The sequence below is a fragment of the Listeria rocourtiae FSL F6-920 genome (assembly GCF_000525975.1).
In the GTDB taxonomy this organism is placed as follows: domain Bacteria; phylum Bacillota; class Bacilli; order Lactobacillales; family Listeriaceae; genus Listeria_A; species Listeria_A rocourtiae.
The window spans coordinates 1-115343 of record NZ_AODK01000013.1; the positions used below are offsets into that span (position 1 = coordinate 1).

At 40.1% G+C, this 115343-nt stretch carries 110 protein-coding genes, 14 pseudogenes and 3 riboswitches (1 of these 127 running past the window's edge); of the genes and pseudogenes, 38 read left to right on the forward strand and 86 right to left on the reverse strand.

The features are described from left to right. Nucleotides 1–113: 113 nt before the first annotated feature. On the forward strand, nucleotides 114–1301 hold the full coding sequence (locus PROCOU_RS05255) for a multidrug effflux MFS transporter (protein WP_036070170.1): 1188 nt from the start codon (nucleotides 114–116) through the stop codon (nucleotides 1299–1301). A 716-nt stretch (nucleotides 1302–2017) separates the two neighbouring features. Here PROCOU_RS05255 and PROCOU_RS05260 read toward each other — a convergent pair. Beyond that, nucleotides 2018–2677 (reverse strand): class A sortase, encoded by a 660-nt coding sequence (locus PROCOU_RS05260; RefSeq protein WP_051994208.1) that lies wholly within the window; start codon nucleotides 2675–2677, stop codon nucleotides 2018–2020. 344 nt (nucleotides 2678–3021) lie between these two features. On the opposite strand from PROCOU_RS05260, the gene ltaS reads away from it, so the two are divergent. Together ltaS and PROCOU_RS05270 are read left to right on the forward strand one after the other, a co-directional pair. Then, nucleotides 3022–4995: a lipoteichoic acid synthase gene (gene ltaS / locus PROCOU_RS05265; protein WP_036070171.1), complete on the forward strand. Its 1974-nt coding sequence runs from the start codon at nucleotides 3022–3024 to the stop codon at nucleotides 4993–4995. 102 nt (nucleotides 4996–5097) lie between these two features. Further along, a complete protein-coding gene (locus tag PROCOU_RS05270) occupies nucleotides 5098–6336 on the forward strand; it encodes a dicarboxylate/amino acid:cation symporter (RefSeq protein WP_036070174.1) in 1239 nt (412 codons plus the stop codon). Nucleotides 6337–6382: 46 nt separating this feature from the next. Here PROCOU_RS05270 and PROCOU_RS05275 read toward each other — a convergent pair whose 3' ends face one another. The 15 genes and pseudogenes from PROCOU_RS05275 to PROCOU_RS05345 form a co-directional block, all read right to left on the reverse strand. Continuing rightward, nucleotides 6383–7036, reverse strand: coding sequence for a TetR/AcrR family transcriptional regulator (locus PROCOU_RS05275; RefSeq protein WP_036070176.1), 654 nt, complete (start codon nucleotides 7034–7036; stop codon nucleotides 6383–6385). 15 nt (nucleotides 7037–7051) lie between these two features. Continuing rightward, nucleotides 7052–8218, reverse strand: coding sequence for an ABC transporter permease (locus PROCOU_RS05280; RefSeq protein ID WP_036070384.1), 1167 nt, complete (start codon nucleotides 8216–8218; stop codon nucleotides 7052–7054). Then, entirely contained in the window at nucleotides 8218–8943 is a 726-nt protein-coding gene (locus PROCOU_RS05285) for an ABC transporter ATP-binding protein (protein ID WP_036070178.1), read from the reverse strand. The genes PROCOU_RS05280 and PROCOU_RS05285 overlap by 1 nt, the downstream gene beginning before the upstream one ends. Nucleotides 8944–9488: 545 nt before the next feature. Next, nucleotides 9489–10409: a type I pantothenate kinase gene (coaA, locus tag PROCOU_RS05290; protein WP_036070179.1), complete on the reverse strand. Its 921-nt coding sequence runs from the start codon at nucleotides 10407–10409 to the stop codon at nucleotides 9489–9491. 75 nt (nucleotides 10410–10484) lie between these two features. Next, nucleotides 10485–11327, reverse strand: a complete 843-nt coding sequence (locus PROCOU_RS05295) for a TIGR03943 family putative permease subunit (protein ID WP_036070181.1) — start codon at nucleotides 11325–11327, stop codon at nucleotides 10485–10487. 15 nt (nucleotides 11328–11342) lie between these two features. Next, nucleotides 11343–12357, reverse strand: a pseudogene (locus PROCOU_RS05300) (permease). Between the two features lie 161 nt (nucleotides 12358–12518). Continuing rightward, nucleotides 12519–13856, reverse strand: coding sequence for a WxL domain-containing protein (locus PROCOU_RS05305; RefSeq protein WP_036070183.1), 1338 nt, complete (start codon nucleotides 13854–13856; stop codon nucleotides 12519–12521). 162 nt (nucleotides 13857–14018) lie between these two features. Then, nucleotides 14019–14465: a VOC family protein gene (locus PROCOU_RS05310; protein WP_036070188.1), complete on the reverse strand. Its 447-nt coding sequence runs from the start codon at nucleotides 14463–14465 to the stop codon at nucleotides 14019–14021. A 113-nt stretch (nucleotides 14466–14578) separates the two neighbouring features. Next, a pseudogene (locus tag PROCOU_RS17425) lies at nucleotides 14579–15653 on the reverse strand (ABC transporter substrate-binding protein). Continuing rightward, nucleotides 15650–16447 carry an ABC transporter permease gene (locus PROCOU_RS05320; RefSeq protein WP_036070189.1) on the reverse strand — a complete coding sequence of 266 codons (798 nt, stop codon included), beginning with the start codon at nucleotides 16445–16447 and terminating at the stop codon, nucleotides 15650–15652. Before PROCOU_RS05320 ends, PROCOU_RS17425 begins: the two are co-directional and overlap by 4 nt. After that, complete coding sequence (locus tag PROCOU_RS05325) at nucleotides 16444–17253, reverse strand: ABC transporter permease (RefSeq protein ID WP_036070190.1); 810 nt, start codon at nucleotides 17251–17253, stop codon at nucleotides 16444–16446. Before PROCOU_RS05325 ends, PROCOU_RS05320 begins: the two co-directional genes overlap by 4 nt. A gap of 4 nt (nucleotides 17254–17257) precedes the next feature. Beyond that, nucleotides 17258–18349: an ABC transporter ATP-binding protein gene (locus PROCOU_RS05330; protein ID WP_036070195.1), complete on the reverse strand. Its 1092-nt coding sequence runs from the start codon at nucleotides 18347–18349 to the stop codon at nucleotides 17258–17260. Between the two features lie 12 nt (nucleotides 18350–18361). Next, nucleotides 18362–18905, reverse strand: a pseudogene (locus tag PROCOU_RS05335) (helix-turn-helix domain-containing protein). Nucleotides 18906–19089: 184 nt separating this feature from the next. Further along, nucleotides 19090–21151, reverse strand: a pseudogene (locus PROCOU_RS05340) (Na+/H+ antiporter). A gap of 14 nt (nucleotides 21152–21165) precedes the next feature. Continuing rightward, the gene (locus PROCOU_RS05345; protein WP_036070196.1) at nucleotides 21166–21807 is read right to left on the reverse strand and encodes a GTP pyrophosphokinase; all 642 of its coding nucleotides are present in this window, start codon (nucleotides 21805–21807) and stop codon (nucleotides 21166–21168) included. Nucleotides 21808–22043: 236 nt separating this feature from the next. On the opposite strand from PROCOU_RS05345, the gene ytvA reads away from it, so the two are divergent. After that, nucleotides 22044–22817 (forward strand): YtvA family blue-light photoreceptor, encoded by a 774-nt coding sequence (ytvA, locus tag PROCOU_RS05350; protein WP_036070197.1) that lies wholly within the window; start codon nucleotides 22044–22046, stop codon nucleotides 22815–22817. Between the two features lie 78 nt (nucleotides 22818–22895). Beyond that, nucleotides 22896–23093, forward strand: a riboswitch (Lysine riboswitch). A 165-nt stretch (nucleotides 23094–23258) separates the two neighbouring features. After that, nucleotides 23259–24687, forward strand: a pseudogene (locus tag PROCOU_RS05355) (amino acid permease). 101 nt (nucleotides 24688–24788) lie between these two features. Here the strand turns inward: PROCOU_RS05355 and PROCOU_RS05360 are convergent. Together PROCOU_RS05360 and PROCOU_RS05365 are read right to left on the reverse strand one after the other, a co-directional pair. Then, nucleotides 24789–24983: a hypothetical protein gene (locus PROCOU_RS05360; protein WP_036070198.1), complete on the reverse strand. Its 195-nt coding sequence runs from the start codon at nucleotides 24981–24983 to the stop codon at nucleotides 24789–24791. A 578-nt stretch (nucleotides 24984–25561) separates the two neighbouring features. Further along, nucleotides 25562–26020 carry a MarR family transcriptional regulator gene (locus PROCOU_RS05365; protein WP_036070199.1) on the reverse strand — a complete coding sequence of 153 codons (459 nt, stop codon included), beginning with the start codon at nucleotides 26018–26020 and terminating at the stop codon, nucleotides 25562–25564. Between the two features lie 193 nt (nucleotides 26021–26213). Here PROCOU_RS05365 and PROCOU_RS05370 point away from each other — a divergent pair, with 193 nt between their 5' ends. Beyond that, nucleotides 26214–26654 carry a MarR family winged helix-turn-helix transcriptional regulator gene (locus PROCOU_RS05370; protein WP_036070202.1) on the forward strand — a complete coding sequence of 147 codons (441 nt, stop codon included), beginning with the start codon at nucleotides 26214–26216 and terminating at the stop codon, nucleotides 26652–26654. Between the two features lie 41 nt (nucleotides 26655–26695). Next, complete coding sequence (locus PROCOU_RS05375; protein WP_036070203.1) at nucleotides 26696–27226, forward strand: YceI family protein; 531 nt, start codon at nucleotides 26696–26698, stop codon at nucleotides 27224–27226. 53 nt (nucleotides 27227–27279) lie between these two features. Here the strand turns inward: PROCOU_RS05375 and PROCOU_RS05380 are convergent, their stop codons facing one another. Continuing rightward, nucleotides 27280–27741 (reverse strand): hypothetical protein, encoded by a 462-nt coding sequence (locus PROCOU_RS05380; protein ID WP_133619741.1) that lies wholly within the window; start codon nucleotides 27739–27741, stop codon nucleotides 27280–27282. A 131-nt stretch (nucleotides 27742–27872) separates the two neighbouring features. Here PROCOU_RS05380 and rarD point away from each other — a divergent pair, with 131 nt between their 5' ends. Then, nucleotides 27873–28781 (forward strand): EamA family transporter RarD, encoded by a 909-nt coding sequence (gene rarD / locus PROCOU_RS05385; protein ID WP_036070206.1) that lies wholly within the window; start codon nucleotides 27873–27875, stop codon nucleotides 28779–28781. A gap of 151 nt (nucleotides 28782–28932) precedes the next feature. Next, complete coding sequence (locus PROCOU_RS05390; RefSeq protein WP_036070209.1) at nucleotides 28933–29565, forward strand: NAD(P)-dependent oxidoreductase; 633 nt, start codon at nucleotides 28933–28935, stop codon at nucleotides 29563–29565. Nucleotides 29566–29627: 62 nt separating this feature from the next. Here the strand turns inward: PROCOU_RS05390 and PROCOU_RS05395 are convergent, their stop codons facing one another. The 7 genes from PROCOU_RS05395 to PROCOU_RS05420 form a co-directional block, all read right to left on the reverse strand. Then, nucleotides 29628–30269, reverse strand: a complete 642-nt coding sequence (locus tag PROCOU_RS05395; protein ID WP_036070210.1) for a DUF5105 domain-containing protein — start codon at nucleotides 30267–30269, stop codon at nucleotides 29628–29630. 110 nt (nucleotides 30270–30379) lie between these two features. Continuing rightward, a complete protein-coding gene (locus PROCOU_RS17975) occupies nucleotides 30380–30541 on the reverse strand; it encodes a hypothetical protein (protein WP_167549796.1) in 162 nt (53 codons plus the stop codon). Further along, nucleotides 30507–31019 carry a DUF5105 domain-containing protein gene (locus PROCOU_RS05400; RefSeq protein WP_036070211.1) on the reverse strand — a complete coding sequence of 171 codons (513 nt, stop codon included), beginning with the start codon at nucleotides 31017–31019 and terminating at the stop codon, nucleotides 30507–30509. The genes PROCOU_RS17975 and PROCOU_RS05400 overlap by 35 nt, the downstream gene beginning before the upstream one ends. A 129-nt stretch (nucleotides 31020–31148) precedes the next feature. After that, entirely contained in the window at nucleotides 31149–31916 is a 768-nt protein-coding gene (locus PROCOU_RS05405) for a DUF1295 domain-containing protein (protein ID WP_036070212.1), read from the reverse strand. A 1-nt stretch (nucleotide 31917) separates the two neighbouring features. After that, nucleotides 31918–33699, reverse strand: a complete 1782-nt coding sequence (locus tag PROCOU_RS05410; RefSeq protein ID WP_036070216.1) for a DegV family EDD domain-containing protein — start codon at nucleotides 33697–33699, stop codon at nucleotides 31918–31920. A gap of 16 nt (nucleotides 33700–33715) precedes the next feature. Beyond that, nucleotides 33716–34123 (reverse strand): DUF2177 family protein, encoded by a 408-nt coding sequence (locus tag PROCOU_RS05415; protein ID WP_036070219.1) that lies wholly within the window; start codon nucleotides 34121–34123, stop codon nucleotides 33716–33718. Nucleotides 34124–34383: 260 nt separating this feature from the next. Further along, a complete protein-coding gene (locus tag PROCOU_RS05420) occupies nucleotides 34384–35019 on the reverse strand; it encodes an FMN-dependent NADH-azoreductase (protein ID WP_036070220.1) in 636 nt (211 codons plus the stop codon). A 210-nt stretch (nucleotides 35020–35229) separates the two neighbouring features. On the opposite strand from PROCOU_RS05420, the pseudogene PROCOU_RS05425 reads away from it, so the two are divergent. The 5 genes and pseudogenes from PROCOU_RS05425 to PROCOU_RS18030 all read left to right on the forward strand — a co-directional run bounded on the left by PROCOU_RS05425 (nucleotide 35230) and on the right by PROCOU_RS18030 (nucleotide 39715). After that, a pseudogene (locus PROCOU_RS05425) lies at nucleotides 35230–38038 on the forward strand (sigma-54-dependent transcriptional regulator). 261 nt (nucleotides 38039–38299) lie between these two features. Further along, nucleotides 38300–38720 (forward strand): annotated as a pseudogene (locus PROCOU_RS19035) (mannose/fructose/sorbose PTS transporter subunit IIA). Continuing rightward, nucleotides 38720–39208: a mannose/fructose/sorbose PTS transporter subunit IIB gene (locus PROCOU_RS05435; RefSeq protein WP_036070222.1), complete on the forward strand. Its 489-nt coding sequence runs from the start codon at nucleotides 38720–38722 to the stop codon at nucleotides 39206–39208. The pseudogene PROCOU_RS19035 and the gene PROCOU_RS05435 overlap by 1 nt, the downstream one beginning before the upstream one ends. A 44-nt stretch (nucleotides 39209–39252) precedes the next feature. Further along, nucleotides 39253–39372: pseudogene (locus PROCOU_RS17060) on the forward strand (PTS sugar transporter subunit IIC); the annotation flags it as partial. A gap of 64 nt (nucleotides 39373–39436) precedes the next feature. After that, entirely contained in the window at nucleotides 39437–39715 is a 279-nt protein-coding gene (locus PROCOU_RS18030; protein WP_244266240.1) for a PTS system mannose/fructose/sorbose family transporter subunit IID, read from the forward strand. Between the two features lie 401 nt (nucleotides 39716–40116). Here PROCOU_RS18030 and PROCOU_RS05445 read toward each other — a convergent pair whose 3' ends face one another. Further along, nucleotides 40117–40740, reverse strand: a complete 624-nt coding sequence (locus PROCOU_RS05445; protein WP_036070227.1) for a hypothetical protein — start codon at nucleotides 40738–40740, stop codon at nucleotides 40117–40119. Between the two features lie 358 nt (nucleotides 40741–41098). Between PROCOU_RS05445 and PROCOU_RS05450 the strand changes: the two genes are divergently transcribed. Beyond that, on the forward strand, nucleotides 41099–41566 hold the full coding sequence (locus PROCOU_RS05450; RefSeq protein ID WP_036070233.1) for a DUF986 family protein: 468 nt from the start codon (nucleotides 41099–41101) through the stop codon (nucleotides 41564–41566). A 39-nt stretch (nucleotides 41567–41605) separates the two neighbouring features. Here PROCOU_RS05450 and PROCOU_RS05455 read toward each other — a convergent pair whose 3' ends face one another. Together PROCOU_RS05455 and PROCOU_RS05460 are read right to left on the reverse strand one after the other, a co-directional pair. Further along, nucleotides 41606–41989: a hypothetical protein gene (locus tag PROCOU_RS05455; RefSeq protein WP_036070237.1), complete on the reverse strand. Its 384-nt coding sequence runs from the start codon at nucleotides 41987–41989 to the stop codon at nucleotides 41606–41608. A gap of 69 nt (nucleotides 41990–42058) precedes the next feature. Then, nucleotides 42059–43195: a serine hydrolase domain-containing protein gene (locus PROCOU_RS05460; RefSeq protein ID WP_159101186.1), complete on the reverse strand. Its 1137-nt coding sequence runs from the start codon at nucleotides 43193–43195 to the stop codon at nucleotides 42059–42061. Nucleotides 43196–43361: 166 nt separating this feature from the next. Between PROCOU_RS05460 and PROCOU_RS05465 the strand changes: the two genes are divergently transcribed. Both PROCOU_RS05465 and PROCOU_RS18805 read left to right on the forward strand, forming a co-directional pair. After that, nucleotides 43362–44234: an ROK family protein gene (locus PROCOU_RS05465; protein WP_036070238.1), complete on the forward strand. Its 873-nt coding sequence runs from the start codon at nucleotides 43362–43364 to the stop codon at nucleotides 44232–44234. 131 nt (nucleotides 44235–44365) lie between these two features. Then, nucleotides 44366–44725, forward strand: a complete 360-nt coding sequence (locus PROCOU_RS18805; RefSeq protein WP_279586560.1) for a transposase — start codon at nucleotides 44366–44368, stop codon at nucleotides 44723–44725. On the opposite strand, the gene PROCOU_RS05470 is transcribed toward PROCOU_RS18805, so the two are convergent. Next, the gene (locus PROCOU_RS05470) at nucleotides 44640–44981 is read right to left on the reverse strand and encodes a hypothetical protein (RefSeq protein WP_036070240.1); all 342 of its coding nucleotides are present in this window, start codon (nucleotides 44979–44981) and stop codon (nucleotides 44640–44642) included. The genes PROCOU_RS18805 and PROCOU_RS05470 overlap by 86 nt on opposite strands. A gap of 186 nt (nucleotides 44982–45167) precedes the next feature. Here PROCOU_RS05470 and PROCOU_RS05475 point away from each other — a divergent pair, with 186 nt between their 5' ends. Both PROCOU_RS05475 and PROCOU_RS19230 read left to right on the forward strand, forming a co-directional pair. Continuing rightward, nucleotides 45168–45578 (forward strand): sirohydrochlorin chelatase, encoded by a 411-nt coding sequence (locus PROCOU_RS05475; RefSeq protein ID WP_051994211.1) that lies wholly within the window; start codon nucleotides 45168–45170, stop codon nucleotides 45576–45578. A 25-nt stretch (nucleotides 45579–45603) separates the two neighbouring features. Further along, nucleotides 45604–45900: a CbiX/SirB N-terminal domain-containing protein gene (locus PROCOU_RS19230; RefSeq protein WP_036070244.1), complete on the forward strand. Its 297-nt coding sequence runs from the start codon at nucleotides 45604–45606 to the stop codon at nucleotides 45898–45900. Between the two features lie 46 nt (nucleotides 45901–45946). Here the strand turns inward: PROCOU_RS19230 and PROCOU_RS05485 are convergent, their stop codons facing one another. After that, entirely contained in the window at nucleotides 45947–46837 is an 891-nt protein-coding gene (locus PROCOU_RS05485) for a diacylglycerol/lipid kinase family protein (RefSeq protein ID WP_036070248.1), read from the reverse strand. A gap of 165 nt (nucleotides 46838–47002) precedes the next feature. Here PROCOU_RS05485 and PROCOU_RS05490 point away from each other — a divergent pair, with 165 nt between their 5' ends. Then, the gene (locus tag PROCOU_RS05490; RefSeq protein WP_036070252.1) at nucleotides 47003–47764 is read left to right on the forward strand and encodes an alpha/beta hydrolase; all 762 of its coding nucleotides are present in this window, start codon (nucleotides 47003–47005) and stop codon (nucleotides 47762–47764) included. A gap of 36 nt (nucleotides 47765–47800) precedes the next feature. On the opposite strand, the gene PROCOU_RS05495 is transcribed toward PROCOU_RS05490, so the two are convergent. From PROCOU_RS05495 to PROCOU_RS05560, 14 genes are all read right to left on the reverse strand, one after another. Continuing rightward, complete coding sequence (locus tag PROCOU_RS05495; RefSeq protein ID WP_149023619.1) at nucleotides 47801–48496, reverse strand: polysaccharide deacetylase family protein; 696 nt, start codon at nucleotides 48494–48496, stop codon at nucleotides 47801–47803. A gap of 146 nt (nucleotides 48497–48642) precedes the next feature. Further along, nucleotides 48643–49290 (reverse strand): GntR family transcriptional regulator, encoded by a 648-nt coding sequence (locus PROCOU_RS05500; RefSeq protein WP_051994214.1) that lies wholly within the window; start codon nucleotides 49288–49290, stop codon nucleotides 48643–48645. 23 nt (nucleotides 49291–49313) lie between these two features. Then, entirely contained in the window at nucleotides 49314–49454 is a 141-nt protein-coding gene (locus PROCOU_RS17700) for a hypothetical protein (protein ID WP_159101187.1), read from the reverse strand. Between the two features lie 101 nt (nucleotides 49455–49555). Beyond that, nucleotides 49556–49828 (reverse strand): hypothetical protein, encoded by a 273-nt coding sequence (locus PROCOU_RS05510; protein ID WP_036070254.1) that lies wholly within the window; start codon nucleotides 49826–49828, stop codon nucleotides 49556–49558. A 20-nt stretch (nucleotides 49829–49848) separates the two neighbouring features. After that, on the reverse strand, nucleotides 49849–50067 hold the full coding sequence (locus PROCOU_RS05515) for a hypothetical protein (protein ID WP_036070255.1): 219 nt from the start codon (nucleotides 50065–50067) through the stop codon (nucleotides 49849–49851). Between the two features lie 239 nt (nucleotides 50068–50306). After that, a complete protein-coding gene (locus PROCOU_RS05520) occupies nucleotides 50307–50927 on the reverse strand; it encodes a PepSY domain-containing protein (RefSeq protein WP_036070256.1) in 621 nt (206 codons plus the stop codon). 90 nt (nucleotides 50928–51017) lie between these two features. Beyond that, nucleotides 51018–52007, reverse strand: coding sequence for a lipoate--protein ligase (lplA, locus tag PROCOU_RS05525; RefSeq protein ID WP_036070257.1), 990 nt, complete (start codon nucleotides 52005–52007; stop codon nucleotides 51018–51020). A 70-nt stretch (nucleotides 52008–52077) separates the two neighbouring features. Beyond that, nucleotides 52078–52947 carry a metallophosphoesterase gene (locus PROCOU_RS05530; protein ID WP_036070261.1) on the reverse strand — a complete coding sequence of 290 codons (870 nt, stop codon included), beginning with the start codon at nucleotides 52945–52947 and terminating at the stop codon, nucleotides 52078–52080. Nucleotides 52948–52999: 52 nt separating this feature from the next. Beyond that, complete coding sequence (gene hflX, locus PROCOU_RS05535; protein ID WP_036070262.1) at nucleotides 53000–54271, reverse strand: GTPase HflX; 1272 nt, start codon at nucleotides 54269–54271, stop codon at nucleotides 53000–53002. A gap of 373 nt (nucleotides 54272–54644) precedes the next feature. Then, on the reverse strand, nucleotides 54645–55154 hold the full coding sequence (locus PROCOU_RS05540; protein WP_036070263.1) for a GNAT family N-acetyltransferase: 510 nt from the start codon (nucleotides 55152–55154) through the stop codon (nucleotides 54645–54647). Nucleotides 55155–55238: 84 nt separating this feature from the next. Beyond that, complete coding sequence (locus PROCOU_RS05545; RefSeq protein ID WP_036070264.1) at nucleotides 55239–55856, reverse strand: flavin reductase family protein; 618 nt, start codon at nucleotides 55854–55856, stop codon at nucleotides 55239–55241. After that, nucleotides 55849–56457, reverse strand: a complete 609-nt coding sequence (locus tag PROCOU_RS05550; RefSeq protein WP_036070266.1) for an alpha/beta hydrolase — start codon at nucleotides 56455–56457, stop codon at nucleotides 55849–55851. Before PROCOU_RS05550 ends, PROCOU_RS05545 begins: the two co-directional genes overlap by 8 nt. Nucleotides 56458–56464: 7 nt before the next feature. Next, nucleotides 56465–57421 (reverse strand): ring-cleaving dioxygenase, encoded by a 957-nt coding sequence (locus PROCOU_RS05555; protein WP_036070269.1) that lies wholly within the window; start codon nucleotides 57419–57421, stop codon nucleotides 56465–56467. Next, nucleotides 57418–58284, reverse strand: a complete 867-nt coding sequence (locus PROCOU_RS05560; protein WP_036070271.1) for a VOC family protein — start codon at nucleotides 58282–58284, stop codon at nucleotides 57418–57420. The genes PROCOU_RS05555 and PROCOU_RS05560 overlap by 4 nt, the downstream gene beginning before the upstream one ends. 204 nt (nucleotides 58285–58488) lie before the next feature. On the opposite strand from PROCOU_RS05560, the gene ygjK reads away from it, so the two are divergent. After that, the gene (gene ygjK, locus PROCOU_RS05565; protein ID WP_051994215.1) at nucleotides 58489–60852 is read left to right on the forward strand and encodes an alpha-glucosidase; all 2364 of its coding nucleotides are present in this window, start codon (nucleotides 58489–58491) and stop codon (nucleotides 60850–60852) included. 128 nt (nucleotides 60853–60980) lie between these two features. Here ygjK and PROCOU_RS05570 read toward each other — a convergent pair whose 3' ends face one another. From PROCOU_RS05570 to PROCOU_RS05600, 8 genes are all read right to left on the reverse strand, one after another. Then, complete coding sequence (locus PROCOU_RS05570) at nucleotides 60981–61961, reverse strand: ABC transporter permease (RefSeq protein ID WP_036070273.1); 981 nt, start codon at nucleotides 61959–61961, stop codon at nucleotides 60981–60983. Then, the gene (locus PROCOU_RS05575; RefSeq protein WP_036070275.1) at nucleotides 61954–62859 is read right to left on the reverse strand and encodes an ABC transporter ATP-binding protein; all 906 of its coding nucleotides are present in this window, start codon (nucleotides 62857–62859) and stop codon (nucleotides 61954–61956) included. Before PROCOU_RS05575 ends, PROCOU_RS05570 begins: the two co-directional genes overlap by 8 nt. After that, on the reverse strand, nucleotides 62856–63380 hold the full coding sequence (locus PROCOU_RS17075) for a GDSL-type esterase/lipase family protein (protein WP_244266239.1): 525 nt from the start codon (nucleotides 63378–63380) through the stop codon (nucleotides 62856–62858). Before PROCOU_RS17075 ends, PROCOU_RS05575 begins: the two co-directional genes overlap by 4 nt. Then, the gene (locus PROCOU_RS18290; RefSeq protein WP_051994217.1) at nucleotides 63343–63651 is read right to left on the reverse strand and encodes a hypothetical protein; all 309 of its coding nucleotides are present in this window, start codon (nucleotides 63649–63651) and stop codon (nucleotides 63343–63345) included. The genes PROCOU_RS17075 and PROCOU_RS18290 overlap by 38 nt, the downstream gene beginning before the upstream one ends. Then, nucleotides 63648–64472: a hypothetical protein gene (locus tag PROCOU_RS05585; protein ID WP_133619754.1), complete on the reverse strand. Its 825-nt coding sequence runs from the start codon at nucleotides 64470–64472 to the stop codon at nucleotides 63648–63650. The genes PROCOU_RS18290 and PROCOU_RS05585 overlap by 4 nt, the downstream gene beginning before the upstream one ends. Before the next feature lie 122 nt (nucleotides 64473–64594). Beyond that, nucleotides 64595–64948 carry a GIY-YIG nuclease family protein gene (locus tag PROCOU_RS05590; RefSeq protein WP_036070281.1) on the reverse strand — a complete coding sequence of 118 codons (354 nt, stop codon included), beginning with the start codon at nucleotides 64946–64948 and terminating at the stop codon, nucleotides 64595–64597. A gap of 14 nt (nucleotides 64949–64962) precedes the next feature. Beyond that, nucleotides 64963–65442 (reverse strand): DUF6530 family protein, encoded by a 480-nt coding sequence (locus PROCOU_RS05595; RefSeq protein ID WP_036070283.1) that lies wholly within the window; start codon nucleotides 65440–65442, stop codon nucleotides 64963–64965. Nucleotides 65443–65528: 86 nt separating this feature from the next. Then, nucleotides 65529–66290, reverse strand: coding sequence for an FAD synthetase family protein (locus PROCOU_RS05600; RefSeq protein ID WP_036070286.1), 762 nt, complete (start codon nucleotides 66288–66290; stop codon nucleotides 65529–65531). Between the two features lie 164 nt (nucleotides 66291–66454). On the opposite strand from PROCOU_RS05600, the gene PROCOU_RS05605 reads away from it, so the two are divergent. Further along, entirely contained in the window at nucleotides 66455–67153 is a 699-nt protein-coding gene (locus tag PROCOU_RS05605; protein WP_036070288.1) for a DsbA family oxidoreductase, read from the forward strand. Between the two features lie 47 nt (nucleotides 67154–67200). Here PROCOU_RS05605 and PROCOU_RS05610 read toward each other — a convergent pair whose 3' ends face one another. Together PROCOU_RS05610 and PROCOU_RS05615 are read right to left on the reverse strand one after the other, a co-directional pair. Further along, nucleotides 67201–67530: a hypothetical protein gene (locus PROCOU_RS05610; protein ID WP_051994218.1), complete on the reverse strand. Its 330-nt coding sequence runs from the start codon at nucleotides 67528–67530 to the stop codon at nucleotides 67201–67203. An 87-nt stretch (nucleotides 67531–67617) separates the two neighbouring features. Next, complete coding sequence (locus PROCOU_RS05615; protein ID WP_036070290.1) at nucleotides 67618–68097, reverse strand: methylated-DNA--[protein]-cysteine S-methyltransferase; 480 nt, start codon at nucleotides 68095–68097, stop codon at nucleotides 67618–67620. A 232-nt stretch (nucleotides 68098–68329) separates the two neighbouring features. Between PROCOU_RS05615 and PROCOU_RS05620 the strand changes: the two genes are divergently transcribed. Both PROCOU_RS05620 and PROCOU_RS05625 read left to right on the forward strand, forming a co-directional pair. Continuing rightward, nucleotides 68330–68695 (forward strand): DUF4064 domain-containing protein, encoded by a 366-nt coding sequence (locus PROCOU_RS05620; protein WP_036070293.1) that lies wholly within the window; start codon nucleotides 68330–68332, stop codon nucleotides 68693–68695. Nucleotides 68696–68836: 141 nt separating this feature from the next. Then, entirely contained in the window at nucleotides 68837–69982 is a 1146-nt protein-coding gene (locus PROCOU_RS05625) for a VanZ family protein (protein WP_036070295.1), read from the forward strand. A gap of 4 nt (nucleotides 69983–69986) precedes the next feature. On the opposite strand, the gene PROCOU_RS05630 is transcribed toward PROCOU_RS05625, so the two are convergent. From PROCOU_RS05630 to PROCOU_RS05645, 4 genes are all read right to left on the reverse strand, one after another. Then, nucleotides 69987–70499, reverse strand: coding sequence for a VanZ family protein (locus PROCOU_RS05630; protein WP_036070297.1), 513 nt, complete (start codon nucleotides 70497–70499; stop codon nucleotides 69987–69989). Nucleotides 70500–70632: 133 nt separating this feature from the next. Then, complete coding sequence (locus tag PROCOU_RS05635; protein WP_036070396.1) at nucleotides 70633–71970, reverse strand: TrkH family potassium uptake protein; 1338 nt, start codon at nucleotides 71968–71970, stop codon at nucleotides 70633–70635. A 46-nt stretch (nucleotides 71971–72016) separates the two neighbouring features. Further along, nucleotides 72017–72778 carry a TerC family protein gene (locus PROCOU_RS05640; protein WP_036070300.1) on the reverse strand — a complete coding sequence of 254 codons (762 nt, stop codon included), beginning with the start codon at nucleotides 72776–72778 and terminating at the stop codon, nucleotides 72017–72019. Nucleotides 72779–72825: 47 nt separating this feature from the next. After that, nucleotides 72826–73662 carry a TerC family protein gene (locus tag PROCOU_RS05645; protein ID WP_051994219.1) on the reverse strand — a complete coding sequence of 279 codons (837 nt, stop codon included), beginning with the start codon at nucleotides 73660–73662 and terminating at the stop codon, nucleotides 72826–72828. Nucleotides 73663–73692: 30 nt separating this feature from the next. Beyond that, nucleotides 73693–73865, reverse strand: a riboswitch (yybP-ykoY riboswitch). A 177-nt stretch (nucleotides 73866–74042) separates the two neighbouring features. Between PROCOU_RS05645 and PROCOU_RS05650 the strand changes: the two genes are divergently transcribed. Continuing rightward, nucleotides 74043–74999 carry a hypothetical protein gene (locus tag PROCOU_RS05650; RefSeq protein WP_133619760.1) on the forward strand — a complete coding sequence of 319 codons (957 nt, stop codon included), beginning with the start codon at nucleotides 74043–74045 and terminating at the stop codon, nucleotides 74997–74999. Nucleotides 75000–75106: 107 nt separating this feature from the next. On the opposite strand, the gene PROCOU_RS05655 is transcribed toward PROCOU_RS05650, so the two are convergent. The 7 genes and pseudogenes from PROCOU_RS05655 to PROCOU_RS05675 form a co-directional block, all read right to left on the reverse strand. After that, nucleotides 75107–76675 (reverse strand): peptide chain release factor 3, encoded by a 1569-nt coding sequence (locus tag PROCOU_RS05655; RefSeq protein ID WP_036070305.1) that lies wholly within the window; start codon nucleotides 76673–76675, stop codon nucleotides 75107–75109. A gap of 187 nt (nucleotides 76676–76862) precedes the next feature. Next, nucleotides 76863–78080 carry an InlB B-repeat-containing protein gene (locus PROCOU_RS16430; protein WP_149023620.1) on the reverse strand — a complete coding sequence of 406 codons (1218 nt, stop codon included), beginning with the start codon at nucleotides 78078–78080 and terminating at the stop codon, nucleotides 76863–76865. Continuing rightward, nucleotides 78013–78375, reverse strand: coding sequence for an alpha-amylase family protein (locus PROCOU_RS16435; protein ID WP_051994221.1), 363 nt, complete (start codon nucleotides 78373–78375; stop codon nucleotides 78013–78015). Before PROCOU_RS16435 ends, PROCOU_RS16430 begins: the two co-directional genes overlap by 68 nt. A 1-nt stretch (nucleotide 78376) precedes the next feature. After that, on the reverse strand, nucleotides 78377–80641 hold the full coding sequence (gene pulA / locus PROCOU_RS16440; protein WP_244266241.1) for a type I pullulanase: 2265 nt from the start codon (nucleotides 80639–80641) through the stop codon (nucleotides 78377–78379). A 204-nt stretch (nucleotides 80642–80845) separates the two neighbouring features. After that, nucleotides 80846–81332: pseudogene (locus tag PROCOU_RS05665) on the reverse strand (flotillin domain-containing protein); the annotation flags it as partial. A gap of 15 nt (nucleotides 81333–81347) precedes the next feature. Continuing rightward, a complete protein-coding gene (locus PROCOU_RS05670) occupies nucleotides 81348–81821 on the reverse strand; it encodes a glutathione peroxidase (protein ID WP_036070311.1) in 474 nt (157 codons plus the stop codon). 12 nt (nucleotides 81822–81833) lie between these two features. Further along, a complete protein-coding gene (locus PROCOU_RS05675; RefSeq protein WP_036070313.1) occupies nucleotides 81834–82886 on the reverse strand; it encodes a M42 family metallopeptidase in 1053 nt (350 codons plus the stop codon). 132 nt (nucleotides 82887–83018) lie between these two features. On the opposite strand from PROCOU_RS05675, the gene PROCOU_RS05680 reads away from it, so the two are divergent. Further along, nucleotides 83019–84494 carry an LM6179_1298 family efflux MFS transporter gene (locus PROCOU_RS05680; protein ID WP_036070315.1) on the forward strand — a complete coding sequence of 492 codons (1476 nt, stop codon included), beginning with the start codon at nucleotides 83019–83021 and terminating at the stop codon, nucleotides 84492–84494. Between the two features lie 94 nt (nucleotides 84495–84588). On the opposite strand, the pseudogene PROCOU_RS05685 reads toward PROCOU_RS05680, so the two are convergent. Continuing rightward, nucleotides 84589–85612, reverse strand: a pseudogene (locus PROCOU_RS05685) (branched-chain amino acid aminotransferase). 237 nt (nucleotides 85613–85849) lie between these two features. Between PROCOU_RS05685 and PROCOU_RS05690 the strand changes: the two are divergent. The 3 genes from PROCOU_RS05690 (at nucleotide 85850) to PROCOU_RS05700 (ending at nucleotide 89345) form a co-directional block, all read left to right on the forward strand. Continuing rightward, on the forward strand, nucleotides 85850–86599 hold the full coding sequence (locus PROCOU_RS05690; protein ID WP_036070317.1) for an alpha/beta hydrolase: 750 nt from the start codon (nucleotides 85850–85852) through the stop codon (nucleotides 86597–86599). Between the two features lie 15 nt (nucleotides 86600–86614). Continuing rightward, on the forward strand, nucleotides 86615–87049 hold the full coding sequence (locus PROCOU_RS05695; protein ID WP_036070321.1) for a GNAT family N-acetyltransferase: 435 nt from the start codon (nucleotides 86615–86617) through the stop codon (nucleotides 87047–87049). A 145-nt stretch (nucleotides 87050–87194) separates the two neighbouring features. Then, nucleotides 87195–89345 carry an ATP-dependent Clp protease ATP-binding subunit gene (locus tag PROCOU_RS05700; RefSeq protein WP_036070322.1) on the forward strand — a complete coding sequence of 717 codons (2151 nt, stop codon included), beginning with the start codon at nucleotides 87195–87197 and terminating at the stop codon, nucleotides 89343–89345. Between the two features lie 24 nt (nucleotides 89346–89369). On the opposite strand, the gene PROCOU_RS05705 is transcribed toward PROCOU_RS05700, so the two are convergent. The 5 genes and pseudogenes from PROCOU_RS05705 to yjbM all read right to left on the reverse strand — a co-directional run bounded on the left by PROCOU_RS05705 (nucleotide 89370) and on the right by yjbM (nucleotide 93273). After that, entirely contained in the window at nucleotides 89370–89612 is a 243-nt protein-coding gene (locus tag PROCOU_RS05705) for a hypothetical protein (protein WP_036070323.1), read from the reverse strand. Between the two features lie 67 nt (nucleotides 89613–89679). Beyond that, nucleotides 89680–90468 (reverse strand): enoyl-ACP reductase FabI, encoded by a 789-nt coding sequence (fabI, locus tag PROCOU_RS05710; protein WP_036070325.1) that lies wholly within the window; start codon nucleotides 90466–90468, stop codon nucleotides 89680–89682. 72 nt (nucleotides 90469–90540) lie between these two features. Further along, a pseudogene (locus PROCOU_RS05715) lies at nucleotides 90541–91432 on the reverse strand (RluA family pseudouridine synthase). Nucleotides 91433–91769: 337 nt separating this feature from the next. Then, nucleotides 91770–92561 carry an NAD kinase gene (locus PROCOU_RS05720; protein WP_036070400.1) on the reverse strand — a complete coding sequence of 264 codons (792 nt, stop codon included), beginning with the start codon at nucleotides 92559–92561 and terminating at the stop codon, nucleotides 91770–91772. 47 nt (nucleotides 92562–92608) lie between these two features. Beyond that, nucleotides 92609–93273 (reverse strand): annotated as a pseudogene (gene yjbM, locus PROCOU_RS05725) (GTP diphosphokinase). A gap of 169 nt (nucleotides 93274–93442) precedes the next feature. On the opposite strand from yjbM, the gene PROCOU_RS05730 reads away from it, so the two are divergent. The 3 genes and pseudogenes from PROCOU_RS05730 to yjbH all read left to right on the forward strand — a co-directional run bounded on the left by PROCOU_RS05730 (nucleotide 93443) and on the right by yjbH (nucleotide 95597). Then, nucleotides 93443–93922 carry a tetratricopeptide repeat protein gene (locus tag PROCOU_RS05730; RefSeq protein ID WP_036070326.1) on the forward strand — a complete coding sequence of 160 codons (480 nt, stop codon included), beginning with the start codon at nucleotides 93443–93445 and terminating at the stop codon, nucleotides 93920–93922. Between the two features lie 16 nt (nucleotides 93923–93938). Further along, nucleotides 93939–94521 (forward strand): annotated as a pseudogene (locus PROCOU_RS05735) (CYTH domain-containing protein). 272 nt (nucleotides 94522–94793) lie between these two features. Further along, nucleotides 94794–95597 (forward strand): protease adaptor protein YjbH, encoded by an 804-nt coding sequence (gene yjbH, locus PROCOU_RS05740; protein ID WP_036070328.1) that lies wholly within the window; start codon nucleotides 94794–94796, stop codon nucleotides 95595–95597. A 359-nt stretch (nucleotides 95598–95956) separates the two neighbouring features. Here yjbH and PROCOU_RS05745 read toward each other — a convergent pair whose 3' ends face one another. Both PROCOU_RS05745 and PROCOU_RS05750 read right to left on the reverse strand, forming a co-directional pair. Beyond that, the gene (locus PROCOU_RS05745; protein ID WP_036070330.1) at nucleotides 95957–96994 is read right to left on the reverse strand and encodes an oxidoreductase; all 1038 of its coding nucleotides are present in this window, start codon (nucleotides 96992–96994) and stop codon (nucleotides 95957–95959) included. A 60-nt stretch (nucleotides 96995–97054) separates the two neighbouring features. Beyond that, nucleotides 97055–98104 carry a lactonase family protein gene (locus PROCOU_RS05750; RefSeq protein WP_036070333.1) on the reverse strand — a complete coding sequence of 350 codons (1050 nt, stop codon included), beginning with the start codon at nucleotides 98102–98104 and terminating at the stop codon, nucleotides 97055–97057. Nucleotides 98105–98465: 361 nt separating this feature from the next. Between PROCOU_RS05750 and PROCOU_RS05755 the strand changes: the two genes are divergently transcribed. Next, the gene (locus tag PROCOU_RS05755; protein WP_036070336.1) at nucleotides 98466–98888 is read left to right on the forward strand and encodes an SH3 domain-containing protein; all 423 of its coding nucleotides are present in this window, start codon (nucleotides 98466–98468) and stop codon (nucleotides 98886–98888) included. 424 nt (nucleotides 98889–99312) lie between these two features. Here PROCOU_RS05755 and gdhA read toward each other — a convergent pair whose 3' ends face one another. Then, nucleotides 99313–100686, reverse strand: a complete 1374-nt coding sequence (gene gdhA, locus PROCOU_RS05760) for an NADP-specific glutamate dehydrogenase (protein WP_051994223.1) — start codon at nucleotides 100684–100686, stop codon at nucleotides 99313–99315. 258 nt (nucleotides 100687–100944) lie between these two features. Between gdhA and PROCOU_RS05765 the strand changes: the two genes are divergently transcribed. Then, a complete protein-coding gene (locus PROCOU_RS05765; protein WP_036070339.1) occupies nucleotides 100945–101745 on the forward strand; it encodes a 2OG-Fe dioxygenase family protein in 801 nt (266 codons plus the stop codon). Nucleotides 101746–101771: 26 nt separating this feature from the next. After that, nucleotides 101772–102107 (forward strand): hypothetical protein, encoded by a 336-nt coding sequence (locus PROCOU_RS05770; protein WP_036070341.1) that lies wholly within the window; start codon nucleotides 101772–101774, stop codon nucleotides 102105–102107. Nucleotides 102108–102890: 783 nt separating this feature from the next. Here PROCOU_RS05770 and hisC read toward each other — a convergent pair. The 10 genes and pseudogenes from hisC to hisZ form a co-directional block, all read right to left on the reverse strand. Then, the gene (gene hisC, locus PROCOU_RS05775) at nucleotides 102891–103973 is read right to left on the reverse strand and encodes a histidinol-phosphate transaminase (protein ID WP_036070343.1); all 1083 of its coding nucleotides are present in this window, start codon (nucleotides 103971–103973) and stop codon (nucleotides 102891–102893) included. Between the two features lie 13 nt (nucleotides 103974–103986). Then, nucleotides 103987–104301, reverse strand: coding sequence for a phosphoribosyl-ATP diphosphatase (gene hisE, locus PROCOU_RS05780; RefSeq protein WP_077913341.1), 315 nt, complete (start codon nucleotides 104299–104301; stop codon nucleotides 103987–103989). 2 nt (nucleotides 104302–104303) lie between these two features. Next, nucleotides 104304–104625 (reverse strand): annotated as a pseudogene (gene hisI / locus PROCOU_RS05785) (phosphoribosyl-AMP cyclohydrolase). Then, complete coding sequence (gene hisF, locus PROCOU_RS05790; RefSeq protein ID WP_036070347.1) at nucleotides 104622–105383, reverse strand: imidazole glycerol phosphate synthase subunit HisF; 762 nt, start codon at nucleotides 105381–105383, stop codon at nucleotides 104622–104624. Before hisF ends, hisI begins: the two are co-directional and overlap by 4 nt. Beyond that, on the reverse strand, nucleotides 105373–106098 hold the full coding sequence (gene hisA, locus PROCOU_RS05795) for a 1-(5-phosphoribosyl)-5-[(5-phosphoribosylamino)methylideneamino]imidazole-4-carboxamide isomerase (protein WP_036070350.1): 726 nt from the start codon (nucleotides 106096–106098) through the stop codon (nucleotides 105373–105375). Before hisA ends, hisF begins: the two co-directional genes overlap by 11 nt. Next, entirely contained in the window at nucleotides 106077–106697 is a 621-nt protein-coding gene (hisH, locus tag PROCOU_RS05800; RefSeq protein WP_036070352.1) for an imidazole glycerol phosphate synthase subunit HisH, read from the reverse strand. Before hisH ends, hisA begins: the two co-directional genes overlap by 22 nt. Then, nucleotides 106698–107282: an imidazoleglycerol-phosphate dehydratase HisB gene (gene hisB, locus PROCOU_RS05805; protein ID WP_036070353.1), complete on the reverse strand. Its 585-nt coding sequence runs from the start codon at nucleotides 107280–107282 to the stop codon at nucleotides 106698–106700. Then, nucleotides 107269–108516, reverse strand: coding sequence for a histidinol dehydrogenase (hisD, locus tag PROCOU_RS05810; protein WP_425268383.1), 1248 nt, complete (start codon nucleotides 108514–108516; stop codon nucleotides 107269–107271). The genes hisB and hisD overlap by 14 nt, the downstream gene beginning before the upstream one ends. A gap of 48 nt (nucleotides 108517–108564) precedes the next feature. Continuing rightward, on the reverse strand, nucleotides 108565–109203 hold the full coding sequence (gene hisG / locus PROCOU_RS05815; RefSeq protein WP_036070357.1) for an ATP phosphoribosyltransferase: 639 nt from the start codon (nucleotides 109201–109203) through the stop codon (nucleotides 108565–108567). After that, the gene (gene hisZ, locus PROCOU_RS05820; RefSeq protein ID WP_036070360.1) at nucleotides 109200–110372 is read right to left on the reverse strand and encodes an ATP phosphoribosyltransferase regulatory subunit; all 1173 of its coding nucleotides are present in this window, start codon (nucleotides 110370–110372) and stop codon (nucleotides 109200–109202) included. The genes hisG and hisZ overlap by 4 nt, the downstream gene beginning before the upstream one ends. A gap of 220 nt (nucleotides 110373–110592) precedes the next feature. Between hisZ and hisJ the strand changes: the two genes are divergently transcribed. After that, entirely contained in the window at nucleotides 110593–111423 is an 831-nt protein-coding gene (hisJ, locus tag PROCOU_RS05825) for a histidinol-phosphatase HisJ (protein WP_036070362.1), read from the forward strand. A 147-nt stretch (nucleotides 111424–111570) separates the two neighbouring features. On the opposite strand, the gene PROCOU_RS05830 is transcribed toward hisJ, so the two are convergent. Beyond that, a complete protein-coding gene (locus PROCOU_RS05830; RefSeq protein WP_036070365.1) occupies nucleotides 111571–112866 on the reverse strand; it encodes an NCS2 family permease in 1296 nt (431 codons plus the stop codon). A gap of 89 nt (nucleotides 112867–112955) precedes the next feature. Beyond that, nucleotides 112956–113057: riboswitch (purine riboswitch) on the reverse strand. Between the two features lie 160 nt (nucleotides 113058–113217). Here PROCOU_RS05830 and PROCOU_RS05835 point away from each other — a divergent pair. Together PROCOU_RS05835 and PROCOU_RS05840 are read left to right on the forward strand one after the other, a co-directional pair. Further along, entirely contained in the window at nucleotides 113218–114615 is a 1398-nt protein-coding gene (locus PROCOU_RS05835; RefSeq protein ID WP_036070367.1) for a glycoside hydrolase family 1 protein, read from the forward strand. A 42-nt stretch (nucleotides 114616–114657) separates the two neighbouring features. Further along, a protein-coding gene (locus tag PROCOU_RS05840; RefSeq protein ID WP_036070369.1) for a GntR family transcriptional regulator crosses the window boundary here: on the forward strand, nucleotides 114658–115343 show its 5' portion. Its footprint extends 43 nt past the window's final position; only the first 686 of its 729 coding nucleotides appear in the window; it begins with the start codon at nucleotides 114658–114660; its stop codon lies off the right edge, out of view.

The following is a 115343-nucleotide window of genomic DNA, read 5'->3' on the forward strand; positions in this document are numbered from 1 at the left end:
AAGAAGGTGATAATCATGAATTTTTATATCATAAGAATAAAAATCATGGTCCCAGCATTTCCCTGTTCAAGATGTTTTTTCCCAGATAAATAATTGAATTAGGAGTTTTAAAAATGGAAAAAAACATCAGAACAAGTAAAAAAATAAATTTAGCCTTACTGATTTGTCTAGTAGGCTTTCCACAAATAAGTGAAACAATCTATACACCATCACTAACAGAAATCGCTCAAAGTTATGGTATCCCACTAAATATTGCACAAATGACACTAAGTATTTACTTCATAGCTTTTGCATTAGGTGTTTTCTTCTGGGGAATTGGTTCAGATTATTTTGGTAGAAGAAAAGCAATGAATTTAGGTATTGTAGTCTACATTTTAGGATGTATACTATGTTTTGTATCAAAGAATATTGAATTGTTATTTGTAGGTCGCTTTATACAAGCATTCGGTGCAAGTACAGGGTCTGTAACGACACAAACAATCTTGCGAGATAACTACGAAGGCAATGAACGTCATCAGCTATTCGCTAAAATTTCAGCAGCTTTAGCTTTCTCACCGGCAATAGGCCCTCTAATCGGTGGTTTCCTTGGCGAATTTTATGGATTCCGAGTAGTCTTTGCATTTCTCATTGTCATTGGGATGATTCTACTATTCTGGTGCCTTAGGTCTTTACCGGAAACTGGTAACATTTCTTCAAAACGCTTAAATTCAAAGCAAGTTCTTTCAATAGGAAAAAACATGTTGTGTGATCGCTATACTGTAGCATTTGGGGTACTAATTGGAATCTTTAACGGCCTCCTTTTTAGTTATCATTCAGAAGCACCAACAATTTTTATTGAAAAATTTAGCTTTACTCAAAGTCACTATGGATTTATGGGGTGTGCCGTTGCTTTAGCAGCAATTTTAGGTGCGTGGCTATCAAGCAAATTATTAAAAAGAAAGACTCCAAACTTAATTATCCAAAGCGGCATTCAATTATCATTAATTGGTAGTCTATTACTTTGTGTTAGTTCATTTCTAGTTTTGCCTATTTATATGCAAGTACTTGTGTATATACTAGGAATTTTTATCATCCTTACTGGAATTGGAATGGCATTACCTAATTGTTTGAGCCTAGCATTATCTAAGTTTTCCGAAGCAGCTGGTACAGCCGGAGCATTTTTGAGTTTAGGCTATTACATTATTGTCAGTATCTGTACGTTTTTGATTAGTCTCCTCCACACCGGATCTATTCTCATATTTCCTTTATTTTGTACAGGGCTACTACTCATTTCAATGATTTTTCTCAAATTAGCAAAATAAAGAGATGAATATTGACCACTCTTTTTCTCAACACAAGGTTATATTATTTTAGAAAAATAGCTTCATGAAAAATCAACAGTAACATTAGCGTGTCGACAAATGCTTAGATCCTAGGCAAAGTTGAGCACTAGAGCGGAGCATACTTGGGTATGTGAGCACCGGCGTGCAGACTTTAACGATGGAGATAAGTGTTTGTCGACACGCTGACATTACTATATGTAATGGCTGTTGGTTTTTTGTTGTAGGTTATACTTGCCATTTCTTCTTTTATATATATCAATTGGGAAAAAGCCAAAATGATTCAGAAACGATAACTAAGCGGCCTATTGATATCTAATTATGTCACATCAAAGCATCCGTTATTTGAATCGTATCACCAGTGAAAATCGATACATCAAATATAATTAATGCTTTTGATGACTCATTCCACATACCTCTATTGTTTTCCCTAAGCTATTTTTTACTACCTTTAAATTTAACCCAAATCCTACAGCTTCACAAATAGCCTTCCTTTCTGATGTGAGGTTAGGACAAACTCTTAGGCGATATTCTCATGTATTCAGATATTAATAAATAAAGAGTATCTTTTTTAACTATATAAAATCCTCTAAGCAACGCTAACAATAAGCTTTTGCAAAACCAGTGAATGGCCAATTATAAACACTAAAAAAGCACGCCACATAGAATCAAAAACTCCATGTGGCGCGCCTAAAACCTTATTCAAAATATTTTTCCTTCTTCTCTTTCGTTAGCTTTTCAGTTGAAACCAGCTTTCCAACAGCAATAAAACGTTTGTTGGTCTCTGTTGCAACATCACATGTGACAAGAGTAATCTGTGGCTCATCGGTCTCATCAATGACACCAACTTCTGTGTCTTTAACGATTTTTGTGCTTGTTACTTCATAAGTATATAGATTCGTTAAATCTGTCAGATAAATTTTTTCGCCTTCTTTGACATCCATTACCGGACCGAATAACATCGAACCGTTACGCATATGATGCCCTGCAAGTGGGTAGTTTCCTTTACCCATCACTTGATCCGATCGCATTGTTGTCGCACCTGCAAGTAAATTGGCCGTATTTGTGCCTTTTAAAACCATCAAGCTAAGATCAACACTAGGAATCGCAATCGAACCAACGACTGCATTTTTGTCGTAATCCGCTGCCCCTTTTACAACCGATGTCATAGAAGGTAATTCGACGCTCGCAAAATCAAAATTGGCGTCTCTGTTATTATTTTTTTCAATCGTTTCTGCACTGTAGTTTGTTACCGAGTCCCGCTCACTTAAATACTTCACAATTCCGCTTTTAATGAACGGTGATAGTACCAGAAGTAACCCAATAATTAAAATGATAATTGCAATCGTTTTCTTCAAATATATACTCCTCCTTGCTGTTCTTTTATTATATAGTAGACATAGCTCCAAATGCAACAATGAAACGGTCATTGTTCTTTATATCTTCCCCGCCAAGTACTTTAACAAACGCTCCCATTTATTCTACCTCAAAAGCTTTTAACTCGCTTATTTACGCTATTTTCATTCGTCATCAGCCTCTAGACGCATGTTTTTTGGTTTTATTTTTGTTAAAGTTATGTTACAATCGTATTAACGTGGGTTTGGAATTAGCGTAACGCTTCTTACATATAGAGCCCAGTTTTTTTTTATTCTATTAAATATGAAAGTACTTACTCACAGTAGAGTATTAGGAGAGGTGAACTATGAACGAATGGAAAGAAAAAGTCCTCGGCTTCTTAAGTAAGAACTACGGATTTTTTATTCTAGCCGTCATTCTATTCTGGCTAAAAACGTATATTGCTTATCAAACTGAATTTAATCTTGGTATTGAGAATGCCATGCAACAATTTTTACTACTAATTAATCCACTAAGTTCGGCTGTGTTCTTTATGGGACTCGCTTTATTTGCGAAAGGTCGACGCTCGTTTATCTGGATTATTATTATCGATTTACTGTTAACAATCGTCCTGTTTGCGAACATGGTTTACTACCGATTTTTCAGTGATTTTATTACATTGCCAAACATTAAAGAGGCATCAAGCCTTGGCGAACAAAGTGGCAGTATCGGTGCTCTAATGAACTGGACCGATGCGCTTTACTTCTTGGATATCGTTTTCTTGATTGGCTTATTGGTATTTCGAGTTGTCAAACCAAACAAAGAAGCGCGGATTCGTGCTCGTAAAACTGTCGGTGTGTTAACGCTAGGTGTAGCGATGTTTTTCGCTAACTTAGGTCTTGCTGAAATCGACCGTCCTGAGCTGTTAACTCGTACTTTTGATCGGACGTATATTGTAAAATATCTTGGTATGACAAACTTTCAACTGTATGATGCAGTAAAAAGCACACAAAATTCAACGCAACGTGCCCTCGCTGATAGTAGCGATGTCAATGAAGTGTTGAACTATACGAAATCGAATTATGCCGCGCCAAACCCAGCGTATTTTGGAAAAGCAAAAGGTAAAAACGTCATTTACATTCACTTGGAGAGTTACCAGCAGTTCTTGATTAACTACAAACTTCATGGTGAAGAAGTTACACCCTTTATTAACTCGTTCTTCAAGGACAAAAATACATTAAGCTTCACGAATTTCTTCCACCAAACAGGTCAAGGGAAAACTTCTGATGCCGAAATGATGCTTGAAAATTCATTATTTGGGCTCCCACAAGGTTCTGCCTTCTCAACAAAAGGCAAAAATACGTATCAATCTGCACCAGCAATTTTAGGCCAGCAAGGATATGATTCAGCCGTTTTCCACGGCAACTATAAGAGTTTCTGGAATCGCGATGAAATATACAAACAGTTTGGTTATAATCATTTCTTCGATGCTAGTTACTATGATATGAACGAAAAGGATGTTTCGAACTACGGTTTGAAAGATAAGCCGTTCTTCAAGGAATCTGAGAAATATATTGAGTCTTTACAACAACCGTTTTACGCGAAGTTCATTACGTTGACGAATCATTTCCCTTATCCAATTTCAGAAGAAGAAGCAACAATTAAACCAGCTGAAACTGGTGATGCTTCTGTAGATAGTTACTTCCAAACTGCACGTTATTTAGATGAATCAGTGCGCAGTTTCGTACAGTATTTGAAGGATAGTGGTTTGTATGAGAATTCGGTTATCGTAATGTACGGCGATCACTATGGTATTTCAGACAATCATGCTCAAGCCATGAGTAAAGTGCTTGGTAAAGATTATGATGCTTATCAAAACGCTCAAGCGCAACGTGTTCCATTTATGGTTCGTGTTCCTGGAGTAGAAGGTGGCATTAAAGATACGTATGGCGGTGAAATCGATATTTTACCAACCATTCTTCACTTGCTTGGCACAGATACAAAAAGCTACGTACAGTTAGGTAACGATTTGCTCTCTAAAGATGCGAAACAAGTAGTTCCATTCCGAAATGGCGATTTCATTACCCCTGCTTACTCGATGATTGGTGGCAAGTTCTATAATCAAAAAACAGGCGAAGAAATCACGACCGAAACAGACGCTATGAAAGCAACGAAAGACAATGTTGCAAAAGAGCTCGAACTTTCCGATGAAGTGTTACAAGGCGACTTGCTTCGTTTCTACACACCTGAGGGCTTCAAGGAAACAGACCCTTCGAAGTACAATTACAACAATAAGGACAAAACGACAAGTACAGACGAATCATCGACGGATACGAAATAATGACGAAACCACTCATTCATAGGATGGGTGGTTTTTTTAATATAGCTTCCCTTTCCCGCGTTAAAATGCTATTCTATAAAAAGATAAGGGAGGTTACTACATATGAAAATACTCAAAAACTATGCATTCAGTCTTTTCTTAATCGCCGGAATTATCATCGGTGGTGCGGCTGGGCTCATTTTTGGTGATAAAACTTCGGTGGTGCGGCCGATTGGGGAATTATTTCTTAATTTGATGTTTGTCGTTATTGTACCACTTGTATTTCTGAGTGTTTCGAGTGCTATCGCGAATATGAAAGGCATGAAGCGTCTCGGTAAAATTATGGGCACAATTTTTGCGATATTCTTTACAACTGCTTTGATTGCTGCGGTCATTGCGTTTATTGGAACAAAAATCTATAATCCACTGCAGGGCGTTGATATGTCACAAATTATTAAAAACTTGCCAACTGCTCCAGAAGCTACAAGCTCAACAATCGGAGAAACAATCGTCAAAACGTTCACAGTGCCTGATTTTTTGGATTTATTCTCGAAATCTAACTTATTACCCCTGATTGTCTTTTCGATTCTTCTAGGGCTCGCTACGTCGATGACAGGTGAAAAAGGAAAACCAGTCGCTGATTTCTTAAATGCTGGTACGGAAGTTATTTTAAAAATGGTGAAGGTGATTATGTATGCGGCACCGATTGGCCTTGGTTGTTACTTTGCCGATACTGTTGGAAAGCTTGGTCCGCAAATTATTAACGGTTATTTGAACTCTTTCTTACTTTATTTAGTGCTGGCAGTTATTTATTATTTTGGCGCTTTCACTCTATATGCTTTTATTTCTGGTGGTCTTCTAGGCGTGAAAGTTTATTGGAAAAATGTCATTACGCCTTCTATTACAGCAATTGCTACGTCTTCCAGTGCAGCTTGTATCCCCGTTAACTTGCAAGCAACGAAAAAAATGGGAGTACCTGATGATATCGCAGAAACCGTTATTCCTCTCGGTGCGAATACACATAAGGATGGCTCTGTGATGGGAGGAATCATTAAAATTATCTTCCTATTCACCTTGTTCGGCAAAGATATGACCTCACCGATGAATATCCTCGCAATTATTGGTGTTGCATTCCTCGTTGGTGCTGTAATGGGGGCAATTCCAAGCGGTGGTATGACTGGGGAATTAATGATTTGCGCAGTATTTGGTTTCAATCCTGAACTCGTTGGAACAATTATGATTATTAGTACAATCATTGATATACCTGCAACATTACTAAATTCAACGGGGAACACGGTATGTGCAATGTTAGTTAGCCGATTTGTTGAAGGTAAGAATTGGTTGTCAAAACAATTTGCTTAGAGCTAAAAAGGATGGAGCTGCCAGTTTTGGTAGCTCCATCCTTTTTTTAACTTATACCTTTTGTGATACAGCAAACAGTCCTTTCAATCTCTGCCTCATCGTCCCACTCTGCTTTTGGTATAATCATAAAGCGCGTTATCATCAAGCCAACAATATTCGTAATTAGCGTTCGCATAATTGTGCTATTTGGCATATCATTGATCTCTCCACGTTCTTTATAGAAATTAATAATTCTATCAAACTGCCCTTTCACATGCACCATGAAAACTTTCGAAAACTGATCCCGAATCTCTTCATGATACAACATTTCCTGCATGTAAATCTTGATTACCTGACTATTCTCACGTGCAAATTCAAATCTGTTCTTTATTAGCGTTGTTAAAAAAGCTCGAAAATCAGGATATTCCTGCTCAAAAACTTCCGCCACAAATGTCTGTGCTAAAAATGGCGCTACACTTTCAATCATAATTGGCACGGTAATTGAGCTCAATAAGTCCTTTTTTGTCTTATAATGCCTGAAAATTGTTCCCTCAGCAACACCTGCACGCTTCGCAATCTCACTCGTCGATGTTGCCGCGAAACCACGCTCTGCAAATAACTCAATCGCAGCTGCAACAATTTTCTTCTGCTTCTCACTCATTTTTTTATCCTGCTCTGCTACCGCCAACATTTGGGTTAGAATATCTTTGCTTTCCGTCATTACCGCCATTCCTTTCTATATTTTACGATATTTTTTCAAGGCAAAGATATTTAGAATCATGAATACGAGCGTAAATCCAACTAAAACATAGAAATCCGTTGCAAAACCGCTAAACCCTTCACCTTTTACCATAATCGATGTTAAAGCATCTGCACCGTAATACAGTGGCATAATATGAGCAATCCACTGCAACCAATCCGCCATTCCTTCTAGCGGGAAAATTCCACAAAACAAAACTTGCGGTACAATCACAATCGGAATAAACTGCACAATTTGGAACTCATTATTTGCAAATGTTGATAATAAAATGCCTAGTGTCAAAGCGACCATCGCTAACATTAACGTAATCAGCAATACGTACCAAATCGACCCCATCTGCACCATATCGAGCACATGAATCGAGTATAATGCTACAATAATCGACTGTGCCAATGCAAAAATACCAAATCCAAGCAAATATCCAGTTTCCAGCTCCCATCGTTTAATCGGTGTCGCCATCAGACGCTCCAAAGTCCCTGTCGTCCGCTCACGTAAGAATGAAATACCAGCAATTAAGAAAACAAAGAAGAAAACAAAGAATCCAATGAAAATTGGTCCAATCGTATCGAAAAATGTCGTATCTGCATCTCCGTATATATACGCAGTATCAATCGCTAGTTGTTGCTGTTCCGGTATTTGCAAATTCACTGCTGGAATATCCAACTGCTGACCCGTCTGAGCCGTATACTGTTTTGCTATTTTCGCCAAAGACTGCTGTATCTTTGCACTTGCCTCTTGCATCGAAGCACCTAGCTGTTTCATTGTCTCTTTTTGTTCCGCCATCAAAGCCGCTTGCAACTTCATCTGAATCTGCTTGCTAACGCCCGGATCGCTATTTTCAAAAGTCAGCTTCACATTCGAACCATCTTGTAATATAAACGCATCTAGTCCATCTGATTTTATCGTATCCTTTGCGCTATCCACGGAACGATATTGCTTCACCGAAATATCCGTATCTTTCAGTTGCGCCACCATCGAAGAAGATACACCCTCCACGCCAATTTTTGGCTTCACAGTATCCCCATCAAACAAATAATTAATCAACGTAATCAAAAGAAGTGGCGCAATAAACATTAATGCAAGCGTTCTTTTATCCCGTCGAAACTGATTCGCAATTCGCTTCACAATCGCCATTACTCGCATCATGACTGCACACCTCCAAATTGTAAGAAGGCATCTTCCAATCGCCCAGTCGACGTCTTCGCTTCCAATTCAGCCGGCGTTCCAACTGCGATAATTTTACCATCACGAACCATGGCCAATCGATCACACTTTTCTGCTTCATCCATTACATGTGTCGTCACGAGGATGCACTTCCCCTCTCCCTTCAACATGTCCAACTCCTCCCAAATCGACTTTCGTAATTCCGGGTCAATTCCAACAGTTGGTTCATCCAAAATCAACACATCAGGGTCCTGTAACATCGAAATTGCAAGTGACAGACGCCGCTTCATGCCTCCTGAAAAATCGCTTACTTGTTTATTCAATTCCCCTTCTAAATTCACAAGTTTCGCCGCATAAGTAATCCGTTCCTTGCGCTTAGCACCCTTTAAAGAATAAAGTGCTGCAAAAAACTCCATGTTCTCTTTTGCCGTCAAATCAATATATAGCGCATCTGACTGCGCCATATAACCAATATTGGCAATCACACCAAGATTAGGCATCCGCTTATCCAAAACCGTAACCTCACCAGAATCGCCTTTTTCCATACCTACAATGACTTTTACAAGCGTCGTTTTACCTGCACCAGAAGGGCCAATCAAGCCGAAAATTTCACCTTTCTCCACTTCTAATCCAATATCCGTCAAAATTTTCTTTTTTCCAAATGACACGTTAAGTCCCGCCACCTGAATAGCTACTTCTCCCATTTCTAAAACCTCCTCTAGGTTAAAAAAGTAATAAAATGAGTGATTACTCACTTTTATTTTATACTAAAAAAAAATAAAAGTAAAGTAAAAAGCTAGATCTGTTAAAATATAAACCAGCAAAAATTAGATTACCTTCAATGAGAGCGACAAAAATGAACCTTCTATTTTCATTAAAGATTAGTGATTGATTACTTTCAATAGAAATGAGCCCAGGACACACTCATTTTCATGCAAAATAAGCAAGATATCACACATCCTTTTCTTCGAGTAAGGTGTGAATCTTGCTTAACACAAATCGAGCGAAAGCGTTTGTATTCAGGGGATTTCAGAAAGGATTGCATGCTCGCGATGCTCATAGGCATATTGGGGCTTTAGCTCATTTCGAACAGCTCTGAAGGATTACATGCTCGCTTTGCTCTCATGCATATTGGGACTGTAACTCATTTCATTTCGAACAGTCCCAACAAAGAGCCCCGCTATATTTGAATTCGGAGCTCTTTGTATATTCACTGATTCTTTTTTCAAACTTTCATTCATTTCTTGTTCTATTTTCGCAAATAAACATCCGATATCAAATGATCTGCCCCTTTTTTCAAAATAAGCTGGGCTCGATATTTCGTCCGTTCAATGTTCTCCTTCAAGTTCACACCATTAATTTTATCCCACGTTTCTAAAGCAAAAACACGTGCTTCTTCTTCGCTAATCTTTGTATAGCGGTGGAAATAAGAGCTTGAATCTTGGAAAGCTGTCTCACGCAAGAGAAAAAACCGCTCTAAGTACCAGCGCTTAATCTCGCTTTCATCCGCGTCCATATAAATTGTAAAATCAAAGAAATCACTCGGGAAAACAGCTTGTTCAGGATCTACCTGCAGCACATTAATCCCCTCTACAATAATAATATCAGGTTGACTAATCACTCGTGTCTCCTCCAATATATCATACGTAAAATGAGAATAAAGCGGTACTTCAACGTTTGCTTTATTACTTTTCAAATCACTCAAAAAAGCAACAAATCGTCTCCTATCATAACTTTCAGGAAATCCTTTACGCTCCATCAGCCCCTTTTCTTCCAAAACAGCATTTGGATACAAAAAACCATCTGTCGTAATTAGCTCCACTTGGCGTGTTTTAGAAAACCAACGATCTAGCATAATTTTAAGAACCCTTGCCGTTGTGCTTTTACCAACAGCCACACTGCCAGCAATACCAATAACAAACGGTGTGTGTGTCGCATGGCGTTTCAAGTATTCCATTTTTTCACCATGAATAAAAATTTGTTCATGATAATGCATGACGAGCAATTTCACGAGTGGTAAATATATTTCAGCGATATCTTCGAGCGAGATACGATCGTTTAAACCGCGTATAGCTTCCAGTTCTTCCGCCGATAATATCTGGTCTTTACTTACTTCCAGCTTACGCCAATCCTCGCGCGGAAAATGAAAGTAGGGGGAATAATGATCCATAGTCATTCCATCCTTCTCTAGTTTGTTTTCGTTTTCACAGGTTTAAGCATACCGTATCTGACCCAATTCCGCAACCTAATATTTCCGGTACACGTACACATCTTTCGGCTTAGGAATTTCACCATATTTCGTCACCCTCACAGCTGGAATATCCATTTTAAAAGGAGCATAGTATTCCTGCTCAATCACACCGCTCACTTTCACCCACGTATCATTGCTAAGATTGGTTTCCTCGTCAGGCATATGCACCAGCATACCGTACACACCAGAATCCGCAACACAATGAATAATACCAAAACGAAATACAAAAAGGTTCGCATCCTTCGTCACAGGATCATTATACACAAAACCCGTAAATTCAATGCGCTTTCCTTCAAACTCACCAGGATAACTATAAATAATCTCCATTGTCATCAAATAATTATCATCTGTTACCTTGATAGGATCATCATTGATAATCGCGTCCTTTTCTTTAGCAATCATTTTGTCATAATCAGACTTGCCAAAATACCCGCTCGTATCTGGTTTCAAAAACTGATTCATCGCATACGGATCATCACCCGCCGCATTATTTTTCGGGAAGTGAAACCCTTTTGCATCTACAATCGTCGAATTAAGCGTCGCAATTGGAAACATAAATCCAGCAATAAGTGGATAAACGAGAAGGCCGTAAACCAAAATCTTTTTCCAAAACGTATTTTCACCATCATGCGTATGCCCCATATGCGCGTGATTATGCTCCAAATCCTCATCGCGAAAAATCATAATAAGTTGAACTAAACCTAAAAAAAAGGCAGCAATCATCGCAGCTAGTGATAAATAGGAATACTTCATATTAATGTACTTGCTAATATCGCCCGTCACATGCAATTGCATCAAATAGAAGGCGAACCCAAATAAAATAAAAACACGAAACATTAAAATGCCCCCCTTCTAAATGAATAATGCATAAATAAACACCGTAACCGTAACACCAATCACAATAAATGCCACAAACTTCGCTTTAAAAGTCGCTAGCATCATCATTAAATTTTTAATATCAAGCATCGGTCCAAAAACGAGAAAAGCTACAATCGATTGCGTTGAAAAGACACTTCGAAATGAGGCGCCAATAAAGGCATCCGCTTCTGAACAAAGCGAAAGCACAAATGCCAGAACCATCATCAATAAAATAGATAGTACAGGTCCGTGTCCAATCGAAACGAGCGTAGATGTCTTGATGTATGTTTGCATAACTGCAGCCAATAAAGCGCCGAATACAAGAAATTTCCCAACCGAGAAAAATTCATCAACTGCATGCTGCAACGTATGCCAAACCTTTTCCTTCATTGATAGTTTAGCAGTAGCATGAGTATGATGGTCATGCCCTGTTTCAACACTTGATATCGTTTGCGCTGATCCTGAAGTAAAAACCGCATCCATTCCCACAATGGCAGTCATTTCAGATCTCTCTATGTTCTCATTACGCTCAGCCGTCGTCTCATACAGCATAAATTTTTTCTTTCAAACCCTCGCCTTTATAAAAATAAGCAATCGCACTCCCCACGACCAGCGCGACCACTAAGCTCCCTAAAACGCGTAGCAATGGTATTTCCCACGTACTTCCAAACGCCACATATGTCGAAAATAGCACTACTGGATTAATAATTGGCGCCGTCAACATAAACGCAATTCCAGCGTGAAGCGGCACCCCTTTTGCAATCAAATTCCGGACAATTGGCACAATCCCGCATTCACATGACGGAAAAAGGATACCAATCATCGAACCAACAATTACTGCTAAAAATCGATTTTTCGGCATAACCTTAGCAATAAAAGCATCAGAAATAAACATTTGAATAAAGCCTGCGATAAAAACACCAATCAACACAAACGGCAGAGCTTCAATCATAATCGAGATAAAAATGGTATTCATCTGTAAAAAAGAATCTGGTAAATTTTGAAACATATGTTCACTTCCTTGCCTTTTCAATTTCGCTAAGCTAACCTCTTGATTTTATGCTTCTTGGGGGAAGAAATCAAGCTGTATCAGAAAAATTTATTTCAACACAATAAAATAGCGAACTAAACCAATTTAATGGCTCGGCCCGCTATTCGATTTATTTTATTTTAAGGTTCAATTTGTAGATCCAACCCATTCACTTCCACATAAGCACTGAAACCGACCTTTGGACTTTCCCATAAAGCTTGATATTTCAAGCTTCTAGTCCCACTAGGCACATCGTTCACTTGGAATATTGGTGCTTCAATAAATTGGAAATCTAATTCAACATTACTACCAACAACCATTACAGCATCGAGGCTAGAATAGTTCCCTGATGAATCACCAATCAAATTTTTCATTTGCAAGGCATTTCCGTCTATCCTCCTTAAGCCAAGTAATGCTACATCCGTTGAGTTCACTGCACTTAGTCTTCTACCTAAGTTTTGATTGTGAGCATTGATACGTGTTAGTGAGCTTGCGTAAGAACTAGAAGCCCAATTAGATAATATTTGGCTATTCATTATTTGATTCCCGCCCAAATCCACAGTCTCTAACTTTGCTAGTCGAATTACCGGAGTAATGCTCTCATTCGTAATTTTATTGTTATCCAGTTTTAATATCCTTAAGTTGCTTGCGTATTCCATTCCTGTTAGCTCTTCAATACCTTTACCAACCGCTGTAAATTCGGTCAAAGTTTTCATCTTCGCTTTTGTAATTTGATCATCACCTGTTACACCGAGTTCCTCTTTCAGTGCTGCGCGCAAATTATTATCGGGAATTTCTACTATCTCCTCTGGAATTTCCGTTGTTGGATCTGCGACAATATTCCAATTTAATGAGGCTTTTTGTTGACCAACTGTGGCATCTTTTGGAATCGTTAAAGATACACCGTCAATACCACCAAGTAGCGCAGAATGACTTCCCATACCCGCATTTTTCTCAGCAATCAATACATCAATCTCATCTCCGTCTGCTGCTAGCTCACCGCCAACCGATTCAATCCCTTGATCTGCACCATTGTATTCAGGATCAAAAGTAAGTACTCCGCCACGAACCAATTCTCCACTCTGCGATACTTTTAAAGTCCAGCCGTCGCCAGTTCCGCGTAAGTCGGCAATATTAATAAATGCTGGTAAATCTTGACCCGTTGTGGTTGTCACTTTTTTAGCATGAAGCATTTCTTTCCGACCAGTTAACGTGAAATCGCCAAAATTTAAATCAGATACGTGGTTGATACGCAATGATCCTGGATTTGGATTAATCGGATCAATCGGGATACTCGGTTCTTCTGGGTCAATCGGATTTGGAACTTCTGGATCTATAACCCCCGTACCTGGTAAAATCTGAACCGCCGCTTCGCTTGTTGCCCTATCTGACCCGTCATACGTTGTCGCTAAAACCGTGTTCCCTGTTGTCGATGTAACTAATAATCCGGTCATAGCCATGATACTTAACTTCTTCATAAATGGTTGACACTCCTTTAAAATTTACTTTAAAGGTTAATATTAGATCAGAACTATCGTGCTTACCATCACTTCTTTTGCTACTTTTTAGAAAATCATGATAGAAAAGAGCGACGACCCCAACTCCAAAAACGGATGCAAGGTCGTCGCTTATGAGACATACTATTGAGCTAGGTTTGAATATGGTTGTGCGTGGAACATCCACACTAATCCGTACTTATCTTTAATGATACCCATTTTTCCACCCCAGAATTGCTCTTTTAGTTCGTCGATAATTTCTACACCACTCTCTGTAACATTCTTGTATAGGGCCTCCAACGCTGCAACTTCTTCTGCGTCTTCTGAATTGAAATCAAGCATCATGGTAACACTGGAAGAAAACGGCTCGCCTTTGCTATCACGGTCGCTACAGAAAATCGTATTCCCCAATATAACAAAGCCGCCATGAATCGTTGTATCTTCCAAATTATCTGTTGTGATACCCCATTCTTTCGCCATGTTCTCATCCATACTCATTCGCTTCAATAAAGTTGCTCCGAATACTTCTTTATAGTATTCCATCGATTCTTTCGCATTATCAAAACTTAAATAAGAATATAATTTAGCCATCCTTGTTTTCCACCTTTCAAATGAAGTTACACTTGGATTATAATTGATACATCGTATAATTACAATTCATACGTTAGCCATTTATAGAAGTTGGGCGATTTCTATCAAACGCATTACTTCCGATACATTTTAAACTCCAAAAACAATTCATTGTAATGCGCCAACATCTTCTTGCCTAGATTATCATAAACTTCTAAGTTCTTTAATTGATCTAGATTTGGATAAAAGCGTTCATCACTCGAAATTTCTTTTGGCAAAAGTTTCACAGCAGCCTCATTCGGCGTTGCATATCCGACATACTCCGCATTTTGTGCTGCATTCTCCGGTTTTAGCATGAAATTGATGAATTTATGAGCCCCATCCACATTTTTTGCCGTTTTCGGAATGACCATGTTATCGAACCATAAATTCGATCCTTCTTTCGGAATAACATACTCCAAATCCTTATTTTGATCCAACATCTCAGCCGCCTCACCAGAGAACGTTACCGCCACTCCCGCCTCATTTCCGGCCATCAAAATCTTAATTTCATCCCCAACAATCGCTTTTACATTCGGCGTCATTTTTTTTTAACTTTGCAAGAGCCTTTTGCAACTGCGCCTCATCCGTGCTGTTGAGCGAGTATCCGAGACTATTCAATCCAAGCCCCATCACCTCACGTGCACCATCAATAAGTAAAATCTGATTTCTAAGCTCTGGCCGCCACAAATCATTCCAACTCGTAAACGGGATATCTTTCACGATTTTTTTATTATAAATAATACCAAGCGTTCCCCAGAAATATGGCATCGAATACGTATTTTCCGGATCAAATGACAAATCCATAAAACGCAGATTTAAATACTTCATATTCGGCAATTTGGCCTTATCAAGCGGAATCAAAAGGTTCTCCTCACGCATCTTGCTAATCGCATAATCACTAGGAACCGCGATATCGAATGTTGTCCCACCTTGCTCAATCTTTGTCATCATCGCTTCATTTGAATCAAATGTTTGATAAATCACTTTCATTCCAGATTCTTTTTCAAATTTCTTCAATAAATCTGGATCAACATAATCGCCCCAGTTGTAAATCGTTAGTGTGTTGCCACCTGAGTAACCTTCTGACTTATTCAATGAAAAAGTGAGCACCATCATTAAAATCGCCACAATTACAACCAGACCAAAAATACGAACTAATTGCTTCATTTTTTAGGCACCCCCATCGCCTTGGCATTACGCTGATTAATAAAGTAGTAACCAATTACAAGCACAATTGTAAACAAGAACAATAATGTCGACAACGCGTTAATCGAAAGCGAAATTCCTTGACGTGCCCGCGAATAAATCTCTACAGAAAGCGTTGAAAAACCATTCCCTGTCACGAAAAATGTCACTGCAAAATCGTCTAGTGAATACGTCAAAGCCATGAAAAATCCCGCAAAAACACCAGGTGCAATATATGGCAATATAACCTTACTAAGCACATTCCACTGGCTTGCCCCCAAATCACGCGCTGCATCAATTAGTGTTGGGCTCATCTCTTGCAATTTTGGTAAAACCATCAAGACTACAATTGGAATACTAAACGCAATATGCGATACGAGTACTGAAATAAAGCCCAGTTTTACGCCCAAAATCGTGAAAAAAATCAAGAACGAGGCACCAATTACAACATCCGGACTTACGATCAATACATTATTTAAGCTGAGCAGCGAATTTTTTGCAAACGGTCGTGGCATGTAGCGTATCGCAAGTGCCCCGAGAACGCCTAGAATCGTTGCTACAACAGAAGAAAGCAGAGCGATCACAAATGTATTCAACACAATAATTAGTAAACGTGTATCTTGAAATACCTCTTTATAGTAATCCCATGTAAATCCACTAAAATTGTTCATCGTTCCGCCCGCATTAAACGAGTAGAACATCAAATAAAAAATCGGTGCGTACAAAACAAAGAATACGACAGCTAAATAAATTTTTCCCCACTTGTTTTTCTTCATTTCACCGCTCCTTTCTTCCGCTTCGTGCCACTTACAAACATAATAATGAACATCGCAATAATAAGGAACACGCCAATTGTCGAACCCATTCCCCAATCTTGTGTCACCAAGAAATGCTCCTCAATCGCTGTCCCAAGCGTAATCACTCGGTTCCCCGCAATCAAACGAGTAATCATAAATAGCGATAATGCTGGAATGAAAACCGCTTGACATCCTGCTTTTACCCCATCGAGCGTAATTGGGAAAACAACTCGCCAAAAAGTAGTCCAACGCGTAGCACCTAAATCTTGGGCCGCATGTGTTAACGATGGGTTCATCTCTTCCAGCGCATTATAAATCGGCAAAATCATAAATGGGATAAAAATATATGTCGATACAAATAGGAAACTAAAATCAGTAAATAAAATTTGCTTCGTACCAATCCCGATAAACTCTAAAAACTTATTCGCCGTCCCATACGTCCCAAAAATCCCCATAAACGCGTAGGCTTTAAGCAATAAATTAATCCATGTTGGTAATATGATTAATAACAACCAAAGCTGCTTATGTTTCAATTTTGTCAAAACAAGTGCTGTCGGATACGAAATCAATAATGCAAAAAGCATAATCAAAAACGCATACCAAAATGAGCTTACCATCATTTTCAAATAAACTGGCGTAAAGAAATTCACATAATTCGAAAACGTAAAATTCCCATCAATATCAAAAAATGAGTAGTATGCAATTAACACAATTGGTGCGATAACAAAAAGCAAAATCCAAAAGGCATAAGGTATCAAATAAAAAGTCCGCGCGCGTCTTGTCATCGTACTACGCCTCTTCGTAACTTTCTAGACGGGCATCGAATTCTTCTTCTGTTTCACCAAGACGCATAATATGAATTGCTTCCGGATCAAATGCCAGCCCTAATTTTTCACCAATTCTTGCTTTTCTTGTCGAATGAACAAGCCACTCATTCCCGTCCTCATCAATACAGCCAATTTCATAATGAACGCCGCGGAATAATACCCAGTCAACAGTTACACGCAGATTTCCTTTTTCCTCTGTCGTAATCTCCAAATCCTCAGGGCGAATAATCACTTCCACAACCTCATTAGGATTGAAACCTTGATCGACACACTCAAATCGACGTTCTACAAATTCCACTTCAAAGTCTTGTACCATTTTACCTGCAACAATATTCGATTCACCGATAAAATCTGCCACAAACCGATTAATTGGCTCATCATAAATATCCATCGGTGTCCCACTTTGCTGGATCTCTCCCTTATTCAACACAAAAATCTCATCACTCATCGCCAGTGCCTCTTCTTGATCATGTGTCACGAAAATAAATGTAATTCCAAGTCGGCGTTGCAAGTCACGCAATTCATATTGCATCTCTGTCCGCAACTTTAAATCAAGTGCCGATAAAGGCTCATCCAGCAAAATAACTTCCGGTTCATTCACAATTGCACGCGCAATCGCGACACGTTGACGTTGGCCACCAGACATTTCTGTAATCTCACGTTGCTCATAACCCGCCAAGTTTACAAATCGCAATGCTTCCGTTACTTTTTGTATGATTGCATCTTTTTTCAACTTCTTAATACGCAAACCGAAGGCCACGTTTTCAAATACATTCAAATGTGGGAACAACGCATAATCTTGAAAAACCGTATTAACAGGCCTCTTATTCGCCGGAATATCGTTAATCACTTTATCATTTAGAAAAATTTTTCCCTCACTAGCCTCCAAGAAACCAGCAATAAGTCGCAAAATCGTCGTTTTTCCACATCCAGAGGGACCGAGTAACGTATAGAACTTCCCCTTTTCAATCTCAAAACTTACATTATCAAGTACTGGTGGATCATTATCAAACTGCTTTGTCACATTTTCAAAGCGAATAATTGTTTCTGCCATATAAATTCCTCCTTATAAATATGAATCCGTGGCTACTAAAATTAGCGTTGCAGGCACATCTTCCTCGTTACATATTTGATGCTCATCCGAAGCGTGGAAATAGATTGCCTCGCCTTTTTTTGCTATATATTTTTTCTTACCTAATTTAATCGTTACTTGGCCTTCCAACACATAAGCAAATGTCTCCGATAGCGAGGGCTCAAATTGTTTAAAAGCACCATGCTCTGATAGCGTTAAATACACCGGCTCGATTTCCTTCTCATTAGATTCAGGCACCAGCCACTTTACTTGATACCCTTTTTCCTCATCTTCAAAAAAAAGTATGCTCGCTCGCATCGTACACCACTTTCTGCTCCTGTTCTTCTTCATCAAAAAATTCTTTCGGCGTACAACCAAGCACCTCTAAAATATCAAATAATGTTTCGATAGAAGGTGAGCTTAGATCACGCTCCAACTGCGAAATATAGCCTTTCGTCAGATCCGTTCGTTCCCCAAGCTCTTCCTGCGTCAAATTCTTACTTAGTCGTAAATTCTTAATCCGCTTGCCAATATCCATAGTCGCAACCTTCCTATCAGTTTAGTAGAAGTAAACACAAAGTCATTATTGTTTAGTAATATTAAACTTCATGTTTACTGCAATACCGCTAATTATACAACATGATGCGCTTGAACTGCAATACTTTTTTACAAAAAAAAAAGAAGCTTGATGAAAGTTCATAAACTCTCACCAAGCTTTAGCATTATGCTAATTCTTCACTTCCAAAATAATACGTCTCATATAGATTTAAATTCTGTCGTAATTCACGTGTTAAATCCCGAGAGATTTTTCCTTGTTCAAAGAGATTTTGAATTACATCACGCTCAATTTGAATTGCTTGTAGTTGCACATCTTTTTTCGCTTGTTCGAATGATTCTCGTGATTTGATGCTACCGCGATCTTGCTTCAATTGCTCCAAAATCCGTTTGTTCTCATTAATCAGCGGCCAAATCACTGCCTGATTCGTCTCGTCAAGCATGTCCACCAGCTTAGCCTTCACAACACTCGCATTTTTTTTCACGCAAGTCCCTAATTTCTTGGAACATCGCTTCATACTGTTCCTTATTTTGCTTGATTTCATCCATTCGTACCTTCGCCTTTTGCCATTGTTTCGGATGCAACACTTGACGAGTCAGCCGCTTAAACATCATTCTCATCAAACCAGAACGCGATTTTCCTCTACCTGACAACGCCTTTTCCATCGAATCTAAGTAGTTATGATAACGACTGGCAGCTTGTTTGCCTGCTTCACCTTGGCTTACCAGTAAATCGGTATTTTCTTTTTCCCATTGTACTATCTGTAAACGTAAAGCCTGCTGTTCTTTATCGATTTCTCGTTGCCTACTCATGTCAATATCTTCTTTTTGAATAGCGCGCATGCGGCCTCGGTAATCATCCATAACGACCTGTGTTGCTACCTTATTTTCCGATGTTATTTCTTTACTCAGTTGCTCCACAACATGGCGACAAACACTCAATTTCATCGATTTTTCAGCACGCGGACTATCCGATTTACTTTCGTCTTTCCGAGCCAAAATCGGTAAAATCGCTGTTGCAATAATAAGCGAGCATAAAATAACGCCTGAGGCAATGCATATAATCAAGGATCGCTGCGGAAATGGGCTACCATCCGCTAAGACGAATGGAATCGAAAGCGCCGAAGCAAGTGTTACCGCACCACGAACACCCGACAGCGAAGTTAGTACGGTCGCGCGCATATTTGGCTTACTCGAATCTTTTCCTTTCATCAACTGAGGAATCAGCCAACTTAAATGAATCCACAAGAACCGGATACCAATCAAACTGAACGTAATCAAAAGAACATAACCTACTACTTGCCAATTACTTACACCTGAATTTTGCCATACAACTTGAATAATATCTGGCAGTTGCGTTCCTAAAATAATAAATACTAAACCGTTCAACACGAAAATAATAACTGACCATGTACCTTGTGACACCACATTTAATTTTACCGTCATCGGGTCCATTTTGCGCTTCTCAAAAGCGTGCATAATTCCAGCTGCCACAACAGCCAAAATACCGGATACATGCAGCTCCTCGGCGACCAAATAAATAACAAACGGTGTCAAAATTTGAATTAACATATGTAGCGTAACATCTTCCATACCAAGCTTTCGAATCCATTTCAAGAATCTAAATTTAATAAAAGTCAGAGCTAGTCCGCAAATAATCCCACCAACAGCAATAACGATAAAGCTTACCGATGCGTTCCAAATCGAAAATACACCTGTCACCATTGCTGCAATCGCAAATTGAAAGGCAACCAACCCTGATGCATCATTCATCAAGGCCTCCCCCTCAAGCAGATGCGTGATTTTCTTTGGTAAATCAATCCGTCCCGAAAGCGAGCCCACAGCCACTGCATCAGTTGGTGCAAGTGCTGCCGCCAAAGCAAAAGCGGCTGCAAGTGGAATCGTAGGTATCATCCAATTAACGAAGTAGCCAATCACGAGCACTGTCACAAAAACGAGCCCCAATGCTAACATCAAAATCGGCGCACGTAGATTCCACAACGCCTGACGATCCGTTCGTTTGCCATCATTAAAAAGCAACGGCGCGATGAAAAGCACCAAAAATAGTTCTGGATTTAATTTCAGCTCAAAGGCAAGCGGCAAAACAGCGACTATAACACCTAATCCGATTTGTATCAACGGAATCGATACAAATGGAATAAACCGGTTCACCACATTCGAAATTAAAATCGCTGCTAGCATAATTAATACGTAATAAAATATTTCCACCCTTTTTCAACCCCTTATTCGCCCTCAACCTCATTTTTATATTGATCAATCTCGTCGTTTAAATATTTCATTTTCTCATCCAAATGCTGGATAATTGCCGCTGCTTCGTATAATTCCTGCGTCAAATGGGCTGGTGCTGTCGATTTATACTTATAATAAATCTTATGCTCCAAACTCGCCCAAAAATCCATAGCAACCGTTCTAATCTGGATTTCCACGCACATTTTACGCGACGTATTTGTTAAGAAAATCGGTACTTCACAAATCAAATGCAGACTCCGATATCCATTTGGCTTCGGATTTTCCACATAATCTTTTACCTTCAAGATGGTCATATCATCCTGATTCGCCAACATCTCATAAATCTTATAAATATCCGAAACAAAAGAACAAGTAACTCGAATCCCGGCAATGTCATACACGTGCTCATACGCGTTTTCTGGTGTAATATCCAGCCCTTTTTTCTCTAATTTCGCGGTTAAACTCTCGAAACTTTTCACCCGCGATTTCAAATGTTCCATTGGATTATAATCATGAAGAAACTGAAACTCATCATTCAGTATCTTTAATTTCGTATTGACCTCTTCTAAGGCAAAACGATGCATTAACATCACATTGCGCCATTCTTTCAACTCATTTACGGAAGGTTGTTGCACAAAAATAACTCCTCTCTCCACTTCACTATTATACCTTCCTATATTACTACATTTTACAAGTTTGCGCACAGTAAATCGTAAAATAAAAGAGATTTCTTACTATTTTATCATCACTTTATAATTTACAAGTATAAGCTACTTTTATGAACTACATATGAATTCCACAAAATCCGTTCCTATTCACGGTATTCTTTGGTATGATGAACGTATCAAAAGGAATCGGGGGCTTGTTCGGGATGTTAAATAAAAAAGCAGAATTACAATTCAATATTATTTTAAAAGCGTTAAATATGACTAGTGTTGGCGTTATCATTACAGATGCTGACCTGCCGGGAAATCCAATTATTTATGTCAATAGTGGCTTCGAACGAATCACTGGCTACACCTCTGAAGAAGTTAATGGGAAAAATTGTCGCATGCTCCAAGGTCCAAAAACGGACAAAACGGCAACCGCTAAAATAAGTCAAGCCGTCAAAAATCGCACTACTGTCAGCGTATTCCTACAAAACTATCGCAAAAACGGTGATATCTTTTTCAATGAACTCACAATTGATCCAATCTATGATGAAGCTTCTGGTAAAAACTACTTTATCGGGATTCAACGAGATGTCACGCGCGAAGAAAAATACAAAATGTTACTAGAAGATTCGATAGAAGAAATCGTCAAAATGTCGACACCTATCGTTCCTGTACAACAAGGGGTTGCGGTACTCCCCTTAGTCGGTGCATTATCAACAGATCGCTTTGAAGAAATGACGCAAAATGTGGCCTCTTATTTGGATGTTAGTCATATCGATTACCTAATTATGGACATTTCTGGACTTGCTGATTTCAATGAAGATGTTGCTGCAAACCTAATCAAGTTTTTAGCCCTGACGAAACTAACTGGGGTAAGCCTCATGTTGACTGGTGTTTCGCCACGATTCGCCATGCTAATGGTCAACTATGACAATCGCCTGCCGAGCATTCCTACTTTTAGTACTGTTCGTGAAGCACTTAAAAACGTATAACCCTCAAAAAAAAGCCTTGCAATTCCTTGTTAAATTCGTTAGTATAGTACATGAAAACTTAATAAAATCCTCATCAATCGGTGAGGTAGAGGTTGCGAAATTCACAAGTAACGCGGAAAAAGCGAGGTGCATAAAACACTGATGACCCCGCGCGAAAAGGATGCTCGCCGAAGTGAAGACAGGTTTATGACTGTTCTTTAGCTGGGACTGTTATCGAAAGAAACAGGACTGCCGTTTTTGCCATTAGCTTGACGAAACGGATGTGCTATCTAACGCTTTTTGATGTTGGTATCTATAGACTAATCTCGAAAGAAGCACACGGGATTAGTTTTTTTATTCCCGAAACCTCATTTTAAACAGAGTAGAAAGGGAGTTTTATTTTTGAAAAAAGAACAGCAACAAGGTCACATTCGGAGAGATTTAAAAACGCGTCATTTATCGATGATTGCGATTGGAGGCTCCATTGGAACAGGGTTATTCCTAGCGAGCGGAAATGCGATAGCCGTTGCAGGACCTGGTGGCGCACTCGTCGCCTATGCCGCAATTGGCCTCATGGTTTATTTTTTAATGACAAGCCTTGGTGAAATGGCAACATATATGCCGGTTTCAGGTTCCTTTAGTACATATGCTTCTCGTTTCGTTGATCCAGCCTTTGGATTTGCGCTTGGCTGGAACTACTGGTTTAACTGGGCCATCACGCTAGCCGTTGATATTTCAACCGCCGCACTCATTATTCAATTTTGGTATCCAGATGCTCCGGCTTGGCTATGGAGTGCCGTATTCTTATTGCTCATCTTTGGTCTAAAACGCCTTATCTGTCAAAGCTTATGGCGAATCAGAATATTGGTTTTCCATCATCAAAGTAATCACTGTTATCGTCTTCTTAATTATCGGTGTTCTAACGATTCTAGGTATACTCGGCGGTCATTTCATCGGTTTTGAAAACTTTACAAAAGGAGATGCTCCATTTAACGGAGGATTCTTCGCTATACTTGGGACATTCCTGCTCGCTGGATTCTCCTTCCAAGGAACTGAACTCGTTGGGATTGCAGCTGGAGAAAGTGCGACACCTGAAAAAAGTGTACCTAAGGCCATTAAACAAGTTTTCTGGCGCATCTTGCTTTTCTACATTTTCGCGATTTTCATTATCGGTATGATTATTCCCTATACTAGTCCAAACTTACTCGGTGGTGAGGCTACAGACGTTGCTATTAGTCCGTTCACGCTCGTTTTTGAAAAAGCTGGTTTGGCAATTGCGGCTTCTGTTATGAATGCAGTTATCCTGACTTCTGTATTATCCGCTGGTAACTCTGGACTTTACGCCTCAACTCGAATGTTATGGTCGATGGCAAAAGACGGTAAGGCACCGAAATTCCTATCAAAGGTAAATCGCCGTGGTATTCCAATGGCCGCACTAATTATGACAACCATCGTTGGTGCAATGACATTTATCACAACTTTGAGTGACAATGGTACAGTTATTTATACATGGCTCCTAAGCGCATCTGGACTAACTGGTTTCATTGCATGGGTTGGTATCGCGATTAGTCATTATCGTTTCCGACGTGCCTACGTAAAACAAGGTTTAAACCTAGATGACTTAAAATACAAAGCAAAGTTTTTCCCGTTTGGCCCGATTTTGGCGCTGGTACTATGTCTTTTCGTTATCGTTGGACAAGATTACAACGCCTTCTTACATCCAGAAATTACAAATCCACAGTGGTGGCAAAAAATCGGGATTTCCTACATCGGGCTTCCTATTTTCCTAGCATTTTGGCTCATTTATAAATATACACAAAAATCAAAAGTTATACCGCTTGATGAATGCTCCTTTGATGAACACTCTTATGCAGAAGGAAAACGAGATTAAGAATATATACTAGTATTAGAAGAAGAGTGTAAAGAGGATAGGCATCCGTTGATTTTTATATCAACGGATACCTATCCTCTTAAAAATATCTAGATTTTGAGCTATTTCTTTTTTCTCCCTTCTCCAACTAACAACATCAAAATAGAATAAAATGATACGGTATAAATGGCTGATCCAATAAAGTTATCATTAACTGTATATTCTATTAAGATACCTATCACACTACCTACAGCAGCTGCTATCAAGACACCCCAATAAGGATGCTCGTCATAAAAATGATTCAATTTCTTAAACAATGTCCTCACCACCATATCTCTCTTACCCATTACTTATCAGTATACCTAGTTTCAGCATGATTACCTGTAGCCTGATATCTCATTTTTCAGCATCTATTGTCAGGTGTGGAACCATTGCAAAGCTAATAAAAAGTGCCTTCTCCTTTGACATATACGAAAAAGAAACATACCATTTTCATAGCACCTTTCCCAAAAACATTCGTAAAGCAAGAAAATTCTCATAATCAATAATTCCTTGCTTTATTTGAAAATTATCTCTGGTTAGCTAAATCTTCTTCACTCATTTCTTTATACATCTTAAAATCTAACCTGTTTCTTTTTTAGCAAAGATAGGCAGAAATCTATCAATATTTGATTGGTAATTGCATTCTTCCTCTATTTTGGTGATAACAATCATAAAACCTATCACGTATCTTTTCTCCCATCCAACTTTTTGTTACTCCTAAGTCAGACACTGGATATCCTGCCACTTCACACAGATCACTCATTGTTATAAAGTGGTGCATCCAATCCCAATCGATGCTCTTAATCCTCGCTGTATACCCAGTTGCACATGCTATTATTCGTCGTCTTGTGCCTCAATCGGCTTTCAACAATCCTTCAATCTTTCTGTTTATCCTAATCAATGTATCGATATCCTCATCATCTATCTCGTCCAAAGCTTTCAACATAGCCTTATAAGCAAAAGCGTTTTGCGTTGAGCGTTCGGACATTTCCTTTCCTTTTTCTGTTAATTGTAAACGCCAAGCATCTGCATTTTCTACGAATTCGGTATTCATTTTTTCAACTAATCTGGCGTGAACTAATCCGTCCACATTTGCCGAAATGACTTCTGTTGATGTGAATAATTTCTTTTTTAAGTCGTCTACTGTCGATCCTGGACGTCCGTACAAAATATTAAGTATCGCCATTTGCTGTAACGACAAGCCTAAACTTAGTGCATTCTGCTCAGCATGTTTCGCGGTAATTCGATTGATTGCCCAGTAAGAGCCCAACACATCCCGTACCCGATTTACTCTATCTTCACTCAATTCCATCTGATATCACCTCTTCCTCTTCTATTTTACGCTACTTTCTATTATACACAATGATTTTTACATAAACTTAACGAAATCCTCTTTTTTTAAACTTTTTTTTATAAATCACTTGACTTACTTTTTATTAGTATGTTATTATTTGTTTGTAAGTTATTTTGATATTAAAACATTTTGTTGAAGCGAGGTGATATCCTTGGACAATATTGATTTAAAATTGTTTACCGTTTTGCTTCGTTCGACTGGATGGATTCAAAAACTCACAGCTAAATTGGTTGAGGAGTATGGTATTACACCTAGTGAATTCGGTGTTTTAGAACAAATTTATCATCTTGGCCCCCAGCAACTCCAAACTATCGGTCAGAAAAACCTTATTTCCAATGGCAACACGACATACATGGTTACAAAACTTGAAAAGAAACGTTACTTAGTACGCAAACCAGATCCAGGCGACAGACGTATCGTGTATGCAGAGCTAACAGAGCAAGGTAGAGATTTTATCGGCAACCTATTTCCGCAATTTGAAGCATTGATAAAAGAACAATTCAATGTTTTAGATGAGGAGGAAAAGGAAACATTAATAACGGGATTAAAAAACATCGGATTAAAGGCCGAATCCCACTGGCGAGCAAAATAAAGATGGCGCCAACAAAACATACTAATTGGAGGAATTTTAAAATGACAGTAGAAAAATGGAATGTAGACCCAGCACACAGTTCAATCGAGTTTCAAGTAAAACATATGATGGTATCTAAAGTGAAAGGTGCTTTCAAAGATTTTAGTGCTGATTTAACACTTGACCCAGAAGATTTAACAACAGCAAGCCTTGCATTTACAGTGGACGCAGCATCAATCGATACACGCCAAGAAGCACGTGATGGTCACTTGAAGAGCCCTGATTTCTTCGATGTAGAAAACCATCCATCCATTACTTTTAAATCTACAAACATTGTGGCAGATGGCAGTAACGAATATAAAGTGACTGGTGATTTGACAATCCGTACAGTTACAAAACCAATTACCTTCAACGTGGAATACGAAGGGACAAGCAAAGATCCAATGTCCGGCAATATGGTTGCAGGCTTTGAGGGAACTGGTAAATTCAATCGCAAAGACTTCGGATTAAACTACAATGCTGTTTTAGAAACGGGCGGCGTACTTATCGGTGATGAAGTAAAACTAAACATCCAAATCGAAGTATCCAAATAACATAAAAGGTGAAGTTAAGACGCTCAAAATAAGAGCATCCTAACTTCACCTTTTTAACTCTGCCTGATTTTCTTCCATACAAATCCTGCAGTCATAAGTCCACCAACGCCCAGAATCATTTCAATAAGCGCCCCTCCACTCATCACTGGGCCAAGGTTTGGCAAAATCGTCAGTAAAAATACAAGTACAAAAACATACATAACCACAATCCCACTGCCGATTAAAAAGTATGCGACAATCGATTTTGCTTCTGTTACGCTATAATGTTTCCACAGTATGTATCCACCAATTAATATACACACAATACAGATAAAAACCATTACAATTGTCAGTACAAACGTTCCAACATAAAGAATACTGTCCTTATTGATTAAATGGATAATGCCCATCACAACTAAGAAAGTACTCATAGCTAATATTCCTATTAAAACAAACATTGCTGGCTTCATATTCGCCTTCTTTCCTGGCGTTAACTGTTCTCTTTTCTCATCCATTAATTGCTTTTTCGTCAGCATAAACACACACCTTTCCTCACTCGTCCTCCCCCTATCATATGCGAAAAAAATTTTTTCAGCAACTATCATCTTTTACTCCATAAATATGTGTTACAATGGTTCTATTATTTTGAAATAGAAAAGGTGAGGACATGCATACAGAAAAAGAAAAACTAAAAGGGATACTAGCTGCAATCGGAGCTTATCTCATCTGGGGAGTATTACCATTATATTGGAAGATGGCTGACGATGTTCCTGCAAGCGAAATTCTAGCTTATCGAATAATCTGGTCATTCGTGTTTATGGTCGTGATTATCGCCATTCTTGGCAAAACAAAAGAAGTCTGGACGGAAATCTTCTCCATTTTTAAACGTCCTAAATTAATCTTAGCAATTTCGGTTGCTGCGGTGCTAATTACGGCCAACTGGTTTATTTTTATTTTCACAGTCAATGATGGTCATGTTATCAGCGCGAGCCTCGGATATTATATCAATCCACTGATAAACGTTCTACTCGCAACCATATTCTTAAAAGAAAAACTAAGCCGTGGCGAAATGTTAGCCGTGCTATCGGCCGCTATTGGTGTTCTTATTTTAGCAATTCACCAAGGTGTCTTCCCTTGGGCCGCTATTTCGATGGCAGTCACATTCGGGCTCTACGGTCTGATTAAGAAACTAGTTCCCATAAGTGCCTGGGGCGGTTTAACAATTGAAACGCTGATTATGGCACCGTTCGCGTTTATCTTCTTGCTATTTTTCGCACAAGATGCCTTTATGCACTTCGGCTTCGATACGAATCTCGTTCTTTTTGGGGCTGGTGTTGTGACCGCGATTCCATTGCTCCTCTTTGCAACAAGCGCCAGACGAATTTCTTATGTCATGCTTGGCTTCATCCAATACGTTGGGCCAACACTCATGCTCATACTAGGCGTCTTTGTATTCCATGAGGCCTTCGACAAAACGCAGCTTATAGCATTCTTGTTCATTTGGGCAGCCCTGCTTATTTTTACCATTTCCAATGTAATTATCACATCCAAACTCAAAAAGGCATCCCTATCTTAATACCGCACAGAGGTAAGGTCTATCAAAGGTCCAATGCCTCTTTTTTATATTCTCAAACTTTATTCTTTACATTTTAAATCATAATCGGTATACTTAAATCCATAGTTGTAACTATTATAGTTACAACATAATATTAAGGAGGCTATTTATTATGAAAATTGGTATTATCGGAGCAACAGGTCGCACAGGTTCACGCATCTTAAGCGAAGCAAAAAATCGTGGTCACGAAATAACAGCAATAATACGCAACGCTAGCAAGCTAGATGATACGTCTGTCACTGTTATGGAAAAAGATATTTTCAGTCTTACAAAAGCAGATGTTGCAGATTTAGACATTTTGATAGACGCTTTTAGTGCCCCCATTGAAGCATCAGATAATCACTGGAAATCAGTGGACCATCTCATTACAGAATTAAACGGCACAACAAAACCTCGTCTCATCGTTGTTGGCGGTGCAGCAAGCTCCCTTGTAGATGATAACGGTACCCGAGTTCTAGATACACCCTCCTTCAAAGAAGCTCCTTACTATGCAACAGGAGCCGCACAAACGGTTCAACTGAATCATTTAAAAGAAGATGCAACATTTGACTGGACATTTATTAGTCCCGCAGGTTTATTCGAGCCTGGTGAACGTACAGGTACTTACGCAACAGGAAAAGATGAACTCATTATTGATGCAAAAGGAAACAGCTATATTAGTATGGAAGACTATGCGATTGCGCTTGTGGATGAAGCTGAAAATGCGAAACATATACGCGCCCGCTTTACAGTTGGGCAACGCTAAACAAAAAAAGGACAGCAACCCTCGAAATTAAAAGGTTTTGCTGTCCTCTGTTTTGCTATTCTTTATGACTGAACCGTTCCAGTGAAGAACGCTAAATAAAGATTTTGTGCAAACTTGTCTGCATCTTTAATTTTCCACTGATCTTTGTTTGACTCTAAATTCATTTTTACTTTGACCGCTTTTTCAGAAACTTTAGCTTTAGCAATTGTTTCTTGGTAAACGTCAAGCATTGCCTTAGCTGCTTTTTTCGCATCAGTTTGAATGGATGGATCTTCTTTTACCTTCGCTTGCAATGCAGTTGTCATTTCTGCTTGGACACCTGTCATATCGAGACCGTTCACAGAGATTTCAACAGTTGGTTTATCCTTGTCGTCATTCGTTACTTTTGTTGTGTATTTCGTTACGTCTTTTACGCGTTTGGCAAATGTATCATATAATTTATCGACTTCATCATCGATACTGCCATCCGTGATATTTAAACTACTTGTAAACCCTTTTTTGAAACCTGTTTTGATTTCTTTTTGTAAATTCGCTGCATCCTCGCCGAAAACATCTTTGAATTTATCTGTATCTTTATTGTAGATAATCGTGTTGACAGCCACATCCGCTGCTTCTTTAGGCTCCATGGGACCACTTCCGCATGCTGTTAAAGCAATCGCAGCTGTTAAAACCGCAATCAACAGTAAAGCTAACTTTTTCTTCATGTAATACACTCCTTTTCCCCAATTTTATTTCATACTCTTCCTATTTTAAAGGAATCCAGGCAGATTACAAGTATTTAGCTAGGACGTTCACAAATCATTCGTAGAAAGCTTTATTGCGCTGTTCCTGTAAAAAATGCACGATACAGTTTATTCGCGAAAGCTTCATCATCTTTGATTTTCCATTGGTCTTCATTCGCTTCTAAATTCAACGCTATTTGAACAGACTTTTTAGAAGCTTTAGCCTTGGCAACACTTTTTTTGATAGCCGTCAAGTACTGCTTGTGCTGTTTTTTTCACATCTTTTTCAATGGATGGGTCAGCTTTTACTTTCGCTTTAAAATCCGCTAACCTTTCATCTTGAGTAGCGGCCATATCTAGACCATTAACGGAAATTTTAACAGTCGGCTTTTTCTTATCATCATTTGTCACTTTTGTCGTGTATTTTGCAACTGTTTTAGCACGCTTAATATAGGCATCGTACAAGTCGCTAATTTTATTATCCATGCTACCATCTTTTATTTTCAAACTACTCGCTAGTCTTTTTGTAAATAATTCTTTATTGTTTTTTTGTAATGCAGTAGCGCTTGTGCCGAATGTATCCTTATATTTATCTGTATCTTTATCAAACATAATTGTATTGACCGCTATATTTGCAGCATCTTTTGGCTCTATAGCACTGTTTCCACAAGCTGTTAGAGCAATTGCAACTGTTAAAACTGCAACAAGTAGTAAAGCTAACTTTTTCTTCATGTGATACACTCCTCATTTATCCATCTTATTTTCATACTTCCTTATTTTATAGGAAAAGATATGGATTACAAGACATTAGACAAGAACGTCACAAACTCTTCATAAAATGCACCATAATTGCATAACTGCTTACTTTTTAGGAATGCTTGGAATAAATTTAGACGTGCGCTTAGCATAAGCCTGAAAATCAGAACGGTCCTTATATTTCTTTTCCAATAATGGCACGCCGGATACGAATAAAAGGAGTAACGTGATAATTATTGGTCCAATAATACCCCATAAGCTCACGACACCAGTGATGCTCACTAAAAAAATACCCCACCAACTGAGCGCCTCGCCAAAGTAGTTCGGATGTCGAGTATAGTTCCAAAGTCCTGTCATAATTAATTTTCCTTTATTTTCTGGGTTCTTTTTGAAACGACGTAATTGTTCATCTCCAACAACTTCGAAAAAGAATCCAATAATCCAAATAATAATTCCTACAAAATTCCACCATTCTAATGCATCTGCTGATGTCGTATTCACAAGCAAAATCGGCAAGCTAATAATATACAGTAAAACACCTTGTAAAACAAAGACGTTCAAATAAGCTTTTAGTTTTACAAAGCGCACACCCCAACGCTTGCGCATATTGACGTAACGATAGTCCTCAGGTTTTCCGATATTACGCTTCGCCAAGTGGAGAAATAAACGTATGCCCCAAATAGAAACAAAAATAGTTACAATAAGCCCCTGTAATGTCATTTCGTCACCGAAAAAATACGTGTATATAGCGACAATCACAAATCCGGGCCCCCATGCCAAATCGACAATCGAGTTATTTTGTAATTTTTGCGCCCAAAGGAATAATATTGTAAAGTAAATCCATAATAATAGTCCCGCTATCCAATATACCATCTTATAATTCCTCTCCTTCGTCTAATTGCATTCGAATCGCAATCGCAACACAACCGATACCTGCACTCATCGCGATAATTGATGAAATTTCCATCACATAAGCTGGTGGTTCTCCAATGATATTTGTGAACAGTGCCTCATATTCCGTTGCACGTTCTAGTGTATGCGCATGTATAATGGCATACTCAGCAACTTGATTATGCATCATCATTTTCTTCACGCGTGCTACAATTTTCTTCGTACTGCTAGATAAGCTAAATGCAATGTCACTTACGGTTCCCGCCCCAGTGTCAGATAAAGAAACGACCGGCTTCAGTCGCAATGTATTGCCAATTGCTCCACCTTTTTCACCAAGGCGCCCTGAACGAATCATCGCATCTAGGTTTGGCACACTGACAAAAATCTTTGTTTTTGAAATACTTTGTGCCACAAAATGCTGGACTTCCGTGAAAGTTTTCCCTTGGGCGATTTGTTCTGCTGCAGCTTTCACGAGCAATCCTTGTGCTCCTGAATTTTGCCTTGTATCCATAACCACAATATCCTTAGAGACACTAGCTGCAGCCTTTTTTACCGTTTCATACGTTCCACTAAGTTTTCCTGATACGGTTAAAACAAGAATATTTTCAAAATGATCCGCCAAAAAAGCCAAATGATTAGCCACCGCCTTCACACTAGGTTGTGAGGAAGTTGGGTATGTCTTACTGTTTGGCAGACGCTCAAATAACGATTCCGTATCCATTGTCACTTTATCCAAATAATCATTGCCAGCAAACGCTATGTGAAGTGGAATAATCTGAATCTGATATTGTTCTACCACGCTCCATGGCAAATCCGCCACCGAATCCGTTACCAATGCAATTGGATATTTACGATTATGAATCACATCAAACTGATTTTGCATATCATCTACTTTTTGCTGAACCATCACACCATAATCAGCCAGATAAGCACATACCTCGCGCGGAACATCTGTATGAATATGCACACGAACCTTCGTATCAGTCCCAGCCACAATTAATGAATCACCAAAACGCTCCAAATTCGACCGAATCTCACCTGTATTAAGTCCTGCGCCGTGCAATAACACCTCTGTACAGTAGCGAAACACTGGTGCCTGATCTATAGCTTCGTCTTTCACCAATCTTGGTAAATTCTCCTGCTTCGCAATGTATTCCTCATTCTGAATAACAGAAGTAAACCCTTCAACAAACGTTAAAAATCCCTTCGCACCAGCATCCACAACACCATTATCCCGCAAAACTTGCAGCATATTCGGCGTATTCTCCAAGGTATTTTTAGCGTGCCTCAATGCATTTGCTAACACCTCTTGAAAAGTCGCACTCTGCTCGCGCGCCTGCATAATCGCCTCTGACCACGCCCGTATCACCGTAATCATCGTCCCCTCTACTGGATTTCCTATCGCAAGGTAAGCATAGTCCACCCCACCAGAGACGCTCTGAGCAAACCCTTGCAACGAAACATGCTTATCATCCGATAAATGAGAATGCATGCCATTTACATACTGCGCAAAAATAATTCCTGAGTTACCTCGAGCTCCGAATAATGCTGCCTCTGAAATCGTGTACAACGTCTCTTTTGCAGATTTCCCTATTTTGGACTCCTCTACAATCGATAACATAGTCGACGCCAGATTACTCCCCGTATCTCCGTCCGCGACTGGAAAAACATTGATTGCATTCAGTCCATCTTTTGCACCAATAACCGCCCTAGCGCCGCCCAAGAAAGCATGGTATAACTTTTTACTATCTAAAAAATCCGCCATCGTTCCCATCCCACCTTTATGAAATTCCCCATAATTTAGCTAAACTAAACACAATGCTCGAGGTTGTTGCTGTAATAAACGCCCCCCATGCTAAATCAATCACTGTAACAAACACTGGCCAGTCTTTGAGCGTCGCCAAATTTGTTAAATCGTAAGTCGCATAGCAAAGTAATCCTAAAAATGCTCCTGCAAAAATCGCAAACTGGATACTATTCTTTGCAAGTGCTGGTTCGATAACAAAAAAGACCATTCCACACACAAATAATAGATAAAATAAAAGTGCTGCACCAAAACGCACATTGGTAGCCATCAAATCCCCTAGATAATGTTTATACAAATTTTTGGCGATAACTCCAAGCCACAAGGCGTCAATCACTAAAAAAACAACAAGAGCCATTCCAGCAAGCTTCGCGAAATATATCATATGAACCCCTCTCTCATATTTCATTGTATCTACCTTAAGTTCAAATTATAGCAATGAACTAGTAAATTTAGCTATTTATTTGTTTGTGAATTAACGCGCAAAAAAAGGCGCTCTATTTAGCCTTGCTAGCACCCTTTTACGTATCTACAATTTTTCCAACTGATATGCTTCTTTTTCCATACCTATTTCTTGGCATTATAGAAAAAGGGAAGTAAACTAGGAAATCGCCTGAAAACAATTTCCTAATCTCTTTTTCTCTATTAAAACAAACCAATCCGACGAACACTTTCTTCAATCGCAGCATTCAAAATCTCGTCTTTACGTGTTGGATCATAATCGACACCTTCAACGAAAATGCTCGGTAAAGTTTCTACGCCGATAAAATTCAAAATCGTATTAATGTAAGGTTCACCATGTGTCTCAAGATCTGATTCCCCAGTAGAATAAACACCCCCACTACCATGAATTTGCAATGCTTTCTTGTTTTGCAATAAGGCTTCTGGACCATTCGCTGTATAACGGAATGTTTTTCCAGCAACAACAACTGTATCAAAATAAGCTTTCAACATTGGCGGAATACCTAAGTTCCAAAGTGGCGAAACAATCACATAGCGATCTGCATCCATAAATTGTTGTGTCAATGCATCAAATTTCGTCAACTTATCTTGCATCACTGGGTCTAAATCAGCGAAAACTTTACCACCACGTAATTCGTTACCGGCCGCCATGAATGCACCGTCAATCAATGGAATATCTTGCTCATATACATCAACTCGCTCAATCACATCATTCGGATTTTCTTGCTTGTATTTCTCCAAAAAAGCGCTCGCAACAACCATACTTCTTGAAACATCATCTGGAAGCGGTGATGCTTTAATAAATAATAATTTTGTCAAAGGAATTCAACCCCATTTTCTGTTTAGTTTTTTCCTCCTTATTTTAGCCCAGTCTATCTCGCTCGTCAATTAACAGTCATGAAACTACATGCCCGACTCCGTAAGCTCTTGACAAATCAGCTAGTCATGCTAAACTAAATACAGAAATCCGCTAGTGTATTACAATTATTAATACACTATTTTCCCAAGAGAGGAACTGGAGGGATACGTATGAAACGTATTGAACGTATTTATCAGTATATAAAAAAAATATGACTATGACAATATAAAGAAACAACTGGAACAAAACGAAGGGATTACTGCGTCAGAAGTATCAGAAGCTCTCGATATTTTGCGAAACAACGTCAGTATGGAACTAAATGAACTGCACCGCCAAGGAAAAATCATTAAAATTGCTGGGCGACCGGTGCGTTATTTGGATCGTCAATCTGTGGAAGAGAAACTTGAGCGATTACTGCCAGAAGGTGAACTCGAATTTGAAAACTGTCAAGCATTACTAAAAATATTCCAACGTAATACGGTACAACGAAGTCCCTTTGATGATTTAATTGGGTCCGATGCTAGCTTAAGAACTCAGGTAGAGCAAGCCAAAGCCGCGGTTCTATATCCTCCGAACGGTCTGCACACATTAATTGTCGGTCAAACCGGAGTCGGTAAAACACTATTTGCGAACCTGATGTATCGTTATTCTCAACACGCTGAACGCTTATCGAGTCAGTCTCCATTCATTATTTTTAACTGTGCGGACTACTATAATAATCCGCAACTTTTGATGTCTCATATTTTCGGTCATACTAGAGGCGCTTTTACGGGGGCTGATAATGAAAAAGAAGGACTCGTCGAAAAAGCAGATGGAGGTATTTTATTCTTAGACGAAATTCATCGGCTCCCGCCAGAAGGTCAGGAGATGATTTTTTACTTGATGGATACCGGTACATTTAATAAGTTGGGAGAAACAGATCGACGACGGAAATCAAATGTGCTTATTATTGGAGCAACAACAGAAGATCCCGAATCCTCGTTATTACGCACATTTGTTCGTCGGATTCCAATTGTGATTTCCTTACCCAGCCTGGAAGAGCGATCAGCTAAGGAACGTGTTGACCTTTTGAAAAATTTGCTCTCTAACGAAGCGCATCGAATCAGCAAACCGTTACGCATTGAAGATGAAGCTGCCAAAGCTTTGATTGGAAATACAACTTTTGGTAATATCGGACAATTGAAATCAAATATTCAACTCGTCTGCGCCCAAGGTTTTTTAAATAGTTTTGATAAAGATGAAGAAATCTTAATCAACTTTAAAACATTACCGATAAACATCAAAGACGGATTTTTCCATTTTAGTGGGCGCCGAAAAGAATTGCAGGAAATCTCAAAATACCTTGATCCTTACACGATTATTATGCCTGAACGCGGCAAGCAGCTTATCAATTCCGATGAGTATGAGCCTGATTTCAATCTGTATAAAATCATTGAAGATAAGGCTTCCATTCTAATGGATCAAGGCGTTGAGGACGAGGACATCAAGAAATTCATCACGATGGACATCGATGTACACCTCAACAGCTTCTATAATAAATTCAAGAACACGATTCACGACCGTGACAATATTCTAAAAATCGTGAATGAGGATATTTTAAATTTCACAGAAGACATTCAAGTAAAGATTGAGCAGCAGCTTGGAAAAAAACTAAACGAGCGTTTCCTGCTAGCGTTCAGTTTACATCTCACATCGTTTCTCAAGCGAGCGCGAAGTAACAAACCTCTAAAATATACAAATATCGAAAATGTCGTAAATGATAAACCGGAAAGTTATGCGATTGCTCGTGAGATGAAGAAAGAAATCGAAGCCGAATTTCAGATTCGAGTACCTAATATGGAAGTCCTCTATTTAACGTTACTGATTAGCTCGCTTCTTAAAGAACAAGAAGAAAATCGTGTAGCAGTCCTTGTTGCCACACACGGAAATAGTAGCGCAACGAGTATGGTTAACGTGGCAAAAAAACTGTTAGGTGAAGGCTTGGTGGATAGCATCGATATGCCACTTGATCTCAGCCCAAAAGTGGTGCTTGACAAAGTTACCCAACGTGCACGTGAACTTGATATGGGACGCGGTGTTCTTCTCCTTGTTGACATGGGCTCGCTCACAAGTTTTGGCCCAGTCATTTCTGAACGAACAGGTATCCCCGTTCGCACCATCGATATGGTTTCCACTGCTACCGTTATTGAAGCCGTCCGCAAATCTAATATTCTTGACATGGATTTGAATAGTATTTACGATTCGCTTAAAGATTTCCGCGGTTATGGGGGGTACGATTCCGAAGCCACATCTACACTTGGCGATAAAACGCACGCGATTGTTACAATCTGTGCAACTGGCAAAGGAACGGCTGAAAAACTGCAATCCTTCATCGAAAACATTCTCGAAAACCTTACTACCGATAATATTAAAGTTATTCCTATTAGTGTTCATGAAGCCGATCAAAGAATCGAACAGCTTCAAGAAGAGAATGATATCATTATGATTGTCGGTATCCATAATCCAAAAGTCCAAATTCCGTTCCTATCCATTGAACGCCTTTTCGCAAAAGATGGGGAAGAACAGATTATCCAACTCATCAAACAACGCGATATTTTCATCAAGAAGAACGAAACAAATTGGATTGCCCGCGAAGTCATCGAAGACAGCCTTAGCGAATTTTTAACCTATCTTAATCCGAAAAAAATTCTGCCTAGTCTGTTGAGATTTGCTACGATTCTGGAATCACAATTACAATACACGATGGAAAATACACTTAAAATCAATCTCCTTATTCATGTCGGGTGTGCTATCGAACGCATGGTTTTAAAAGATAGCTTGACTTACCATGAATCGAGCGAAAACATACAAGAAACTGCGGTTTTTAACGCTATTCAAGAAGCCTGTCATGATTGCTTTCAACCGATGAAGCTATCCTTAACAAGCGCTGAAAAATATTACATTTACGATATAATAACAAAAACACATCAAATAAATTAATAAAACAACAGATACTGCGAAAAAAATTACTACTCATAAATTTTTTCGCAGTTTTTTAAGCTACCATATTAGGCCAATAAACACAGTGTGTGAGGATTGATATTCTAGCAGAAAATAGTATACTACATGGTACCTATACCGTATCAGTCTAGTTTTTCAAGGATCAGTTTGCCTACGATAAACGCGTTCAGCAGTAAACGGATACGAAATATTGGCATACTCCTTGCAATACATATGGGTGGGTAAGCACGAGGAGTTAGTATGCCAGTAAGTATCATTATCGGAATGCACGGCGAAGTAACCCGCGAATTGCTTAAATCGACGAACATTATTATCGCTAGGCAAGATAATGTAGAATTCATTACGTTTGTCCCATGCGAAAATGTAACACATTGATACACAAATTCACTGACAAATTGGAGTTATTGATGCTTACGAAGGTGTTCTTTGCATAGTTTATTTATTTGGTGGTAGATCCTACAATGCAACGAACCAAATTGCCTTACCTAAAGAAAAAATGGATGTCGTGACCGGAACGAATATTCCAATGTTACTTGAAACACTATCTATACGAGCGGTGAGCAGTGTTTAAGATTTGGTGCAAACTGCTCTTACAGCTTGTCATAATGGCGTTAAATCATTAAAAGAATCACTTAAAAATGTCGAGGAGGAAGATTTATAATGGATATCCGTTTAGCAAGAATTGATGACCGCCTTATTCACGGTCAAGTAGCCACTGTTTGGTCAAAAGAAACACAAGTAGAGCGTATTATCGTATGTAATGACGAAGTTGCAAAAGATGAAATTCGCAGCACTCTTCTAAAACAAGTCGCCCCACCTGGTGTTAAATCAAATGTAGTGGACGTTGAGAAGGGTATTCGTGTGTACAACAACCCTACATACAAAACAACACCAGTCATGTTACTTTTCACAAATCCTTCAGATGTTCTGCGTATGGTAGAAGCTGGTGTTCCAATCACAACGGTAAATATTGGTGGCATAGCCTATCGTGACGGCAGAAAACAAATTACGAATGCTATTTCTGTTGGTCCAGAAGATATTGAGGCTTTCCGCAAACTTGATGAAAAAGGTATTGAGCTTGAAATCCGTAAAGTAGCAGCTGATAGCAAAGTAAAAATGATTCCCTTACTAGATAAAGAAGGCTTGTAATTTTAAACGCTTTTTTAGGACAGAAGATTGAGAAGGCATTTTCTATGGATGCCATTCAATTAATTCTTGTCTTCCTTGTATCCTGTGTCTGCGGTATGGGTAGTATTTTGGATGAGTGGCAATCTCATCGTCCGCTGATTGCTTGTACGCTAACGGGGCTTGTAGCTGCAATAATCTACATCCAACTAAGTCCAATACATTATCTAAAAGAAGCACTCGCCCAATATGATGCATGCAGTGGTAGCGGCAGAGCTAAATCAGATAACGATCAATATTTCCATCGTTGTTTCCAAAACGACAACCGTTACCGTACAAGATATTTTGGATAGTTTGATGCCTTGTATCTTGGCATTAGTACTAACATTCGCCTATATATGGCTTCTGAAGAAAAAAAATCAATGCACTTTGAATTATATTCGGACTTGTTGTTATTGGTTATGTACTAGAACTCTTCGCAGTTCCAAATTCATGATAATGGATAGAAAACGGGACTGGGACAAAAGATGATACTACACAAAATAAGCAAGATATCACGAACCCTTTTTTGGGGTAAGACGTGAATCTTGCTTCACACAAATAGAGCGAAAGCTTTTGTATTCAAGGGATTTGGGTGGAATGAGGATGGCAAACTCATTCCATTCCTTTGCGTATTGTGGTTCTAACTCGCTTTGCTTCAAAGAACCACAACAAAGCGGAGCATACTGGTGTATGTGATGACTGAAAGCAGGGAGGGAGTCGTATCCCCGACCATGTAAGAAGTTATGCGAAACGCCAGCGTAGAAGAATCGTAGAAAGGACCGCCTATTCGCGATGCTCATAGGCATATTGGGGCTCTAGCTCATTTCGAAGATCCCCAACAATGCGAGCGCTTGTCGCCGATTTATCTAGGCTATGTCCCAACCTCGCTTTTATTTGAAAATGATATATAGCATAACCGTTTGCTCTCTGCTTTTTAGACCTTTTTTTGTTAATGCTTCTTTGTTCGTGCCCATGTCTCCTTTTCCCATACCCCATGCTTGTAGTATATATTTCTTACCTTTTATTATTTTTTCATCGTCGAATGGTTGGGTCTGCGTAACATGATTCTCTAATTTCCCAAAAATATTTTTTGGGATAACAAGGCTACTTTCCCCTGATCCCCCTTTTCCATTTCCTAAAATAACATGAATTTCAGATGGTTTAAAAGCATCAAATCCTGGGATTCCCCACATCAAAGTATTACTCAGCTGTGTTTCTTTATCACCTGATACAGCCGTCACCATTTCATGACTCACTCGTTTATCATAATTATACACATCGAAACACACCGTCATACTCTTTGCTTTTACATTATAGCCTAAAGTACCACTGGCAGCCAAAAGCAATGACATTTCATCTGAATCGGATAGTACACGCATGTTTTTAATCTCACCATCCGCAATGCCCTTTATTTTATCCCCTTGAAAAGGCCAATAATTCATGTGGTTTAAATATATCAATACCCCACCAAGCACAATAACAATTGCTCCCAAACTAATTAGAAATTTTTTCATCTTAATCTCCCTTTTTAAAATTTGCAATTACAATTTTATTGATTTTTTCATATCTGCTCCTTATCACATGCCTAGCGTGTACTTCCTTGGAGCATCGTATATTATGAAAGTAACTAAGACTATCTTAATACGACGAATAAAATTGATAGCCCTTTCATTTTTTGCTTTACTTCCTTTCTTTGTTGTATAAAATGCCTTGAATTCCCTTTATAATATGTTACACGGTATCTTACAAGAACAATTTTCCTCTCTCGCCTAACTCCTAAGAAATAAGCGAATTAGTAGAATGATTCTGTTCCTTTTTAAGGTTGATAGTGATACAATGAATGAAGAAATTAATGAATGCAGGTGTAAAATAATGAGTATGGATGCAACAAATATTTTCCTAATTGTCATGATAATCGGTGCGTTTTTATTTTCTGTTTATGATGGCCTAGTTCTTCATTTTTGGAAAGGCAAAACAATTCTTAGTGTCCCGCTTCGCTCGCGAGGGAAATGGGACGGTTATATATTCGTTGGCCTGATTGCGATGCTGTTTATCTCAAATGCTTTCTTACGACACGGGCCAGTCTCCACATCTGTCTTGTTAGCTGTTCTAGGCATCCTTTTCTTCTATATTTGCTTCATTAGAAAAGGTCGCGTTATATTCAAAGAACACGGTTTCTTCTATGCCCTTCTTTTCTTTGAATACAAAAAAATGGAGCGTATTAACCTGTCTGAAGATGATGTACTTGTTATCGAAACTGGTCGCCAACGTTTACTTTTATTCGTTCGAAATGAAGAAGACTTGGAACAAATCTTGAAAATTTTCACTGAAAAAAGCTAAAAAAGTAGCGTTTGGGCATGGTAGCCAAACGCTATTTTTTTAAATCCCCACTTTACTCAAGTGAATCCGCTCTACTTCAAACTCAATAAATTTCCCGTGCAAGGCTTCGATTTGCTCGTCGTATTGCGTATTAAAACAAATGATGCTGTCCTCTAATCGCAAAACAGCAAAACCGTCCTCTTCATAGTCTTCTAACTGTCCGACTACGTGAACATGAGCATCTTCTGTCTTCTCCAAAATGCAATGCTTCTCGTCGCTTTCTGCCAGTTGTGCCGCCGTCAAATGCTGTGGTATTTCAATTTCTACAGTATATTTGCGATTTGACTCCGGCTCGTCATCATTCCAAATTCCTTCACACGTGCCGAAATCACTTTCAAATCTAACTTGCCCAGTCGCAAGCTTTTTCTGAATCCTAATTTCCACTAAAAAATTCCTCCTGAAGTTTTTTCGCTTTCGTATATTATAGCATGAAATTGGCAAATCGCATCTTTTTTACTGCATCAAGCTATAAATTTCTTTCACAAGTGCACCGTTGTCTTTTTCCATCCGCACATTTGAAAAAATAATGACTGCATCTTGATAATCTTTAGAAAAACTATTTATCGTCTCATAATTATACAATACACCGCGAGAAATATAAAAGTTTGACCTCGTGTAGAACCCATAACCATAGTCCCCTGCTCCTGCACGCAACATGCTTGCCAAACTAGCTTGATTCACCAATTTTCCATCCATTAACGCCTTATTAAACAGATAAATATCTTTCGGTGGCATATACATATTTCCTGCTCCAAATAGTTGTGAGGTATCCTGAACAAAGGTCGTTTTTGTCAATGCGCCATGTTTTGGTTTGTAACTCATCGATTCATTAGGATGTGTGAAAAATGAATCACCAAATCCTGTCTCTTTCATACTCGCTGGCACTAAAATATGTTGCCTTAAATATACCTCTAAAGACTGATGTGAAACTAATTCAACAAGACGACCCATCATCGCGTAATTATCATCTTTATAATCCCACTTACCTGGTGGTTGCTTAATCCCTGCCGCCTCTATCTCTTCTACTATGCGCTGTGAAGTCACTTTCTGGTTTCCTTTTTTGCGTCCTTCTATACCAGAAGTGTGCCCAAGGAAATTCTTAATTTTGATGTTTTGTCCATTAGGGAACGATGGAAAATATTTAACAATCGGATCTTCTACGTTCAGTAGCCCTTTTTCTTGCAATTGCATAATGGCCGTCGCTACTACCGCTTTTTCCATCGAACCTATAAAGAATAAACTCTGGCTCGTATTAGCTTCCCCAGTCGTTCTATTCGCCAAACCATAGCCCTGATTGATAATGGCTTTATTATCTTTCACAATATAAGCTGTCCCATTAAATTGGTGTTGCTTCAAAAGTGAATCAATTTTCGTTTTGAGCGAGGCATGTGGATCAATCACGATATTGGTCTTCACATTTGCCGTCGACTCCTCATTCATACTCATTTCGTTTGCTGTTACCTTAGAATGCGTCTGTACAAACAAATACGCACTTCCTAATCCCCCAAATAAAAAGCAAGCGATGACTGTAAAAATAATTCCTAGACGCCGTGTTTTACGTTTCTTACGCGCCCTCTCTGTTCGGCTCACATGCATTTTATTTCCTCCTTGCTCTAAAATAAGTAAGACATAATTGTAACACTTTGTAATATAATTGTAAAAATATTTTTTTTGATTTTCTTTTTATTCACACTTGTTTTTTCCTAAAAATGCACGTATGCTTGATTTAATTCATCGCAAAGGAGTTCGAGAAATCATGACATTATTAGCATTCGATATGGGTGGTACAGCTGTCAAATACGCCGTGATAGAGCCAGATGGAACAATTGTTTCTAAAGGGAAATTCAAAACCCCTGACACGCTCGAAACACTCATGAAACAACTACAAACGACTAAAAATACATACAAGTCTTATACACTGACTGGTATCGCCTTTAGTTGTCCTGGAGCCGTCAATAACGAAAGCGGTATCATAGGTGGTGCCAGTGCGATTCCCTATATTCATGATTTTCCGTTTCGACAACTACTAGAAGAGCACTTAGGGCTACCCATCACACTTGAAAATGATGCCAATTGTGCAGCACTGGCCGAAACATGGCTCGGCGTTGCAAAAAAAGCCAACGATATCCTCTTTATCATCGTCGGCTCAGGCATTGGCGGCGCCGTTATTAAAAATGGCAAAATCCATGCTGGCGCTCATCTTCACGGTGGCGAATTCGGCTATATGATCATGAATGACAGACTAGAAAATCTAAGCGATACAGGAACTGCTGTCAACGCCGCCTCACGCATCGCAAAACGAAAAGGGTTACCATCGCTATCCGGTATAGAAGCCTTCCAACTAAAAGATGCTGGTGATCCAGTAGCTACAGAAGAAATTGATAGCATGTTCTGCAATCTTGCAAAAGGAATTTTTAACTTACAATATGTATACGACCCAGAACTTATCGTCATCGGCGGTGGGGTCAGCGAACGAGCAGACTTCCTTCCAGCCATACAAGAACAGCTAGACACTCTCCTGCAGAAAATCACAATCGCAAAAGTAGCACCAAACCTCGTCTCCTGTGAATTCGGAAATGATGCCAACCTCATCGGTGCCGTTGCAAACTTTAATCAAATACACGCATAAAGATAAAAGTGTCTGGGACAAACTCCCATGTCAGCTTCCGCTGACACCAATCATCATGAAAAAAGCTATCGACCTACAACTGTTTTTCTATCATACTAGAGATAGAGGAATAAGTTGTAGGTCGATGGCTTATTGAAGTTTTCCAAAACCTCGCGGGACAAACTGAACCGATGTCTATTTTTCCTTCTTCGAAACATTTGGCTTCATGGGCAGGCCTCGCGCCTGGTAATCATGAAAGCGCTGGGAAAAATTATCATGCCCGTATTCGCAAAGGGAACGCTTATTTAAAGAAAGTATTAACGAGTTTAGGACAAAACTCCAGACGAGATAAAAATCGCCCTACCCACTTTTGGGTAGGACGAAAATTTTGCATGAAAATGAGTTTTGTCCCGGCCTCATCCATTTCTATTTATTGTAAACTAATTTTTCCGCTTCGCCTCGTTCTATTAGCACTTGCTCCAAAGCTACTAACCATTTTTTCTGTTTATTAATCACGAATTGGATCCTTTCCCCTTTTTTCGTCTCCACCTCAAGTAAATTAGCTAACATATCACGCCCTAAAATCTTCGTCATCATACCTTCAATTCGCGCTACATCTTCAAACAAAATCATGACATCATCTGCAAAATAGTCATTTGGCTTGTGAATTAGATATTCTTTTGTTACGTAAAGCTTACCAGGAATCGGCTTGAATCCGTTTTTCAAATTCGCCAGCCCTTTGTAGACAACATCTAGCGATTCACCCATAATTTGCTTCCTCCACATCTATTTTTCATGATTTATCAGTATTGGTTACACCGAAATATTCGTTCACAATTTGGTGACATTTAAAAAATTTTTTTTTGTCAAAACAGCTTGGCTTCAACCTCTATGCAAGTTAAAATATAGGGTATACAACAATGGAAGAAATCTCTTCGGAGGGAGCTAATCATTTTGCGCGCAATAATTTATATTGGTAATGGGACACAACTAGCTGAAGGCAATGCAGAATTTTGCACTTTTATTGCCGAAATTAAAAAGAAACGACCCGAAATGATTCAAGAATTAGGTTTTCTTAACATGAGTTATCCCACTATAGAAATTGCCTGTGAAAAGGCTATCGCTATCGGTGCAGATGAGCTCATCATCGTTCCAGTATTTCTATTTTCAGCAACCAACATCAAATATGAAATTCCTAAAATTCTTAACTCCCTTACTAGAAAACATCCAGATATTACAATCAAAATGACCAAAACATTTGGCTTTGATCCAGAAATAATTGCGTTAGCCAAAGAAAAAAATACTACAAACCAATATCAATTTCACAAAATCAAAAGCTGTCTTGCTCGTTGGGCTCGGAAGTGAACGCGACAGTGAGCCTGCTAATCGTTTGTATAACGTATCTCAACTTTTAGAAAAACAGCTACATCTCCCCGTTTTTCACAGTGAAATAAAGGGTGAGCCATGTTATCCAAAAGTTTTAGAAAATCTAATCACACAGTTCGATAAAATATATATTCTTCCCTATTTTCTATTCACTGGTGCCCATGTTGTCGCGATTGATCAAGAACGGCTACATCTACAGAAATTATATCCCGATTGCGAAACCGTTCTTTGCGAATCATTTCACTATCATCCCCTGCTAGAAATAGCAATCCTTCAAAAAATCACAGAGTTAATTGGTTGATTTTATATGCTAGAGCCAAAGCGCTTCAGCATATAAAATCGTCTGTTTATTTAGTCGGAACTAAAACATCTAAGTGTTCACGCAAAACCTCAATCGCAATCGGGAATGTATCTCCCGAATCACCATCGACATTGACTTTCACATCAGGATCCGTGCACGCAATTTCGAGTTTTTTAGTAGAAAAATACATAACCCCGTCTGCTTTTTTCAATGTCCCCAACGCGATTTGCGGTAAAATTTTTGCAGCATCAATCAAACCTAGCTTCGTCAAAATAAAAACGTGAATCAGTCCATCGTCCACCTCAGCCTCAGGAGCCCATTGCTCCATACCACCGACTGAATTCGTCAAACTTGCGATAACTAGCCCCGCTTTGCCACCCCACTCACCGTCATCATACTTTACTTCAAATTCCAACAATTCATGACGCGCAAAGGCTTTTAATCCTTCCGCAAAATAGGCAACAGAGCCGAATTTTGTTTTTTGCTCAACGCTCACCTTGTCAACAGCCTCCGCAATCATGCCGGCCGCAAGCACATTCATGAAATATGTATCGCCAATTTTCCCAATATCCATCGAACGCTTCCGAGCTGTTTCCAATGCCTTAATTGCACGATCTGGTCGCAATGGAACACCTAGAGAACGAGCCAAATCATTCACTGTTCCCAATGGAATAAAACCAAATGCAGGGCGATGCGGCTTCTCTGCGATACCATTGATAACCTCATTTAACGTGCCGTCTCCGCCCATCGCAATAACCGCTTCATAGTTATTATCAGCTGCAACTTGGGCAAATTCCGTCGCATCTCCACCTTTTTGCGTCTCCTTCACCTCGACCTCATCAAAGCGCTTCAACAATGCTTGATATACCCGATCTTTATATACTTTCCCTTTCTCCTTACCAGAGGAAGGGTTCACAATCAACATAGCTTTTCCCATTATGTATCACTCTCCTTCATTCTACTCCTTCCCATTATACCCTCTTCCCATCCCATAAAAACAGCAAAACATCGCTTTTTAAGCAATTATTACTTGAAAAAATACTCATTTGGCGTTACAGTTAAAACACAGTATTTCACTTGGATATCGCAAGGAGGTTTCAAAATGGAACGAATTACTTTCAAAAACGAAGCTGGATTAACGCTAGTTGGTCATTTTTATGCAGCTCCTTCAAAGTCTATCATCATTATGACGCACGGTTTTCTATCAAACAAATCGTCAAGCGGTCGTTTTGATCGTTTCGCCATAAAATTACAACAAAACGGCTATAATGTGCTAACCTATGATTGTGGTGGCTACGGAGAAAGCGATGATACGGCCATTCATTTTACAAAACAAGTCGCAGATTTACGAGCGGCTAAAAAATATAGTCACGAACTCGGCATGGAAAAGTTCGCATTTTGGGGACATAGTCTTGGTGGGCGTTTATCACTGACTTGCTACGAATCAGATATCGATACGATGGTTTTAACAGGTCCAGTTACTGGTGCTATTGCCTATCAACATGTCGATGATTTTTCAGAAGAACAGATCGCGCAATGCGATTGTAATGGTAGCGCGGTTTTTTATGTCGATGATCCTTGGCGCACAGAGATTGTTTTAGATAAACAGATGTTGGCAGATTTTAATCATATGGATCAAGCTGCAATTTTACAAAACGTTCATTGCCCGATTCTTGTCATTCACGGTACGGAAGGCGATTTGGAAAAGGAGCTCGCACAGATTACAAAACAAGGCGAAAATTTCTTTCCAGCAGGGACAAAAATAATGGAACTAGACGGGGCAGACCATGGCTTTATGGAACAGTTAGACGAAATAGAAACACTTGGTCTGCACTGGCTACATGAACACTTTTCGGTAAAATAAAAATTCGAATGGAGACCTTGATCTCCATTCGAATTTTTATTTTACCGCTGATTCCATGCTCATTCCTGGTACCATACGGACGCGTGGTAAAGTGTACATACCTTTATTTTTATTCGCTTTTCCAGATTCCGTCGTGAATCCCATCGCGTACCCGGATGCCTCAGCAGCGCGGACGGTGTCTTCATTATACCGACCAACAGGATAACAAATACTGTTCACCTTTTTATCAGTCAAACGCTCCAAAGTGGCTTTCGAATCCTTCAACTCTCGCAGTTGCTCATCATAAGACAATGTATTTAACTCAAAATGATGCACCGTATGGCTGTCCATTTCAAGACCATAGTCACTCATTTCTTTTAGGGCTACCTCATCAAAATGATTATTTTTCGCTATTTTATCCGTAATCACAAAAATATTTGCCTTTAAACCATATTTTTTTAAAATTGGGTAGGCATTTGTATAATTATCCTGATACCCATCATCAAACGTTATCACGACTGGTTTATCAGGAACACCTTGTCCCGTTTTAAGCATTTCAGTAAGCGAGGCGAGCGTCAACGTATGATAATCATTGTCAACAAGCCATTTCATCTGTTCTTCAAACTCATTCGGCGGTGTTATCAGGTTATTTTTCACATTCGAATTAATAGAGTGATACATCAAAACTGGGATTTGCAACGTCTCTGGATTTATATCCCTCCCAATCTGGGCTGGCTTTTTCTCCGCTTTCACTACAGGGGCCGGATTTTTTTTGTGGCTCTTGTGTTTGTTCCGAAGTTTTTACTTCATTTGGGCCACATCCTGCAATGACTAGACAACATAAAATCGCACAAATTATGCGTACATATTGCTTCATTTGAAAACTCCTTCTGCAATTTTTATCTGAAAATAAATAAAATCCGCTCATTAATAATTTGCTTTACTGTTGCACGAGCTGCCGCATAGTCATGTTCTTCAATGTAACGACCACACCCCACATAGTTATCAAGTGTTTTGTCAAAAAGTTTAATTGCCGATTGAAAAACATCCGGCTCAGCAAACTCCAACAAATCATCATATAGTTTATTAACAACCTGCAAGTAATATTCATTCTTAGCGTAACTAAGAAACTCATTCAAAAACCAAAGCTGATAATCCATACATTGACGCTCTGTTGCTTCTTCTAAATGAAAAAATTCAGCCGCTTTATCTGAAATACGGCGGTTTGAAAAAGGAAGTGATTTAGCTTCAATTTTATCAATAGTCGCTATCAAAAACAACTCCATAATATCAAGCATTTCAATATATCGCTCTTTCGTGATGGCACAGTTTTTGACTATAACCCCTTTATAATCCTCAAATTCCAAATATCCGTCTACTGTCAAGATTGCAAAAGCTTTACGAACTGGCGTCCTGCTAAGTTCCAGCTCCCTCGAAACCTCTGCTTCAATCAGGCGTTGTCCAGCCTGATATTCCCCACACTGAATCTTCTCTTTGATCATTCGATGCGCCTTACTTTCCAAGGTCTCATTTCCCAGTTTATTCATTACTTGACTCCCTTTTACTCGATTTAAAATATCGCTTTTCCATTAATAATTTCTTTTAAAATATCATTATTCGAAATGACTAACTCCATTTCACGATATGGCTGATATTCTGTGTTCTGTTCCATAATATAACTCGCGCTGAGCTCTTTTATATCACGAATCAAATTCCTTGTAGCCTGCTTTTTGGAATCAAAAAAAATGTAAAATAATATAGCTAACAATACGAAATGCTACTGCTAGAAAAATAACAAACAAAGCCAGAATACTAGCTAGAAAAAACGCGATTATTATCTGGACTGGTCTCTAAAATAAACACCGCACCAAGCGACGCAAAAATCAGAATAACAAGCAAAGTTGCCATATTTTTAATTGTAAAATACTTCGCCAAAAGTGTCCTATCCTCTTCCAGAATTTTTTGCAAAGTTTCCAGTTCCATAGATGAGGCAAAGCCGCTCTGCGCCAAATAATTTCGAAGCAAACAAAGCTTCAACGCTTGCAATTTCTTAAAGTCACGAATGCGATACCTAATCCACAGCACCTTCCGCGCCTTTCTAACAATCAGTATGTAATAAAAAAAACAAAAAAAAGGACTACGTAACCGATAATACCAAGCCAAAGTCCATTGACGCCAAATGCTAAAGAAAAAGCTGTCGGCAGAGCAATCAAGAGCACCATCAACAAACCAAAAACCCAAATTCGCTGCGTCATAAAACCATATATTAAGTTATAATTACTAAGTTTCGTCCGATAAAAACGAATCAGTTTTTCACCCGCCATAAACCAACACTCTTTCCTTCTCATTCTTTCATCCTAGTTTATCACGTAACTCCGAATAATAAAAGTCCTGAATGAGAGCATATGTAGTACAAACTATCCTTGTCTTTTAAAATCTTGACCACAAAAAAAGGCAGCGAAGCAACAAATACTTAATTTCTAGTCAAAAGCGAGTACCGAATCGGAATATACGAATTGTACATGAACACTGGAACAGAGCTTTTGTTGCTTCGCTAAAATATTTAGTTATCTTGTTCCGTTGATAGCACTGCTAACGTTTTCGAATCCAATTTTACTTCGAATTCTTGATTACCATTCATAATTTGCACACTGAAATACGTTTGATTCAGTTCACGATCAATCGACCACTCTTTTACTGTACCTGCTTGCTGTTTAAGCGCTGCTGCCATGGCTTCTTGCGGTGTTTTAATCCCAGTTAAATCAAGCTTTTCATTCGCCCGCTCTTGTCCATTTGCATCCTCTGCATCTAGCTTCTCGCTGTTATCTTGTAAAATTGCTTTTGTATCGGCATCAAATTTCATTTCAAATTCATTGGCATCATCCACACCATCAATCGTATACACAAATTCCCCAAGTTCTTGCGATAACTCAATCGATGTCACATCTGACTCCGGATGCTTATTCTTAAAAATTTCTACTGCCTCTGTGTAGCTCATTGAAAACTTCTTATTGTTCAAATCAGTAGCCGATGTATTGGAATGCGAATTACTATTCGTACCAGAGTCCGTCGTTTGTTGCGTATTATTCGAGTTATTGTTATCTTTTACATCATCATCCCCACAAGCCACGAGCGTACCTACCATTACCGTTGTCATTGCCATCACACTAATTTTTTTCCACATAATATTTCCCCTACCTTCTTTATTTTATAGTCATAGTCTAACATATCACTACTATGCAATACATCATACTTGAGACTTAGATTCCAAATATTACGGAAAAATAATTGTTTTAAGTTCCTTTTTCGTCACTTTCCCAAAGTAAAATGGTATATCTATTTTCTCCAAAAAAGCAACTAGCGCTTCTCTTGTATAAGCAAGTCCAATTAATTTATTTTCAATTTCCTTAACATCTCCTGACGCAAAAAAATCCCCGAAAATTTGCGCCGTCACAATACATCCTTTTTCCACCTGAAAACGCATTTCTACGAGTCCACCCGGAAATTTCTGCTCGTTTTTAACATTGAATTTCGGTGATTTCCCATAATTCCAATCCCAATTTTGATAGCGTTCCTTTTGAATTTTGCGAATTTGCATCCAATCCTCATCTGAAAAAATATATGTTGGTATTTTAGTTGTTTGAAAAATAGATTGGAGCAGCACTTGCTGAAACGCATGGATATCCATATCTTCGCGTAGATGTTCACGAATATTCGTAACACGTGATTTTACTGATTTCACGCCTTTCGCCTGTAATTTCAATGGATTCACGCGCAATGCTTTTTCTACATTAGCAAGATTAACATCAAACAGCAGCGTCCCATGACTATATAACCTGCCACCCGTCGCGAATTGCGCATTACCAGAAATTTTTCGCCCTCCCACTTCAATATCATTTCGGCCACTCAGCCTCGCATCAATACCAAGCGTAATTAACGCATCAATCACCGGCTTTGTAAAGCGCTCAAAATTATTAAAACTGGCCCCATCATCTTTTGTGATAATACTAAAACTAATGTTACCTTCGTCATTGTAAACCGCGCCACCTCCCGAAAGCCTTCGCAAAACCGGAATCTCATTTTCTTCGATATACTCATTATTAATTTCGGCTAACGTATTCTGATTCTTCCCCACAATTACCGTCGGGTGCATCCTATAAAACATCACATACGTCTCATTCGCATCCAAATGGCGCAATGCAAATTCCTCCACTGCAAAATTTTCCGTTTGATCCAAGCAATTTTTTGTATCAATATAAATCACAAATCTCTCTCCATTCACACAAGAGGGCTTGAAACATCGTTTTTCCATCGCTGTCTCAAGCCCTTTCTCATTATTTATGTCGCAATATGATGATTGGCAAATCTGGTTCATTGAAAACACGTGGTACAACTGTTGCATTTCCAACGCCACGGCTAACTATCATTGTTCTGCCGTTAGCTTCTGTCAATCCCGCCGTCAACTTCGGCATTAAGCCTTGATGCGGTGCGTATAAACCCTCTGTAAAAGGCAAACGCACTTGTCCACCATGTGCATGACCACAACAAACCAAATCAATCGGCGCTTGCTGATATAACGACCATTTTTCAGGTCGATGCGATAGCAAAAAAGTAAACTGTGAAGCTGGAATGCCATTTGTAGCTACTTCAAGTTCCTCTTGAACAATCGCCTCTTCACGCGCAATCTCTTCTACAAACGTCAACTGATGCGGCTTCTGAATTAGCATACTCGGATCATCAATACCAGCTAACGCAAACGATTTGCCGTCACGTTCGATATACACATGCTGGTTTTTCAAATAAGTAACACCAGCTTTGTCTAACTCAGGTAACAGATCTTCTAAATTCGCGCTCCGTGCCTCATGATTACCGGTTACGTAATAAATGGGGTAACGCCGTGCAAGCTTACGCATCAATGTTATTGCAGTATTGATACCTTCATCACCATCTAGTAAATCACCTGTCACCACAATGATATCAGGCTCAATCGCCCATATTTTCTTAATTAACCGATGATTATAGCGTCCAAATGTATCGCCATGTATATCGGAAAGTTGTAAAATCCGAAATCCATCTAATTCTGGTGCAATTTTAGTTGAAGCAATGTTATAATCCGTTGTTCTAAGCTGTTTTGTTGACCAATACGCATAGCCCGTAAAAGCAAGCGCAACAAACCCTGTAACCTTCAAAAAATTATTTTTCATAAGTTTCTATTCCTTCATATCTTTTCCACCATTATAACAAATAAATCACATTTTAACCTTCTTTTTGAATATCATCTGTAATAAATTCTGCAAATTTCATTCGATCTGATTCTTGCGCATTCACCTGTAGAACCGTTCCCTCGTTCTCGTAAGCCGTTTCCAGAACATCTGCATGCTCATTTAAATAAGAAACTATGTCACCGCGATTAAATGGAATCACGAAAGTCACTGTTTTATAATCATTAAATACCTGTTCCTTAATGATCTCAATAAGCAACTCAAGTCCTGCATCCTCTTTTGCAGACAAGTAGATACTATCACCCTCACGCCTTGGGAATACAACATTCGTCGCCAAATCTGCTTTATTATATACAAAGATCAGCGGTCGATCCGTAATATCTAACTCTGCCAGCGTCTCTTCTGTCGTTTTTATCATCGCTTCAAAATGTTCATGCGAGACATCAACAACGTGAATCAATAAATCTGCCTCTGCAGCCTCTTCAAGCGTCGAACGAAATGCTTTCACTAAATTATGTGGCAATTTGCTAACAAAGCCGACTGTATCCGTAAGCAAAAACTGTTTTTTATCCGGCAATACAATTTCACGAACACTTGTCTCAAGCGTTGCAAACAGCATATCCTTCTCAAAAACTTGTTTATTTGCCGTTTGACTATGTGCTGTGACCATTGCATTCATAATTGTCGACTTTCCAGCGTTCGTATAACCAACTAGTGAAACAACTGGAATCTCATTTTTTTGTCGTTGACGACGTTGCACTTGGCGCTCTGCTACGAGACCATCTAACTCCTTATTCAACTGGCTAATCTGGCTCTTAATACGGCGCCGATCCATCTCAAGCTTCGTTTCCCCAGCCCCACGATTTTTCAGTCCGCCTTTTCCGCTTTGCTGGTCCATGCCTTCACCTTGACCAACAATACGTGGCAACTCATATTTCAAGCGCGCTACTTGGACTTGTAACTGTGCCTCTCTCGTTTTCGCCCGTTCCGCAAAAATATCCAATATTAAACGCGTCCGGTCCATCACTTCGATTTCCAACAACTCCTCCAAATTACGAATTTGAGAAGGCGCCAACTCATCATTAAAAATCACAACGTCCACATCCTCGTGCTCCGCCAATCCCTTAATTTCATCCACTTTTCCTTTTCCTACATAAGTTGCTTTATTTTTCCGATCCAATTTTTGTGTAATTTCACCCACCGGCTTTATTGCATTGGCTTCTGCTAGGTTTCCTAATTCTGCCATTGAATATTCAAAATCTGCTTGCTGCATCGTAATTCCGACTAATATTGCTGTTCTTATCATCTTTCATTCCTCCAGTGTTCGTTTATTTATACACGTGCGAGGGGATAAGTCAGTCATTGCCAAAAAAAAATCGTAGGCACGACAAAAAGAAGCAGACAATTCATCTGCTTCCCCGCTAATATCGACACGTATCCATAGGAAAACATTGGGTACGCGAAAATATTTAGTTTTAGTATCCTACTAAATGGGTTCCTTCATGAAAGGCAGACCAATCCCTTTTGCCTCATAACCAAAAATACTATAAGGCAATCTCGCACTATTTAGTTACGTTTAGCGAATTTGGAATTCTAAGTCTAACATACCACATCAGGACAACCCTCCGATCATTTTAATTAGTCACATTGTAACATGGTAAAAAGCGGTTGGCAAGTCATTATATTAATTTCGACATCCAATATGTATCATAATACTTTGCGCCAATCATGAAAGAATCGCGATGCGTCCCCTCAATCTCATACCCAAGATTCTGATATAAGCGCAAAGCAGGTTGGTTTTCACACAAAACGCCTAACTCAATCCGTCGTACTACCCCGCGCGATTTCGCCCATGCCTCCATATGCCCAAACAAACGCGTCGCCACGCCCCTGCCCCAGTGCGATTTCACAACACCGACCGCGATATAAATGCTATGTTGCATCCGATTCGGCGGGTTTCCATCCGCAATTAAAAAACCTACCAGCGCATCCGTCTCCATATCTTCTGCCACAAAAATCATCGAATATGGCAAATCTGCAAAAAACTCAATCCGTTTTCGTGCGTCCTTTACTGAAATTTCCCGCTCCCCAGCACCATATAACATATAATCCGTCTCACCATCTATTTGCAACTGCATTTTCGCAAATCTTTTCGCATCATACTCACAAGCTTCTCGAATCTGAATCATCCTACCCGCCTCCTTTTCATCCATTCCCGTTCCATTATACCAGAAAAAAAAAAACGCGGCGCCTAAATTTGCGCGCCACGTTGCTCATTTTGGTCGTTCAATAATAAAACTCTCACCCAATTTAGCGTAATTATTTCCTGCTAAACGCGCTACTGACTTCAATTCATCTGTTAAAACATATTGCTTGTCTTCATCAAAAACCGTCTCATCCGCATGATAAAGCAGTACACGAGCTAATATCAAATCAGTCACAATATCACCCGCATCATTCGAAATTGGCACATGTTGAAACAATTTGGCCTCCATCCGAATTTTGGCCTCCTTAATTGCTGGTACTGACACTTTTTCACTCAAAATCGTTGTCAAATTCGTCGTATCAAGCTCGTTTTCTTCTGGTGCCAATCTCGCTGCTGTCTTGTTCATCTCCGCTGTCAAATCCTCATCCACAAGCTGAATCACCATTTCGCCAGTCGAAACAATATTTCGCGCCGTATCCTTCATCAATCCATTTTCCCGCTGAATCGCAAGCGAAACAATCGGCGGATTACTCGAAACCACATTGAAAAAACTAAACGGTGCCGCATTCAACACGCCATTTTTCGTTAGCGTTGTTACAAAAGCAATCGGTCTCGGAATAATCGCCCCACTCAGAAATTTATAGTTATCCTGCGGTGACATCACATTAGCATCTAGCCTAATCATGTTGCGCCACATACCAATCACGCGCCGCTTCCACTTCTGCCAGCGTCAAATTATGTCCATTCTCTGTCCAAAGCGCTCCGACATCTGCACCACGCGCTTGTAGACCATCAATCAAAGCTTGCGAACCTGCGGCGTTCACCAATGGATCATTCACGCCCGCCGTCACAAAAACCGCTGTCTGGTTCAATGCAAAGTCCGGCATCTCCTCACCCGAAGGCATCGCATGAAACAAAATCGCTTTTTGGAAACTAGCATCATTCGTCAAAATTGCATTTGCCGCAATGTTCGCACCGTTTGAATAACCAACCGCAACGACACGTGCCGCATCAAATTCGTATTTTGGAGCCAATTCTTTCACTTCGGCAATTAAACTCCCTGTTTTTTCCTTCAAACTTGCCAAGTCAAACGATCCATCTGCGTATCGAGCGAAAAATCGGTTTGCCCCATTCTCCGAAACATCACCACGAAAAGATAGTACGCTTGCATCTGGCGCAATAATCTCAGCTAATTGCAACAACGATTGTTCATCGCCACCTGTCCCGTGAAGCAACACAAGCGGCATTAATTCTCTATTCTTTCCTTGTATAAAAATATGTTCCATACTACACTCAGCTCCTTTTCGTATTTAGTGGACGAACTTCTGCTTCAATAGCCGCACGTTTTGACTCTAAAAACGGTGGTAGTGACAACTTCTCACCCATTGTCTCATATGGCTCATCCTGCGCAAAACCGGGTCCATCCGTCGCAAACTCAAATAAAATTTGCTGTGAAACTGGCATGTACAGCGATTCAAAATAGAAACGATCCACATAACCTGAATTCGGTGCCTGAAACTCATTCGCACGCGCAATCCATTTTTCCAATTCTGCATGATCCTCAACACGAAACGCGACATGGTGCACATTACCATAGCCTTGCATTGCAGGTAAAATATCGTTGCGCTCTTCCACAATCACTTGCGCTCCGTTCCCGCCTTCACCAACCTCATATAAATGTTCGGCCCCGCTTGTAGCCACTTCTCTAAAGCCTAGTATGACCGTCAACACCAAGCCGATATTTTCCTTATTCTGTACCGTCAAATATACTGGACCCAAACCATAAATTGCAAATTCAGCCGGAACCGGTCCATTTTTCCATGGAATCCCAGGTGCGACGCCTTCATTATTTTCATCCGAAATCAACTGTAGCGACTGCTCATCAAAATCACGGAATGCCAATACTTTTTTTCCAAAACTCTCACTAATCTCATCATGATCCACCCCGAGCGCATCAAACCGCTTCACCCAGTAATCCAAAGCAACATCACTCGGCACACGAAATGATGTTTTCGAAATACTGTCCGTTCCCTTACGCCCTTTTGGCAAATTCGGAAAATCGAAAAATGTCATATCCGTTCCCGCCGAACCAGCATCATCCGCAAAAAATAAATGGTACGTCTGAATATCGTCCTGATTCACCGTTTTCTTCACAAGACGCATCCCAAGCGTTTCCGTATAAAACGCATAATTCTTCTCCGCACTACTTGTCATCGCCGTTACGTGGTGGATTCCTTTTAATTCTTTCATTTGTCATTCTCCTTTAAAATAGATTCAATTTCTTCTCGTTTTCCTTCTAAAAATGGTGGCAAGGCAAGCGTTTCACCTAATGTTTCCACCGTTTCATCTATTGCAAAACCAGGCGTATCACTGGCAATTTCAATCAGAAGCCCGTTCGGCTCACGAAAATAAAGACTTGTGAAATAGGCTCGATCCGTGAATTCCACGACCTCTAACCCAGCATCCATAACCTTCTGATGCCACATAGCAACTGCTTCTTTCGTTGAAACACGATAAGCAACATGATCAATACTCCCGCGACCCATCCTTGTTGTTCCATCTGAATCACTCTTAATAAATCGCGTCACAGGCTCCCTTTCCAACTCCAAAAACTGCTTCCAAAAATCCGCTAGCCTATCTGGATTCCGTACATGCCAATCCAGCCCTAGAATTCGAATCACCTGCTTGTCCGCAGAAATATCCGTATGTCGCGTTGCATTCTCAGAATTTATCAGCTCAGGCACCTCAACTAACATCACTTGGAAACTATCCGCATCTTGAAAATACAAGCCAAAGTTCGTCCGCTCCATCTTCATTACATACGGCTTTAATCGTTCCTCCCAAAAATCAAGTGCACCGTCCGGAACTGCCAAATATGTCGTTCCATAAAAATCATGTTCCTGCCTGGCACGGCCAAGTCGCTTAATTTCAAAGAACGTCAGTAACGTCCCTGGGTTCCCGCGATAATCTCCATAAAACAAATGTCGCATCCGCGTATTGTTTTGATTTACCGTATTTTTCACCAACCGTAAACCAAGAATCGTCGTATAAAAATATCGGTTTTCAGTAGCTGATTTTGTAAAAGCCGACACATGATGTATACCCGTAATCATATCCTCACATCCTTTCTCGTACTTCCTAAAAACAGTTTACCACTAAACTATAAAAAAATAAAGTACTTTGCTTATAAAAAGTAAGTTGATATGCTTCTTAGTTCCAAATCCCTTATCAATAAAGCCTTTCCTAGCATTTATATAAAAAATAAGTTATAATATTAGCGTTATTTGAAAGCGTTAACAAAAAATAGGAGGTATGAGATGAAAAAGAAAAGTTATTGGCTTATTAGCTTAGGTGTCATTCTGCTTATTGTCGCTGGAATCACCGCATTTAACGTATGGAATCAGGGAGAAAAAACAGAACAAGCACCTGAATTAATCGTGAAGTCACCAAAACCGAAAGTCGCAAATTTTAAAAATGTGATTGATATCTCTGCAAACCCAACAGAAAATATGTATGGAAATTACGATACTAATCGCTTTAACAATTTTTCCGATTTAGGCGCTTGGCACGGCTATTACTTACCTGATGGGAACACACCTGACTTACTCGGTGGTTTTGCTGGCCCTGTCATCCTCGCTGAAGAATATCCAGCGAATTTGGCTACAACATTTGATAAGATTCAAGTAACAAACGATGACACAAAAACAATCTATGATTTACGTGAAGCTAGCACGGATTTTGCATACTATCCAGGTAAATTAGTACAAACGTATGAATTAGACGATTTGACATTACAGCTAGACTTAGTTTTTGTTAGCAATCGTAGCGCCCTAATTAAAACCAAAATCACCAATAAAACAGAACAACCGCTCCACTTGTCGCTTTTATGGCAGGGAACTTTATTCAACAAGTTGGATGATGGTAGCGACCAAATCGACTTGAAGCAAACACTTGCATCCACAGCAAATGGTATCCAAGTTAATTTTTCGAATATAAGAGAAATGTGGACGTTCTTCTCTACAACACAAACAAAATATTCTATCCATCATGACCTGCCAGTTACAAATGTTGTAAATCAGAATACATATACATCTCAAGCCAAAAATGTCATCACTATTGAGCCTACGAAAGATTTTGCAACATACGCCGTAGAGAGTTATACCTTTACCAATCAAGAGTTCCAAACTGAGAAAGCAAGATGGGATACGTACATCGCAGATCAAAGTACACTATTTCAAGACAACACCAAACGTTGGCAAACTTATCTAGATAAAACATTCGCAAATAAAAATATGGCCAATCATCCAGAATATCAAAATGCTACCGTGAAAACAATCGAAACATTGACAACAAATTGGCGCAGTCCGGCTGGTGCGATTAAACACGATGGTATTGTGCCCTCGATGTCCTACAAATGGTTTATCGGACTTTGGTCTTGGGACTCATGGAAAGAAGCTGTTGCAACCGTGAAGTTTAACCCCGAACTAGCTAAAAATAGCATCCGCGCCTTATTTGACTATCAAATCCAAAAAGATGATCCTATACTACCTCAAGATTCCGGTGCAATTATTGATGCCATTTTCTACAATAAGACACCTGAACGCGGTGGAGACGGTGGCAATTGGAATGAGCGTAATTCGAAGCCTCCACTTTCTGCCTGGGCTGTTTGGAATATTTATAAAGAAACCAACGATACAGACTTCTTAAAAGAGATGTACCCAAAACTAGTCGCTTATCACGAATGGTGGTATTCTAACCGCGACCACAACAAAAATGGCATCGCAGAATATGGTAGCATGGTTAGTGACGCCAATTGGAAAAAAGACGCGAATGATAACAACATAAAAGACGCAAACGGTCATTACGAACGAAACGACGAGGCAATCATCGAAGCCGCCGCCTGGGAAAGTGGTATGGATAATGCTGTCCGCTTCGATAAAGATGGTATTGGAAAAGATGATCCTGGCGTTTTAGTTTTGGAAAATAAAGATAGCAATGATAAAGTAATCGGCTATTCTATCAATCAAGAATCCGTCGATTTAAACGCCTACCTTTACGCCGAAAAAGGTTTCTTGGTATCGATAGCAGAGCAACTCAGCAAAGAAGATGATGCTACCAAATACAAAAAAGATGCAAAAAAAATACAAAATTACATCGAAAAAAATATGTACGATAAAGATACTGGTTTTTATTATGATTTACAAATAAGTGATGATAACAAAACAAAATTACTTGTAAATCGTGGAAAAGGAACAGAGGGCTGGATTCCACTTTGGGCGAACCTTTCAGACTCGGATAAGGCAGCAAACGTACGTAAAAATATGCTTTCTCCAAATAAATTCAACACATACATGCCATTTCCAACAGCCTCTAAAGATAACCAACGATTCCGTGCAACAGAATACTGGCGTGGCCCTGTTTGGCTTGATCAAGCATTATTTGGTGTAGAAGCTTTGCAAAATTACGGTTACAAACCAGATGCCACATTCCTATCAAAAAACTTATTTAACCACGCAGACGGTTTGATGGGCAACGGACCAATTCATGAAAATTATGATCCACTTACTGGTGATGGCTTAAGTACTAAAAATTTCAGTTGGTCTTCTGCCGCCTACTACTTAATGTATCAAAATACAATTATTGACGACAAAACAACGAGTCAAACTGGCATTAAGAAGTAAATTTTTATACGAACAAATCATATCGAGCTTATTCAGCGCTGTCAAAATTGATATCCTGAATAAGCTCTTTTGCAAAAAACAGGCTCCAAAGCCAATTCTAGCTTTGAAACCTCATTTTACTTAAATATTCAATAAACATCTCGCTTCATAAATACCCAATAAGATATAATCAATCCGGCAATCGTCCAAACAAGCAATGTCACAACTGAAAACCCTAGCGTCATTCCATCTACTGGTGGGCTCGTTCCATTCAAATAATTCGTTAGCTGTAAATTTACCATGAATAAATATTTTGCACTTGGCCAAGATGATACGAGATTACTCAAAATAGATCCTGTAATCAGTGATGACAACATAATGCCCATTACGGCTGCGGTGCTCCTAACCAACACCGAACACATCAATGTTAGCACCCCAATTACTATCGCGACTAACCACGCCAAGCCAAATTCCATTAATAGATACTGCCACATCGGTAATGAATAAACGCCCGCTGTTCCAACAGCATCCCCGCTTACATCAAATCCTGTCAGAATTGGTGCCGTCCAGCCGCCATAACCGAACACAACTCCCGATATAGCATATGCAATAATGGCCGATGCCAACAAAATAATCGATACAGACAGCATCATTGAAATAAATTTACTCGTCAAGATGCGCCAACGCTTCACCGGCCTTGTCAGCAAGAATTTTATGGTCCCACTCCCCGACTCCGATGAAATTAAATCTGCGGCAATTACCATTACGAATAATGGAAACAGCAACCCAATTCCATTTTCAACAAATGATTTCAAGAAAGTTGGAGCTCCGGGCGCATTCGGATTCACATCCTTATCTAAGTAATACTGCAACTGACCAAGCGTCACACGCATATATTTCTTATACTCATCCGGAATACGATTCGAGCTCAGGCGGTTTTCGATATCCACAATCTGCTGCTGCACCTGCACATGCCAATCCGTCGTCCCCGATTTTTGTTCATCCTCCTGATGTTGTCTAAACTGCGCATACGTAAAAATTCCTACAATAATTGCAACTAAAAATAAAATAATAAGGAGGCGGCGTTTGCGATAAAGCTTCAACTGCTCATTATAAACTAAGTTAATCAATGCCTTGTCCTCCTGTCAGTTCAATAAACAAATCTTCTAAAGATGGCGTAATCTTCTGCATTTCAAGTACTTGAACACCGGCACGTACGACCCGACTATTCCAAACCGGTAGTTTATCCGCCTCAAAACTCGTGTAAAACGCGCCATCCTGCTCTATCACTTCCGTCATTTCTGCCAAAATCGCCGCGCCCTTTGCCATCGGTTCAAAACGCCAGCGTGTTTTTTCGCGATCAGATAACAACTTATCCACATCATCTGTCGCAATAATTTCACCATTCGTCATAATAGCCACGCGATCACACAACAACTGAATTTCGCTAAGTAAATGCGAAGAAACTAGTACGCTAATTCCTTCCTTTTTCGCCAAATAACGAATAAAATCACGCATTTCACGAATTCCCGAGGGATCCAGCCCATTCGTTGGTTCATCTAAAATCAGTAACTTCGGATTTGGCAGAAGCGCTTGTGCAATTCCTAAACGCTGGCGCATCCCAAGTGAGTATGTAGAAACCCGGTCATGAACGCGTGCTGTCATCCCAACAAGGTCGGTTACCTCCTGCAAACGTTCTGGCTTAATGGAACGATCCATCCGCGCAAAATACGCCAAGTTCTCCCAACCTGTTAAAAATGGATAGAACTCCGGATTCTCCACAATACACCCCAGACTCTTCATTGCCTCGGTGAAATGCTTCTGAATATCTTTTCCACCAATTAGAATCGTACCAGAAGTTGGCTTTATCAGTCCAACGAGCATCCGAATTGTCGTCGTTTTACCTGCACCATTTGGCCCTAAAAAACCGAATACTTCGCCCTCATTTACTTCAAAACTCAAGTTCTTAATAATTTCCCGCTTGCCAATTTTCTTATTCAAGTCTTGCACTAAAAGCGCCGTCGTCATTTCGCATCACTCTCCTCATCCGTTGTCATGACACTTGATACCCGATCTGCAAATAGCTGGTAGCCAGCTCCGTTCGGATGAAAATGATCACTCGATAAATATTTCTTGCCATTCAAAATAAAGTAGTCATATGTTGGAACATATACTACACGCGAAAACTTGCTCGCTAAATTCTGCGTATCCATGTTCCATTTTGCTGCAATACTTGCCAATTCCGCTCGGTTTTTCACATCCACAAACGGGTTGTACAAGCCAAGATGATATATGACTGCATCTTTATTTAGCGCTCGAATTCGCGCATACGTCTGCTCTAAGTTTTTTAAATACGCTGTCTCGTTTTTTTGAATTTCTGACGCATTTAAATCTTCTAATGCCGCACCGCCACGAAACAAATCATTCCCACCAATTGTCATAAAAATCACGTCAGCATTTGTCACTTGTTGCGCAATTTCTTTTTGACCTAGCTGGTTGAGCAACTGGTTGCTACGCGCGCCACTTATAGCCAAATTCGATAGTGTCACTTTTGTTCCTTTTTTTTTCGAGTGTATCCACGACGCGACGAACATAGCCTTTGCCATCCGTATCACCAACGCCCGCCGTAAGCGAATCACCAAGGCCCGTCACTTGGAACCTATCTGATTGCTTTGTTTCCGTCTTCGTTTCTGTTTTTTCAACCGTGTTATTTCCCGATTTCGTATATCCTTGTGCCACGGCGATTAAACCCGCAATACATAGCAGTAGCGCTAACACCGAAATCCAAGTCATTATAATTATCCATTTATTTCGCTTCAAGTCTGTTCCTCCTGTTCGCCTCTGTTAGCCCCTCCCACAAATAAAAGGAAGCCTATAAACCCTGTTAAACCAACAAATAATGGCAAAATTGTTAGCATCGTTAATGCTACATCATCACCTCGTAAAGCTTGTATTTGCAGCCACCCAAAAAGTAATTCCCGCACCGCAATACCCATCCCAACATATGCCAAAAGCAAGTGCCACTTTTGAAAAAGCAGAAAAGCCATTAAAATAAAAGCAAATGCAACGAATAAATATTCTCCCATTGAAATCATCGCTGGATAAAAAATCGTTTTTTGAAAATCGAGTCCATCCCAGTCTTTCTTTTCTATATACGCTTGATACCTCAAAGCAGCGAGCAGAATTCCAAGTCCAGCACCGATTAATACCATAACAAAACCGCTAGCCGTAAGTATCCGTTTCTCCTTTTTTACAATAATCTTTTCATTTTCAGTCGTGTAGAACAAAACAAATGCTGCAAACATAGCTAAGCCGACCAACATCGTCAAAATATTGGCATTTTGCACATTTACTACTTCTTCCACTCCGATAACCGCACGAATCACAAAATACGTGAAGTAAGTGACAAATAACAAGCTAACCACCACTTCTGTCCCTTTTAGCCGGCGATCAGAATAAGATAAAATCGTCGTTACAATCATAATAACGGAAAGTCCTAGTTCAATAATCCAGTACAAGCTTGATCGCTCCTGATCTAGAAGCGTCAAATACATCAACCGCCGAACAGCACCAAGGCCTGTTATAACACCAAACATCATCATTAGCGCCATACCAATTTGATGCATATAATATTTTCTCATTCCTTCACCAGCCTTTCGCCACTTTTGATTAAGTATAGCAGAATTGCTGACAAAGCTAAACAAAAAAGCCGAAACAGACTGAAAATCAACATCTCTGCCAATTTCATCTATTTCAGCTTTCCTTACTCGGCTGCGTTCATTAATTTTTCCTTCCACAGCTCCAGTAAAACATCTAATTCTTCCTTAATATCTTGATTCGTCATCTCATCCTTGATATCAACGAGCTCTAATTCCTCTAAATCAATCGTCTCCATACCATATTTCTTTGCTTCATCCGCAATTGTCCATGGCAAAGCGCCCGGCATATTCATTTTTTGGGCAAACGAATATTTGTTCTGAATCCCCTTCAAATCCATACTAGCCGCCAAAGCATAAATACCCGTCTCCTTACTAATAAAGCGGTATACGCCTGCTCGATGCTTCATTTGCTTGTACGCATTGATTTTCTCCTTACGTGACTCTTTCTCCGATGCCATCAAAAAATCTCCTCCTAATAGCCAGCTTCTTTCAAAATATGACTCAACGTCCGCAATCGCTCACTTAAAAGTTCGTCACTATCTGCCATAGCCTGTTGAAATAGCGCAATATCTTCGTCAATCAGTTGATTATCATCACACACCGAGACCGTCATCGCATCACCTTGCAAACCAATCCGATCAATTTGTGGATTCTCTTTATCATATAATCCTTCATATTTATAAGCATCTTTAAAATAAAGCTTTGACCGTCCAATCAAAATGGCCAAATCTAACACACGATGCAACGGTAATTCTTCCGATTGGCGAGACCATTTCCCACCAGTATGCCGCCATACTTTCGCTGAAATATCTAACTTGCCGCGATCATTCCATTGCGCTAAACCAAGTGACAAGCCCTTTGCATCCGAATTGTATGCGTATTTGCCATCCACTTCTTCATAGTTTTCAGCAACAATGACTGGTTTATGTTTTAAATTTGTTGGGATTTTCATGGTACCTCTCCTTTAGTAGTTTAGTAAATTACTAAATTAGTATAACAGTATCTTCATAGAAAATCAACCTATCAAAAAACACTAACCTATTGGATAGTGTCAAATTGAATTCTTACACGTTTTATTCGTAGTGGAATCTCGATTTCTCCAGAAGCTAAAACCTGAATTTCCATTTGTTTTTTATCTTTAAGAACTTGGTATCTCGCCACTTTAGGGAGCACAAAATCCTCCAGTTTTGTAATCAAATAGCAACCATTTTCGACGCGCACATTTCCCTCGATAAAATAAGGATGGCCTAGCAAATTTTCAGCTTTTTCAAAATCGCCCTCATACAAGGCCGTCCTGATATCCGTCGAGCTCACTTTATGATTGGCACCATCTCGCAGAAACGGAATTTCCGTCACTGGAACAGAGCGTTCACCACACAAATCCATCAGCAAATCAACATCCGAATCTCGTCCTTTTCCGAAATTAAAGCTCTCACCAACAACAATATGCGATAAGTTCAATCCGTCCAAATGATCTCTAATGAACGTTTCCGCAGATGTTTCTGCATACTTTTCTGTAAAAGCAACATTGTACACCTTATCTACGCCAAAATGCGCCAGCCATCTGAATTTTTCCATATCAGGTGTAATTGAGCGCTGGTAAGCAGGATTTCTTTTCAGCGCCCATAACGGATGTGGTGTGAAGCATACAACTGCTAATTTTTCATCGGGTCTGCAAAATGATTTAGCCCGTGCCAATAAATGCTGATGCCCTTTGTGAACACCATCAAACTTGCCAATAACTAAGACTACCGGGTCTATACTATCCGGTAACCGATCCCTCACTTGAAAAATATCCATTCCAGCTTCACTCCTCTACCATACAAAGATACCGCATTTCACTACCACTTCTCAACTCCTTTGCTCTAATCGCTAACAAATAGTAAGCAACTAGATTGAAATATTCACCTTGGCGCGTTATACTGTTCACAGATGAACAAATTATTCTTTTAGGAGGAATACACATGAAAGTAGAAATTTGGTCGGACTTCGCATGTCCGTTTTGTTATATTGGAAAACGCAATTTTGAGAAGGGTTTAAAGGAATTTGGCAAGGAGGTCGAAATAGAATATCGCAGTTTCGAACTTGACCCAAGCGCGCCGACTCAATACGATCAAACGATGGATGAAATTTTAGCTGAAAAATACGGCATGACAGTCGAAAAAGCCAAAAGCATGAATGATCAAGTAAGCGCCCAAGCCAAAACAGTTGGTCTTGACTACCATTTCGATACAATGGTTCCAACAAACACATTTGATGCCCACCGCTTGCTCCAATTTGCTAAAACAAAAGGAACTTCTGAAAGCGTGAAAGAAGCGCTACTCTATTCCTACTTCACAGAATCTAAAAATCTCAGCGACCACGAAACATTGGCAACAATAGCCGAGGCGAATGGCTTAGACAAAACTGAGACGCTAGAAATGTTAGCAAGTGATGCTTTTGCAACAAATGTTCGAGATGATGAACAAACTGGTGCATCACTCGGGATTCAAGGCGTTCCATTTTTTGTAATCAATGAAAAATATGGCGTGTCCGGCGCACAACCCGCAACTAGTTTTACAGAAGTTTTAAATAAAGTTTGGAAAGAGGAAAACCCTCTTACCATGCTAAACAAAGAGGATTCTGAAGACCAGTGTTGCTCAGGCGGATCATGTAATTGCTAATTATATACAATCAAAAACCACATTCTGCGCGAATGTGGTTTTTTGCGTTATATGGCGTTAGACGACGAACTGGAATCTGGATTCAATGAAGCACCTGAATTCGCATCTGTATCGTCGCTAGAACCTGAGGTGCCATCGCCCTGTTGACTTCTCGGTCCCCCACCCGGTGGTGTTCCATATGTCTCATCCGTTCCACCCATCTGTGAGTGTCCGCTACTTGGCATATACCCATCATTATTCATCTCCGCTTGATTTTGATTAAAAAGTGCAAAACCCATAAATGATATCGTCATAACAGAAACAATACTCACAATAATAGTGCTCCATTTCCATTTGTTCACTTGTTTCTTCGGTGCCGTTTCAAATTCATTATTCATGTAATTCCAGCTCCTTTCACTATATGATTATCTTATCCGATAAATAAGAAAAAATTATGAACGAGCCATGAAATTTATAATAACATTCTAAAAAGGCATTTCGCGATTCAATAACCATCTTTTCCGGTCAACATCACTTCCATTATAACCACCTAACTTCCCACCAGCTTGAATCACGCGGTGACATGGAATAATAATCGGAATTGGATTCGCACGATTCGCCTGGCCAACCGCCCTCACAGCTTTTGGACTCCCCACCCACTCTGCGATGTCCTTATAGGAAACCACTGCACCATACGGAATCTGTTGCAAAGACTGCCATACCTTCATCTGAAAATCCGTTCCTCTCACTTCCAACGGCACCGTAAAACTATTTATTTCTCCAATAAAAAAAGCGCTCAACTCATCTTTCAATCGTCGCATCAGCTCATTTTCTTCTGTCCTAAAATCCATTCCAACCTGCAAAAAAGTTGCTTCATCATACGAGATATACCTTACAACGTTCTCTGTTACACCAAGATAAAGCTTTCCCAACGGAGAATCCATTTCATTCACACAAAGTTGCATTTTCCATCGCCTCTCCTTCTCTTTCCAAGTTACCACGTACACTACCAAATAACAAATATTGTTTTTTAGTAACAATTAACAACTATTCCAACAAAACCTCTCCATTCAAGATTATTCTTTTCAAAATAGGGTAAAAATGCCTTGTACGTTCTTCATGTGTGGAACATAGGATAACCTTTCAGAGAACTACATTGTTCATCTTAAGGGTTCATCAGATAGGAGGTTAAAAAAAATGTCAAGAACAGTAGAATTAGTATTAGGTTTAATTGGTTCCATCATCGGTTTAGTAGCTGGATTTTGGATTGTTGCTTACGGTAACGACATTACGGATTACATCCAAACCTTTACGTATTTTGATGGTGCGCTTGGGGATAGCATTGCAACACTCGGTTGGATAACCATTATTGCATCTGCACTCGCCTTAGTGTCAACACTTCTCATTAAAAAAAGTCCACGTGGTTGGGGTGTTGTCCTAACACTTATCGGCATTATCATGTTCTTTGTAGTTGGTCAAATTTGGATTGTTTCTGGAATTCTAATCATTCTTGCTGGCTTAATGGCAATCTTTCGCGTCCCATCGCCTAAATATGGATCATAGTCCAACCAAAAGCAAGTCGAAACTTAGCAAGTACTAGTGAAATCATGCCTACTAAAAGCATTTTCATTAGTGCTGCTAAGTTTTGGCTCGTTTTTTTTTTTATTTTTAGTGTAATCTAGATAAAAGGGGGTTTTTTTGATAATGCATGATTATTTATTTCCAATCGAAATCGCAGTTTTGTTATTCCCTGTACTCGCTTTTATTTTAACATTACCATTTGCCATCTACCAATATCGCAAATTCGGTGGCTTAAATTTCTTGCGTAATGTTGTTCTATATACGTTTATCTTTTATTTATTATGCGCTTTTTTACTGATTTTATTACCACTGCCAGACCCTGATGATGTTGCTAAAATGACGGGCTCCGCAGTACAATTAACACCATTCAAGTTCATCCAGGATTTTTTAACCCATACCGTACTGGTTTGGAATGATCCAAGTACATATTTAACCGCGCTTACACAAGCCGTGGTGTTGCAACCTGTTTTCAATGTTCTTTTAGTTCTCCCATTCGGCATTTATCTACGTTATTACTTCCGTTGCTCTTTTTGGAAAACAACACTATTCTCATTCTTACTATCCCTGTTTTTTGAAATCACGCAATTAACTGGTATTTATGGGGTTTACCCACATGCCTACCGGCTGTTTGATGTGGATGATTTAATGCTAAACACGCTCGGTGGCATGATTGGATTCGCCATCGCACCACTGTTCACCAGCCTTCTACCATCACGCACAAAAATGGACGAAATGACCTACATCCAAGGAAAACAAGTCAGCTACTTTCGGAGACTCCTTGCTTTTGTTATCGATTGGCTATTACTTGACGTGCTCACAACCATATTAGGTACATTACGAGTTTTGCCATTTAGCAATCTCGAAGCAAATGGCGGCGCAAGGTTTACACAACTCTGGTGGCTTGTTCTGATTGTTTTCTTATACTTCATACTCCTACCGAAATTCACAAAAGGACGTACATTTGGAAAAATGCTCGTACAAATTCGGATAAAATCGACGAACTCAGAACGTTTAAAGCTCCGGCAGCTAATGATTCGAAACGGCTTGCTCTACTATGTAACACTCGCTATCATTCTTTTCCCACTAAATCCATTTTTCATTAACCTTCCCCCAGTACTGTTTTTAACTGTAATTGGTGTTGGTTTCGTTGCAGGATTTATGTTTTTCATCCATGTTTGTATTAATTTCTTCTCCAAAGATCGGCAACTTTTTTATGAAAAACTGAGTCATACGAGACATGTTAGTACATTTAAGCAAAAAAAAAGATAAAGCATCAATCAGTGACTGATGCCTTATCTTTTTTTATGAGCCACCTTACGAGCAAATAGGCAAGAAATATCCCGAACAAGGCTCCCACGAAATCCAAAATAACATCTTGAACTAGTGGCGTTCTACCACCCGTTAACATTTGGTGAAATTCATCAAACATAGCATATGCTAGCGGAATTCCTGCGCTCAGAGAAACTACTAACCAGCTCCTTTTTATAAAAGCACTGAATCCTATAAACAAACTAAAAGCCATGAGTGCATAAGAAAAGAAATGCGCACCTTTGCGTATAAAGAATTCAACAAAAGAACTGTATCCTTTCGCTGCAATACTTATTTCCGAACCAGCATAATGAAAAGATATAGCTGATAATTGCTTTTCAAATGGTTTATTGGCTAATAGTCTATCTAAACCAGATGTCATAGATTGTTGCTCGTAGGTTTGCGATGAGGAGACAAACAAAATAATAATCATCGATACAGCTATGCCAATACATAACCAAGATAATCTTCGTTGCAAAAATGCCACTTCCTTACGTGTTTTTCATAACTTTATCATAAAAAGATTAAAAATTAAATGAAAAAAGTTAAGTTATTAGGATTTTGAGCTCCAAAAAGTGTCAGACACTTTTAGAGGCATCAAAAACCCAAGTTTACCCCGTAATAATCTTCTCCTTCGGCAGTCTAATCGCGTTTTTCTTGCCGTCTTTGGTGCGGAAGGATAACATCATGTACATTATTCCGATGCGTCCAATAAACATAAGAAGGATAATAATAACCTTGCCGAAATAGCTCAAATCAGTCGTTAAACCCATCGATAAACCGCAAGTTCCGAACGCTGAAAACACTTCGACCACAATTGCCATCAGTTCTGCCTGTTCTGTATATCCTAGTACTGTAATTGCCCCAACACATAAGAGAGTTGCGAAAACGGCTACAGCCAACGCTTTTCGCACATCTTCTTGGTACAATTCACGTCCGAAAATATAAATATGGTTCCGCCCGCGAATCACGGAATACAAAAATAAAATCGTAATCGCAAAAGTCGTTGTCCGAATTCCACCACCCACGGAGCTTGGCGATGCCCCAATGAACATTAGTGCTGAAACCACAAGTAGCGTCGGGTCTGTCAATGCTGACGTGTCAATCGTTGACAAGCCTGCACTTCTGGACGTTGCGGATAAGAACATCGAGTTAAAGAAGCCCTCATCAATCGAGGTTCCTTTAAAATAATGCTGACTCTCCATCGCCCAAATCAGTAGTCCACCAATGACAAGCAATGACATATAGGTAACCGTCGTCACTTTTACAAACAAGGAAAACCGGAATGGTATTAGGGTATTCTTTTCGAATAAGAATCGGCGTACTTCAATTAAGACAGGAAAACCAATCCCACCAGCGATGATGAGCAATATCGTAATAAATTGGACGAAGTAATCCGTCACGAACGGCGTCAATGAGTAGCCTGTGATATCGACACCAGCATTTGTTACCGCTGAAACCGAGTTAAATAATCCTTGGAACATTGCCTCACCAACATCGCCTTTATAGAACGGGATGAAATAAATTCCTAGAATCAGGCCGCCAATAATCTGGATTCCAAAAATCAAAATCAGAATCTCACGTAACATCCGAACCATCCCACTCATTGAAAATTGATTCGTATCTGTCATAATTAACTGGCGCTGACGTAGCCCAACTCGGCGCTTCAATAACAAATAAAAGAACGTACTAAGCATCATGACACCAAGACCACCAATTTGGAAAAGTCCCATTAACACCCAAATTCCAGCGCGACTGTAAGACTCACCAATATTCACCGATGCCAAACCCGTTACACTCACCGAACTGGCTGCTGTAAATAGCGTATCAATGAATGGAATTTTGACACCAGGTTTTTGTGTGAACGGCATACTCAGTAGTGCTGTTGCAAATGTAATCGATAGGAAATAAAACGTGATGATGACCTGAATCGGCGTTAGCCTAGACATCCTTGCACGTATTTTCCCTCGGCGCGAGTTACCGCCAATCATATAATTATCTCTTTTGTTTCTCTTTTTTCCTAGCAATAATATAACCACCTAAACCAAGAGCAATCATAATGGCCCAGAAGGTAATCTCCCACCCTGCTGAAGCCGGAAAATGCTCTGGTAAAATACCTACTTGAGGGTTGGCCAACGTAATGACGGCCATTTTCACCCCAACCCAACCAACGATTAAGAAGGCAGCTGTTTCTAAAGTAGGGTAACGCTCCAATAATTTCACCACTTGTGTTGCTGCAAAACGAATAACGATTAATCCTGCCAAACCGCCTAAGAACATCACAGTAAACTGACCTGCACTCATACCACCAATTTCGTATGTACCAATTGCCGGTAACGTAACTACTAGAGCTGCAGCTGCAAGCATCGAATCCAATGCAAAGGCGATATCTGTTAACTCCACGCGTGCCACTGTTCCCCAGAAAGATGTTGGCTTTGGCTCTTTTTCTTCTTTTTCTATTTTATTCTTGCCGGTATTTTTATCCCAAATATGCTTTATTGCTAAGTAAAGTAAATACAGGGCACCAATCGCTTGTATTTCCCAAAAATTAACTAAATATGAAATGATAAGCATCGCAATCAATCGAAAAACAAAGGCTCCGACCAGTCCATAAAATAAGGCTTTCCGTTGCTGATCATGTGGTAACTTTTTAACAATGACAGCCATAACAACAGCATTATCGGCTGAAAGTACGCCTTCTAGCAAAATCAAAATCAAAAAGACCCATATATATTCTCCCCAAATCGAGATATCCATGTACACCCCACCATTTCTTTACTCTCCACTTTACCATATTTCCCACTCTATTTGCTACTATATGTAATGGAAAAACTCCCGTAAACGCGACGGGAGCAAGATTCCATTTTTATTAAGCTTTCGCATCTGGATTTTTTTTTGGCTGCACGAACAGATATGAGCCATCCCCATAAGATGATGGCAATCATGACTGCCCAGAATGTTAATTTCCAAACAGTTGAGTGTGGGAAGTGCTCTGGGATGATTCCTAGTTCTGGATGCGCTAATGTGTAAACAACTAGCTTCACACCGACCCATCCTACAATGAGGAAGGCAGCTGTTTCAAGGGATGGATATTTTTTCAGTAATTTTACGAATTGTGTTGCTGCAAAACGGATACAGATTAATCCAACGAGTCCACCGATAAACATCACGCTAAATTGTCCCGTATCTAGTCCACCAATTGTGCCCCACCCTGTTGCTGGAAGCGTGATTGCTAGTGCTACAGCAGCTAGCATCGAATCAATCGCGAAGGCAATATCGGCAATCTCCACTTTTAAAACAGTTACCCAAAAGCTGGAACCTTTACCTTCCTTCACTTTATGCCCGTCGTCCTTACCTTTTGCGTGCTTCCACATATGGCTAATACAAATATAAAGCAAATATGCAGCTCCAAGCGCTTGAACTTGCCAAACTTCTGCCAAAAAAGAAATTAAGAAAAGAGCGGCAAATCGGAACACAAATGCGCCAATCAAGCCATAAAATAGGGCTTTTTTCTGCTGTTCATCCGGCAAATGCTTTACCATAACCGCCATAACAACCGCGTTATCGGCCGCTAAAATACCTTCCAAACCAATCAAGACAAGTAAAACCCATCCGTACTCTAAAATCATTGCTGTATCCAAATAAAATTCCTCCTTTTTCTTTCAACCGTCGTCAGCGCCTCCTAATCAAACACAAAAAACGAGACCCCTGCCAGATGTTTGGCAAAGGTCTCGCTGACATTTTCATGAAATGTTGATAAAACCGATGGATATGATATCCATGTAATGACGACTTTATCTCAGTCTACTAAATAAGACTAACGCTACTCCCCCTTGACGAATGTCAAAAGTGATATTTGATTGATAGGAAAATAATATCATAGAATTAGTCTAGCTGTCAACAAAGCTTTTCATTGACAAAACGGTGTGTTATTTGGTTAAAAATTTATTTTTATTTCATATTTTATTTAGCACAGCTTTATCTTTTTTTGCGATACTAGAAAGAAGGAAGGGGAATCGATTTGAAGAAAATAATGTTGATACTTACCTCACTCACATTAGTTGCCTGCTCCAATGAAAATAGCCAAGAACCTAAAGCAAAGAAGGTTTCTGTGGAATCTCAAGGCCATAACTATAATTATGATGTCGTAACTTCTGCCACAACCACCACATTCGGCACACACCCCGAGGCAAAATTCACACCAGCAGAAAAAGAAGCACGCATGTTTTGGTCTGTTCAACCACCGATTGGTATTATCCAAGGGCATTATTATAAGAATGAGCGCGATTTTGACGGTGGAAATCATGGTATCTTAGAGTTAGTAACAGACAATGATGGCAAGCTAATCCATGTTGAATTTAACGAGCTGGCTGCATCGAACTATTACGAACCAAAGTATGCTAATGCATCAAAGCGCCTCTCTGATTACGCTTTTTTCCAAGCAGAGAACACTCGCACAGATGACACACTAGTAACTTGGGTGAATGGAGTTACATTTTTGGAAGGTCAAATGCTTGCGGAAAATCGATTAGACGGCAATTTCAAGACCGTAAAAGGTTCTTCGACTAGTGCTAGAAATGGGATGATGCCTCTTGCTGAGGAGATGAAGGAATGGGTGAAAAAACCGTTTGGATTCTATTATTATGGTATTGCAGAACCACTTGGCAATGGCTTAACAGCGCGTCTACAAGTCGTCACAGAAGAGGATAAGATTATTTCCGTAAAATATGATGAAATATTTGCTGATAAAAAACAGGACATCTCTGACTCTAAACTGCAAACTTTTTATCGCCAATCCAAATATTACTCGTTGGATTATGGAAAAGAAACCGCTAATGCTTTTGTAAAATTTGCAGATGGCATTGAAAAACAGGTTTTGAAGACGCAGAACTTACTTAATATTCCTAAGCAAGACTCCGAAGACTTTCATAATTATGAAAAGTTAGCTCGTAAACTTCAAGCAGAGATAAACAAATAAAATCCTAGCGACGAATTTTCCATCTAATTCGTCGCTAGGATTTTACTATTTTATGGAGTCGAAATCAAGTTTACAAAATACCAATGATGATAGCTGAATTTCCTTTTTTACAGCAAGGATGTTAATTCAATATCTGGATTCTTATCGTGGAACCAGTTTAATGCGAATTCATTTTCAAATAGGAATAGCGGCTTGTCGAAACGATCTTTTACAAGCATGCTTCGTTGTGTAGATAGTTTTTCATCCACGTCTTCTTCTTTGATCCAGCGCGCAATTTTCGAACCGATCGGCTCCATTCGAATCTCAGAATTATATTCATTGTTCATACGGTGTTCAAAAACTTCAAATTGCAGTTGACCAACCGCACCGATAATATAGTCTTCCATACGCCACGTTTTAAAAAGCTGAATCGCACCTTCTTGAACGAGCTGCTCAACACCTTTATGGAAATGCTTTTGCTTCATCACATTTTTTGCAGAGACTTTCATGAATAATTCTGGCGTAAATTGTGGTAGTTTTTCATATTGAAGTGTCTTGCTAGCGTTCGTAATCGTATCGCCAATTTGATAATTCCCTGTATCGTATAAACCAATAATATCCCCAGCAACTGCAGTATTAACAGTTTCACGATCATCTGCCATAAATTGCGTTGAATTACCAAGTTTAATCGGCTTGCCAGTACGTGTTAAGTTCACTGACATGCCACGTTCAAATTCGCCCGAGCAAATGCGCACAAACGCAATTCGGTCACGATGTGCTGGGTTCATGTTTGCTTGGATTTTAAAGATAAAACCAGAAAATTTGTCCATATAAGGATCTATTTCGCCTTCATTAGATTGGCGAGGCTGTGGTGCTGGCGCGAAGTTTACATATGTTTTCAAGAATGTTTCCACCCCAAAATTTGTTAAGGCACTACCGAAAAATACTGGTGTTAACTCACCCGCGGCAATGCGCTCTTCACTGAAATCATTGCCAGCTTCATCTAGCAACATAATCTCCTCAAGCGCTTGTTCATAATAGCTGGAATTCTGAATCGCATGTGGTTCTACCAAATCGCCAGTTTCACCGAGTGGTAAGAAGCGTTCATCGCCATCCACACGATATTGTTCCACTTGACGGTGGTAACGATCGTATAGTCCACCAAGCTCTTTGCCCATACCAATCGGCCAGTTCATTGGATACGATTCGATTCCCAAAACTTCTTCCAATTCGGCAAGCAACTCAAGTGGCGCTTTTCCTTGACGATCCATTTTGTTGATAAAAGTAAAAATCGGAATACCACGCATCCGACAAACTTTGAACAGTTTCAAGGTCTGCGCCTCAATTCCTTTCGCGCTATCAATAACCATGACCGCACTATCAACCGCCATCAACGTTCGATACGTATCTTCACTAAAATCCGAGTGACCCGGTGTATCCAAAATATTAATCCGTGAACCTTCATAATCAAATTGCATTACCGAACTCGTCACCGAAATACCACGCTGTTTCTCGATTTCCATCCAGTCACTCGTCGCAAATTTACCCGATTTTTTCCCTTTGACTGTTCCCGCTGAACGTATCGCCCCACCAAAAAGCAATAACTGCTCAGTAATCGTTGTTTTCCCCGCATCCGGGTGAGATATAATTGCAAAAGTTTTGCGCGAAGCAACTTCTTTTTTCAAATCTTGAACCATTTTCAAATTCCTCCTAGACATACTCACATTTCCTTAGTATATCATATCCAGACGTTTTTGAGATAGTTTTTGGAAAAAATAATATGTAGGAAATGAAGCTAAATATCGACGCTTTATTGTGTCTATACTTAGCTTCATACAAGTTTAATTCGTATGTTTTCTTCGTGTTGTCATCATAAATACGATACTACCGCTGATAAAGATTACTCCAAGCAAAAAAAAGCAGAGAAGAATTACTATCACCAGTTGCTGGTAATGCTTCTGTTGGAGTTACTTTTACAGGGTTTTCATCCGTTTTATTGACTGATATATTCGTTTCCTTTTTCGGTGGTACCGTTGTTGTATTACCACCTACCGGTCCTGAGGGTGTCGTTGGTTTGACTGGTTTTGTAACTTCTCCACCACCTGGTGCCGGCGCAGCTGCGGTCAACGTGATTTGAACCGATTTCGTTGTCACCGCTCTACTGCGCATCTCACTTGTGAGCTGGACTGTTCCCTCATAAGTACCTGCTTTTGGAGCCTCCCAATCCAGATTTGTTACAGCGAGTGTGATATCCAAATCATGTTGCTCCGTTTCACCTTCCATTTGATAATATCCACGAGCTGCTAGTTTTTGTAACAAATAAAATTCTTTTGCACTTTGTCCAGGCTGTACCATTAGTTCAGCGACTGGTAATGTGATTTTATCTAAACTCTCAAGCTTATTTTCTCGCGGAATCACTTCGAAAATAGCCTCTACTTTATGACTAGCTGCTAGTGATTCGAATCTATACATGTTTCCTGAGAGTGTTACAGCTTTCCCATCCACAAGTACTTGTTGCAAGCGATATCCAGTGTCTGCTTTCACCGTATAACTAGGTTTTTCGCCAGCCGCATAAGTTTGTTTGCCATTTGGTGTAATCGTTCCACCAACACCGGCCGAAGCTTCAATTTCAAAAGTTGCCGTGCCATTTTTCAAAACGATTGTGGATAGCGCTCCTACTTTTACAGTGCTCGTCTCAGCAGTTAAATTTGTCGTTGTTTCACCAATTCTAGCCCAGTATTTATTCGCTGGAATCGCGATTTCCTTCTCTGCTTTATTCGCATTGAAAGCAACAACATATGATGTATCACCATCTTTTAACTCGTATGCCACTACGTTCTCATCTTGTTTGATAATCTTCATTTTTTGATTAATGTCGGCATAATTGGTAAGTCGGAAAAGCGGCTCGGAATTCCGCAACTGCATCACAGCTTCGATATCTTGAACTGAATCAATGTTTTCTGCATAGCGTTCCCAATCTAACTTGTTGATAGCATCACTAGACTGGTAGCTGTTCTCATCTTTATCTTTCGTTCTAAAAAACTCTTGTCCAGCATGAATAAACGGTACGCCCTGTGATAGCAACACCATACTCGTTGCCAATTTTTTGCATTTTCTTTTTATCCTGATCAGAGTCAGCCGGGTTCGAGTACGATAATTTATCCCACAGTGTCAAATTATCGTGAGCCTCAGCGTACTGAATTACTTGGCTCGGTTGCGAAAAATCATAAATTCCTTGGCCTTGATCGCGAAGGCTACCTGCTAACAGATTTTTCGCAATAAGTGATTCTTTTCCTATGGCGCCATTCACAAAACCAGGTTCTGATTCGTGTCCACCCCATGTGCTTCCCTTGATTGCATCACGAATCGAGTCATTGAAATGTGCGATTTCTGGCATTTTAGAGGCATTTTTTTTGGTTGGCTTTAATATCACTCGCAAGCGGTGTTCCCAAATCCCAGCCTTCGCCAAGCACGATAATCGATGGATCAATTTTATTTAATTCTGCTTTGATCGCGTTCATTGTATCGACATCATGAATTCCCATTAAGTCAAAACGGAAACCATCCATGTGGTATTCTTTCGCCCAATAAGCGATACTATCAACCATATATTTCCGCATCATTGCACGCTCCGAAGCGGTATCATTGCCGACACCAGTCCCATTGGAAAGCTTGCCATCATCACCATATCGGAAATAATAACCAGGAACCGTTTTCTCGAAAGAATGAGCCCCTGCGTCAAATACGTGATTATACACAACATCCATAATCACACGCAAGCCGTTGCTATGAAGCCCTTGTACCATCTGTTTTGCCTCTTGGATTCGTGTCACCGGATTGTATGGATTCGTGCTATAGCTACCTTCTGGTACATTATAATTTTTCGGATCATAACCCCAATTATAAGGTAACGCGCCCAATTGTTCCGAAGCGCTATTGTGATTTTCCTCATTCAACGATGCATAATCAAACATCGGCAAAATTTGAACGTGCGTAATCCCCAGTTTTTTTAGATAGTCGATTCCAGTTGCATCACCAGTTGCCGTCTTCGTCCCCTCTTGAATCACACCTAAATACTTCCCTTTATTCACCGTATCTTTATTGGCAATCGAGAAATCCCGAATGTGCATTTCGTAAATAATCGCATCAGTCGGATTCGTAAACGCTGGCATCCGGTTCGTTTCCCAATTTGCTGGAACCATGACTGCCGGATCTAAAATAACCGAACGATTCCCATTCGCCGTTGCAGCTTTCGCATATGGATCTTGAGACACCGTTTTCTTACCATCCGCAAAAACTAAATCATACGTATAGGCTGTACCAGAAGGAAGTTTTGTCGCGAATTCCCAAATTCCTTGTGCTTTTGGTGTCATATCATAGCTCTGTGCCACCGGGCTGTTCGGCAAATTATCCTGATATGTCGTCAACTTCACACTCGCCGCTGTTGGAGCCCATAAACGCCATACACTCTGGTTAGCACCATAAGTCGCACCCAGCGGCTCCGCACCTGTGTAAGCATATTTTGTATCAAATGCTGGATTTCGAACAATGCTCGTCGTATCCACAAGCTTCTCGCCAAATCCATCCGTCTTCACCGTCAAGGCAGCTTGAATCGACAAATCCTGCATCGTTTCAATATAGAAAATAGATGAATTCGTGACATCCCGTCTAATATTCGAAATCGTAACCGCGTTCCCATCCTCCGTAAGCGTCACATCCGCCATCAAGTCAAGCGTTGTCGCATCACGATTCAGTGTCACTTTCACTTCCTTGAAACCTGTCAAACTCGCCGTTTTTATCTGCTTCGTCGCATCCGCAAAGTTTGGATTCCGATAGCCAGTCTTATCCCCACTTACAATCCAAACCTCCGCTTTGCCATCATCTGTGAACAGGTAAACAAAACGATCGTCCTCAGTTCCGTCCTTCTCCCAATTACCATTCGCATTATTCGCAATAATAAATCCTAAGTTCGACAAACTCGCCCCACTAGAAGCGCTAAAAGTCGCCTTCACCGATTGCCAATCACCGTCCGCTTGACCATCCGCAAAATTAACCGTTTGCGTTCCCGTTGCGCCATCCGCCCATGAATGCACAAACCAATCCGTATAATCACTATCATCACGATGATAATAAAATGTCACTTCTAAATTCTCATGACTTGGTAAAACCGCCAGATTCGCCGGCTTTGTCGCAATAGCTTCCTCGCCATAATTTAGCCAAACTTCGGTAATTCCCTCTTTTGTGGAAATATAACGATCACTGCTAATATCACGATCGCCACCCCATCCAGAACCATTTTTAATCAAAAATCCGAGCTCTGATTGGACGCCATCTACGTCCAGAATCGCTACTTTCGAATAGTCACCATACGCATTCGTGTCCTCAAAAATCACCTCATGACCAGCGATCCCATCATTATTCCACACCCACATTTGCCAAGCTTTATTCGCTTGGTCTTTCGGATTGTAGTGAACAATGACCTTCGTTTTACTCTCCCTATTTTCCGATAACGCACTGTCATTCACCGAACTAGCTGACTTAACCTGTTGCGCTACATCTGTCTTCGGCTCTATCGTCTCTTCCGCAAAACCTTGAATCCCGACTCCAAAACTCTGTACAGCAAAGATAGCAATCATGATGGAGACTAGATACTTACGCCACATCTTTTTCAAATCCCTAACCCCTTTTCTATTTATTAGAAAGCGCTTACTCAATCTAAAGTATAATCAAGCTTAACTGGTTAAATCAACCTAAATTTAACTGTTAACGATAACAAGTTGTAAAATGGCTATATATCAGATTTTTCTTCATTCCTAATAAAAATAGCTGGATACAGCAATCATAGCGATTACCATACCCAGCTATTTTTAACCTTCCTCTACATTATCCCCTGTTTCTTCCACTTCTGTAACTTCTACAGGTTTCTGCGATTTCACAGCATCCGTCAAATCCTTAATGCTTCCTTTTACATTCCCTTTGCCTGAAAAATTCTCAAGCAATTCACGGATATCAAGCCCTGTCGTTGCTTTCAAGCTTTCTTGTGCTGTCGCCATCAAATTCGTCGCATAACCGCTAACCTTATTCGCGCCACCATTGCTTTCACTACTACCAGTATCCACAACTGTAATCGTATCAATATTCCCCATCGGAGCCACCACTTGTTTTGCATACTCAGGAAGCATACTCACGATCATATCAAGCATCGCAGCCTGGCCGTATAACTCGTATGCTTCGGCAAGACCTTGTAGCTTAATAACTTCGGCTGCGGGCTGTACCATGCGCACGTTCTGCCTCTGCTTTTGCGATACCTTGTACTCGTACTTGCTCGGCTTCGGCTTTTGCTAGCGTTTCGATTCTATTTAGACTTGATTATAATAAGGATTCGATTTTTCCCTTCATACCTATCGGACTGTCTTTTGGTGCGTAGCGTTCAACTACATTGCCATCGCGATCTAGTAGGAACTTTGTGAAATTCCATTTGATTCCGCCGCCTAGTAGTCCTTTTTTTTGCTTTGTCAATATGTCAAATACGGGATTAATATCGGAGCCCCGCACTTTTGATTTCGCGAAAAGCGGGAAAGTCACACCGTAATTAATTTTGCAAAACTCCTCGATTTCGCCAGATGTGTCTAGTTCCTGATTCATGAAACTGTCTGATGGGAACCCCAAAACCGTAAATCCTCTATCTTTATATTCTTGATAGAGTTTTTCTAATTCTTCGTATTGTGGCGTGAAACCGCATTTGCTCGCTGTGTTTACGACAACCACAACCTCACCTTTATACTGATTTAGTGATACCTTTTCGCCATGTAGTGTTTCTTGCTCTAATTCAAAAATAGACATATTCTCCTCCTCCTATTTCACCATTTTAGAAAATAAATACGCGTGTACTAATTTTTCTGTGTGATATAAAGAATCTCGGTGTGTCCGTTCGTATGCATGACTTGCATCGATTCCTGGGCCAATCAAACCGTGCACAATATCAAACCCAGCCTTAATTGCAGCACTTGCATCGGAACTATAAAATGGATAAATATCGACTTTATAGTCAATCTCATTCTCTTTACAAAGTTGTACAAGATTTTTCCGTAAACCGTAATGGTAAGGACCACTCCCATCTTTTGCACAAATCGAAACGGTATACTCATCCGATGTTTGTCCATCACCAAGCGCGCCCATATCAATCGCCAAATACTCAATCGTCTCATCTGGAATATTGGAGTTTCCGCCGTAACCAATTTCTTCATTATTAGAAATTAAAAAATTCGTCGTATATGGTAATTCCGCGCTATCTTCTTGCAACTTTTTCAGTAAGCGGAGCAAAATGGCAACGCTCGCTTTATCATCTAGATGGCGTGATTTGATAAACTCCTCGTTAATGATTTCCACGCGTGGATCAAGTGACACAAAGTCTCCAACGCCGATTCCCAATTTAGAAACATCTTCCTGATTAAAAACTTTCGCATCCAGACGAATCTCAATATTTTTTGCGTCACGTGGCGCCGTTCCAGCATCTTGATATACATGAACAGACGTTTGATGCATCAAAATCGTTCCTGTAAATTGCTTACCATCACTCGTTTCAATCAGACAATATTCTCCTTCGATAGCATTAAAACGGTAACCTCCAATTAAGTTAATCGCCAATCGTCCATCTGGTTTCACCTGCTTAACCATTGCTCCCAATGTATCCACATGCGCCGTCAACATCCGCTGCTTCGATACATCTTTTCCTGGAACGCTAACTAATAATGCACCTTTATGATTTCTCTTACTCGCGATACCCGCCTCTTTCAAGTAATTTTCCACAAAAGCAAGTACCTGTTCTGTATTTCCAGTCGGACTCGGTATCGATGTCAACGCCTTGATTAGCTCCATCGTCTTTAATGTATTTGGTTCAAACGCCATTCTCTAATTCCCCCTCACGCTTTCTTCTCAATTCATTATACTCCTTTTTCAAAATAATGACGGCTATTCTGCTTTTTTCGTTTTGACTTATGTTATAATTTTTATTGATGTGTGAAAGGAGTTTTTATTAAAATGGAACAAACGAATACAAAAAGGACCGCCGTTACAATCGCCGTGTTTGTAGCAACTTTTATGGCCGCGATTGAGGGCACCATTGTTAGTACTGCGATGCCTACTATTGTTAGCGCCTTAAATGGCATCGAGCTAATGAACTGGATATTTTCGATCTATTTACTTACTTCGGCCGTTACTGTCCCAATTTACGGAAAATTATCCGATTTGTTCGGTCGCAAAAAAATATTTATCATTGCCACCGTTATTTTCATTATCGGCTCCTCGCTCTGCGGCTTTGCGCAAACGATGGAACAACTCATTATTTTTCGAGCCATTCAAGGCATTGGGGCTGGCGGTATTTTACCAACAACGATGACGATTATTGCCGATGTCTACCCATTTGAAAAACGTGCTAAAGTTCTCGGTTTCATGGGATCTGCTTGGGGAATTGCCGGCGTTTTTGGGCCATTACTCGGTGGATTTTTAGTAGACCAATTATCATGGCACTGGATTTTCTTCATCAATGTACCGGTTGGCGTTTTAACAATTATACTTATCTCGATGTATTTGAAAGAGCACATAGTCAGGGTGAAGTTGCCGATTGATTACCTTGGCACCACGTTATTCACAATCGCATTACTCGGCCTATTATTTGCCTTGCAACGAGCCGGTGAAACGCTAAATTGGCTGGAACCACTTGTCCTTGTTTTGCTAGTCGGTTCGGTGATTCTGTTCGTAGCCTTTTACTTCGCTGAAAAACGAGCGCAAGACCCAATTATGCCGTTCGTCCTCTTTAAAAATCCAGTCGTATTAATCGGCAACTTAATCGGTTTTCTTGTGAGCGCGTTTTTGATTGGTATCAATGTCTACATCCCCATGTGGGCGCAAGGTATGATGGGGCATGGTGCAATGATTGCTGGACTAATGATTGCACCACTGTCGGTGAGCTGGATTATCGGCTCCTTTATCGGCGGACGTTTGCTAATGTCAATTGGTAATCGTCATACAGTTGGTATTGGCGTCATTATTACGACCGTTAGTGGCCTTTTCTTGGCGCTATTTCCGAGCACAACGCCAGACGTTTATTTCTATCTCGATAGTGCTTTGATGGGCTTTGGGTTTGGAATTATTTTCACGACAACGACTGTCACCGTCCAAGATGCTGTTAAAAAAGAGCAGACCGGCATCGCAACGGCTTCCAATACGCTATTTCGGACAGTCGGTCAAACGATTGGTGTTGCTGTATTTGGAACCATTTTCAACTCAGTCTTAGCAAACAGCTTTAAAAATGCCGAAGTCGGCGTTAACCGCGATAATTTAAACCAGCTTATCAGTCCCCAAACATCAGGAAATGTCGACACCGCTCTCATCGAACCATTGCAAAATGTTCTATATAGCGGACTCCATATGGTTTTTTGGGCTATGTTTGCCTGCTGCCTGCTCAGTTATGCGATTCATTTTATCTTACCTAAAAAGCATATTTCCGGAAATTAATTAAAAAAGTAGTGAGGTAAAGTCTGACTTCCAGATTTATCCCCACTACTTTTTATATTGATTCTATCATTCTACTCGACGTAAGCTACAAAAATTACTTCACTTTATAAATCCAACCCTCAGGTGCTTCTACATCACCAAACTGAATGCCACAAAGTTCATCGTACAATTTTTTTTGTTACTGGGCCGACTTCTGTTTCACTATAAAAAACATGAAAGTCATCGCCATTTTGAATCCCGCCGATTGGAGAAATGACCGCAGCTGTTCCACACGCACCAGCTTCTGTAAACTCATCTAGCTTATCGATAAACACATCACTTTCCTCAGCTTTCATACCTAAGCGATGTTCTGCCAAATAAAGCAATGAATATTTCGTAATACTAGGTAAAATCGATGGTGAGAACGGTGTTACAAAACGATTATCTTTCGTGATACCGAAGAAGTTCGCCGCTCCTACTTCTTCAATTTTTGTATGTGTCGCGGGATCTAAATAAATGCAGTCGCTGAACTCGCGATCTTTCGCTATTTTCCCTGGATACAAGCTTGCCGCGTAATTACCGCCAACTTTCGCAGCTCCTGTACCGTTTGGCGCTGCACGATCATACTCTGAAATAATGAAGTTCGTTGGATTCAAGCCACCTTTGAAATATGGACCAACTGGACAACAAAAAACAGAAAACATGAACTTAGGTGCTGTTCGAACTCCTAAGTTATCGCCAATTCCAATCAAGTATGGGCGTAAATACATCGTCCCACCCGAGCCATATGGTGGCATATAAGCTTCATTTGCTGCAACAACTTGCTTACATGCTTCAATAAAACGCTCTTCTGGAAATTCAGGCATCAATAACCGATCACAACTGCGCTTCATTCGTTTTGCATTTTGGTCCGGTCGGAATAAATTAATCGACCCATCTGCGCAACGATACGCTTTTAGTCCCTCGAAACATTGTTGTCCGTAGTGAATCGCTGTGGAGCCTTCCGCGATGTGAACGACATTATCTTCTGTCATTTTCCCTTCATCCCACTTGCCATTTTCCCAAATAGAAACATAGCGTAAATCCGTTTTAATGTACTCAAAACCAAGTGTGCTCCAATCAATATCCTTACTACTCATGCGATTCCCACCCTTTTTCTTCTATTATTTGATTTGTTTATTATATCATAACTCCACAGCTTTTGAAAAAAGACACGCAATCCTTTGAAAAAAAACTGATTATTTAAGCAAAAGTTTCCCTATCGTTTTCATTTTGTGGTAGAATGTAAATACGTTATCGAAGTTTGGCTCTTAATATCTTGCTCACAGGTTATTGTCTAATAATTCGGACAACGAATAAAGAAGGGGGATTTACAAATGTCAGAAGCAAAAATGTTGGAACAAAAGATTTGGAGTAATGTTTTAAACGAGGAATTGGACTTATTAATTTATTTACCACCAACGTTTTCGCCGCTTTCGAAGTACCCTTTTTTCTTAGTACAGGACGGTAAGGACTATTTTCAGTTTGGTAAGTTGGCGCGGTTTGCTGATGAATTGGCAGAAAGTCATCAGATTCAAGAGGCAATTTTTGTTGGTATTCCTTACAAAACTGTAGAAAATCGTCGCGCAAAATATCATCCGAGTGGCTCGCAAAACGAAGCTTATATCCGCTTTTTAGCGCATGAGCTCGTGCCATATATTGAATCTGCTTTTCCAACATATCACATGGGGGCAAGTAGATTTTTGATGGGAGACTCCTTGGGTGCTAGCGTATCCTTAAAAGCGGCGCTGAAATATCCGCATACTTTTGGTAATGTAATTTTGCACTCCCCACTCGTGAACGACGAACTGATGACGCTTGCGAAGAAAGCGAATCCTGCACTTGTGAAAATTTTCCACGTGATCGGTAGTGAAGAAACAGAGGTTTCCATGACAGATAATGAGGTTGCCAATTTTTTAGAACCTAATTTAGGACTTCATCAGGTTTTGCAATCACGCGGTTTTGAGTATTATTTTCAGGAGTTCGAAGGCAAGCATCGCTGGAAATATTGGCAACCATTTGTCAAGGAAGCATTACAATTTATGCTAGACAAAGAACAATTCGAAACAGAAGATATGACCGTTTAAGGAGGAATAGAAAGCATGACAGTAAAGCAAGTAACAGATGAAAAAGGGAAACAAGATGCCTTTGATATTCGAAATGAGGTATTTGTTTTGGAACAAAAAGTCGATCCAGAATTAGAGTGGGACGAGTTCGATAAGCTTGATTCGACCGTCATGTTTGTAGATTATGATGAAGATGGTACAGCGCTTGCAACAGGTAGATTCCGCGTATTGCCTGAATATGGGAAAGTAGAGCGAATCTGTTCTCGTAAAGTAGCCCGTAAAAAAGGAAGCGGTCGCCGTATTATTGAGGCCATTGAGCAAGAGGCATTAGCACAAAATGTAACTTTATTAAAGCTAGGCGCACAAACAACAGCAATTCCATTTTATGAAAAGTTAGGCTATGAAGTATGTTCTGATATTTTCATGGATGCGGGAATTGAGCATAAAGATATGAAAAAGCAATTGAAATAAGGACAGTGAGAATTCCCTAATCCGGAATTCTTTTTTTTATGAGCAAAATAGTTGAAAGTCAAAATTGGTCAGAGTATACTAATATCATAAGGTCAAATAAAGTCAAAGTCAGACCTAAATCTCAAAATTTATGGGAGGTTTTCAAATGAAATGTCAAAATTGTAATCAAAATGAAGCTACAATTCAATTATATATGAGTGTGAATGGGCAGAAAATGGAGATGCCGCTATGTCCCGATTGTTACGCCCAATTCCGAGCATCTGCTGGAAGTAGTCGTGGGCAAAATGATTTTTACTCACAAATGGACCAGTTTTTTGCCAATATTTCCGGTGGACAACAAAACGCGCAACCCGAACGTAAAACAGCAGTTAAAACGCAAACAGCTGGCGGTGGGCGTGGTGGATTGCTAGACGAGTATGGCACTAACTTAACTGCCATGGCACGAGAAGCTAAACTTGATCCAGTTATCGGTCGCGATGAAGAAATTCAGCGTATGATTGAAATTTTAAACAGACGTAATAAAAATAATCCCGTTCTTATTGGGGAACCTGGTGTTGGTAAAACAGCGGTTGTAGAAGGTTTAGCCAATGCAATTGTTGCTGGAAATGTACCAGCAAAACTCCAAAACAAGGAAGTGATTTTACTAGATGTTGCTTCCCTCGTGTCTAACACTGGAATTCGCGGACAATTTGAAGAGCGTATGAAACAGTTGATTAGCGAGCTACAAGCCGATGAAAGCACGATTTTGTTTATCGATGAAGTGCATACAATTGTTGGAGCCGGCTCTGCGGAAGGCTCGATGGATGCTGGGAATATTTTAAAGCCGGCACTAGCCCGCGGAGAACTGCAAATGATTGGCGCGACAACTTTAAAAGAATATCGTAAAATCGAAAAAGATGCTGCGTTAGAGCGTCGCTTCCAACCTGTTCTTGTTGACGAACCTACGATTGATGAAACGCTCACGATTCTGGCTGGTTTACAGCCAAAATATGAGGAATTCCATCACGTTGTTTATGCACAAGATGCGATTGAAGCAGCAGTGAAACTAAGTGATCGCTACATCCAAGATCGTCATTTACCAGATAAAGCAATCGATTTAATGGATGAAATTGGTTCCAAATATAATTTAACGTTAGAACATGTCGACCCAAATACAATTAATGAGCGGATTATTCATTTAGAAGAGCAAAAAGATGCAGCGTTACGCAATGAAAATTATGAAGAGGCCGCATCGGTTCGGGATGAAATTACGAAGCTAAAAGAACGCAAATCAAATGGTTCAACAGCTGAATTGCCAACGATTCACGCAGCTGATATTCAAGCATTGATTGAAGAAAAAACTGGTATCCCCGTTGGCCGTCTACAGGAAGACGAGCAATCTAAGATGAAAAATCTAGCTACCAACTTGAAATCTAAAGTTATCGGTCAAGAAGAAGCTGTTACAAAAGTTGCCAAAGCGATTCGTCGTAGCCGAGTTGGCTTGAAACAAAAAGATCGTCCTATCGGTTCCTTCCTATTTGTTGGACCAACCGGCGTCGGAAAAACAGAGCTTGGTCGGACACTCGCTTCTGAAATGTTTGGCTCAGAGGACGCAATGATTCGTCTAGATATGAGCGAATACATGGAAAAACACAGCGTTTCCAAATTGATTGGCTCCCCTCCTGGCTATGTCGGTCACGAGGAAGCAGGTCAGTTGACGGAAAAAGTTCGTCGCAATCCGTACAGTATTATTTTGCTTGATGAAATGGAAAAAGCCCATCCAGATGTGCAGCACATGTTTCTACAAATTTTAGAAGATGGCCGCTTAACTGATAGTCAAGGTCGCACCGTGAGTTTCAAAGATACTGTGATTATCATGACGAGTAACGCAGGTGCAACGCTTTCAGAAGCTTCTGTTGGCTTTGCGACGACAGCCGCCGAAGCTGTGAAGAAAGAGTCTGAAATTCTTGATAAGCTTGGTGATTACTTCAAACCAGAGTTTTTAAACCGATTGGATGCGATTGTGACATTCCAAAACTTAAATAAAGAGCATTTGCTTGTTATCGTGGACTTGATGCTTGCTGATTTAAACGAAATGCTAGCACCTCAGGAAATCGATTTAACAGTAGATACTGCGGTGAAAGAAAAACTCTCCGAGATTGGTTATGACCCTAATTTTGGAGCAAGGCCATTGCGCAGAACGATTCAATCCCATTTGGAAGATGCAATTGCCGACTTTATGATTGAGCAACCTGGTGTAAAAGCTCTTGTTGCAGTGCTTGAAGACGACACAATTTCTGTCCAAGCAAAAGCGTAGCAAAACAAACACCTTGAAAATTTTTCAAGGTGTTTGTTTATGTTGTCTTTTAAAATACGTGACAATTAGCAACACAATACCTACCAAGACTATCGTTTTTAGCATGGAAAAACCGGTGCTTAAGACACTACTAAAAGGCGTGGCGTCAAATAGAAATAGCATGATTAGAGATAGTGCGATAACAATTCGGAATCGATACTTTTTACAGAGTAAAAGTAGGACTCCTGAAACCAAAACATATATTCCAGCAGATATCCATAAAAGCATCAATAACAATCCTCCTAAAAAAATTGGTTGATAAGAATGCTCCTACCAACCAATTTTATTATCCTAATTAGAATCCAATAATATGATAACCACTATCCACATGAATCATTTCGCCAGTCACTCCGCGTGACAAACCGCTGAATAGGAATAATGCTGTATCGCCTACTTCTTCGGCTTGTGTCGCACGTTTTAACGGTGCTTTCTCTTCTACAACTGCCAATGATTCACTGAAGCTGCCTACGCCACGTGCAGAAACGGTACGGATTGGGCCAGCTGAAATTGCATTGACACGAACGCCGTGTTTCCCTAAATCCATCGCCAAATATTTCACACTTGCATCAAGTGCTGCTTTTGCAACGCCCATGATATTGTAGTTCTTCACGACACGCTCGCCGCCAAGATATGTCAGCGTCACCAAACTTGCATCGTCTGTTAACATCTCCAAATGTTTCGCTGTACGTGCAATCGCTGTAAATGAGTATGCGCTAACTTCATGCGCTTGTAGGAAGCTTTCGCGATTCACTTCCAAATAATCGCCTGCCAAAAAGTCTTTATTAGCAAATGCGATACAATGTGCAATCCCAGAAATTTGACCAACTTTTGCTTTAATTGTCTCAAAAGTTGCAACAATCGCTTCTTCTTTATTTACGTCACATTCAATGATAAGCGGATTTTGGTTGTTTTCATTCAAAGAAGCAACCAACTCCTCAATGCTACGCTTCGAACGATCATCTGCGTATGTAAAAATAAGATTTGCTCCTGCTTCATTTAGCGAACGAGCAATCGCCCAGGCAATACTTCTCTTATTTGCTACGCCCATTACGACATAGTTTTTTCCCTCTAAAGATACATTCATTTATTCATTTCCTCCTTCAAATTACACGCTTCTCTTCATTTTACACGAATGCTTATCATTTTAAAACTGTTATTATTTAGGTTGTGTCAAAATTGTCGCTAAATCAGGTGCTAGTTCGCTATCCCAAGCCATTTTTTCTTCAGTAAATGGGTGGACTAGCTCCAAGTGACAAGAATGTAGCGCGTGACGACTCAATAATTCTGTTGAACCGCCATACATGCTATCACCAACAAGCGGATGCCCTACGTGCGCAAAATGAACTCGTATTTGGTGGGTTCGACCAGTTTCGAGTTGAATTTTAACGTGATCGAATGTTGGATAGCTCGCCAAAACTTCATAATTCGTTTTTGCGTATTTGCCATCTGCAACAACAGCGCGCTCAATCAGGCTCTCTGGATTTCGGCCAATGGGTGCAATGATACTCCCCGAACGTGTCTCCATATTCCCCGAAATAAGCGCCTGATATTTACGTGTCACATGGCTCGTTTGATGTAGCGTGCTAAGCCTTCCGTGCGCATACCGTGTTTTGGCAATTAGCATCAAACCAGACGTCTCCTTATCAAGCCGTGTCACGATATGAATCGCCGAATCAATATTATTTCTTAAATAATGACCCTTCAAATGATTGGCAACCGAACCACTCGGGTGATACTGCGATGGAATACTCGTCATCCCCGCCGGCTTATCCAACACCAAAATAAAATCGTCCTCAAAAACAATCGGTAGCTCACCATATTCAGCCAGCAATCGCTCATTTTCCTGCTCTTTCGGAAAAGTAATCCGAACATGATCCCCAGCCTTCACACGGTAAAGCACATTCTCCTCTTTTCCATTCACTTCAATCCTACCATCCTCCGAAAATTTCACCGAAGTAAGCAACAACTTCGAAACAAAATTTTCCTCGCAAAAAAGTACGCAGCATCAAATTTTCCTCATCCACCGCGACATCCCATTCTAAATACATACGAATACCTCTTTTATATTTATGTTTATATTTAGATCTTATCCCTACTGGGTAAGATCTAAATTCTGCTACCAACAAATCGAGCGAAAGCTTTTGAATTCAACCGATTCGGTGGAGACCGGAAGCGGAGCGTACTCATGTACGTGAGAACCGGAAGTCCGCCGAATCGGTTGAATGCGAACGCTTGCCGCCGATTTACCACGCATATCCCTCTTTCGCGATCCAGCTTCACGGGCTAGCTCCTCGAAATTTTCGTGGCCTCCACAAAAACCAAGTACGGGTTTTTATTGCGGCCCCTAACAAATTTTTTCGGAGCTGAACGAGCCCGTTCAGCTTTTCATTCCTCAATGAAAGAGTCATGTACCCTTTTCCAAAATGGGAAGGAGCGGAAGCGTGCGAACATCACTTTTTGCTGGGCAACATCGTACCTGATTTCACGGACGTCGCGATGTAGAATACTTAAATGATCCATCGATACTTGGAAATCTTTATCATTAACTGGATTCAACGTTACCGAGTGATGCTTTGGCAGAATAAGCGGTGAACCAATTGTCCGGTACACGCGATTATTAATCGATGCCATTTCGGTCAGCTGCATTGCTTCAATCGATGGATGCATCAATGCGCCACCCAATGCTTTGTTGTAAGCAGTCGTTCCTGATGGCGTTGACATGCATAATCCATCACCACGAAATCGCTCAAAGTGAGCACCGTTAATCGAAACATCCACAACAAAGGGGCCACCAGAACTTTTAATAGTGGATTCGTTCAGTGCTAAATAGACCTTTTCTTTATTTCCGCCGTACTTGATTGTCGTTTTTAAAAGGGGATAGGCTGCTGTGTCATATTTCCCTTCTACAATCGCAAAAACAAGCTTCTCCGCCTCAGATGGACGCCAATCAGCATAAAACCCTAAGTGCCCCGTATGAATCCCGACGAAAGTTACTTTGTCTAACCGGTGTTGGTAATCATGAAAGGCAGCCAACAATGTTCCGTCGCCACCAATCGAGATCACAATTTCTGGTTCAGATTCATCATATACCATATCAAAATCATCGAAATAACCAATCATTTTGAGCCGTAATAGATTGGATTTTTCATCACCTCTTGAAGTGACTGCATACTTCATCATTACTTCTCCCCTATCCTTTTGTGCGCGAAATTTAACGTAACTTCTTAATTTTTCGGTAATGTATGATGATTCGCATTCTTATCTTTTGGCACTTCTTTATTTTTGGTAAAGTACACTTGCGCTTCTTGTACTTCTTCACGAATCTCGCTCATCTCTTCATCTAACAGAAAAGCCGCCTCGGCTGCGCGCTTTAGTCGAACATTAATGTCTTCTGGAAATTCACCTTGATATTTATAGTTTAGCGAGTGCTCAATCGTCGCCCAGAAATTCATCGCCAAAGTCCTGATTTGAATCTCAGCCAAAAATTTTTTTTCTCACCTTGTACCGTCTCAACCGGATACTCAATCACAACATGATAGGAGCGGTAACCACTTGGCTTCTTGTTCGTAATATAATCGCGTTCTTCAATAATTCGGAAATCGTTGCGTTGTCGTAGAAGCGACACAACCACATTAATATCATCCACAAACTGGCACATCATCCGAAGCCCTGCAATATCTTGCATTTCCTCGACAAGCCTGTCTAGCGGTATATCCTTCTTATTCGCCTTGTCCAAAATGCTTGAAACTGGCTTCACACGGCCGGTCACAAATTCAATCGGCGAATGGTTATTTGCGAGCTGGAATTGCGAACGCATCCCTTTTAACTTAATTTTCAGTTCTTCCACTGCTTGTTTATATGGCGCTAAAAAATCTTCCCAATGATTCAAAACACTCACCTCATATGTCGATTTTCATTATGTGATAAACTTGCTCAATTTCTATTTTAGCATATTTGTCAGCCTTTCTCTCCTATTTGCTTCTATCTTTTTTGATTTCATTTATTCTCCCCTTTTGTGTTAAAATGAAGGGATAGATAGGTCGAGGAGGAGAACGATAATGAAGCCAGCAGCAATCCTAGTATTACTGGAAAGCGGGCAGTATCAAAATGCCAAAGAATCTGCTAAAAATGGCTTGCTCGCAGAATCAGATAATGCCCTTTTAAACTACTACGTGGCTTGGAGTTGTGATGGCTTAGGCGACGAAACCGAAGCTATTTCCTATTACGAGAAAGCGCTCAAGATAGGACTTCCTGAGGATTGCTTAGCAGACGCGTACATCGGACTTGGGAGCACATATCGAGCTGTTGGAAATTACGAAAAAGCGGATGAGATTTTTCAACAAGCGCGTGCAACCTTCCCGAAAAATCAAGCGCTCGCAGTTTTTGCAAGCATGTCATTGTACAATAAACGGCATTATAAAGAAGCAATGCAACTCGCAATCAAAATTATTGGGGAAACATCAAATGATCCGTCCATCATGGCGTACAAAAATGCAATTATTAATTACTCGGCAGATTTAGACGCTGTTTGGGACTAAAAAAGGAGCCAGCCACATGAGTCAAGAATTAGAAATTGAGTTTAAGAACATGCTGACGACAAGCGAATATGATTTATTAATCCGGGAATTCAGACTAGAACCAACTGATTTTTTCACGCAGACGAACTATTATTTTGACACCGCTGATTTTCAGTTGAAAGATCGGTTAGCCGCTCTAAGAATTAGAAAACGGGAATCACACTACGAACTCACATTAAAGACACCTGAACAAATTGGCTTATTGGAAACGACGCAAATCTTAGCCGAAGAACAAGTTACAGCTATTTTGGATGGTGCTAACATTCCTGTTGGTCCGGTTCGCGATACTTTAGGTACATTTGGCATTGACCACCAGAACCTTGTTATGTTCGGTTCACTGACGACTACACGCGCAGAAAAAAAGCTACAAAAAAGGACTGCTCGTTTTCGATAAAAGTTTCTATGGCAACACACATGACTTCGAATTGGAATATGAAGTGACTGATTTTGAAAAAGGACAAGCTGTATTCACCCGATTTTTAGAGGACCGTGGGATTCCGAAGCGACCGACGATGAATAAAATATTACGTTTTTATGAAGCTGTTTACAAAGAAAAATAAAAGACTGCTATCACTTGATGGTAGCGTACACATCATTTATTTTATGCACAAAGTTATTTCTGAAATGTTACGATTTCGTCAAATTCAGGTAAAAAACTTATCTAATTCTGATTGCAATCATTTGTTAATTTAATCTTCCACTGCTAAAATGTAGTTATAGTAATAGGAATGGTATGTGACATATCCAGCATTAACCTCTTAGAGAAATAGAAGCATTCGCATATACTTTGTCTAATCAAGAGAGATTAGAAACTGAAAACAGGTGATAAGCAATGATAAACCAAAATTTATATCTTCAATCGGTCTGTAATAGCAAGCCTATTGAGATTTATCTATTTTTCGATCCGGCTTGTACGGAGTGTTGGAACATGGAACATACGATACGGCGGTTGCAGATGGAATATGGCAACTACTTTAAGTTGCGCTATGTCCTGCATAATAATCTACAAACGGTGATGAGTAGGCAAAAGCGTAATGCCTGTACTATTCCTCAACCTGAAATGGCCCACATGTCTTATATCTCCTGCTTAGCTGTGAAAGCAGCAGAGCTCCAAGGAAAGAGACAAGGTATTGATTTCTTGCGCAAACTTCAAGAGACCCATTTCATCGATGAAAAAGATATTTCTGAATCTACGGTTCTATACGAAACGGCTAGAATTGTCGGCCTTGACTTGGCTGAATTCAAAACTGATTTACAATCTAATCTCGCTAAACGAGCCTATATTGGTGATCAAAAAGTGGCACATGAAATGGAGATCGATCAAAATCCAACTGTTGTATTTTTCAATCGGAATATCGAGGATGAAGGCTTAAAGATTAGCGGGTTGCATCGTTATGACGTTTACGTGCACATTCTTTCAGAGTTGCTGAATCATTTCCCAGAGCCGAAAGAGACACCGACACTTGAAGAATATATGGAAGAGGTTCAAATTTCGACAACGAGAGAAATTGCGAATATGTATGCTTTGCCTGAAAAACAGGTAGAGCGTCAAATGAAAAAATGGCGTCTACAACAAAAAGTAACGATGGTCGATTCAAAAGACGGTCAGACACTTTGGAAATATGTCGCTCTATAAAACAGCAAAAAAAGGAACCTCCGACAAACGAAGGGGCCTTTTTTATGTCCTTAAAGTTTATTTCCGGCCGTACTAGAAGCTAAGCAAAACATAGTATCGCCAAATAATAAATATGTATCGTGTCTGGGACATAACCCGAATAAATCGGCGACAAGCGCTCGCATTCAGGGGATTTGGCGGACTTCCGGTTCTCACATACAGTCGTATGCTCCGCTTCCGGCTTCCACCAAATCCCCTGAATACAAACGCTTTCGCTCGATTTGTGTTAAGCAAGATTCACATCCTACTCGAAAAAAAGGATTTGTGATATCTTGCTTATTTTGCATGAAAATGAGTTTTGTCCCGGCCTCTTTCTTTGTTTATAATGAAATGACACGCGGATTTTGGCCGGTGAAACCTTGTTCTAATATAGTCATGTTGGTCAGTGTTTCTTCATCGCTGACTAGTTTTGGTGTGCCATTTAGGATCGCATCTTGTAGCTGATCATAAAGTCTACCGTAGTCGCCAAGCGGTGTTGGAATGGTTTCTTGTTGTGTTTTACCGCTAGCATCGACATATACGAGCGCACCATAACTACTTTCTGGATCAACACCAAAATTTTTCTCGCCCGGCATAATACCAGCTTTTAAATAGGTTTCTTGTTGGTCAATACCGTATTTGACAAAGCTGCCTTTTGTGCCGTGAAGAGTGAATTTTGGATAAGGAATATTCACTAAATGGCTTGTTTTGACAATGACTTTTAATGTTGGATAGAAGAATTGAATCTCAAATGTATCATCAGGATTATTTGAGTTGCGAATCGAACGAATGTCGTAGCTGACTTCTTCAGGGCGACCGAAAAGATCAATAATTTGATCCATCATGTGGACGCCAAGCCCGTAGAAAGCGCCGTCGTAATATTCACCAGGGGCATCAGGAGCTTCTGGACGATAGTAATCCATATGTGATTCGAGTTCCACAAGTTCACCTAATTTTCCGCTAGCGAGAACTTCTTTGATTACTAGGAAATCGCTATCGAAGCGTCGATTTTGATAAGCCATTGCAATTAGTCCTTTTGATTTAGCAAGCGCGAACAGTTCTTCGGCCTCTTCAGAAGTCGTGCAGAACGGTTTTTCGACAAGTACATTTTTGCCATTTTCTAATGCTTTTTTGGCGAGATCATAATGCGTGCTTGCCGGTGTACAAATGCTCACCAACTGAATTTCAGTATCTTGTAAAAGCGTATCAAGATTATCTGTGAATTCGATATTATGTTGCGCATAGTCGGCTTCTAGTTCTGGCTTGCGACGGTGATTGTAAATTGTTTTAATGCGAATATTATCACGAATGAGCGTATACGGCATATGATAGCGCGTTGTACTCTTTCCAAAACCAATATAACCAATAGTCAATGTCATAAAATTTCCTCCTAATAAAGAGGCTCCGAACGTTTTTGCGCTGGGGCCTCTTGTCTTTATTTACTCATTAATAAATTTCACGCAAACCGGCTCTGGAACATGAATGTCTTTTTGAAGTAAAGTCAGCGCGCCAGTATCTTTATTTACACCGAATACAGTGACATTGTTCGTGTTTTCATTGGAAACTAGTAAAATTTCTCCACTTGGATCGAGATCGAAATCACGAGGCCCAATACCTTCAACAGGAGTAGTAGCAGCCAAGCTCAACTTGCCTTCTGTATCAATCGCAAACGTTACAACCGCATCTTGTCCACGATTTGACACGTAAAGGAAGCGTCCGTCGTTGGAAATATGAATCGCGCTACCTTTATTTTCACCACTGAAATCAGCTGGTAAAGAAGGAATACTTTGAATTTCCGTTAAAACACCTGTTGTTTCATCATAGGTTGCGACAACGACATCAGCTGCCATTTCAGTCATAATGTATGCAATTTTGTCATTCGGATGGAAAACTAGATTACGAGGGCCACTTCCACCTTTAACTTTCAGATCGCTTACTTTATCCAATATGCCGTCTTTTAACGCATAAGTAGTAACATAGTCTGTCCCAAGGTCGCACGTGATGACAAATTTCTCATCTGGCGTAAAACCTGCAAAATGGGCATGCGCTTTTTCTTGGCGTTCTTTGTTAGGACCAGTACCGATGTGTTGAACAGAGGAACTAGGGGCTTTTAACACACCGTTTTTTTCAGTTGGATAGGCAACGATTGTCCCTAAATGATAGTTCGCTGATACGACATAAGCGCCGTCTTTAGAGGCATCAACATAACAAGGAGGATTCCCAGCTTGAACTTCTTGATTCAAATAGTCCAAAGAACCGTCTTCTTTAATTGCAAAAGCAGCAATCCCGCCGTTTTCACCATCTTTTGCTACAGAATAAAGATATTTTTGGTCATCTGTTAATTTTAGGTATGTCGGGTTATCCATTTTACCAGCAAGTTTATTCTGCGTAATCTCACCTGTTTTTTTATCGATATGAAGGCGATAAATTCCTTCACTTTCTACTTTGGTGTATGTACCAATGTAGGCAATTGCTTCGTTGTTAGCCATAACTCATTTCCTCCTTTATAAGCGTTATCTTCTTTATTATTATAGCACAGGTGGAGAAAAGGATAGGCTTATAAAACTATGTTACGAAAAAATTACAATTATTTCACTTTAAATGCTTGGATTTAGAAATATAAAGCATAAAATTAATTGTAATTAGTTAATTCTAAGTGGATTATGGTGTTTTGAAGCTTTTTACGAAATTTATATAAAACAATTGTAATATAAATGAAACAAAAGTATTGACTTAGAAATAAAAGTGGTGTAATATAAAGATATCGAAAGGCGCCCCGATAAAATTTATAAAACTGTAATTATTCATATACAATTCCTAACTAAAACTAAATTTAAAGGAGAGATTATGATGAACAACGTAATGAGCAAAAAAACAACTAAATTGGTAGTAGCAACAGGATTGGTATTGACACTAGCATTCACAACAGTAGCGACAGGAACCTTTGCAGTAGATGCAGCTCAAACAACACACTATACAGCCAAACCTCAAATGGTAACAGCGAAATCAGCAGTCTACGTTCGTGCAAGTGAGAGCACAAGTTCAAAAATACTCGGTACACTTAAAAAAGGTGAAAAAGTTTACTTCGTGAAAGACGATTATGGATGGAGTAAAGTTACTTATAAAGGTAAAACAGGTTATGTTGGAACACGCTACTTAAACATACCTGGCAAACAAGTCGGTTCAGCTAAGAAAGCAGAGCCAGTAAAAGCTGTAACACCAACAAAAAAAATAGTAGAAATTAAAGGCAACTGCAATAATTTACAAAGGTAAGATAGGTTATTCGAGCAACTAATTTTTAAATCTAAATAGCTTAGCAACAAGAGTGAAAGTTGTGAGGTAAGCAGTATTACACCACAAAAATGAGTAACTCATTATATAGATTTTTGCACAAACTCTCCCCACGAAGAATGAATAGGACGCGAACTGGTTTACAAGCAGTTTAGCGTTCTTTTTTTGCGTAGTTGTTGGAGTTTTTTTTGAATTGCTTTTTAAATTAGATTTTGTATAGTGATTTATAAAATTTTTTAACTTATTATTTTTTGAGTGTTGTGGTGCCAAATCTAAGCATTGGAGAGAATGTCGTTGTAGGTGCAGGAAGTACACTGACACGTAATATTGAGTCGACGTTAGAATATAGCAGAAAAAAGACCGAATAGTGAGGGAGCAATCCATCATTATTCGGTCTTTTTATTATTTAAATAATACCTTCTGTCAACATGCTATCAGCAACTTTTAAGAAGCCGGCAATGTTAGAACCAACAACTAGATTTCCAGATGCATCGTAAGCAGATGCTGTGGCGCTAGCGTTTTTGTAGATATTTTTCATGATAGATTTCAGGTGAGAATCAACTTCTTCAAAAGTCCAGCTCATGCGAATGCTGTTTTGAGCCATTTCTAAAGCTGAAACGGCAACTCCACCAGCATTTGCGGCTTTAGCAGGTCCGAATAAGACATTGTTCTCTTGGAATATAGCAACGGCATCGAGCGTGGATGGCATGTTCGCGCCTTCTGCTACTGCGATAACGCCATTCTTTACGAGTGTTGCGGCTTGATCCGCATTGATTTCATTTTGTGTTGCGCAAGGCAAAGCGATATCAGCAGGTAGCGACCAAATATCTCCTTCTGCTACAAAGGTGGCATTTGGATGATGTGTTGTATATTCGCTGATGCGTTTACGTTCTTGCTCTTTTAATTGTTTCACGGTTGCGACATTGATACCGTTCTCGTCTAGGATATAGCCACTTGAATCGCTACATGCAATGACTGTTGCGCCAAGCTCATGGGCTTTTTCGATAGCATAAATCGCGACGTTACCTGAGCCGGAAACGATGACTTTTTTGCCTTTTAGAGAATCATTTTTGTCTTGGAGCATTTCTTGTGTGAAGTAAACGACGCCGTAACCTGTTGCTTCGGTACGTGTTAAGCTTCCGCCGTAGTTCAGGCCTTTACCGGTTAGCGTGCCGGCATCAAAGGCGTTTAAGCGCTTATACTGACCGAAAAGGAAGCCAATTTCGCGAGCACCGACACCAATGTCCCCAGCTGGTACGTCGGTATTTGGACCAATATATTTCTGTAATTCGGACATGAAGCTTTGGCAGAAACGCATAACTTCATTATCTGATTTACCTTTAGGATCAAAATCGGAACCACCTTTACCGCCACCGATTGGTAAGCCAGTTAATGAGTTTTTGAAAATTTGCTCGAATCCAAGAAATTTGACGATGCTACCGTTTACAGATGGATGAAAACGAAGTCCGCCTTTATATGGACCGATAGCGCTATTGAATTGTACGCGGAAACCACGATTGACTTTGACATTACCGTTATCGTCTACCCAAGGGACGCGGAATGTGATAAGTCGTTCTGGCTCGGTCAATCTTTCTAGAATTCCAGCTGCCTCATATTTCGGCTCTTTCGCTAAAACAGGGACTAAGGATTGTAAAAATTCTTCTACTGCTTGATGGAACTCGTCCTCAGAAGGATTACGTTTTTTGATTGTTTCAAAGATACGTGCCGTGTAGTTTTCGGCTGCCTCGACTTCTTTTGTCACTGTTGTTGGTTGTACCATATTGAATCGCTCCTTGTGTTTTAATTTTAAGTGAGAATAAACGTATCATTGAATGGAATATAATGGCCTGCGTTTGTTCTGTTTTTCAGGATTTGGCTGTTCTGAAATTTCACTTATAATGTTAGTTTACACGAAATATGATAAGGATACAAGATAAAAAAACGATTTTTCAGATTTTTTTTAACAAGGTGCGCAATTTATAAACGCTTTCTTTGTGTGGCTTTGGAATGTTACAATGAAGGGGAGTTTTGAAAAGAAATGAGGGAATGGATAGTGTACAAAGATGAAATGTTAGAAAAAGGCTTTATTCGATTCGATGCTGGAGCGGATATTGGTCATTTACATAAGAAGGAAACGGGTTGGGTTAAGGAGCAGTTTGCTGAAATTGAACGGGCTTTTGAAGATTTGCCGGTAGATGCTTATGCTTCAGGGCTTCATCGCTATCGCCGTTTTTCACGTGCGGTTATTTTGCCTTGGTCGAATCAAGTGGAATGGTTACCGGCGATGGTAAATGCAGATGGAGAGGAAGTTGCGGAGTATTTTCAAGGGGCGTTTAATCCAGAGTTTAAGGATGCGTACCGCAGTTTTCCGATGCTACAAAAGGAAATGTTAGAAAATGAGCTTTTGAAGCACATTATTCAATTTGATTTTGCACAGACGTATTGGGATAAGCGCGATTTGGTGATGCCGGTCAATGTTGGCGTGCATTTTGTGAAGTTGAAGGTGGAGCGTGATGGGGATGAGGCTGTTTCGTCGCCAAATTGTTTGCATCGTGATGGTGAGCCGTTTACGTTTGCTCATTTGGTGAAGCGTCAGAATGTTGTTGGTGGTCAGAATGTGATTGCAACGGTAGATGATGTGGATCAGTTTCCTGAAAATATTGATGCTGAGCATATTTTTGCGGATTTCGCGTTAACAGAAGCTTTGGAATCTTATGGGGTTGCGGATATAGCTGTGAGTCATTATGTGAGTGCAGTACATAAGGGGGCGGGTGACGAGGCTGGGGAGCGATCGATGATTTTGATTGATTATCAGCCGACTGTTGTGAAGCCTATATAGAGAAACATAAAAGGGAGACAGTAATTATGGAAAGTAAGCATGCATGGATTATTGGGATTTGCTTAATTATTGCGGGGTGTACAATTGGAGGTGGGCTGTCTGATTCTGGTGATTATATGGATGAAGGACCTAGGCAGGTAGAGATTTCAAATGAAAGCCCGATTGATGTTCAAGTGGGGAGTTTAGAGCCGAAATTACTAGATGAAGATAGTGCGATGATTTATTTAGGTATTGGCGATGAAGAGATGGGGCTTTTGAAAAAGCTAGGGAATTTACCTAGCATTACGATAAAGGGTTATGTTTATTATCCTAGAGAAGCTTTGGACAAATGGCTAACGGAAAACGTAGGAAAGACGTTTTAGCTAAGAAGTACAACTGAATGTTAGAATGTGAGTTATTATTATGAGCAAGTTTGATGCTTCAAAATTAAATCTGATATTGCTAACGATATTGTGGTCTGTTTTATTAGGAGTTACAGTTGCTAATTATTTTAATGGCAGATCGCCTCTAGTTCTTATGTTAATAGTGATTGTTATAGTGGGATTGATACTGAATTTTGTGCGTTATTTCATTGCGAATAAGAAGAAATAAGAGAGCGTTACCTAGTGTAAGTAATTGGCTTGTGGGCGGTATGTGTGAGGTGTTAGTTTGTAGTATAAGAGCCACTGGGGGATTACATGCTCCCTGCGTTCGTCTGCATATTGAGGCTCTAACTCAGCTAGAGAGGCTTCGTAAGAGACTCAACAACAACAGCACCCACGGGGGGAACCGTGGGTGCAGTAGGGAGTTTTAGGAGTTTATGGTGACGACGATTTAAAGGGATATCAGGGAAATTTTATGATATAGGGATATATATTCTCGGTATGGAGCAAAGCGAGTAATGCTCGTCAATTTCGAATAGGGAATGAGTTTTCTTTTGAAGCGTGTATTAGGTTCTTTAAAGGAAAGCTCATTTTATTTATCGTCGCCACCACATCATCTTGGGGAAAAGATGAATTGCTCCAATAAAATAAGTATAACTTGAAATGAAATTTGGAAACATCGTTTTAGCTTACAATTTGAAATGGAAATGTGACAGTTTTGTTAGGTTTGCTTTATTAGATGAGAATGTGATGAGAGTAGGCTTATAGCCATGTTAGAAAGTATTATTTTGTATCTAGAATTGATGCCAAGGCTTGGATACATGCTCGATTTTCACTAGCTGAACCGATAGTAATTCGTAGCCAATTTGGTCTGAGACCGGCGCGTACGATATAGCCTTTTTGGAGGAGCTGGTTGAATAGCTCTGTGGCATCGTGCTTGGTGTCGAAAAAGATGAAGTTGGCATCGGATTTGTAGTAAGTGAGGCTACGTTCGTCTAGGAAATCATACCATTGTTGTAACCCCTTTGTATTCGCGTCTATGCATTTTTCGACAAATGCTTGATCGGAAAGTGCTGCAGTTGCGGCGGATTGGGCGATGGATGAAGTATTAAATGGAAGTCGTACAATATTAAGGGGTTCTATCAACGGGTCTGGGATGATAGCGTATCCGATTCGTAAGCCTGCTAAACCGTAAATTTTGGAGAAGGTGCGCATGATGATGAGATTTGGAAAACGGTCTAAAAGTGCGAATGTGTCTGGGTATTCTGCCGATGTGGCGTATTCAAAATAGGCTTCGTCGCTGATGATTAATACATCGTTGGGAACCGATTCCAGCAAAGTTAGGACTTCTTGCTGGCTGGAAATCGTGCCTGTTGGATTATTCGGATTGCAGAGCCAGATAATTTTTGTACGAGTGTTGACGGCGCTAGCCATCGCAGTTAAATCGGATTTACCAGTTGCTTCATTTACTGGAATACGGATTGTTTCAGCGCCTTCAATCGTAGCATGTAGTGAATATTGAGAGAATGTTGGTGCAGCTTCGATGATATTATCGCCGGGTTCTAGAACAGCGCGTGAGATAATTTGGATGACGTCATCGAGACCAGATCCGAGTAGAATTTTGTCTGTGGATACACCGTGAAAAGCGGCAATGTTTTCGCGTAGAATTCTTCCAGCACCATCAGGGTAATAGGACAAGCTGGTCGCACCTTCATTCAAGATTCGCGTGACCGATTTAGACGTGCCAAAGGGATTTTCATTGGACGCTAGTTTGGTGATCTTTTTTAGTCCAAGTTCGCGGCGTACTTCTTCAAGCGGTTTACCAGGTTTATAGGCAGATAGAGTGTTTAGCGATGATTTTACCATATGTTGAGCCTCCTTATAATTCATCGATTGGTTTGCGATCCTTTGTGACGCTTAGTTTACCTTCACGTTTTTCAAGTTCGTGCGCAATATCTTCCGGTGTCAATCCTTGCTGTGCTAAGAGTACGAGGATGTGGTAGGTCAAATCGGCGAGTTCTGAGGTGAGTTCTGCGTTGTCATTATTTTTTGCTGCAATGACCACCTCTGTTGTTTCTTCACCCACTTTTTTTAAAATTTTATCAAGGCCATGGTTGAATAAATAGTTGGTGTAGGAACCTTCTTTTGGAGCGGTTTTACGATCAGTGATTTGGTCGAAAAGTTCGGTTAGAATCGTCATTTTTCGGTCACTTCCTTTTCTAAATTAAAAAAGCAACTGTGCGCGCCTGTATGACAGGCGGCTCCAATCTGGTCGACACGAATTAGAAGTGTGTCATTATCACAATCGGAGCGGATTTCTTTGACGTGCTGAAAATGGCCAGATGTCGCTCCCTTATTCCAGAGTTCATTACGGGAACGAGAGAAAAACCAAGTCGTGTTTGTATCGAGCGTTTTTTTGATAACTCTCGGCATTCATATAGGCGAGCATGAGGATGTCACCGCTCGTATCTTCTACGATAATTGCAGGAATGAGACCTTTTGAAAAATCAAGTGTCATGGGCGAATGGCAACTCCTTTCTTTTGCAAAATTTGCTTGACTTCTGGAATCGTGACTTCGCCATAATGGAAAATCGAAGCAGCGAGTGCAGCGTCAGCGCTTGTTTTTGCGAATACTTCTGCCATATGATCAACGCTTCCACAGCCGCCTGATGCGATAACGGGAACAGAGACGGCTTTACAAATTGCATTGGTGAGTGAGATGTCATAACCGTCTTTGGTACCATCGCCATCCATGCTCGTTAGGAGTATTTCGCCAGCACCTAGTGAGACGGCTTTTTTAGCCCACTGGATTGCATCAAGACCAGTGTCATCACGCCCGCCGCGACTGTAAACATGCCAGGAATTATCCTCAGCATGATATTTAGCATCGATGGCGACAACGATACATTGCTTGCCAAATTTGGCAGCACCTTCTGCGATTAAATTGGGGTTTTTAAGGGCGGCTGAATTGAGAGAAATTTTGTCCGCCCCAGCTTGAAGTAGTGCTTTCATGTTCGAAACAGAATGGATACCTCCGCCGACGGTAAGTGGAATAAAGACTTGCTTCGCTGTATGTTCCACAACCTCAATCATTGTTCGGCGCTCTTCATGCGTCGCTGTGATATCAAGGAAAACGAGTTCGTCTGCCCCAGCTTCATTGTAAGCTTTGGCGATTTCAACAGGATCACCAACATCTGTTAGCGACACGAAATTGATACCCTTCACGACACGCCCATCCGTTACGTCCAAGCAGGGAATGATACGTTTAGTCAGCAAGGCTCTCCACCTCCGTGATTTCTGCCATTGAAATATTGCCGTTATACAAAGCTTTACCGCAAATTGCACCGTATAAATCAAGTGCCGAAAGTTGCTCTAAATCTTGCTTATCACTTACACCGCCAGATGCGATAATATCGATGGAAACAGCTTGTTGCAAAGCTTGAAGTTGTTCCAAATTCGGGCCTTCCAATGTACCGTCTTTTGCAATATCTGTAAAAATGATTGTTTGCACGCCACTTTTTTCAACTTCTCGCGCAAACGTAAGGTAGTCTGTAGCGCTCACATCGAGCCAACCAGACGTTGCAACAAAGCCATCTTTCGCATCAATTCCAACTGCTATTTTGGCACCGTAAAGTTTTACAGCATCACGAACTAAATCAGGATTTTCAAGCGCCGCCGAACCAATAATCACGCGATCAATGCCTGCTTCTTCAAGGTAAAATGTAATCTGTCTCATTGTCCGAATTCCTCCGCCTACTTGAACGGGGAGTTTAGCTACTTTTTTCATCGCTCGAATAACGTCCAAGTTCACGGGTTTTCCTTCCAAGGCACCGTCTAAATCGACAATATGTAAGTACGTTGCGCCTTGCTTACTAAATGCTGTGGCTTGAGCAATAGGGTCAGGATTCACAACGGTTTCTTGCGCAAAATCACCTTGATAAAGTCGCACACAACGGCCGTCTTTTAAATCTATTGCTGGGAAGATCTGCATGCTATTACCTCCTTAAATCCTTGTAAAATATTGAGTCCTGCTTGTCCACTTTTTTCGGGATGAAACTGGGCGCCATATACGTTCTCATTTGCTATAATGCCGGGAACTTCTACTGAATAATCACTCGAAGCCAGTACATACTTTTCATCACAAACTGCATAATACGAATGTACATAGTACACAAAATTGCCGTCTTGATCTTGCGTTAATGGTGAGTTCTGCTTTACCTCTAACCGATTCCATCCCATATGAGGAATTTTAGCTGTATCTGGCAATAATTTTGCGTGACCAGGAATAAGCCCAAGCCCTTGTGTGTAGCCAAATTCTTCACTAGAATCAAGCAATAATTGCATCCCAAGACAAACACCAAGTAATGGTTTTCCGTGCGCCACAGCTTCTTGCAAAGCAGGGATTAAATCTCGTTCCTCCAATGCTGCCATCGCTTGTGGGAAAGCACCTACACCAGGTAAAATAATCCCATCTGCCTCCAAAATTGTATTTTTCGCAGCAGTTATCGTATTTTCCAATCCAATAAAATCAAGTGCTTTGCTGACACTTTTCGTGTTACCCGCATCATAGTCAATAATGGCAATTCGCATTTACAGCACACCTTTCGTTGAGTTAACACCCACGATATCAGGATTCACCGTAATTGCTTGACGCAAGGCTCGACCAAATGCTTTAAATAACGCTTCAATTTTGTGATGTGTATTTTTGCCGTAGAGGACGCGGCAGTGCAGGTTCATCGCAGCATTAAATGCCACAGCTTGGAAAAACTCTTCTACCAATTCCGTATCAAAAGCACCAAGTTTTGGATTATCAAATGTTGCATCAAAGACTAAATATGAGCGACCACTCAAGTCAAGTGCCACAAAGCCAAGCGACTCATCCATTGGCACATATTCCGAACCGTAACGATTAATGCCAGCTTTATCGCCAAGTGCTGCCTTCAAGCATTGCCCAAGAACAATCCCAACATCTTCCGCTGTGTGATGCGAATCCACTTCCAAGTCACCAATTGCTTCACAAACAAACCCAATACGGCTGTGTCTTGCAAACAAAGTTAACATATGGTCAAGAAAACCAACCCCGGTATTAATCTCGCATCTCTCTGGCTGATCTAGATAAACCTCCATTTTAATGGCTGTTTCTGCTGTTTTCCGTTCTATTTTAGCTGTTCTCATTTCCTTTATCCTCCTCAAACCGAATTTGGATAGCCCGAGCATGCGCTGTCAAGCCTTCTTTTTCTGCCAACATGACAATGGCATCTTTCTCACGTTCCAGTGCAGCTTTTGTGTATGAAATGAACGAGGTCCGCTTGCAAAAATCAGCGACTCCGAGCGGGGAGAAGAAGCGCGCTGTTCCACTTGTTGGCAACACATGATTTGGTCCAGCAAAGTAGTCACCAAGCGGTTCTGAGGCATAAGCACCCAAGAAAACCGAGCCAGCATTTTTCACATGGCTCAAATAATCCATTGGATTCTCCACCTGTATCTCAAGATGTTCTGGTGCAATCTCATTCATAATATCAAATGCATCTTCTAGAGATTCTGTGACAATTACCTGCCCGAAATTAGCAATCGAAGCCCGTGCAATATCTTCGCGTGGCAGGCTTTGCAATTGTTTTTCTACTTCGTCCGCCACTGCTTGACCAAACGGTTCACTCGTCGTAATCAGAATTGCGCGTGCCAGTTTATCATGTTCTGCCTGTGATAATAAATCAGCAGCGACAAAGCGCGGATTTGCTGTCTCATCTGCCACAACAACAACCTCTGAAGGCCCCGCAATCATGTCAATATCGACAATACCAAATACTTCTCGCTTCGCTAATGCCACAAAAATATTTCCGGGTCCGACAATCTTATCCACTTTTGGAACCGACTCCGTGCCAAACGCCAAAGCAGCAATGGCCTGCGCACCACCAATTTGATATATTTCATCAGCACCTGCAATTTTCGCTGCAGCTAAAATATAGGGATTTAGGCCGTCTTTTCCGGGTGGTGTCACCATAATAATTCGTGGCACCCCCGCAATTTTAGCAGGTAAAATATTCATTAAAACCGAAGAAGGATAGGCAGCTGTACCGCCAGGAACGTAAATACCGGCCACCTCAAGTGGACGAACGAGCTGACCGCGCATCACGCCTTGCTTTTCTGTATCCACGAACCCAGACTGCTTCTGTTTTTGATGATAAGATAAAATATTAGCTTTTGCCTGTTCCAATGCCTCAATAAACTCAACTTCAACTCCATCTAGTGCACAATCCAATTTATGTTGTGGCACCCTAAAGTCCGTCAATCGAATCCCGTCAAACTCCTCTGTTAAGCGAAAAAGCGCCACATCACCATTTACCTTCACATCCGCAAGAATCGCTTTGACAGCTGACTCTGTTTCGGATTGAGCATCCGAATTTGCCACACTATGTAATTCCCGCAAAATCGCTTTTTTTATTCCCAGAAATAAACCTCATTTCGCAACCTCCTCAAGTGTATTTTCCAACAAATCAATCAACCTAAAAATTTGCGTTTTATTCCGTTTCAGCGATGCTTTATTCACGATGAGTCGAGCCGAAATATCATACATCGTATCAAAAATAACTAAACCATTCTCGCGCAACGTTGAGCCAGTTTCTACAATATCAATAATCGCATCTGCTAATCCTAAAATTGGAGCCATTTCAACAGAGCCTTCAATTTTGATAATCTCGACATCCTCACCACGTTCGCGAAAATATTTTGTTGCTACTGTCGGATATTTGGTCGCGATAATTTTACGCTTGTAATCACTTGGATCAAAATTGGGCGTTGATGCTAGGCAGAACTGGCATCGACCAATTTTCAAATCGAGCATCTCGTAATGTTCTTTATCCTGCTCCATCAATACGTCTTTTCCGACAATTCCAATATCAGCAACACCATGCTTCACATACGTTGTCACATCTGGTGCTTTTGCCAAAATAAACGAATAGGGAGATTCTTCACTTTTGAAAATTAGCTTCCGGCTCTTCTCATGCAACATTGTACAGTCCACGCCAGCCTGTTCCAAAAGCACCACCGCAGATTTCTCTAATCTTCCTTTCGTCAGGGCAATTTGCAATGATTTCATCTCAAAACCTCCTCGTCTAGATCAATTTCGCACACAGTATGATTACTTACATCAATCATTTTACTAAACTGCCACTTCTTTGCAAATGCCACACTCTCCGCCAAATCATCGAAAAAACTGAGCGAACTATTAGGCATTTTGCCAAGTACTTCTTCCGCCAAATGCGTTGTCTCGAGCGAATAATGAATAAAAGTTTTTGCATCCGTTACATCAAGCTTCAATGTTCGCCTTTTCAGTGATACAATTTCGTCCACGTTGAGCGCTAAGCCAACCGCCGGCCAATTATCCTCACCAAATTGCGCCAACAGCGAATCATAACGCCCACCACTCAAAAAATGTACCGCCGACATATCTGCATATCCTCGGAAAATCGCGCCAGTATAATAGTGAAGTTCCTGCACCAATCCAATATCTACTGACAAATGCTCTGGTGCGTCTACAACCTGAATAATCGTCTCCATCTGCGCCAATGCTTCTAAAATAAGCTCATTTCCCGTTAGCGCGCGCGCCTCCCGAATCGTATCCACCGAACCAAACAGCCGCGGTAAAGCCAAAATAAAATCGTCCATCACGCTCGGATGATTTTCCACAAATGCCCGAATCCCAAATAAACTTTTATTTTGCAACACTTGGCGGAAATTCTCTTCATCACTGCCTTGTAAATCCAACGTTTGAATAATTGCTTGATAAATTGCAGCATGCCCAATCTCAATTTGAAAATCACTAATTCCTAGCTGCTTCAAAACTGCAATCGCGCTCGTAATACACTCAATTTCAGCTTTAATAGAAGCAAAGCCAATAATCTCAATCCCAGCTTGTGTCATCTCATTGCGCTCCCCAGCCAGTTCCTCATTCGCACGGAACACTTTTCCACTATATGAAAGCTTAAGTGGTGGCGTCACACCAGTCGTACTAATAACCCTTCCAATAGGCGATGTCATATCCGGCCGCAGAACGGTCAATCGCCCTTTTTTATCAAAAAAGCGATATAAATTCACATCGTTAATCGCCGAGAAAACATCGTCAAATTCGATAACTGGCGTCTCGATTCGTTGATACCCACGTGCATGAAACGACCGATTTACCAAGTGTTCCATATCATAAGCTGTTGCTGCTTCCTTAAAAAGTTTATCTCTGGTTCCGATAGGCAAATTTCGATTCCATTTCATAATTCTGAGCTCCTTTTCATCAGCTTTATTATATTACCATATTAGCAAGTTAAAGCGTTTTTGTAAATACAAAAGAATATATCTTAGTATATCAATGAATTTATAGAATATTCGAGAAATAAGCATTAAAATGGGGCGAGAAATAAAACAGATGGATATCGATATCATGGCATTTTTGAAAGGAGGAATGATACAATGGAGAAAAAAGGAGCGATGCAAAATGAAAAAATGGGATGGACATACACATACAGAATTCTGCCCCCACGGTTCGGGAGATGGAGTGGAGGCAATGATTGAAAAAGCGATTACGCTTGGTTTTACCGATTATTCCATTACAGAGCACCCACCGATGCCAGTTGCTTTTGAAGCTGTTATCGCAAATCGGGTGGAAGATATAGCAACGGCAGCCATTCGATGGGATCAACTAGATGCTTATTTTCAACATGCGCATGCTATGAAGCGGAAATATAAAGACCAGATTAGAATTCATGTTGGGTTGGAAGTCGATTTTTTACCGGGGTTTGAAGCTGATACGCGGGCATTGTTAAAGGAGTATGGTTCGCAGATGGATGACGGTGTACTGTCCCTACATTTTATGCCAGGTGTAGACGGTTGGCGTTTCATTGATTTTTCAGCGGAAGATTTTAAAACGGGAATTTTAGCATATTATAATGATTTTGAGGCAATCCAGAAGGCCTATTACGCGTTGATTCGAGAGTCATTATTTGCCGATTTAGGCCCAGCGAAACCGATGCGATTGGGACATATCTCGCTCTGTCAGAAATTCCAGCGTTTTTTCTTAGAAGAGGAAACCGGTATGGGAAGTGTTGTGCGACAACAGGTATCGGACTTATTGAAAGATGTAAAAGCTAACGGTTATCAATTAGATTGGAACACGGCGGGACTTTATAAGGAATATTGTGGGGAAACGTACCCGTCACTTGATGTGATACAAGAGGCGCGCAGATTGGGCATTGAATTGGTGTATGGATCAGACGCGCATAGTTTAGCAGATGTTGGTCGAGGTTACGACTATTACGAACAAAATTAAAGAGGCCAAGACAAAACTCATTTTCATGCAAAATAAGCAAGATATCACAAATCCTTTCTTACGTTTTTTCGAGTAGGATGTGAATCTTGCTTAACACAAATCGAGCGCTTGTTGCCGATTTATTTGGGTTATGTCCAAGCCCCTTTTTTAAACAACGAATATGAAATAGCAGATAAACAAAATCATTAAAACATACATAATTGGATGAACTTCTTTGTAGCGTCCTTTGAAGAACATTGTGATTGGATAGAAAATGAAGCCTAGCGCGATTCCAGAGGCAATTGAAAAACTTAGAACCATCATTAGAATAACCATAAAACAAGGTACAGCGATTTCGAATTTTGACCAATTAATATGAGCAACGTTACCAATCATTAGGATTCCGACAATGACGAGTGCAGGTGTTGTTACAGCGCTCGTAATGACGCCAAGAAGTGGCGAGAAGAACATTGATAAGGCAAAACAAATGGCAATAACAATCGCTGTCAATCCAGTCCGACCACCAACAGCAACGCCAGCTGTTGATTCTACATAAGAAGTCGTTGTAGATGTTCCTAGAACCGAACCTACAATTGTTGCCGAGGAATCAGCAAACAAAGCACGACTGGCACGCGGTATTTTATTATCCTTCATAAATCCTGCCTGGTTTGCAACAGCCACGAGTGTCCCCGCGGTATCAAAGAAGTCAATGAAGAAAAATGTCAGAATAACAATCAACATCTGTGGCGTGAAAATATCGCCAATGTGGAAAAGTGCTTGTCCAAACGTAGGTGAGATATCTGGAATTGGCGCTACAATTTGTGTGGGAATATCGATGAGCTGAAAAATCATGCCGACAATAACAGTCGAAGCCATCCCAATAAAAATCGCGCCATTTATATTTAACGTCATGAGAATAATGGTGATTATGATACCGAAAACTGCCAGTAGTACAGCACTATTATGCAAATCACCAAGTGCCACAAGTGTTGCTTTATTCCCAACGATAATCCCAGCATTCTTCAAACCGAGAAACGCGATGAAAAAACCAATTCCAGCACCAACAGCAAATTTTAATTCGGTTGGAATTGCGTTAATAATTTTTTCACGAATGCCTGTTACAGTAAGAACGATGAATATACAGCCGGAGACGAAAACGCCAGATAAAGCGGTTTCCCAAGGAATGCCCCACTGCGCACAAACCGTGTATGCGAAAAAGGAACTAAGCCCGATTCCAGGTGCAAGACCAATTGGGTAGTTCGCGATAAATCCCATGAGCAGTGAGCCAACGACAGCCGCCAGAGCTGTAGCGACGAATACAGCGTTGATATCCATGCCAGTGGTTGCAAGCGCGGAAGGATTCACAAATAATATGTAAGCCATTGACAAGAACGTCGTTAGTCCCGCCAAAATTTCCGTTTTAATTGTTGTCTTATTTTCTCGCAGTTTAAACAATTTTTCCATAAAAAAAAAGCCTCCCTGAATTGTGTTGTCGCACATTTTTCAAAGATGAGCCATCGCAAAAAAGAACCGATTTCGCCTTAAAACAGAAATCGAGCTATGCTATTGCTCGTAGTTTAGCTATTTACGGTAGCTGAGTAGAAACGTCCGGGCCATATTCCCCAACATATACGACATCTGTTTATTCTATCGTAGATGGTGACGCTTAGCAAGAGGGGGATAAATGTTTGTATTTTATCAAATCGACAATCCAAATATATCTTTATTTATATATAAGTTTATACTTTTAAATAAATAGGGTATAATAAGGATATTAAACGAGCGTTTGTTGTTCGTTCTTTGGAGGTAGAAATGATGAAATATGAATTTCCGCAAGATTTTTGGTGGGGCAGTGCAGCTTCAGGTCCGCAAACAGAGGGAGCTGCGGATGTAGATGGCAGAAAACCGAGCATTTGGGATCATTGGTATAAGCAGGAACCAAGTAAGTTTTTCAATAATGTGGGCCCGGTGAATACATCTAATTTTTATTATCAATATAAAGAGGATATTCAGTTAATGAAGGAAACGGGGCATAATTCGTTCCGGACGTCGATTCAGTGGTCGCGTTTGATTCCTGATGGGATTGGTGCTGTGAATCCAAAAGCTGTGGAATTTTATAATAATGTGATTGATGAGATGTTGGCGAATGGCGTGGAGCCATTTATTAATCTGTATCATTTTGATATGCCAATGTCAATGCAGGAAATCGGTGGTTGGGAAAATCGTGAAGTTGTTAGTGCATATGCTACCTTTGCAAAAACATGTTTTGAGTTGTTCGGCAATCGAGTGAAGCACTGGTTTACATTTAACGAGCCTATTGTTCCCGTTGAGGCTGGCTATTTGTATAATATGCATTACCCGAATGTTGTTGATTTCAAGCGTGCAGCTCAAGTGGCATATCATACGACAGTGGCTCATGCGCTTGCTGTGAAAGAATATCATGCGTTGAAGCAAGGCGGTGAGGTTGGCATTATCTTGAATTTGACGCCGTCTTATCCGCGTAGTGATAATCCTGCTGACATTCGTGCAGCTCATATTGCGGATTTGATTTTTAATCGCAGTTTTCTCGATCCTGTAACAAAAGGGGAGTTTCCTGCTGATTTGGTAGAAATTTTGAAGGAGCACGCTATTTTGCCAACATATACGGAGGAAGATTTGGCGGTTATTAAGGATAATATTATTGATATTCTAGGCGTGAATTATTACCAGCCACGCCGTGTGAAAGCCAAGGAATATGCAGCTCACCCGGATGCGCCATTTATGCCAGAGCACTTATTTGATAATTATGAAATGCCATATCGCAAAATGAATCCATATCGCGGATGGGAGATTTTTGAGAAGGCGATTTATGATATTGCCATTAATCTGCGCGATAATTACGGTAATATTCCGTTCTTTATTTCTGAAAATGGAATGGGCGTTGAGGGGGAAGATCGCTATCGTACGACAGACGGTTATATTGATGACCATTACCGAATTGGGTTTATCAAGGAGCATTTGAAATGGTTGCATAAAGCGATGGCAGAAGGGGCGAACTGTAAAGGGTATCATTTGTGGACGTTTATGGATTGCTGGTCTTGGGCGAATGCTTACAAAAATCGTTATGGTTTGGTTGAGGTGAATTTGGACGAAGATTATAAACGCACGATTAAATCTTCAGGTCGTTGGTATAAAGCATTATCTGATAATAATGGTTTTGAGGATGCAGAGTAATTTTTATGGTAGAATAGAAAGAAAAAAGAGGTGTTTAGCGTCATGGCAAATAATCAGACCAAATATAGTTTTATCGCGGAGGAGTTGAAAAAGCGTATTTTCGCAAAGGAATATCCGCTGGATAAACCGATTCCGGATGAAATGACTCTTGCTAAAGAATTTGATTGTAGCCGTATGACGATGAAAAAGGCACTTGAGGTTCTAGTTCTGGAAGGGTTATTGTATCGGAAGCGTGGACATGGGACGTTTATTATTAAGTCGGCGCTTGATATGGATCGGCTTAATATTCACAGCCAAGAAGTGAACGGTTTTACGAAATTGTTGGAAGGGCGCGATGTAGCCAGTAAAATCGTACAGTTTCAGGTGACATTTCCAGATAAATATGTAGCGGAACGGTTGAATATAGATTTGGAAACACCGATTTATGATATCGTGAGGGCGAGATTGGTGGACGACGAGCCTTATGTTTTAGAGCATACGTGCATGCCTGTAGCGCTGATACCGGGTGTGACGCAAGAAGTGTTGGAGCACTCGATTTATACGTATATTCGTGAACAATTGAATTTAAAAATTGCTAGTTCCTATAAGCAAATTAGGGCAGATAAGCCAAGCCAGCTTGATTTTGATTACCTAGATTGCTCAGAGACTGATCCGGTGATTGAGGTGGAGCAGACGGTTTATTTGAATAATGGGATGGCATTTGAGTATTCGAAATCCCGTCATCGTTA

What these genes read in the sequence shown, in the direction of transcription:
- hisA (WP_036070350.1), bottom strand. Translation starts at nt 106,098, where the DNA reads ATGCAGATCTTCCCAGCAATAGATTTAAAAGACGGCCGTTGTGTGCGA.
- PROCOU_RS05755 (WP_036070336.1), top strand. Translation starts at nt 98,466, where the DNA reads ATGAACAACGTAATGAGCAAAAAAACAACTAAATTGGTAGTAGCAACA.
- PROCOU_RS05485 (WP_036070248.1), bottom strand. Translation starts at nt 46,837, where the DNA reads ATGGGAAAAGCTATGTTGATTGTGAACCCTTCCTCTGGTAAGGAGAAA.
- ltaS (WP_036070171.1), top strand. Translation starts at nt 3,022, where the DNA reads ATGAACGAATGGAAAGAAAAAGTCCTCGGCTTCTTAAGTAAGAACTAC.
- PROCOU_RS05545 (WP_036070264.1), bottom strand. Translation starts at nt 55,856, where the DNA reads ATGATTAGGCTAGATGCTAATGTGATGTCACCGCAGGATAACTATAAA.
- hisH (WP_036070352.1), bottom strand. Translation starts at nt 106,697, where the DNA reads ATGCGAATTGCCATTATTGACTATGATGCGGGTAACACGAAAAGTGTC.
- PROCOU_RS05765 (WP_036070339.1), top strand. Translation starts at nt 100,945, where the DNA reads ATGAGGGAATGGATAGTGTACAAAGATGAAATGTTAGAAAAAGGCTTT.
- PROCOU_RS05750 (WP_036070333.1), bottom strand. Translation starts at nt 98,104, where the DNA reads ATGGCTAACAACGAAGCAATTGCCTACATTGGTACATACACCAAAGTA.
- hisJ (WP_036070362.1), top strand. Translation starts at nt 110,593, where the DNA reads ATGAAAAAATGGGATGGACATACACATACAGAATTCTGCCCCCACGGT.
- PROCOU_RS05720 (WP_036070400.1), bottom strand. Translation starts at nt 92,561, where the DNA reads ATGAAGTATGCAGTCACTTCAAGAGGTGATGAAAAATCCAATCTATTA.
- PROCOU_RS16435 (WP_051994221.1), bottom strand. Translation starts at nt 78,375, where the DNA reads ATGCCAGAAATCGCACATTTCAATGACTCGATTCGTGATGCAATCAAG.
- PROCOU_RS05835 (WP_036070367.1), top strand. Translation starts at nt 113,218, where the DNA reads ATGAAATATGAATTTCCGCAAGATTTTTGGTGGGGCAGTGCAGCTTCA.
- PROCOU_RS05675 (WP_036070313.1), bottom strand. Translation starts at nt 82,886, where the DNA reads ATGGCGTTTGAACCAAATACATTAAAGACGATGGAGCTAATCAAGGCG.
- PROCOU_RS05680 (WP_036070315.1), top strand. Translation starts at nt 83,019, where the DNA reads ATGGAACAAACGAATACAAAAAGGACCGCCGTTACAATCGCCGTGTTT.
- PROCOU_RS05690 (WP_036070317.1), top strand. Translation starts at nt 85,850, where the DNA reads ATGTCAGAAGCAAAAATGTTGGAACAAAAGATTTGGAGTAATGTTTTA.
- PROCOU_RS05745 (WP_036070330.1), bottom strand. Translation starts at nt 96,994, where the DNA reads ATGACATTGACTATTGGTTATATTGGTTTTGGAAAGAGTACAACGCGC.
- PROCOU_RS05615 (WP_036070290.1), bottom strand. Translation starts at nt 68,097, where the DNA reads ATGCAACTTTGTGTGAATGAAATGGATTCTCCGTTGGGAAAGCTTTAT.
- PROCOU_RS05450 (WP_036070233.1), top strand. Translation starts at nt 41,099, where the DNA reads ATGAGTATGGATGCAACAAATATTTTCCTAATTGTCATGATAATCGGT.
- PROCOU_RS05550 (WP_036070266.1), bottom strand. Translation starts at nt 56,457, where the DNA reads ATGGAACATATTTTTATACAAGGAAAGAATAGAGAATTAATGCCGCTT.
- PROCOU_RS05395 (WP_036070210.1), bottom strand. Translation starts at nt 30,269, where the DNA reads ATGAAGAAAAAGTTAGCTTTACTGTTGATTGCGGTTTTAACAGCTGCG.
- PROCOU_RS05515 (WP_036070255.1), bottom strand. Translation starts at nt 50,067, where the DNA reads ATGGCGGGTGAAAAACTGATTCGTTTTTATCGGACGAAACTTAGTAAT.
- PROCOU_RS05655 (WP_036070305.1), bottom strand. Translation starts at nt 76,675, where the DNA reads ATGGTTCAAGATTTGAAAAAAGAAGTTGCTTCGCGCAAAACTTTTGCA.
- PROCOU_RS05380 (WP_133619741.1), bottom strand. Translation starts at nt 27,741, where the DNA reads ATGCTGACGAAAAAGCAATTAATGGATGAGAAAAGAGAACAGTTAACG.
- PROCOU_RS05280 (WP_036070384.1), bottom strand. Translation starts at nt 8,218, where the DNA reads ATGCGAGTAATGGCGATTGTGAAGCGAATTGCGAATCAGTTTCGACGG.
- PROCOU_RS05415 (WP_036070219.1), bottom strand. Translation starts at nt 34,123, where the DNA reads ATGATATATTTCGCGAAGCTTGCTGGAATGGCTCTTGTTGTTTTTTTA.
- PROCOU_RS05635 (WP_036070396.1), bottom strand. Translation starts at nt 71,970, where the DNA reads ATGTCTAGGCTAACGCCGATTCAGGTCATCATCACGTTTTATTTCCTA.
- PROCOU_RS05830 (WP_036070365.1), bottom strand. Translation starts at nt 112,866, where the DNA reads ATGGAAAAATTGTTTAAACTGCGAGAAAATAAGACAACAATTAAAACG.
- PROCOU_RS05295 (WP_036070181.1), bottom strand. Translation starts at nt 11,327, where the DNA reads ATGTTTCGTGTTTTTATTTTATTTGGGTTCGCCTTCTATTTGATGCAA.
- PROCOU_RS05285 (WP_036070178.1), bottom strand. Translation starts at nt 8,943, where the DNA reads ATGGGAGAAGTAGCTATTCAGGTGGCGGGACTTAACGTGTCATTTGGA.
- PROCOU_RS05640 (WP_036070300.1), bottom strand. Translation starts at nt 72,778, where the DNA reads ATGGATATCTCGATTTGGGGAGAATATATATGGGTCTTTTTGATTTTG.
- coaA (WP_036070179.1), bottom strand. Translation starts at nt 10,409, where the DNA reads ATGGATCATTATTCCCCCTACTTTCATTTTCCGCGCGAGGATTGGCGT.
- PROCOU_RS18030 (WP_244266240.1), top strand. Translation starts at nt 39,437, where the DNA reads ATGCATGCAGTGGTAGCGGCAGAGCTAAATCAGATAACGATCAATATT.
- PROCOU_RS05435 (WP_036070222.1), top strand. Translation starts at nt 38,720, where the DNA reads ATGGATATCCGTTTAGCAAGAATTGATGACCGCCTTATTCACGGTCAA.
- PROCOU_RS05465 (WP_036070238.1), top strand. Translation starts at nt 43,362, where the DNA reads ATGACATTATTAGCATTCGATATGGGTGGTACAGCTGTCAAATACGCC.
- PROCOU_RS05695 (WP_036070321.1), top strand. Translation starts at nt 86,615, where the DNA reads ATGACAGTAAAGCAAGTAACAGATGAAAAAGGGAAACAAGATGCCTTT.
- PROCOU_RS05625 (WP_036070295.1), top strand. Translation starts at nt 68,837, where the DNA reads ATGCATGATTATTTATTTCCAATCGAAATCGCAGTTTTGTTATTCCCT.
- PROCOU_RS05705 (WP_036070323.1), bottom strand. Translation starts at nt 89,612, where the DNA reads ATGCTTTTATGGATATCTGCTGGAATATATGTTTTGGTTTCAGGAGTC.
- rarD (WP_036070206.1), top strand. Translation starts at nt 27,873, where the DNA reads ATGCATACAGAAAAAGAAAAACTAAAAGGGATACTAGCTGCAATCGGA.
- PROCOU_RS05700 (WP_036070322.1), top strand. Translation starts at nt 87,195, where the DNA reads ATGAAATGTCAAAATTGTAATCAAAATGAAGCTACAATTCAATTATAT.
- PROCOU_RS05330 (WP_036070195.1), bottom strand. Translation starts at nt 18,349, where the DNA reads ATGGCAGAAACAATTATTCGCTTTGAAAATGTGACAAAGCAGTTTGAT.
- PROCOU_RS05590 (WP_036070281.1), bottom strand. Translation starts at nt 64,948, where the DNA reads ATGGCATCGGAGAAAGAGTCACGTAAGGAGAAAATCAATGCGTACAAG.
- PROCOU_RS05490 (WP_036070252.1), top strand. Translation starts at nt 47,003, where the DNA reads ATGGAACGAATTACTTTCAAAAACGAAGCTGGATTAACGCTAGTTGGT.
- hisZ (WP_036070360.1), bottom strand. Translation starts at nt 110,372, where the DNA reads ATGAAATGGAATCGAAATTTGCCTATCGGAACCAGAGATAAACTTTTT.
- PROCOU_RS05255 (WP_036070170.1), top strand. Translation starts at nt 114, where the DNA reads ATGGAAAAAAACATCAGAACAAGTAAAAAAATAAATTTAGCCTTACTG.
- PROCOU_RS05575 (WP_036070275.1), bottom strand. Translation starts at nt 62,859, where the DNA reads ATGACGACGGCGCTTTTAGTGCAAGACTTGAATAAGAAAATTGGCAAG.
- PROCOU_RS05585 (WP_133619754.1), bottom strand. Translation starts at nt 64,472, where the DNA reads ATGAGAAAATATTATATGCATCAAATTGGTATGGCGCTAATGATGATG.
- PROCOU_RS05610 (WP_051994218.1), bottom strand. Translation starts at nt 67,530, where the DNA reads ATGAATAATGAATTTGAAACGGCACCGAAGAAACAAGTGAACAAATGG.
- PROCOU_RS05600 (WP_036070286.1), bottom strand. Translation starts at nt 66,290, where the DNA reads ATGGATATTTTTCAAGTGAGGGATCGGTTACCGGATAGTATAGACCCG.
- PROCOU_RS05275 (WP_036070176.1), bottom strand. Translation starts at nt 7,036, where the DNA reads ATGACGGAAAGCAAAGATATTCTAACCCAAATGTTGGCGGTAGCAGAG.
- PROCOU_RS05620 (WP_036070293.1), top strand. Translation starts at nt 68,330, where the DNA reads ATGTCAAGAACAGTAGAATTAGTATTAGGTTTAATTGGTTCCATCATC.
- PROCOU_RS05595 (WP_036070283.1), bottom strand. Translation starts at nt 65,442, where the DNA reads ATGAAAATCCCAACAAATTTAAAACATAAACCAGTCATTGTTGCTGAA.
- fabI (WP_036070325.1), bottom strand. Translation starts at nt 90,468, where the DNA reads ATGAATGTATCTTTAGAGGGAAAAAACTATGTCGTAATGGGCGTAGCA.
- PROCOU_RS05445 (WP_036070227.1), bottom strand. Translation starts at nt 40,740, where the DNA reads ATGAAAAAATTTCTAATTAGTTTGGGAGCAATTGTTATTGTGCTTGGT.
- PROCOU_RS05365 (WP_036070199.1), bottom strand. Translation starts at nt 26,020, where the DNA reads ATGGAATTGAGTGAAGATAGAGTAAATCGGGTACGGGATGTGTTGGGC.
- pulA (WP_244266241.1), bottom strand. Translation starts at nt 80,641, where the DNA reads ATGTGGCGTAAGTATCTAGTCTCCATCATGATTGCTATCTTTGCTGTA.
- PROCOU_RS05390 (WP_036070209.1), top strand. Translation starts at nt 28,933, where the DNA reads ATGAAAATTGGTATTATCGGAGCAACAGGTCGCACAGGTTCACGCATC.
- PROCOU_RS05405 (WP_036070212.1), bottom strand. Translation starts at nt 31,916, where the DNA reads ATGGTATATTGGATAGCGGGACTATTATTATGGATTTACTTTACAATA.
- ytvA (WP_036070197.1), top strand. Translation starts at nt 22,044, where the DNA reads ATGTTAAATAAAAAAGCAGAATTACAATTCAATATTATTTTAAAAGCG.
- PROCOU_RS05670 (WP_036070311.1), bottom strand. Translation starts at nt 81,821, where the DNA reads ATGTCTATTTTTGAATTAGAGCAAGAAACACTACATGGCGAAAAGGTA.
- PROCOU_RS05410 (WP_036070216.1), bottom strand. Translation starts at nt 33,699, where the DNA reads ATGGCGGATTTTTTAGATAGTAAAAAGTTATACCATGCTTTCTTGGGC.
- PROCOU_RS05325 (WP_036070190.1), bottom strand. Translation starts at nt 17,253, where the DNA reads ATGACAAGACGCGCGCGGACTTTTTATTTGATACCTTATGCCTTTTGG.
- PROCOU_RS05310 (WP_036070188.1), bottom strand. Translation starts at nt 14,465, where the DNA reads ATGGCTAAATTATATTCTTATTTAAGTTTTGATAATGCGAAAGAATCG.
- hisB (WP_036070353.1), bottom strand. Translation starts at nt 107,282, where the DNA reads ATGAGAACAGCTAAAATAGAACGGAAAACAGCAGAAACAGCCATTAAA.
- PROCOU_RS05270 (WP_036070174.1), top strand. Translation starts at nt 5,098, where the DNA reads ATGAAAATACTCAAAAACTATGCATTCAGTCTTTTCTTAATCGCCGGA.
- PROCOU_RS05400 (WP_036070211.1), bottom strand. Translation starts at nt 31,019, where the DNA reads ATGAAGAAAAAGTTAGCTTTACTACTTGTTGCAGTTTTAACAGTTGCA.
- hisG (WP_036070357.1), bottom strand. Translation starts at nt 109,203, where the DNA reads ATGAAATCATTGCAAATTGCCCTGACGAAAGGAAGATTAGAGAAATCT.
- PROCOU_RS05540 (WP_036070263.1), bottom strand. Translation starts at nt 55,154, where the DNA reads ATGATTCAGATTCGAGAAGCTTGTGAGTATGATGCGAAAAGATTTGCG.
- PROCOU_RS05470 (WP_036070240.1), bottom strand. Translation starts at nt 44,981, where the DNA reads ATGGGTGAATCGCTAGATGTTGTCTACAAAGGGCTGGCGAATTTGAAA.
- gdhA (WP_051994223.1), bottom strand. Translation starts at nt 100,686, where the DNA reads ATGGTACAACCAACAACAGTGACAAAAGAAGTCGAGGCAGCCGAAAAC.
- PROCOU_RS05375 (WP_036070203.1), top strand. Translation starts at nt 26,696, where the DNA reads ATGACAGTAGAAAAATGGAATGTAGACCCAGCACACAGTTCAATCGAG.
- hisC (WP_036070343.1), bottom strand. Translation starts at nt 103,973, where the DNA reads ATGGTAAAATCATCGCTAAACACTCTATCTGCCTATAAACCTGGTAAA.
- hflX (WP_036070262.1), bottom strand. Translation starts at nt 54,271, where the DNA reads ATGATAAGAACAGCAATATTAGTCGGAATTACGATGCAGCAAGCAGAT.
- PROCOU_RS05520 (WP_036070256.1), bottom strand. Translation starts at nt 50,927, where the DNA reads ATGTGGAAAAAAATTAGTGTGATGGCAATGACAACGGTAATGGTAGGT.
- PROCOU_RS05605 (WP_036070288.1), top strand. Translation starts at nt 66,455, where the DNA reads ATGAAAGTAGAAATTTGGTCGGACTTCGCATGTCCGTTTTGTTATATT.
- PROCOU_RS05560 (WP_036070271.1), bottom strand. Translation starts at nt 58,284, where the DNA reads ATGATTACGGGTATACATCATGTGTCGGCTTTTACAAAATCAGCTACT.
- PROCOU_RS05530 (WP_036070261.1), bottom strand. Translation starts at nt 52,947, where the DNA reads ATGAAAAATAATTTTTTGAAGGTTACAGGGTTTGTTGCGCTTGCTTTT.
- PROCOU_RS05730 (WP_036070326.1), top strand. Translation starts at nt 93,443, where the DNA reads ATGAAGCCAGCAGCAATCCTAGTATTACTGGAAAGCGGGCAGTATCAA.
- yjbH (WP_036070328.1), top strand. Translation starts at nt 94,794, where the DNA reads ATGATAAACCAAAATTTATATCTTCAATCGGTCTGTAATAGCAAGCCT.
- PROCOU_RS05320 (WP_036070189.1), bottom strand. Translation starts at nt 16,447, where the DNA reads ATGAAGAAAAACAAGTGGGGAAAAATTTATTTAGCTGTCGTATTCTTT.
- PROCOU_RS05770 (WP_036070341.1), top strand. Translation starts at nt 101,772, where the DNA reads ATGGAAAGTAAGCATGCATGGATTATTGGGATTTGCTTAATTATTGCG.
- PROCOU_RS05500 (WP_051994214.1), bottom strand. Translation starts at nt 49,290, where the DNA reads ATGAATAAACTGGGAAATGAGACCTTGGAAAGTAAGGCGCATCGAATG.
- ygjK (WP_051994215.1), top strand. Translation starts at nt 58,489, where the DNA reads ATGAAAAAGAAAAGTTATTGGCTTATTAGCTTAGGTGTCATTCTGCTT.
- PROCOU_RS05555 (WP_036070269.1), bottom strand. Translation starts at nt 57,421, where the DNA reads ATGAAAGAATTAAAAGGAATCCACCACGTAACGGCGATGACAAGTAGT.
- PROCOU_RS05305 (WP_036070183.1), bottom strand. Translation starts at nt 13,856, where the DNA reads ATGAAGAAGTTAAGTATCATGGCTATGACCGGATTATTAGTTACATCG.